Below are 113784 nucleotides of genomic sequence, written 5' to 3'. Positions count from 1 at the left end.
TCGAACTCACCCTCAAATGGAACTACCACTTCCGTCTCTCTGGAGTCGTTTGCAAAGTTCAGAAAGCATTTCTTGTTCCTTGCAATTTTTTTAACCACATCATTCACACCTAAGTCCTCGGTTGCAACAGTAACGATATTCGCCCACTCCAGAAGCTTTTCAAGTATGTTTGAATCGTATGCAGAGGCTTTAATCAGCTCAAGCTTATTTTCCTTTTCCAGCGATTTCAGCTCATCGCTAAAATCTAAACTTAGAACCTTAACATTCGCCCCAGCAGAGATGAACTTTTTCGCTCTTGAAGTACCAACCCCACCACCACCAATTATCAGGACATTCTTGTCTGACATTTCAATGTAAAGGGGAATCCTCATCACGCATAAGACAAATCGAGAATTTAAAAAGGTAATGGTGAAAAAACATGATAATTAGAAGAACAGTCGCCTTCCGATTCTAATTAGGTCGAAAAGAGTTGTTCTGAAGTCTATTAACCTTGATAGCTGTTTCTGGAAGATCCTGGCTGTGGCATATGCATCACTTAATGCGTTGTGTCTTCCCTTTATGCTGATGCTGTATGTTTTCATTATGGCATCCAGATCTAACCTGTAGCTCACAGCCATACCCTTCTTTCTCAGAATCCCTGCTTCAAGCTCTGCCACATCAACATACCTCTCGAATGACATCTTTATACGCAATTTCCTGAAAGCTCTCTTCAGGAAGTCTATGTCGAAGAGGGTTGCATAGCCCACAAGAATCCTGCCCTCCAGCCTGTCCAGAATCTCACCCGTAACATCCTCAAATCTGGGAGCATTATGCAAATCTCCCGGACATATACCGTGGAAGGTTATAGACTTGTAGTTGAACTTATCCGATTTCACGAGAGAATAAAAGCAGTCCTTAGCCTGAATCTTCAAACCCTTCATTGGAATCATCGCTATTGCTATGATCTCATCCTTTTTTGGGTTAAGTCCAGTTGTCTCCAGATCCAGCACAGCATATTCAGCCTCTTCCAGCTCACTGCTCAGAACTTCTCCCTCAGCCATGATTGTAACTCCCTCAGCACCTCAGAAGATTTCCTCCTGACAACATCGTCTATCTTCTCTCTCCTTCTTCCAAACCTGATTAAAAGCTCTATCTTCCTCAGGGCTAGATAGAATTCCATCAGATCGTTTACAAGGTTTTCAGGAAGATACTTGATGCCAAAGAGCAGTAATCTCTCACGTGTCTGCCTAGATGTTGTGTCCATGTTGAGTATCGCAAAAGCCCTTGTGAGATCTATTATGGCCGAAATAAGATCATCTTCCTTTTTAGCCTTCTCAATTAGTTCCATTGCCACTTCTTCCGTGAGGAAAGGAGTTAATCCCTCCTTGAACCGCACATAAGCTCCGCCATCACCGTAGATGTATCTCGAGTCGAGGTGGTCGAAATCGAATTTGTCAAGAGCCCTGAATTCAGCCTTCATTCCCACCTCATTCAGCCCGTTGAGCAGGATTTCAAGCTTCTCATCCATTCTTCTGCCTAGATATCCAACCATTACCTCCGGAAACAGAATTTCCCTCCTACCATAGTCTCCTATTGCAACCAAGGTCAGACCAAAAGCCTGGATGTCCGCCACCTTTCTCACCATAAGATCAGCTATGCTAGAAATCGTGATCGAGAAGGAGGGATAATCGAATCCAGAGCTCGCCATATCCTCAAAAGCCCTTACAACATCCTCAAATGTGCTCTTCAGCTCCGAAAGGGATTCAGCTTTAATTATCCTCTTCGAGAGAGGTATGAGAGACGAATACGACTCCATCCTTGACAGTATGTCTTTGGAAGAGATCACACCAACAACCCTCCCATCCTCCACAACAGCAAGATGGTTTATCGCTTTGGATACGAACTTCAAATACGCATCCATAACAGGAGATTCAGAATCTATCGCCTCAACGGGAGACGACATCACATCTCCAACCTTCGATTCAAGGTTTATGCCCTCATCCAGCACCCTCACCAGATCGGAATGTGTTACTATCCCGACAGGCTTCTCATCTCTCACCACAACAACGCTGCTCACATCGTTAGCCCTCATGAGCTTTACTGCATGCCTCAGGCTGTCCTCTGCTCTGCAAACAACCGGCTTCTTTCTTATTATGTTCACTACAGCTACAGCATAGACTTCATCAACACCTTTCTCATCGTATAGCTTGAGCAGCGAATGGAACTTTCTGGAAAAGAACTTTCTAAAGAAATCTCCAAACCTGCTGTTCCTTTTGAATAGAAAATTAACCTTCTCAAGCTCAATCTCGAAGCAGATCGTCTCTTCAATCGCCCTCGCTGCAAAAGCAGGGTTTGAATAATCTATCCCTATCATCTCATCCTCATTCACAATTTCGATTAAATCATCCCCATCAAAGATTCCAACCTTCCCTTCCCTCACGAAGTACAGCTTTTTAAGCTTCTTGCCCTTCTTGAAGATGATCTTGCCTGGTTTGTAGAGCGTAACCTCCAGTCCTCTGGCCAGTATATCCAGCTCATTTTCTTTCAGATACGAGAATGGTTTCATTCTGGCCAGATATTCCACAGGAGGGAGCAAAGAATCACCTCATACATAGTTCCTTTCAACATAGACCTGAAATCTCCTGACTATTTTCATCGCATTCTCAACCATCTTCCTCTCTATTTCCGGCAGGCTGGACAGCAAGACCTCATTCCTGCCCTCATTCTGAACCTTTATTTTCTGAGCAAGAAGGATGTTGTATGCCATGATCAGCTCATGGGCCAGATCCCTTGGAATTATCCCATTATCTGCCAGAGATCTTATTCTAAGCTCGGTGTTTACTTCGTATATTCCATTAACAACCGCCAGAGCCCTAACGGGATACTCCACCGGAGCTATGCCTCTTGCCTTGATATCGAACTCTTTTGCTGCCTGACCGAACAACGTTATGGCCGGTTTGTACATTAAAGAATTAGCCACAAGAAACCTGTTCTTCCTTAGATTTTCAAACATCAATCTTTTCAGGCTCACAAGAAGCTCCTCATCACCGATCAAAGCCCTTGCATCAGCCAGAATGGATATGAAAACCGCGTTCTCCTCAGGGTTTTTGCAGCATTTCAGAATTACTTTCTGCATATCCTCGAAGCTGTAGCTGTAGTTCCTCGATGTATAGCCGTGAGGGCATGGAGGAAAGCCAACCTCGTCCATGCAGTCTTCAAGATCCTCTATGAACTCCCTGTAAACCATCTCATCGATTAGCTCATCAACTCCCTCCCCATCAAGCCTGTAGATCGAGATCGTATCCCTATCAGTGAGAAGATACTGCTCTCTCCGTCCCCAGCTTCCAGTTACAGCATAAACGATGTTCTCAGGCACGCCGAGCAAATCTGCCAGAACCCTTACTGCCGTATCCGTAACATAACTTATCGTCGTGAAAATGAATTTCGGGCTTGTATCGGGCTTATCAAACAACTCCATCGAGAAGTCCTTTATTCCAGCCTTAAAGCTCTCAAGAATTTCTCTTACCTCCTCCTTGCTCTTCGCCCTCCTCAGCTTTATAGTATAGTATATGTAAAACGGGCTGAAGCTGTAGGCAATATCACCTATGGTTATAACACCCGATGGTAAACCATTATCCAGAACGACCGTGTGCTTTATCCCATGCTCGAGCATTCTTGATAGTGCCTCATGAACATCATCATCTGCATCAACAGCCACCAGTCCTTTTTTCATCCTTATGAAAGAACCCACACTTTCACCAAAATTAAAGTTCTCAGCTATCAGCCTCCTCAGATCTGAGTCCGTAACAATTCCCAGAGGCTTGTTATTTTTTAGAACAACAACAGAGGAAACATTTTCTTTATACATTATCTTCGCACAGTCCCTGAGCTTAGTCTCTGGAGTCACATGAACGAGCTTTTTTCTGATGAAGTCCCTGACTTTCCTCTGAGCCATGATTTAACATTATCTTTAATTTAAAAAAATTGTGGGGGATTATTCTGGAGTCTTCAGCTCCTCCACGAACTGTATTGTCTCCGGCGGGTTTGCCTTCTCGGCATTCGTTGCCAGCGAGACTATCACCGAAACGATCAGGTTCGCGAAGAACGCGATTATTCCCCACGCGAGCGTTCCTATCTTGCCTCCGAAAATGGTTATTGGCTCAAGCCCGAACAGGCCAACTCCAAGCACATACGGCAGGGCTATGCCCATTCCGGCAACCATTCCAGCCACTATGCCGTACCTGTTCAGGCCCTTCCAGAATATTCCCAGTATAATTACCGGTGTGAATGAGGCTGTTGCAAACACGAACGCCCATCCAACCAGCAAGGCGACATACTTCGAGAATGTTGGGTCCTGCAGTGCTCTGGCTCCTGCCAGCCCGGAGATTACTGCAAGAACGACAAGCATCACCCTTCCAACCCATATCTCCCTCCGCTCACTGACATTCGGATTTATAAATCGTTTGTAGATGTCTCTTGTTGCTCCAACGGTCATGACCATCAGCAGACCGTTTGCAGTGCTTAAAGCTGCCGCAAGCCCTCCGATAGCAACTATCGTTGCAAAGAACCACGGCAAGCCAAACATGTCGGGCATTCCAACGACAACTATGTCCTTGTGGAAAGATAGCTCAACCGGCTGAAGTATCCCATCCTTATTGAGATCGGTTATGTGTATCAATCCTGTCGGAAGCCACTTCTGGACCCATCCGAGCTGCTTGACCTGATCGATAGGCATTCCCCATGCTGAGGAGAAAGCATATCTCGCGAGTATGGCATAAACTGGAGCAGTCAGGTACAGCAGGGCTATGAATGTGAGACCCCATCCAACACCATATCTCGCCGTTCTGACATTCCTGACGAGGTAGAACTGAGAGAGAACATGCGGTAAGCCAACCGTTCCGAGCATCAGGCAAATTGCCGAGAAAATCCAGTTTATCTGTCCAGTTCCACCACCAAACGCCTTTGTGAATGGCTCGGTAAACGCATTTAATCCGTGAGCTATTTCATTCGCCTCAAGCTGATTCAGAAGATCACCATATCCGAAGTGAGGCCATGGCTTGAATATACCCGCTATGTAGGCTGCGGTCAGGAATGCTATCCAGTAAGCCGTTATGAGGATCCAGTACTGCGTGACCTGAACCCAGACAACGCTCCTCCATCCACCGGTTCCGGCGAAGAGTATGACTATTGCAGACCCAAGGAAAGCTCCGACAACCGCCGGCATTCCGAGGAACCTGCCGATAATAACACCAGTCGCAACGAGCTGGGCAACGAGGTATGTAAACGAGACTATGAAGAGCATAACGACGGCTATAACCCTCGCTATCGACCAGTTCGATGCCCTGGTTTCGACAAATTCCGGAACGGTATAGGTGTTTGACTTCCTTATGAATGGAGCGATCATGAATGCGGCGATGCAGTATCCAAGTGTCCAGCCGATTATGTATGGCATGCTGTCGTAACCCAAGACAGCTATCGCCCCAGCCATGCTGACGAAGGATGCGCCACTCATCCAGTTGGACGCTATGGATGAGCCTATTGGTAAAGACCCTATGGATCTTCCTGCAACATAGAAGTCCTTTGTAGCTTGAGTTCTCATCAGCAATGCAACGATGACATATATGAACAGAGAGCCGAAAACTGCGATGGCTGAAGCTGTGAATGTGTTGCCTGTAAGGGCAACTCCAGCCACAATTGCGAAGTAAATCATCAGGAAGGCTATAATCGCATTCTTACCTCCAAATTCCATGTCATCACCTTCCTAGGAGTTCCCTGTCGGTACGATCCATCACATACGCATACAGGAAGATCAGTGCGATACCAATGACTATAGCCAGAAAAGCCGCGTTGAACCAGTGCATCGGTATCCCGTTGAAGTAAATCCTCCGCATAAACTCCACCGGGATGTGCAGCAGAATCGCCGGAAATGTCCACGCTAGCATCCATATTATGGTTATCTTCTTCAACCTCTTCCAGTACCTCTCACTCAGATCTGAAACTTCCTCCATCATACCACCAAACTTAATTTTTTATCATTATATTTATTGTCAAAAATTTTTACATCAACCTAACCAAAATACACCTCACCGCTTGCAGCCTTTCTTACAAAGTCAACAGCCTCTGGATTGGCGAGGGTTGTTATGTCTCCGGGATCCTTGCCGAGCATTACTGCTCTGCAGACTCTCCGCATGATCTTGCCGCTTCTTGTTTTGGGGAGGTCCGGGACGAAGTAGATCTCATCGGGCCTTGCTATCTTGCCTATCTCCTTGGCGACATGCTGCTTGAGGTCGTCAATGAGTTGTTCGCTTGGCTCGATGCCTGACTTCAGGACAACGAAAGCCACTATGGCTTCTCCCTTAACCTCATGGGGTTTGCCGACAACCGCAGCCTCGCTGACTGCAGGATGGCTAACAAGGGCTGACTCCACTTCAGAGTTGCCTATCCTGTGGCCGGAAACATTCAGGACATCATCGAGCCTGCCCTGTATCCAGAAGTAACCCTCGCTATCGACTCTTGCAGCATCTCCCGTGAAGTAGATGTTTGGATAGGCGCTCCAGTAGGTGTTGATGTAACGCTCCTCAGCCCTCCATAAACCGCGAAGCATAGCCGGCCATGGCTTCTTTATCACGAGGTACCCACCAGCATTCCTGCCGTGGAGGGAGTTTCCTTCAGGATCGAAGACATCTGCATCTATTCCCGGGAAGGGCTTGGTTGCCGATCCTGGCTTGAGAGGAGTTATTGGTAATGGGGAGATCATCTGCATGCCGGTTTCGGTCTGCCACCATGTGTCCATTATCTGACACTGCTCGTTGCCAATGTACTTGTAGTACCAGACCCAGGCTTCGGGGTTTATTGGCTCTCCAACAGTGCCGAGCAGTCTGAGGGTTGAGAGGTCGTGGTTTTGTGGATACTTCTCGCCCAAACGCATGAACATCCTGATGGCTGTTGGGGCTGTGTAGAACACTGTGACACCATACCGCTCTATTATTTCCCACCATCTTGCCGGGGTTGGGTGAGTGGGGGCGCCTTCGTACATAACGGAGGTTGCTCCCAGAATCAGGGGGGCATAAACGATGTAGCTGTGCCCGGTGATCCAGCCTATGTCTGCTGAGCACCACCAGATATCATCTTCTTTGATATCGAAGATGAAGTGTAGGGTTGATGCGGTTCCAACGGCATAGCCTCCATGTGCGTGGATAACACCTTTGGGCTTTCCTGTCGTGCCAGAGGTGTAGAGGATGAAGAGGGTGTCGTTTGCGTCCATAATCTCTGTTTCGCACTTTCTCGAGCCAAGTACATCCTGCCACCAGTGGTCTCTTCCTTCTTTCATTGGCGGGTTGATGTTGGTTCTGTCGTAGACGATGACATTCTCGATTGTTGTTTGATCGAGGATTTGGTCTGCTCTGCTCTTCAGCTCGATTACCTTGCCACCTCTGTAGAAGCCGTCTGCTGTGATCAGGAGCTTGGCCTCTGCATCCTGTATTCTGTCGAGGAGTGCCTTCTCGCTGAAACCCGAGAAGACTACAGAGTGGATCGCTCCGATTTTAGCGCATGCCAGCATTGCTATTGGCAGCTCGGGGATCATGGGGAGCCAGATCGTCACTCTGTCTCCCTTGCGAATACCCAGATCTTTGAGGGCGTTTGCGAACCTGTTGACCTCTCTGTAGAGGTCGTGGTAGGTTAGCTTTCTTATGTCCCCGGGCTCGCCCTCCCAGATGTATGCCAGCTTGTTTTTTCTGAGCTTCGCCTGCTTGTCAAGGGCATCGTGCACGATGTTGTACTTGGCGTTGATGAACCACTTTGCGTATGGAGGGTTCCACTCCAGGACTTGGGTGTAGGGCTCATACCATTCGATGCTGACCTCTCTGGCCATCTCGCTCCAGAACCACTCAATGTTCTGTGCTTTCCTGAGGAGTTCGTCGTAGGTGGGGATGTCGTGTTCGTCCATGAACCTCTTTACATTAGAGTTTTCTACAAGTTCTTCAGGAGGGTAGAAGGTTCTACCCTCCTGAAGCAGGCTGGCTATTGTTTCCTGGGTTTCTTTCATGATTTATCACCATTAATCGCAACAAACCTGTTGTATTTAAGTTTTGTTATTATTCATTATTAATAATGTTTAAAAGGTTAAACCTTATAATCCGGAAATACAACTTTAAGAGCGAAATAATATTATGAAGAAGTGGCACAAACCTTCAAAACCAACTTATTACTCGACAATAATTAGGTAACAATATTTTTTTATTCAATTTTAATCATTAAAAAACAAAAACTTAATATAACACTTTCGGTGTTACGAATTTGTGGTCGAAAGACTGAGCATATCAATAGACGACTCAACAAAGAAAAAACTTGAGACTCTGAAGAGGAAGCGGGAAAAGAATACCAGTGAACTGATAAGAGACCTGATAGACTTTGGATATGAGCTTGCCAAGTCAGAGGTGGATATGGAGACGATAAAGGTATGGATAGACTATCTTGCTAAGAGGCAGCATATGATTCTGGATATTGAGCACTGGAGGGTTATTTTTTCTGAGATTGAGAAGATTGAGGATCATAATTTCTGGGGGCATATGGAGGAGATCGGGTTAAGTCATTCTTTCCAGTACAAGATGAAAGGGTTAGACAGCATAGAGAAGATACTGAGGTATGTGGAGAAGGCTAACTGGTATGAGATAAAGGAAGAAGGAGATGGAGTATATACGCTGATTCTTAACGATCCTAAAATTAAAAGGTTTGTGAAGGTGTTTCTGGAGAAGGTTTTCGAGGGGCAGGGGATTAAGGCGAGGATTAATGAGGGGTTTGGGAAGTTGATAATCTGCTCCGGCTAAACTCCTTTTCGCTCAAAGCTCGCCATCGTGAACAGCTCAAGACATGATTTAACCGCTTTAATCATTGTCACATCTTCCTCGCTTGCGTTATTCGCGAGAAATATGAACTTCAGTATGAGCCTACTCATAAGCTGTTCCATGTCCCTCAGTGCAACAGGAGACAATTTCTCCCTGAATTGCTCGAGATTGCTGCTGTACAGCGCTACAAGCTCATCTATAACCTCAACTATGTCTTCATCTGTAAATTCTTCAGCTCTCATCACTCCTCCTCCGAGTCTTCAAATTCTTCCAGTTCAGCAGGTGCAGCCCTTTTCAATAGTTCCATGCTGGTTATCCATATCGCCGTTCTCATTAAAGTTTACTTGATATCATATCAAATAAATATGTTTTGGTTCAGCATGCAGTGCAGACACTTGTTAGGCTGAAGTGATGCAGTCGCACATCCCTTGCAGAATTTTGAGACGAGATCAACTTCCGGATTCAGTGCCACTGCATTCACAAGCGAGATTATACTAACAGGCTCTGGAGCTAACAGGCACGGCATATCTGCAAACTTCATCAACGCGGCGAACTTGGTTGTTATTGCACAGAACGGGAATGCATAAAGTTCTGGAGAGTTCAGGACCTTTGAGCTGTTGAGAGCATCCCACTCGATAAAGCTCATCCTCTTATCCCTGCTCAGCCTCTCTCCTCTGTGTATGAAGTCCAAGAAGTCGTTTATGTGAAGTTCATTCACCACATTTCTTTCGAACTGTTTTCGCTGAATGTAGTTGTAGAATCTCTCGGTAAATAACCTCACGATCATGTCTGCTGTAAAGCCCTCGTCCTCAAGCAGTTTGTAGAGGTACAAAGCCGAGATTGCCGTTGCTGTCGATGTAACATCGAACACGGACTTTATCACTCCATTCTCGTAAGCTTTAATCAGATTCGATTGCAGGAGGTTCAGATGTACTCTCAGCAACTCCATGTTGATCTCATCACGGCATATGTAGTAGTACTGCCATCCGATGTGGTGTCCGATATCTCCAACATGTGTGGGCAGCATAACAATATTTGCCAGATGGACACTGTCAATGGCCTGTTCAACAACTGGCCTGAAGTTCTGCATGTACTTCGTGAAATAATCCGATGGTCTGAAGGATCTGAAGCCAAACTGCTCCATAATCTCAGCCTGAGTTTTCACAGGTTCCAGAAGCATGCTTTTCATCAGGTCTTTTTCCCTTTCCAGCGCGAGTTTGAAGTCCTTCTTTTCCTTAAAGCTCCTTAAAAATTCGTTTCCGAAAATGTACGATGTCAGGCCCCATGAGTTAGCAGACAGGATTGCCTTCTTGTGATTCTTGTCTATGCTGGTCCTCTCAGCTATTTTCGCCATGATGCAGTATGTAGAGCCTGGAATCGCTGCAAAGTCTTTTGCCGATGTTACCCCATAGAACCCGTTGACAATCCTCATGGCCTCGAGCGAGAGTATATCATCGCATTCATCCACCATCTTCGCGAACTCGATTACGGATTCTCTGAAAGAGGGATCAAGCTCGTACAGTATCTGGAGTGTTGATGGCGTCTGCATCCACTCGAGAAATGCCGATTCAAACGGGGTTATCGAGTCCGTAAGGCTAACAAGAGCTTCGTAGTGAACCAGAACAGACTTTCTGTAGAGCTGAAACGCTTCATCGCTCTGTCCCTCACTAACCTTCATTCTTTCAACGGATTTAACAAAATCCCTCGCATGCTCAAGCTTAAAATCTGAGAATCTGTATCTGTCTATGGCGTTTACAATCTCCTTCTGGGCAGATATAGCTTCATCTATAACTTTTTCAATCATGTTCTCACCATCAGCTTGTGCAGTTCGCTGCTCAAACCCTCTTTAACCTCCTCAACTATATAAGCACTTCCAAATGCTATTTCAGCCCTTTCTATCGGCCCGTAGAACAGAAAATCGCTGAAAAGGTGAGATACCGCATTAACGCTTGAAACTATCGTGGTCGTATCTATCTCCTCCTTGAGAAAGTCCGAGAGATAGTACGAGACATTCGCCGGGCCACATCCGGCAGGATAGTTGTATGTTGTCTTTATCAGCAGCAGGGTTTCGATTACCTCTCCCAGGCTCTTTATATCCGTCGGCACTACATCAACCAGCAGATTCTTGATTCCAATATCTTCAGCCCTCTTCAGCAGCCCCTTCTCCGTCAGAAGGATCAGCCTTCTGAAGGGGGTTGTGTATGCTGGATCGTAGCAGAAGATGATGGCACTCTCAACACTAGCCTCCTTCAGGGCTTTAATCTCATCTGCAGTGTTCATCGTGTTTATGGAGTTGTATATGATTCTGTCAACCAGTCCAACCTCGCTCGCGTACTTCAGTCCTGCGATTCTCGCCTCAAGATATCCATCCAGAATAAACGGCTTATCTGTCCTGTCAGCAACGAAATCCATATATTTGACAATGGCCTCCTTGCCCTCTGATACGACATCCAGCAATCCAGTAATGTTGAACTTATCCTCCATCTCCTCCTGAAGGTTTATAAGCTGTTCAGCCTTGTTTTCATCAAAAATACCCTTTACCGGATCCTCAACTATCCTATGCCTTGAATAGAAGATACTCCCAATCAGCACTATCCTATCGAACCCAATAACACCCATGCTCACCGCTAAATTTTAAAACATATAATAATTTCGAAAAAATTGATCTTAAATCAATTAGATTTTACATGGTGTAAAATTCAGAAGATTAAATTTAAAAATGAAGTTAGCTTTCAAACGATTATGTTCTGTTCATAACCACATTTGGGACACTTACTGTCATCAAGATCGATTTTCTCGATATAGAACCCTTGTCGCTGTATTACAGGATAACCACATCTCGGACAGTATGTGCTTTCGTATTTGTGTCCCCAGACATTTCCCAGATACACATACTCCAGGCCCGCATCCTTAGCAATCCTGTAAGCCCTCTCAAGAGTCTGGATTGATGTTGCAGGCTTATCAAGAATCTGAAAGTCCGGATGGAACCTCGAAAAGTGTACAGGAATTCCCGCATCAAGCTCGTAAACCCATTCAGAGAATCTTTTCAGCTCATCCTCGTTATCGTTCTCTCCGGGAATTATCAGATATGTCAGCTCAACGAATATCTTCTTCTCGACCAGGTAGGCGACACACTCAAGAACCCTCTCAAATCTCGCCTTGCAGAGTTTTTTGTAGAAGTTTTCGTTGAAGGCCTTGACATCAACATTTACCGCATCGAGTATTCCCTCAAACTGATCTATGCTCTCCCTGCTCATGTATCCGTTGCTGACATACACAACAAACAGCCCCTCTCGCTTGACAAGTTCACTCGAGTCCAGAGCGAACTCATGCCATATCGCTGGCTCGTTGTATGTCCATGCGATGCCATCCGCCTTTCTTGTCAGAGCCATTTCCAGAACATCTTCCGGGCTGAGTTCTCTCAGGTACGGGTAGGTTAGATCGGAGAAGGCGATTTCATAGTTCTGGCAGTGTGGACATCTGAAGTTGCAGCTAACTGAACCAAATGATAAAACTTTGCTCGCCGGCTTGAAGTTGTGAAGGGGTTTTTTCTCGATAGGGTCAAGGGCTATCGCAGATGTTTGGCCGTAATTGTAAACCCTCAGGATGCCATCTTCGTTCTTTCTAACCCTGCACCTGCCCCACTCACCATCCTTAATCCTGCACCTGTGCATACATGTGAGACAAGTTACCCACTTCTCTTCCTTTTTGTAAAGCTTAGACTCTACAATCATGTTTCACACCAGCATACTACATGAATTCGGAAAGCTCTTTCGCGTACTCTTCTGGAATCAAGTAGCTTATGCTCTCATCGTGGAACATCTTCGGGAAGTAAACATCACACCAGTAGTACTTATCGAAAGGTGTTCTGGCGACGATGTTTATGTTCGTTCTGAAATGTTCTCCGAGTCTGTCAGCAAGAAACATCGATATATTGAAGGAGTTCAGCCCCTTCGACTTGTAGAATTTCAGTATCCTGATGATCCCATCGCAGATTCCAGAAATCTGCTCCCCAGACATTTCAAAGAATTCCCTTTCCTCAGGAATTCCTATGAAGTGGTAGAACCCTTTCGGTGAGAATGCGGAGATCCATCCAGTTTTCTTGGTCTCTCCGGCAAACCTCTCTCCAAGCTCTTTCTCTTTCTGCAGTAAAGCAAGCCAGTAATCAGTATTATTCTCCTCATAAAACTCCAAAGCACTCCAGTCCATCCTTGCGAAGTAGTCTGTAGAGGTTTCAGATACGAGCGTCTGGATATGTGGGTGCATTATGCTGCTCCCAGCGGGTTTCAGGTAGTTCATACCGATGCTGATGTAGTACTTCCCATCCCCAAGCTTTGAGAGTACCTCTTTAATCAGATAAAAAGCATCCTCAAAATGCTCCTTTTTGAATTCTGATATGTCGAGATAATGGGCTTCAGTCAGCCTGATAACGAACGAGTATCTGGAATACGGCACTATATTCGAGAAGAGAACAGCCTCATTCCTTTTCAGCAATTCACCATTGAGGAGTTCAGGGTCTCTTGCGACCATGGATTCAATTCTCTCAGGACAGAAGGGACACCAGCTTTTCGTGCTCTCTACCTCTTCCTCAAAACCATGCGTAACGACAAATGGTGGAGTTTTCTTTATCACCCTCGATGTCTGTAGCGTCAATGGATCGTACCTTATCTCCACAACCGTTTCCTCCACCTTATCATTCAGCAGTACTTTGGCAACCTCCACTTCTTTTCGAAACTCCATATTTCTTATCAATTTAGCTAAAATTTAAAGCTTTGGTTTTTCAGAATTTTACTCGTTTAGCTATCGCACTGCCTTGGTAATAAATAAAAAAATTGTTTGTTCCACATACCTAACATCAATTCCCAATCTAATTGATATAATTGATATGCATCTGGCCCGTAGATCAAGGGAGGTCATGGCTGGAGTCTTTACTCCTACTCACCAGGAGCCTAACGACATGGTGTAACCCCATTCTGCAGAGGGCTTAATCGCAAGCCTAGCTTTCTCCCCACGACCGGGGCTCATGTATTAATGACTATGAACATAGATAAACCTTTACCTCCAAGCCTTCATACGAAGAAGTTTTCAATGTCTTCAAGTTTCTTCCCGCTCTCCACATAATGCTCCACTATCTTGCAGATTGCCTCATGAAGGTGTTTGTGGGCGGTGCTCTTTGCGATTCCCATTGCATCTGCAATATCCTTGATTGTAGCCTTCCTTTTTGGAGAAAAATAGCCCATTTCACACGCTGTCTTTACAACCCTCATCTGGCTTCTTGTCAAAAGAGGTTTGCTGTCCATAATCTTTTTGACCTCTTCAACCCTCCAGTTCCCTATCTTCTTTAAGCGATCATAAGCCTGCTTCAGCATTGTAAGGTTGGGTGCAAAGACTGTGTATATCTTACCTCCATTTTCCACCTTTATCGGTGGTTTTATGAAGCAATAAGCTTCTTCAAAGGCTTTTATTCCACTCACATCCCTGATGACTGCGAGAAAATCTAGTGTGGTGGATGTTTTTTCAAGTATCTGGAGAAAACGGGTACTTTTATGGTTCTCGATAATATCGAAATATTTTTTAGGGTCTCCATCGAGTCTGGTTATCCTTGCAAGAAAAAGAGCATCCTCGTCGTTGAGAATGATGTATTCAAGCAAATCAATGCTCATTCTGCCGTCCTGCGTCGCGACGGCCAGCGAGCATGTGTGCTGACTCACCCTAACTTTTGCAACGTACATATGGATATGTCCACTTTAAACTATTAATAGTTGATCTTGGACATGTCTACTTTTTTAGCTGAAACATGTCTGCCAAAGTGTATTTCTTGAAAGCATCGAATTAAAATACGGTGATTGGATATGAAAGAGGTTTTTGAGAAAATGGTTGAAGAAGCCATGGCGGCCCAGTGGGCCGATGTTAAAACCGTTAAGGAGAAGAGAGGAGGAGAGTTTGTAATAGATGACGTGAAAGCCTACGTAGAGGCTGCAAACAAAATGAAAGCAGTTGGGAACCAGAGCAAGGCTGTTTTCAGACTGCATGTAGATTCAGTAAATGCCCACTTTGAAATTTTGAAGAGCCTGACCAAGACCGTCAGACCTGAGGACGATCCGTTTGTTGAGCATTACCAGACTCCAGCAATTCTGGAGATTCTGTATGACGAGGACGAGAGCTTCAGGAAGAGTATGGAAGCATTTATTGAGGCTATTGGAAAGAGTGAAGCCCTAATAGGGCTAGAATGCGTCAGGAGATACGGCGGATTTTACGGACCAACATGTGTTGTTGATTTCGCTTTGGTACCGGGAAGCACAAGCAATGTGGTGAACAGAATTCTGAAAACCCTTGACATCCCCGAACACCACAAACAAGCAATTCTTGCAGCAAAGTCATGGGGTATGAACACTTCCTACGGAATTGGAGAGGTCTTTGCAAATGAAATTGAGAAGGGCGCAACGCTGAACGAGGCTGTGAAGAAGGAAGTTGAGATGCTGCAGTTCATCTATGACCAGCCCACAGAAGGACAAGCAAAGCTGATGGACGAGCTGGGCCACACGTCTTTCGATGTGAGAGAATACATGAGCAGGTACAGAAAGAGGATGGAAGGGGCAGTCAAGGAGGCAATTGACGATGGCGTACATTATGGCAACATCGTAACTGTTCCCGCATACTGTGTTGGAGACATAGCCCACCACATAGCCCAGTCAACCTTCAACATGTGCAAAGATGATGTAATAATGGCAGTAATTGAAGCTGTCACAGAGGTTATGGACTCAACGCTGAGAAATGCCATTGATGGTTTCAAGAACGAGTATCAACCGCTGTCGCTGGCGACAGGAGCATCAGCAGTGGCAACAGAATACATCCTGGAACTTGACGGCTTTACAGCACCAATGATTGTGGATCTGCTGACAAAGAGATTCCACAACTATGTCCAGCTCTATCCGACGAGAGGCGGTGCAGCAGAACTCCACAACCACGATTTCATGGACATGATTTACAGAGGGTGGAAGTACTTGGATAAGGCCAGAAGAAACAAGAACGGCTCTGCTGATAAGCTTGTGCCCAAAGTGGGTGGCTTTGATGTGGACCTCTCACCGATACACGAGAATGAAGTACTCATGAACCCGCAGCGCTATGCTTATCCGGGCTGTGCAATATCTGTCAGATTCTCAGCCCTGATGAGGCTGGCAGACTATCCGTGCCTGCTTACCAGCGAGCCTGTTACAGCAACAATGGTCACAAACGTGATTGCTCTGCACAAGGAGACTCCAGGTGCTCCGGCCAGAGTCTGCAAGGACTGCGCCACAGCGGCCCTCATCGATGTGAGACACGACTACTGCCAGTGGAAAGAGGCAGTTTAACTCCCAATTTTTCTTTTTTAAACGGGGTGAACGATTATGAAGTGCTACATTTGCAAGGAGCAGGGAAAAAACACTGATGCCATCTACATCGTTTGCGGCATGGGGGATTCCAAGAATCGTGTGCGTCATCTGTCATGAGCCCATGGAGGGGTAGAGATGACAGACTTAGTACGAAGGAGCTTGGCAGAGCTGGTCGGGACATTTATTTTAGTCTTCTTTGGTCCTGGGGCAGCAGCAATAACGCTGATGATTGCAAGTGGAGCGGCAAAGCCCAATGACTTCAACATAGGTATTGGAGTTCTCGGAGGGTTGGGAGACTGGCTTGCAATTGGTTTGGCCTTCGCATTTGCAATAACAGCGGCAATTTATGCCGTTGGGAAGATTTCAGGATGCCACATCAACCCTGCAGTAACAATTGCCCTGTGGGCAACCAAGAGGTTTCCAACCAACGAGGTTCTGCCCTATATTCTGGCACAGCTTGTGGGAGCAGCTTTAGGCAGCCTAGCTTTCGCTGCAGTTGCAGGAATGGATGCAGTTACAATTGGTGGGCTTGGAGCAACAGCACCGTTTCCAGGAATAAGCTATGGACAGGCGATGCTTGCAGAAATCATCGGAACTTTTCTGTTGATGTTTGTCATTATGGGTATAGCCGTAGATTCAAGGGCTCCGCAGCAGTTTGCAGGTCTGATAATCGGTCTGACTGTCGCAGGAATTATCATAACAATCGGCAACATCTCTGGTTCATCACTGAACCCTGCCAGAACCTTTGGCCCCTATCTTGGCGATTTTCTGCTTGGTGGCATAAATCTCTGGAGCTTCTTCCCGATTTACGTCATTGGCCCCATTGTTGGAGCAGTTCTTGCAGCTTTTCTATACGATTACCTTGCCAAGGAATAGGGCTTCAAGTCTCAAGAGCAAACCATCACATTTTTTTATTAGAAAGAGCACTGAAGATGCCTGATAGATGTTTATTGAGCTGACTAAGAGCATCGCTCTATACAAGGTTGGGCTGGTAGACTACTATGTGGTTAAGGGTGAAGAAGTTGTAATTTTTGAATCTGATTTAAGCTGTTCTGCGGAAAGACTCCTTGAAGAGCTTGATGTGGAACCTGACTATGTGATAGTATCTCACGGACACTTCGACCATGTTGGTGGAGTGGCAATCTTAGAAGTTTATCTAGATGTGAAAATCGCCGCTCATCCAGCAGTGGCTGAACTGGCAGGGAAAGAGAAGGTGATCAATTCCTGTGGGGCGGATGATGCAGAGCTTTGCAGAAACTACTACAAAAAGGAGGGCGTGGATGAGCTCAATGTCAGCGTAGATTTGGAGGTGACTGAAAGGGGTCAGGTTGGCGAGCTGGAGATAATGGAAACTCCGAGCCACTCAAAAGACTGCATATCAGTCTATCCGAGAAGGGAAAATGCTGTTTTTTGTGAATGATTCACTGGGGTTTGCTTTTTCATAAGGCGAAATACTTCCGATGTTCTCCTACAACTTCAAGGATTATGTTAAGAGCATAAAAACGAGTTCAGGGGCTAAAACCATACATTCTTATCTCTCCTACAATGTCTATTTCACCGGAAAAGCTTGTGATGATTCCATCTCAGAAAATCTCTCCGAGACTATCCAGCTCTACAACAGGCTCAAGAGGGATGACATCAGTGATGAAGAGCTTGTAATCCTGGTTTTCAGAGACGAAATAAAGTATTATCCGGAGATAACAATGAAAGCCACCGCAAAGGTTCTAAGGAAGAGAGTAATGGGGAGCGCCATAGAATTCTGAATTAGTTAGTACTAAAAAAGGTCTCTCAAAACTTCACAAAATCGCTTGCGATCAAGCATGAAAGAAAAGTATTTCAATTCATTTAAGAACCATACTCCATGCAAAATGTAGAGGTTCTGGTTGAAGCTCTTCCATACATCAAGGACTTTCACGATTCAAGAATGGTAATCAAGCTTGGCGGGCATGCAATGGTTAATGAGGCTGTTATGGAGAAAACGATCAGAGATATTCTGCTTCTTTACTTTGTTGGGATAAAGCCAATAGTCATCCATGGTGGCGGGCCAGAAATCTCGGAGAAGATGGAGAAATTCGGTCTGAAACCGAAGTTCATAGATGGGCTTAGAGTTACAGACAGGGAAACACTTGAGATCGTTGAAATGGTGCTCGATGGCAAGATTAACTCCAAGATAGTTTCCACCTTTATAAAGCATGGTGGAAAGGCTGTGGGTATCTCAGCCAAAGATGGTTTGCTCGTTGTAGCGAGAAAGAAGACTGTAAAGAAGAAGGTCGGTGATGAGGAGATAGAACTCGATCTTGGATTCGTTGGAGAGTCAGAGGTTATCAACCCGGATATCCTGGAGGTTCTCGTAAACAACAAGTTCATACCCGTCATATCACCCATAGCGGCAGATAAAGAGGGAAATGTCTTCAACCTGAACGCTGATGTCGTTGCCGGACATATAGCCGGAGCAGTGAAGGCTAAAAAGCTCATAATGCTCACAGATGTTCCTGGACTGCTCAGGGATCCAAATGACAGAAACTCTCTGATATCTACCATCAGGGTTTCCGAGTTGGAGGAGATGCTGAAAGAAAACAAGATAAAGGGTGGGATGATTCCGAAAGTCGAGTCCGTGATATATGCTGTGAAGAATGGCGTTGAGAAGGCACACATAATAGACGGATCTAGAGAGCACTCAATTCTAATCGAACTCTTCACGAAAAAAGGCATAGGAACGATGGTGATCAGGTGAGGCTCGGTGCACAGCCCGATGTCAACCACTCTCTGAAGAAAGCCTTCGAGTTCACAAGCAGGCAAGGATTCAGCCACATAGAGATCCTGATGGATCATCCGTGGTACCATCACGAAAAGCTAAACTACGCCGAAATTCTCGAACTCAAGGGTAGCTATGATCTGGATGTCCTAATTCATGCCTCTGCTACAGCAACGAATTTCATATCCATCAGCAGTCAGATGAGGGCTGCGAGCTATAGAGAGCTTGAGAAAACAATCAGCTTCGCATACAAAACCGAATCGGAACTCATAACCTTCCATATCGGATGGAATCCAGGGCTCATAACTGCAGGTGGATTCGTTTACAAGAAGGAATGGTATTCAGAGCATAACTACCGGGTTCTGACAGGAGAGATGCTGAAATTTTTGAGAAAAATAGACTCAAGCATTCTCGCGTTAGAGAATACGATAGAGATCGATTATGCGATGAGATCGGCGATAGAAGTTTTGCTTGAAAAGACTGATCTGAGCCTGACATTTGATATCGGCCACTGGAATGTCAAGTCAAGCCATCAGATATTCATCGAGAATTTTGATAGAGTGAGAAACATACACCTGCATGACAACAACGGGGATTACGATTCCCATTTACCCCTTGGAAAGGGAAATGTCAGGTTGGATGCAATCCCTCTCGAAAGATATGACGGCTACATGACACTGGAACTCAGAGATGAAAAGGCAATACTAAAGTCAAAAGAATATCTTGAAAAGCTGGGCTATTTATTGAACACAAACAGATTCAGTAGATCCAGCCCTTCAACAAACCCATAGAAGCCTTTTCTGCATTTCTTCTCTGTGAAGTTCCTGACATCATCTCTTCTCCACCCATATATCAGGAACGGCACCTCTTCAGCAGTATGAGTTTTCAGCCTAACTGGAGTTGGATGGTCTGGCAGGAGCATTATCCTCGTCTCCTCATGATCGATGTGGTCCAGTATGTAGCCCACAATTTTTTCATCGTACAGAGTTATGGCTTCAACCTTCTTTTCTACGTCCCCTTCATGACCTATTTCATCTATGCCCTCAGTGTGCAGAACAACGAAATCTTCTCTCTTGAGAGATCTTATCGCCGACTTTGCCAAGCCCTTATAATTCGTGTCGATGTAGCCGGTTGCTCCCTCCACTTCAACAGCTTCCATGCCAAGTCCCTTGCCAATGCCTATGAGCAAATCCACCTCGGAGATCATGACACCAGTTTTGCCAATTCTATCTTTCAGCTTCGGAAAACTCGGCATCTCTCCTCCGCCCCAGAGCCACACCATGTTTGGCCCAACATCCAGATCGCTCAGAACAGCTTTAGACCATTCCATGATGTCTGCAAGAATCTTAGCCAGCTTCCCGCCTTTTGGCATGTATGGATCTATCCTCTTTCCCTGAATGTCGTGAGGTGGTGTGGTTTTAACCTCCTCTTTAATCCCATTGACCGTCATGAGGTTTCTGTAGCTCCTTCCCGCATGGAATTCTATGAAGTCCAGCTCCCTGTTTTTGTTGAGGTGCTTTATTATCCTGAGAGCTTCGTGATCATCAACCCTCCTCCCGCTGTAGTCGATCATCGTATCATCTTTCACATAAACCAGATTGCATCTGAACACCATGTCACCGAATATATCTCTGGCTAAAGCCTCGATCGGCCCTCTGCCAGTATAGTATTTCCTGACATCAACCCCAAGAATTGTTAGATTTGCAATATCACTTCCAGGCTCAAATCCATCCGGGATCGTTTTCGTTATGCCGCATGCACCTTCCTTGGCGAGATAGTTAATATTGGGTGTGTCGGCAACCTCAAGAGGTGTCTTTTTTCCGAGTTCTTTAACTTCCCAGTCAGCCATTCCGTCTGGAATCAAAAGCAGGTATTTCATCATTCTCGAGATTGCAGCGTGCTAAATAAAGTTTGTTGAAGTGGGAGTTGTGTGGTTGGGGGCTAATGCTTAAGAATGTTAAGAGTTCAAGAATGTTTAAAAAAACACCCACAATCAGCTCCCTGACTATCTTCGCCCCTAACAAGGAGGTCATATCACTGTAGTCACATGATGGACAGATCTCCACCAGATCGGCCCCAACCACCTTTAGCTTGCTAAGCTTCGTCAAAACCTCAAAAAATTCTTTTGGTGGTCTCCTGAAGCTCTTCACATCTGCTCATAATTTATCTCACCAACCTTGATTGCGTTGTCCAGACTATCCTTTACCACCTCTATCGACTCCAGTGCTGCAGCATATACCAGCGGATTGCCCCCGCAGGTTCCACCCACCCCTCCAATGTGTGGGAAGTCTCTTTGTGTAGTACCTTGCGATTTTAACGGCATCTTCTACAGCTTCAGAGTTGGCGAACATTGCCATGTCCAGACCCGTTTTTCCTCAATTCAAAAAGTTCCCTCGATTTTGGACCGGGAATTTCTGTGACGACATTTGGTTTCATTCTACAACCCCCTCAAACTCCTATACTTTTCAACCATCCTATCAAAATCCTCTTTTCTAACAACCAGCTCTCTATCATAGTGTTTTACTGGTCTGAAAAATGTTGAAGGCAGATTCTCATCAACAACGCCTTCACGCAGGTTGAACTCTCTTGTCAGGTTCCATATACTCTCTCCAGCTTTTTTCAGATCCTCAACCGAGACGCTATTGCCTGTGACAATCTCGTAAAGCCTCGCTATATCCTGCCAGTACATACCAATAACAGGCAAACAAAGAAATCTGCAGAATACAAACGAGTCAACAACGCAATAGAAATCTTCCAGATCCTTAACGAGTTCGGCTTGCTTATCGACAGAAAATCTATCCACCGCCCCGGTTAAATTCGGCCTGTACGCACAGCTCCTCATGTGGCACGCTCCCCTATGAGAGGTTACATAGGCCAGAGCCATACTATATAGCCCTCGCGGGTCATAGCCGGGAGGCTCCAGGCCCTTAACATGTACAGCCTCAACGCTCACACCCATCCTTTCAGATGCTATCTTTGACCCTTCAGCAAGGATATCCCCTATATCCTGTCTGAAGGCTATCTTTTTTAATAACTCCAGAATAGCATTGCTATCTCCAAAATCAACCCTTTCATCAACCTCTCCTCTCTCACTGCAGGCCATGTAGAACGCCACGACATTTCCAGCACTTATCGTGTCCATGCCGTATCTGTCGCAGAGATCGTTGGCTCTAAAAATTGATTCAGCATCGCTGTTATAACATAAAGGTCCAAAAGCGTAGAGGGTCTCATACTCCGGACCTTCCACCTCCACATCACCAGCTTTCCTTATTTTCCCGCAGGATACAGCACATCCATAGCATGCCGTGCTTTTTTCGGTATATCTATCAAAAGCCTCGGCGTTTATTTTTTCCAGTTCTTCAAAGCTCCCTCTTTCCCAGTATTTAGTGGGCAGTACTCCGGCTTCATTCGTTAGATTCGCAATTCCTAGTGTACCATACCTCTTCATACCCTCTAGCTTGCTGACAACATTCTCGAGCATCCACTTCCTGAACTCCCTCAGCCTGTCTGAATCTGCCACTTCAACCTCTCCGCTCCCTTTGACAACTATTGCTTTCAGCATCTTTGAACCCATTACAGCTCCAGCCCCACCTCTGCCAAACTGTCTCCCTTTCCTGTGGTTTATACATGCGAATCTGACAAGATTTTCACCAGCCTGTCCTATGCTGAGGATCTCTCCTCCTTCCTCCTTTTCAAGAATTTCCTCGGTTTCGTAGCTGTCTTTCCCCCACAGATGGCTTGCATCCTTAATCTCAATGTTCCGATCCTCAACAGAGATATAAACGGGCTTTCTAGCTTTTCCAGTGATATAGAGAAAGTCAATCCCGGCCTTTTTCATCTCGTAGGCCAGATACCCACCACACTGTGATTCACCATAACCGAACGTCAGAGGGGATTTGAAGACTGCCGTTACTCTTGATGCTCCTGAAAGCCTTATCCCGTTCACTGGGCCGATTCCAAAAATTATTGCGTTATCAGGATGGAACGGATCTACTTTCGGTAGTATACCGAAAAGGAGTTTGGTTGCGATTCCCTTTCCGCCGATGTACGGTTTTAAATCAGATGGAATCTTAGATACTGTTATGGTCCCCTTGGACAGGTTTATTCTGGCAATGTTCATTTACAACACCTGTTCATATTATATCTAAAAAATATTTAAATTCTTCGTTCTTAGTTTAATTGAATTTATACCCAGGATAGTTATTGTCTAACTACTTGTCAGGTTTTTCAAAAGTTGTTCGCATCCCACATTTCTGAATAATATCCAAAAATTTTCAAGGTAAATTCGCTAATTAAATCATAAATCATGAAAAAATTAAAATATTAGTTTAATATTATTTCATATGTATTCGAGGAGGTGAATTAGTATGGAGCGTGTGCTTAGGAACTCGTCATACCTGAACGCAATGTCAACCACTAGCACCAGAACGAGGGTTAGAGATGTAAACCCGCAGAGCGGTATGTGTCCGCTCTGCATAAGGGACTGTCCGTCCCTCTGCGAGATAGGCCTCTCAGCATTCAGAGGTAGAGAAGTACTGTACCCGGATCCAGCATATTTTGGGGATAGCACTGCATCGTCTCTGAAAGACTATGGCCTCGACTGGTCACACTTTAACATACTATCAAGGCTTGTAGGTGTTGAGGGTGTTGATCCGGACCCAGATAAAATGCTGTTTCCGAATGCTAGTGTTGAGACGAGCATTGGAGGTGTTAGAGTAAAGGTTCCAATAGCGATGGGAGCATATGGCTCCACAGACATTGCGAGAAAGTACTGGGATGGTTTAGCAGTTGGAGCTGCTCTGGCAGGAGCAATATTAATAGTTGGAGAGAATGTTTGTGGTGTTGATCCAGCATCAGAATTCTCAAACGGTAGGGTTGTTAGATCTCCAGAGATGGAAAGAAGGGTAAAGCTATTCAAAGAATTCTGGGATGGCAAATATGGTGACATAGCAGTCCAGACAAACATTGAGGATCAGAGAATCGGTGTTGATGAATATGTTATCTCGAAACTTGAAGTGAACATTGTTGAAAGAAAATGGGGTCAGGGTGCGAAAGCTATTGGCGGCGAGATAAGAATAAACTCACTGGAGAGGGCCTTAGAACTCAAAAGGAGGGGTTATCTGATAATACCCGATCCAGAAGACCCTGATGTTCAGCAGGCCTTCAAGAAGGGATTGTTTAAGACCTTTGAGAGGCACAGCAGGGTTGGCTCTCCAATAAAAACAAGTGTTATTGAGGATGTCGAAAAGTTGAGGGAAATGGGTGCAAAAGTTGTCACAATAAAAACCGGAGCTTACCGTCCCGCAGATGTCGCATGGACAATGAAGGTTGCTTCAGAAGCTAAAGTGGACTACATAACTTTCGACGGGGCAGGAGGGGGGACCGGGATGTCTCCAGTTCCAATGATGAACGAGATGGGAGTTCCAACAATCTATCTCGAGAGCCTTATTCTGAAAGCTGCAAGGATACTCAGAGAGCATGGCAAATATGTCCCGGATATAAGCATGGCGGGTGCGTTTATCAACGAGACACAGATTTTCAAGGCTATAGCAATGAGCAATTTCGGTGATGGGCCGTTAGTCAGGACAATAACCACAGGAAGATCCCCACTCACAGCAGTCATGAAAGCATCTTACTTCTGTGAACTGGCTGAAAAAGGAGAGCTTCCCAAGGAGTTCGTAAGAAGGTTTGGAGACAAACCCGAAAAGTTCTTCATTCTGACAGATGAATTAAGAGCGGAATATGGAGATGCGGTTGGCAGGGAGATCCCCTGGACAGCTGTAGCCCTATATACATATTTAGAAAGAATTAAAGATGGGCTAAAGCAACTGCTCGCTGGAGCGAGAAAATTCAAGATTGATCTGATAAGCAGAGATGATCTTTCTGCCTTAACGCCTCTAGCCTCGCAGGTGACCGGAATCCCAATGGTGCATGAGGTGGATTCAGACATATTCGAGAGCATTCTGAGTTAGTACTCTCTAGCGATTCATATAACCTTTTATTTTTGTTCCTTTACAGCCCTCTGAGAAACTCTGGCCTGAGAATTCTTGGATTCTTCATCGAGTAATCGATTAGCTTGAGGATTTCTTCCTTGTCCTCTGGCAGATCCCCCCTTATCGGCAGATAGTTGGATGCATGATTACTCCTGAATACCGTTTTACAGTTTATATCCTCTATAAGCCACCTGAGTTCCTGAAGAGTTTCGAGCTTCCCCAGAGGGTGGAACAGTCCCATTTTTGCTTTTTTGTACAGGGGTGTCCCGGGAACAAGCATCAGCGTTAATGCTGCTGTGTAGTGAGGCTTCATTCTGTTTATCACTTTCGCAGTTTCCTTTGCGTGCCGATACGAGCCTTCCTTACCCCCTAACCCGATTAAAACGGTAACAGATAGAGTTATACCATTTCTTACAGCCTTCAGCCCAGCTTCGACCATCTCATCCGCATTAACACCCTTCCTTATTTCCCTTAAAAGTTCATCATCTCCCGTTTCAACACCCAGGTACAGAAGTTTAAGGCCGTTTTCATAAAGCAGTCTCAACTCTTCATCGCTCTTCTCAAGCAAATCCTTGGGGCCCGCATAAGCGCTAACTCTTTCAAGCTCCGGATAAACCGTATAGGCGAAATTAAGGATTTCCAAAAGGTCTTCGGTTGGCATGGCTAAAGCGTTTCCATCAGCCAGAAATATCCTCCTGACACTGCCATAGTAGTCCTTGGACATGAGAATATCCTCTTTTACCTCTTCGATATCCCTTATCCTGAATCTTTTGCCCTTATACATTCCGCAGAATGTGCATGCATTATGCGAGCAGCCTATGGTTGCCTGAATTATGAGGCTATGAGCCTCACTCGGTGGTCTGAATACTGGTTCTTCATATCTCATTAGAGATGCTATGCTGACGGGGGATAAAAAATTGACTGTAATTATGGAAGTCAGTTCTAATTCTCGAAGTCGATCAAATTTTTAAAATGCACTGAGTTGGAAATACTGCGCGTTGAGTTCTTTTACCAAAAATATTATTTAAATTCTTCTAAGCCTTAACTGAAAAACAGCTTTAAAAGATAAAATCCAGATGTTGTTATGAACCTTTTGAGGCCTTTTGGTGAACTCGATGTTCTGGGTTTATATAGTGGAGTTGCAAAACATCTGAAAGATTTTCTGAAAGGAAAGGAGATAGCCAGCAAAACGTGGGTAAAAGCTAAGATTCCGTTCTTCTTAAACAGGGCTGGAAAGCTCGGACCACTCTGGATAAACGATTTTGATTACATTGACCAGGACTTTTTAAGGATCAGGGCTAAACACCATCTGAATGATGTCAGGAGTAGGCTTGATGAGCGTCAGATTCTGCTCTGGAAGTACTTCGCTCCGAGGAAATATTCGGAGTTTTTCTACGCAACAAATGGAGAAGGCGAAGGAAGGGAAATCGAGAGGGTTTTTATAGACATAGACAGAACGAATCTTGAAGCAGAGAAATCGCTGGAAGTTACAAGACTGTTGCTGGAGATAGTAGAAGAGCATAAAGAGCAGGATGATGAAATGAATGATCTTATAAAATCCCTCGCTGTTTACTGGACCGGTTCAAGCTTCCACCTCTACATGTTCCTTACCAAACCCCAGCCACCTGAGTTCTATGAGGAGAAAATACAGTATCACAGAGAAACCCTATTTAAATCCTGGACTGATGCGTGGGTTAGGGCGGTTAAAGAAAAAGTCGGTTTTAAGGTGACAGGCGGGCATGAGAAGAAAAAAGACAGCATAGTCATCGACCCATCCCAAACTCCAAGTGGTAAGCTTGCAAGGGTACCGCTTGGGTGTCTGCATATGAAAGACTTCGAGCCAGACGGCGTCAGCATTCCAATGAATGAGAACATGATTTACGATGACGGTATTGTGGAGTGGCTCAAAGGCTTAGCTCCAGAGTATGTTGTAAAGCATGCTGAAAGATTCTCAAGGTATCTGTGGAGTTATAGATGAGAGATTGCAGAGAAAATCCCTGCCATATTTTAAATCCGCATACCTTCAATCTCGAGTCCCTCAAGTAGAATTTTGCACTGGAATAGAAGACTTGCCCCCTCTTCCCTTTCTCAATGTATTCCTTTCCAAGTTCTGAGTCTGAAGTTATTATGCCGAGAACGAGCTTTCCATTTTTCTTTAAAGCTCTTCTTGCCTCTTTAATGATCTTTTCCGGCTCTTCCGCAAAGCACAGTGTGGGGATGATATATACATAATCGAAAACATCATTTTTGAATGACAAATATCTTCCGTCCGCTTTGCTCAGACTCATAGAGAAACATTTCGGAGAAAAATTTCTGGTTTTAAGGAAACCTACAGAGAGATCATGAAGGATGCGATGGACATTTAGAACGCTTTAGATTATCTTTCAAAATGAGTTCGAGTAGCCAGAGTCCCCTATCCAATTCCATTTGCCTTTAATCTGTATGTGATGGGTGAGGAAGATGTTGTACTAGTGGAAGACAGGAAAAAGGTAATAAAGGATTTGCACAAAAAAATTATGAGGGTTATTTATGATCAGACATGATAAGAAACTCTACAACAGATTTCATGTGTTCAAAGATAGAGAAGATGCTGGAAAGAAGCTTGCATCATTTATCCCTGATTTTGATGTTGTAATAGCAATTCCAGCAGGAGGAGTGCCTATAGCAGTTGAAGTGGCAAGAGTAAAGAAAATGCCTTTGAGGGTTCTTCCAGTTTCCAAAATTCTCTTGCCATATACTACAGAGGCGGGTTTTGGGGCAATTAGCATGTTTGGTGATGTGGAAATAAATGAGCGTTTGGCTTCAGGACTTGATGAAGAAACAATAAGACTGCAAATTGAGAAAACAAAGGAGAAAATAGAGAGAAGGCTGAAAATAATTCCGGAAAAGTTTTTAAAGTATGAAAGTGCTAACAGCGCAGCTATAGTTGATGATGGGCTTGCTTCGGGATTTACGATGATTACTGCAATAAAAGCAGCAAAAAGGTTCTACAGGGAAATATATGTGGTAGTTCCGACAGCTTCAACTTCTGCGGTTGATTTGGTTGAAAAAAAGTGCGATGGCGTTTTCGTTTTGAATCTCAGAGATATCTATCCTTACGCCGTTGCAGATGCCTATGAAGAATGGCATGATGTTAGCGAAGAGGAAATGCTTGAATGTCTTAGAAATTTTGATCCGCAGGATTAGCTTTCAATCCTATCTTAGTCTGATTTTAACCATCAGGATAGGCTGGTCTTTGTGATTCATCTGTTTTGGTCGGCTTGTAGATGGAAAAAGCAAATAATTGCTGTAACATGCAAGCATTACGGAATTCAAAAATAGCAACATTCGATAAAATATGAAGATTTAAAATATCGAATTTCTCGAGTTGATACTCCGCACGGCTAAAGCCGGGAGAATTCTTGCTTCTAAGGCTCTCATCCCCATCCAGCCTGCATTCGGGTTTTTACCCTTCAGCCAGTCGTCTGCCCTAGAAGCAAGGGGGTGTGCCAGCACCCCGTTCCCCATCCTCCTGTCGGACGACGGGTATTCAATTTAGTTCGAATGCAAGGTAATTAAACTTAATTCTCCACCAACCACCCTCCCACCCTAGTGTATCTCACGGTTAAATCCTTGAGCTTTCTTAGCGACTTTCTGTAAATCTCGATAGACAATCAGAAAAAGGAAGAAGCTAGAAAACTAAATAACCAAATCCAGCGCGTCAGAAGCTTGGAAATATCTGTGAAACTAAAAACATCTTTGAAGTTATCTCGTGATCTGAACGGGTTAAAAACCCACCTAAGTTCAGGAAGAAGAACCCGCAAGAGCATGGCTACAATGGAGCGTATTCAACTATGAAGTTATAAACTCAAAAAACTCCAGTTCCACGATCAGACCAAAGCAAATGATACACCAATCACAATGAAAACAACCCCTGCCACCCTTGAAACCTTTTTCCTGTCCAGCCTTTCAGAAATCAATTCTCCAAGATATATTGCCAAGATAGACAGAACAGCTAAAGCGAGCATAACGCTAAAGAAAACAAACAGAAGATCATACCTCGTAGCAAACAATGCAGAGGCTATCTGGGTTTTATCTCCCCACTCAGTGGCAAAAATCAGAATGAAAGCAGATAATGCCGGGTTCTCAAACCCCAGCTTTCCACCACCATCCTCTCCAGACTTCAACACAAAAATCCCTGCCAGAATGAATACGGCGCTCGAAAAAATCTTGAGATAATCCTCTGGAACGATTTCGGATATCCACGAGCCCAGCAGAATTGCTGAACCGTCAACGATAAGAAATCCAGTCATAGCCCCAAAAAACAACTGCAAACGCTTTTTTGTTTTGGTTGATAAAAGTAAGAGGGATAGCTGGGTCTTATCACCCAGTTCTGCCAGAGCGATTGTGATAAAGGGTATAATTATGTCAATCAGCATGCTGAAAAGTGCCTTTGAAAACTTTTAAAAATCTTGCTCACGATAAGAATTAAAGCTCATGATCCTTACTGACCAATACCGGAAAACCTTTTTAACATTCAGCAACCATTTTTTAAGGGAGAGGTAGTGAACGGCTGACCGTGAGGAGGAAAGTCCCCCCACCGTAAAAAGGCGGACTCCCGCAAGGGAGTATGCCGAGAGGCATGGCAACGGCACAGAAACGATACCCGCATGGGGAAATGCGATGAAGCAAATGCAGAGGTCACCCATGCGGGATGAAACGGCCGTCCCCGCTGGTGCAAGCGTATGCGCTTAGATTAATGCCGTTTTGAACAGAAGGGGGCTTACTACTACCTCTCCCCTCAACTCAGATCGTCGAGCAAATCTCTGACCGCCTTCCTAACAGCCTCCTCAGAACTATACTTCGGCATCCAGCCGAGTTTCTTGAGCTTCTCATTCGAGAGCAGCATTATAGGAACATCTCCCTTCCATCCTCTTCTTCCGCCAGTAAACACAAATCTCGGACTCAAGCCCATCTCCTCGCTGACTATCTCCGCTATTTTCTTTACCATTATCTGATCATCGCTCCCTATGTTGAATATGTTAACAGCTTCATCGCTCTTCAACCCCCAGAACATTGCAGAGATGCAGTCGTCTATGTATATGTACGACTTGTTCTGCTCACCATTACCCAGAATTTCAAGCTCATTCCTGTTCTTTTTAAGCTTCATGATGAAGTCATATATCACACCATGATTGCTTCTCCTACCAATGACATTCGCAAATCTGTATATCCAGCTTTTCATCCCGAAGGTATGACAGTAAGAAGTTATCAAAGCCTCACATGCGAGTTTCGATGCTCCATATATGGAAATGGGAACGGTTGGGTAATCCTCAGGAGTGGGAATAACTTCAGCCTCCCCATAGACGGTGGATGTGGATGTGAAGATTATCCTGTCGTTTCCAACTTTCCTCATCATCTCGAGGAGATTGAATGTTGCGAGAATGTTGTTGTCATATATCTCTGCAGGAGATTCGCTCCCAATTCTTACATCAGGGTTGGCAGCGATGTGCCACACCTCGTCAACCTTTATTTCAGGAACCTCTCTTGACAGATCAGCATGAATGAATTCTGCTGAATCGTTCAGATATTCTTTCTTTCCAGAAGAGAGATTATCAATTACAACCACATCGTAACCCATATCTACTAGCCTGTCAACAACATGGCTTCCTATGAAGCCGGCACCACCTGTAACCAAAGCTTTCATACTCTTCCATAACTATTGAGGTTATATACCCTTTTCTATCCCTTTTCTATATCCATCCAAACAGAGTTTAGTTTTGGTTAATTATTGAAATTCTGTTTGAATATTTCACATTTGCGACGCAGATTCCCTAAGTTTGAGAATTAAAGAAAAAACACCATAACACTAAAATATTTGGATGATAAAATCCAGATTAGAAAGGATTGTATGAAGAGGTGGTTCAATGCTTCCAAACCAGATGGTGAAAACACTAATCGGAAAGATGATTAAGGTGGAGATGAAGGGCGAAGAGAGTGATCTCGTGGGGATTCTCGAAAGCGTGGATGACTACATGAACCTGCATCTGAGCAATGCCGTTGAATACAAGAACGATGAGAAGGTAAGAAATCTCGGACACATAGTGCTCAGGGGCAACAATGTCATTCTGATTCAGCCCTACGAGTAAAGGAGAAATTGGGGATGGACACAAGGGATGAGATAATACAGATTCTGGAAAAAAAAGGTTCTATCCTGCAGAAAGATTTGTGGAAGGAATTAAAAATAGACAGCAGTAAATGTTCAAGAATATTAAGAAAACTTGAAAAAGAGGATATTATCCGAAGAGTCGAAGTAGTTGTAGATGGCGTTAAAACTTTTAAAATAATCCCAGCTGGAGCTGAAATAGAAGAGGAAAAGGAGGAAGAGTTAAGCCTCCAGGAAATAATGGAGAGAATGGAAGACCTCACAGGTCTTCCACCATGCTACGGTTGTAAAATTACAGACTGTGAGGCTGAAAAGTGCATCAAAATTGAGGTATGGTTCTTGAGAAGAATGAGAGATTAAGAAGAGATCAGGATTCCCTGAAGTATCCGAGAACCTTTTCTGCAATCAGCTTGATTGTTGGTATGTACTCCCTATCCCTTACAAGCGGTGTTAAAACGAAGTGCTCGGCTCCAGCTTTTCTGAACTCATCCAGTTTTTCTATAACATCCTCAGGAGTTCCAAAAATGAACCTGTGCTTTACCTCATCGAAGTCTATTTTACTCGCTATCTCCAGAGCCTTTTTAACAGTATCTTCATCGAATGTAAAGCTCAACAGATCTGGAACATCTATTTCCTCCTTCAGGAACTGCTTTCTCGCAGGCGACATTATCGAGAGTAGCTTTGCTGGAAGCTCTATTCTTCTTACCGCACTCTCGTAATCGTTATCTACAACAACATAACCAAAAACTCCAGCCTCTATCCTCCTACCAAACTTTTCTGCAAGATTCCTTATTCTCCTGAGATGTTCTCCATACCTTTTAGCGCCCATTCCAGCAGTAGGTATCCATCCATCTGCGTATTTGGCTGTGATTTCCATCGTTCTCGGAGAGTTTCCAGCAATCCATATTGGAACCTTCCTCCTCGGCATTATGAACGCATTATCAACTTCAAAGAACCTGCCCTTGAAGGTTAATTTTTCATTCTCCATAAGTCCCCTAACTATCCTCACGCCTTCTTCAAGCTTTGATGCCAGATAGCTGTTATCCATACCGTAGGGCACAAGATTCATTCCCTCTCCTGCCCCCAGTCCGAGTACTGCTCTTCCTGAGGAAAAATCATGCAGCGTTACTGCAAACTGAGCCAGTACAGCTGGATGTCTCCTTATAACATCGCTGACACATGTTCCAAGCTTAACTTTGGTAGTTAATTTTGCCAGCACTCCAAGGAGGGTAAAAGCCTCGTAGGAACTCCAGTTTTTTATGCCAATTCCAACGAGGTGATCTGGAGTGAATACAGAATCGAAGCCATTCCTATCCGCAAACACAGCAGACTTGATTATAAGCTCGTGGGGATCGTGAGGTAGCTGTATTCCTATTTTGAGCATGTTCTGAATTAAATTTTTAATTATTTAAGTATTGCTCGATGAAATCTTGTGGAATGTGAGCGCAAAAACAATCAGCCACCAAAATTAGAGAGAAAAGTTATCTGTACCTATCAACTGTATCGAGAATCTCCTTTATCTGCTCAGGAGTTAGGGTGAACCTCTCTTTTGCAAAGATCGTCCTAACCTCATCCGGTATTCTCGGCATTATGTCAGCTATCTTAACCGCAAGGTCTTTCCTGCTTATGAATGAAAGACCTTCAAGTTCGTTTACGAGCTCTTTCGCCTTATCCACAGGAAGTTTGGAGAAACTTCGGAGGTTCTTTAATGCCCTCCTTGTTTCAAACAACAGTTCTGCCTTCTCCTGCCTTTTTTTCGCTATATTCTCCATTATCTCTCTAGCTTCAGAGATCGTTATATACTCAAATTCAATAACTTCTTTAAAGGTCATAAAAATCTCCTTACGCTTTGAGGTGTTCGGGACGGACTATCAGTGTTTTGTACATTCCGCCATCCCTTACTCTCACGAGGTAGCATTTGCCCCTGATTCCGATGACCTCTCCAGTTCTTCCCTGAAACCTCGGATGCGGCATTCCTTTATGCACCGCAGGCTCAATATCGATGTTTACTCTCTGCCCGATCTCGAACTCCTGCAGTACCTTTCTGATCCTGATTCCCTTCTCCCTCACTCTTTTTCTCAACTTCCTTCCTGATTTGAATCGAAAACCATGAGATTTCCAGCCCATAATGATCCTCCCGTATATCCTGTTATAATTTCAAATTTCACGAAGACTTCAGAAATCACTTTTTAAGGATATTTAAGATTTCCGATGATCCGAGCAATTTTTATTATTCCGAAAGTTTATTTTGACTTTCAAGATCATAAACATCCAGAACATCGAGCTTTTCAACCCTAGCCTCAATGCCAAGAATTTCAGATAGGCTTGGCCTCGTTCTTCCGTTATCCCCGCTCACGAGTTCCTTTATGTACAGTCCGGCATCGGATTCTATCTCTATCACTGCCACATCGTCTTTGACATGCAGGAGTTTCAAATCGTGAACCCTTCTGTTTCTAACAAGATCAGCCCTTCTATGAGACACTCTCTCCGGAGTTCTTTGGTGGATCGTTCTGTTTTTAAGATTGTTTAATGCCGCAACAAGCTCATGTTCCTCAATTTTTCTCCCGAACCTTACCTTAGCCCTGTATCTCTTCCTGAAAGCACCCATCTTGAGATGCCTGATCATCTCCTCATCGGTAAATTTCAGATCACTAACACTAACGATTCTGCTTGAGTTGATCATCCTTTCAGCCTGTTCCAGATCGATGCTCCTCACTTTAGGCTCAACAACCTCAAGAACAAATGGTCTCCCATTTCCAAGCATCCTCGCATCCACATCCTCTCTACCAGAACCATGGAGTATTCCATTTTTCGCCTTAGCTAGGCTGACAACCGGATTTGCTATAATCTCCTCCACGGACAGGTAATACTTCTTCCCCGTAAAATTGCATTCCTCGCATCCCTTTCCCCTGCATCTCCCGCATATCCATCTCGTCTGCGATATGTTCCTGACCCTCTTTCTGTACCTGCCGTAGATGTACAGGGGTCTGATCTGGTAGCTCAGTTCATCCCTTTCTGGGTTGAAGATTATTGTAACATCCGGCTTCTCGAAATCAACCCTCTTGCCATACCTCTCAGAAAAAATCCTTCCGAGCTCCCTTTTAATCTCATTTTTCAGAACATTTTTTTCATCCATTCCAAGTTCGATGAAGTACTCTTCAATCGCCTTAAGGCTCCCCTCAACCCTGCACCCGATGAGGAATGTGCTGTACTCGTAGTCAATAAGATCCGAGTGAATTCTCTCCGCAAGCTCATCAAGCTTCCACAGGATTCCTGAACAGTACAGGCAGTTCTCAGGCTCAACTACCCTGCCAAACCCAGTTAGCCTCCTGCATTTCTCGCAAACTTCTATTTCCGTCATGAGTTTAATTAAAAAGTTCAGATGAGATCTCCAACATCGAATATTGCCGACAGATCTATCTCAAACCCCACAACAGGGTTTGTGATCTGGAATTTTTCAAGAACCTCCGGGTTGATCTCCCCAAAGCAGCCTATGCTTTTGCCATCAACAACTATGCTCGCTGACCTTCCTTCGATGAATGCTCTGTCATCAGACTCCTCTGCCTCCCATCCCAGATCGAGTTCGTGCATCACTGCCTGAACAACACTCCTTATCTCCGAAAAATTGGCTTTAGAGTGCGTTATAGCCCCAGCAAGACTGAGCCTGTTTTTCCTGGCGACAACCACATCTCCAGCTTCAAATATTCTCTGAGGCATAATGTGATGTTTGTTCAGGGAGAGAACCTCGATCAGCGATGGCAGAATACTGCTCCTGATTATCCTGTGCTCCTCTGTAAGAGGATGCTCAACAGGAACATAGACCTCCCACGGCTTCGCAGTCCTTCCCATGTAGTCGTACTGCACCCTCTCGCTCCTCAGCGTGAAGGTTATCACCTCGGTAAAGCCAAGCCCGATCATTATCTCCCTAACCATGTCCCTGACATCATTCCATTTGTGGGTGTTTCCTATCGTTGAGGTCTTCGGATACTCAGGAATTATTCTGTCGTATCCGTACCCAATCGCGATGTCCTCGATTATGTCCCATGTGTGCATGATATCTGCTCTATAACACGGAACCTCAACATGGAATCCTTTCTCGCCCAGCCTAACACCGAATCTCATTTTCTCAAGGGCTGCAACAACCTCCTCATCGTTGATCTCGAATCCAAGAAGGCTTACAACCTCATCCCTCTCAACAAATATCTCCCGCGTACCCATATCGGGAGTTATCTCTGTTCTGTCTGGATACACCACCTCTACTGTCTCGATCTCTCCTCCTCTATCATAGAACATCGCTGAGATTATCTTTAGGGCTTTATCGACATTCTCATCAAATCCAGTAACATCAATGAACAGGTCCATCGTTTTCTCGGTGACTCTCGTCTTCTCAGCGTTTATTATTGGTGGAAAGCTTATCGCTGAGCCAGTGGCGTCAACGATCATTGGATAGGAATCCTTTCCTTCAAGAATGAACCTGAACTGAATACCCTTGGGGTGTTTTTCAAGAATCTCCTTCACGGTCATGGTTTCATCAAAGTCCAGCGGCACAAACGAGAAGTCAGATTTAACAGCCCTGTATGTCAGCGGGAACTCGATCTTGCTTAAATCGTGAACGCCAATAGCCATTTTCCTCCTGTTCCTGCCAATCGTCCAGTGAAGGTCTTCCTGAATCTGCATTACCGATCTAACTACTTCATCGCTCATCTTGAGGTTTCTCACGATGCAGCCAACTATTCTCGGCCTTATTGCAAGCACGCTCTCCTCAACAAATATCTTCCAGTCTCCTTTTTTGGGCTGGTATCTCTTTATTCCGGTCTCTATTCCGAAAAATCCTCTTAAAGCCCTTGCCACACCTTCCACACTATACAGATCCGGCCTGTTTGGGAAGAACTCTACATCTAAATGATCTTCCTCAACCCTCTCGATATCACATCCAAGCATTGGGAGCTTCTCAAGGATCCTTTCCCTGTCCACTCCAACAAGCTTCTCCAGCTCATCCCAGTACAGCGTTACCACTGGCATCTTACCACCTCAGCCTGCTTACTGGTATCTCCCTCAACCAGCCCAGATCCGGCTGATAGAGCTTTCTGAGATCCTTCATACCAAGCCTGAGCATGGCAAGTCTTCCCATTCCAAGCCCCCATGCAAGAACCTTTCCCTTTATTCCGAGTGGTTCTGTAACCTCCTTCCTGAAGACCCCAGCCCCTCCAAGCTCGACCCATCCCAGGCCATCCACATACACCTCCGGCTCAACGCTCGGCTCCGTGTAAGGGAAATATCCTGGTCTGAATCTGACATCCTCGAATCCCATTTTGAGGAAGAATTCCCTCAGCAATCCAAGCAAATGCCTGAATCCAACATCTTTGTCGAGTAAGACACCCTCAAGCTGATCGAACTCCGGTAGATGGGTTGCATCTATGCTCTCCCTCCTGTAAACTCTGTCTATGCAGAAAGCCTTAACCGGAGGTTCGGGATTCATGGCCAGATAGTGGATAGTTATCGCAGTTGTGTGCGTCCTCAACACGAGCTTTCTTGCAGTGTCCAGGCTCCAGTCACCACCCCACCCGGTAGAGCCTGTTTTCCAGCCATCGATGTGTGTTCTCTTAACTTTCTCAACGAAATCGTCATCGAGATCTTCATAGGCATCGAGGTAGAATGTGTCCTGCATATCTCTCGCAGGATGATCCTGTGGCTGGAACAGGGCATCGAAATTCCAGAAAGATGACTGCACAAAGCTGCCTTTTATCTCGGTAAATCCCATCTCGAGGAATATCTTCCTGCATTCAGCAACTATTTTCTCGTAGGGGTGATACTTCGCGGTAAAAATCGTCTTTGAGGGTATTCTCACATCATATTTGAGGAATTCCTTACCCTTCCAGCTTCCGGAAATTAGAATGTCTGGGGTTAGATCTTTTATAACATCCTTAATCTCTGCTGACGGTTTTTTGAGTATTCTGACGAAGATTTCCTTCTTCTCATCAACAGAAACGAGCTTTCTCCTTATGAGTTCATCAACCCCTTCAGGAGTCTCTCCATCATCTATCTTTTTCAAAAGTTCTTTTTCCCTGAAATCTGCATCCTTTAACAGCACGATCTTCTTTCCCTCGATTTTCGCTATTCCCTTCTTTCTGAGCCATCCTATGGCGATTCCAAAATCCTTCATCTCCTTCTTGGCCTGATCTATTGAGTCCACACCCTGCTTTATAAGGCTGTACAGCCTCTCCTCAGGCAAACCCTCTGAAAGATATTTCTCCCCCTCATCAGTGAGCCTATAGCTGATATCCTTAACAACCTTAACCTCAGCCAAACCCTTCTCCTGAAGGAGATATGAAGCTTTTAAAACAGCATCCTTATTCAATCCGGAAATTTTAGCGGCCTGCTCGAGATCATAATCCTTACCCTCTTCAAGCGATTTTATCAGGGTTATTTCCATCGGAGAAAGCATCATGGGGTTTAGGAGAGCAGAGAGATATAAAATTTTTAGGGTTTTCCTGGGTGGGATACTTCTTCATCTCTTTATCTGATTGTTGCTTATCAGTTTGTATCGTTCCTGTGATGGCGAAGCTCAAAGTGATAGCGATCCTTGGCAACCCAGTCCCTATCGAGATGATGGATCTTCCATGGAGGATTATGTGTTTATGGTTTCATGGCTACCCGTTGTAAGCTTGATTATAATCCTGCTGTTCCTCGGTGGTGGGAACATTTAAAGAGAGTAAGGGCATGAGGGTTACTATCTATCTTCTCTAGCCTTTATCCAGCTTACTTCTGGCATACTCGTAGAACCCCAGAAGAGTCAGCTGGTGAAATCCTCTGGCTATAATCGAGTCGTACTTCACAAAGAAGCTGTAGTCCACATCCTCCCTAAGCCTTCTATCCAGTTCTTCAATTCCTCCATTATTCCTGACAACATCAAGGGCTATTTCCATCCACCTTACCTTCATCTCCCTGATCCTCTCAAGCTGTCCCTCGTTTTTCGCAAAGCTGTAATGGGAGTATGCGATATACTCATAATCCAGAGAGATCTGCTTGTCAAGCGACTCTATCGCGAGATCAAACATGAAGGGTGGTGGTGCCGTGGGCAGCAACCTTCCTTCGCTGTGAAATCCTGCGGAATCCCCCGGGAAGAGAATCTTTCTTTCCCGCAGATAGAAGGAGATGTGATGTGGAGAGTGTCCGGGAGTGTGAATGACCTTGATCACATCACTGCCCAAATCAAATTCCTGTCCATCCTCCGCAGGGATAATGGCACCCTCATCCACAGGCTCCGGCTTTCCATAGACCCTCGCAACCTCACCCAGAGCCTGTTCGGATGCTTTCCACAGCTTTTCCGGGTTGGTCAGATGCTTCACAGCTTTCGGATGACATACCACCTTAGCATCGAAATTTTTCAGCAGGTGTCCAACCCCACCGCCATGATCGAGATGGATATGTGTTATGAAAATGTAGTCCAGACCTCCCATATACTCCTCAATCATTTCAGCCAGACTGGCTGATATCGATGCAGGGCCCGTTTCAACGAGGGATGGTTTCTCACATTTTACCAGATAGTTGGATATTATGTTCTCGTTGAGAATCTCTGCATCGAAGCATAGCACATCTCTAAGCTCGCCGCATATCATAGTGCTAAATGGACATGATTAAAGAAATATTTTTTGATTATAATCGTGCTAAAATCGTGTTAAAAGTCAATTCCCGCAATCCTCAAAGCTCTCTCGAGCTCCATTCTCAACCTTTTAGCATCATAGCCGTGATCCACACAACTCCAATGCTCTTCCACAGAGCCAAGATACCTGTCCAAACCGAGTCTGAAGATGTTCCTGAAAGAGTTAGCTCTCCCGCTCTCAATCAGAGGGAAAACATCCTGCTTTCCCCTAGATATAACCGTCTGGACAGCAAACTCCTCCACACTTCCAGCCTTAAACTCAAAGCCCCTTAAATTCTTCCACAGGTACTTTATTTTCTCCTTCAACTCCCTGATGTCCTCCTTCCTAAACTCCAGCTTCCCCCCAAAGGATAGCCATTGAAAGGGCGTATGAGGCTTCGGCACGAGCGGGTTTACGGAGATCTCCACTCGCCTTACAGAATTCCTTACCTCCTTTGCGAGGTTTACGATCTCATCCAGATCCTCTTTTCTCTCCCCCGGCAGACCGACCATGAAGTACAGCTTTATTTTCTCGATCCCGTATTCTCCCGCAAGTCCAGATGTTCTGATTATGTCCTCATACCCTATTCCCTTGTTCAGAGCCTCTCTCAGTCTCTCACTACCAGCCTCAGGAGCTATTGTCAGAGTTCTCAGCCCAGATGCTTTCAGAACTCCTATTATCTCCTCATCTATCTTATCAGCCCTGATCGATGAAGGAGAGACCGAGAACCCCATGTCTGCAAGCCCAAAGACTATCTCCCTGAACTCGGGATGATCTGAAGGAGAAGGAGCTATCAGTGCAACTTTGTCCACAAACTTTCTGTTTTTCTCAGCAACCTCAAGCAAAAGCTCCGCATCCCTCCACCTGCACGGGAAGTATATTCTTCTGACTATGCAGAACCTGCAGTTCCTCACACACCCTCTCCCGATTTCAAGAAGCAAAGCCCTCCCATATGCTGAATTCCCGATTATCTGCATCTCCAGATGCTCATCCAGCTTACTCCTAACACTTTTAACGCGCTTTCCCGGAGAGTAGATCCCCTCGCAATCTTTCAGGTCATTAAATTGAAGCCTGTCGAAAAAACTGGATGATTCCAACTCCCCAACATACAGAAAATCAAAGATTTTCTCGTATGGCCTTGGATTTTCCATTATACACGGCCCTCCGGCTATCTTCAAACCACTAAACCCGCTTTTCTTTAGGATCTCATATGCCTTGAACACATCCTCCTCGTACTGGATTGAGAACAGGGCAATATCGAAACTGGAAAGGGGAGTTGAGGTTTCAACGCTCTTCAACCCATCAAAAACATCGGAATAGAACCTCTCACAAACGAACCCATCCATTAAATTTATTCTGTGGTAGATGTACTGCAAGCCCAGATTCGAGATACCCCCAACATAGCGGTTGGGATAGACTAAAGCCACCCTTTTAAGCCCCTTCCTCCACCTCTTGTAGAGCGGGTTGAATTCATCCATACCTCAGATACGAGGTCTGTCCCCCCTATTAAATCTTTTTGAGTGCTATGAGTGCTACAACTATTAAAAACTCGAGAACCACGATCCTATAAACCCTTATAGCCCTCAGTATGTCCTCTACTTCAGGATCTCTACCTTCAAAAGAGTACACTCCTTTCTTTTCCAGTTTAACCCCAAGAACCGCACTCATCATTGCAATAGCCTTGTCATTTATCTTGTATCTTGCCTTCCTGTAGTAATTCCAGACTTTTTTCGGATTGAACGGAATGAAGAAGATAACTGCAAGCCTCGCCGGAATGAAGTTCAGCATGTCATCAAGCTTGGCAACGAACTTTCCAAAGTGGTGGTACCTTTCATCTTTATATCCAATCATCGCATCCATCGTGTTGATGGCCCTATACACCATTGCCCCGGGCAGGCCAAAAAGGAGGTAGTAAAACAGAGGAGAGATTACAGCATCAACCATATTCTCCGCGAGGCTTTCAATGGATGCCGAGCATAGCTCATGCCTTTCAAGGTTTTCAACATTTCTGCTGACTATCTTAGCAGTCATCTCTCTCTGAAGAGATATATCCTCCACTGCCGTGTTTCGCACATGCTCCTCAAGACTTCTTATAGAGAACGTTGTTTTCAGCAAATATGCTGACAGAATCAATCCCAAAGGGTCGAGCAAATCGGGTATTCTGGATAGCAGGAAAGCAAAAGCAATAACAAAAACCGAGAAAGCCATTCCCGCAAAAAAATCTATTTTTCCCCTTCTTTCCCAAATTCTGTCAAAGAATCCTATTATTTTCCCGAACCAGACCGTTGGGTGGATTATTTCGGGAGGCTCCCCAACTGCAAGATCTATTGCCAGTGCAAGCAGGAGAGCCAGAAGCATTTCAGCCATAGCTTTCAAAAGCCATCCAATCAAAAAAAATTTATCTTTAATCAATTAACCCCAAGCAATGAAGGATCTCATCTCCTTTTTTACGAGGATTCCCGTAAATGGAGATATCTATAAAGCAAGGCAGGAAATTGCCCTACTACCATTAATCGGTCTGATAACAGCATTCATACCCGCTGCAATTCTTTACGCGAATATTCCATTCAAAAGCTTTCTATCCCTGCTCTCTCTGTATTTAATCATCGGCATAATACATATCGATGGTTTAGCCGATTTCTTCGACGGTCTGGCAACCAAGGGAGGTGCTCAGAGAAAGATTAGGGCTATGAAAGGAGTTGAGGTTGGTACTGCTGGAGTGCTTTCCATTGTTTTGATTATTGCCGTGCAGCTCCAAGCTCTTGAAGCGATTCCGTTCATGGGAGTGTTTGCAGCAGAGGTGAACTCGAAGATGTCGATGCTGCTGATGCTCTCAAACAGGGATTTTATGGATGGTATGGGGAAATTTTTCGCAGAGGGTCTGAGCAGAAGTAGACTAGTCCTTTCTTCTATCATATACATGGCAGTGATCGTATTCCTTTCCATGATTGACAGAGTGTATTTGCTATCAACCTTAGCCATGATCACACCGTACATTGTGGCAGGAGAGAGCAGAAAGAACTTTGGAGGAATCAACGGCGATTGCGTCGGAGCCTGCGCTGAGATCACAAGGGCTTTAAGCCTGTTCATCATCGCAGCTTCAGCATGGTTCTTAAAGTGATTCTTGCTGGAGGAAAATCGAGCAGGATGGGAAGAGAGAAGGCTGTGCTCAAAGTAGGTGGCAAAAGGCTGATTGAAAGGGTGCTTGATGCCGTGCTTGATACCTCCTCAGACTGCCTTGTAGCTTTAAGCAGGAACACTCCCGAAACGGAGAGATTCTGCAAGCAGAATGAGATACCCCACATCAGAACTCCCGGAAAGGGTTATGTCGAGGATGTCGTGTGGATTCTGAAGGAGTATGGAGCTTTCATCAGCATTTCATGTGATATTCCATTCATCAGGAAGGATGACATAAAAGCAATAGAGAGAGCCTTCTCGGAAGACATCAGCCTCACCGGATGCATAAGCTTGAAAAAGATTCCAAAGGGTTCTTCATGCAAAATATATAGAGATAGGGTGCTGATAGGGATAAACACAGTATCTGAAGGAGAAGAGAAGTTTTTTGAATTTGAGAATGTACTGCTGGCCCTTAACATCAACTATCCGTTTGATCTTTATCTGGCGAATTTGTTTGCGAAATATCTGGATAGCTGACGAAATCTCTGAGAGTTTCTCTCAGGCCAACAACATCCCCTATGATGATTATGGCTGGTGCTTTCACACCCTTTTTTCTGGCTATCTCGGCTATATTCTTTAATTTTCCCTCCACAACTCTCTGATTCTCCATGGTCGCGTTCTCGATGATCGCCACAGGAGTCTCCGGGTCCTTTCCATGCTCTATCAGTTTCCGGACATTCCTCTCCAGATTTGATACTCCCATCAGAATCACTATTGTCGCGTTGATTTTCGCGAGAGCATCCCATGTGATCCTTTCCTTGCCTTCCCTGCTCTCCCTTTCCCTTCCCGTCATTATGACCACTGCCGGAGAGAACCTCCTGTGGTTCAGCGGTATTCCCGCCAGTGGTGGAGCTGCTATTGCAGAGGATATGCCGGGAACTACTTTGACCCTGATACCTCTCTCAGCGAGAAACTCTGCCTCCTCTCCACCTCTGCCAAAAACGAATGGGTCTCCACCTTTAATTCTCGCAACTTTCTTACCCTCACTCGCATACCTGTAAAGGAGCTCATTTATTTCATCCTGTGTCTTCTTATGCCTTCCAGCCCTCTTGCCAACATCTATGACCTCTTTGCACTCTCTCCTAACGAGTTCCTTTATCTCATCTCCGATGAGGTCGTCGATGAGGGCCACATCTGCTTCCCTTATAAGCCTCAAAGCCTTAAGGGTTAAAAGCTCCGGATCTCCGGGGCCTGCACCTATCAGATATACCTCTCCTTTAGCCGTAACCATCCTTAACAGCCTCGGCAAACTTCCGTGCCTTTTTGATGACTTCCTTCAAACCATCAAAGCTGAACTCCTCTGACATCTTCAAAACCTCTTTTCCATCAGGCTCGAGTATTTCGCATGTTACCTTCATGGATGAGCCATCAGTTTCGGCGAGAATTCCTGCTGGAACTGTACATCCAATACCCAGAACTTTTAAGACTTCTCTTTCGGCAATAGCAGATAGCATGGTATTCTCGTGGTTCATGAAGGATACCAAGCTTTCCTCCCCCTCTCTAGTTGCAACCGCGATTATCCCCTGATTTGCTGAAGGGATGAAGCTCTCGGAATCCAGCCTCTGATAATCTATGTCCAGACTGAGCCTTATCAGTCCAGCTTCAGCCACGATTATGCCATCATATCCATCCCCAAGCTTTCTCAGCCTCGTATCCAGATTCCCCCGGATATTCTTAATTACGAGATCCTCCCTGAACCTCCTGAGCTGTGCGGCTCTTCTCAAGCTTGATGTTCCTATGACGGCTCCATACTCCATCTCCTCAAGCCTGCTGCCATCCTTGGATATGAACGCATCGTACGGGCTCTCCCTCTCAAGGTAGGCTGAGATAACAGTTCCTTCCACTCTCTCCACCGGCACATCCTTCAGGCTGTGAACTGCAATATCGATCTCACTGTTTGCGAGGGCCTCATCTATCGCCCTTACAAAAGCCCCGGAGCCCTTGAACGCATATAGTGGCTTATCTTTCATTATGTCCCCTTTGGTCTTGATGATCCTGATCTCTACCTCATACTGATCCCTGAGCCTTTCTACAACTTTGTTTGTCTGAGCCAGAGCGAGCTTGCTCCCCCTTGTCCCCACTACAACTTTCTCAGACATTCGATTACTGCCTCCGCAATTTTCTCAGCATCGCTCTCACTGTGGGAATACGAAAGGAAGCAGGTCTCGTACTGCGATGGCGGGAAGAATACACCCTCTTTGAGGAGTTCCCAGAAGAAGGCTTTGAACTTCTCCGCATCAAGCTTCAGTGCATCCTGATAGTTCCTGGGCTTCTGTCCGAAGTATATGCAGAACATCGAGGCTATGTGGCCCACATCAACTTTTGCAGCATCCCTGACCCTCTCGGCAATATCCTCCGTGAGCTTTTTCAGATAGTTATAGACCTCATTCTCCATCAGGAACCTAACCGTAGCATACCCGGCTGTCAGGGTGAGCGGGTTGCCGCTGAATGTTCCAGCCTGATATACCGGCCCAACAGGGGATATGCTCTCCATTATCTCCTTTCTTCCGCCGAATATCCCGCATGGCAGCCCTCCACCAGCGATTTTTCCGAGGGTTGTTATATCGGGCTTTATACCGTAAAGCTCCTGAGCGCCTCCGATGGATACCCTGAATCCGGTTATTATCTCGTCAAAAATCAGGAGAACATCATTTTCAGCCGTTATCTTTCTAACTTCCTTCAGGTAGTCCTCTTCCGGCAGTATGAGGCTTGAATTTCCCATTATCGGTTCGAGTATTAAGCAGGCAACATCCTCATTTTTCTCAAGCAGATCCGCAAGAGCCTCAGCATCGTTGTACGGAACCTGCAGCGTATTGGCAACGAACTCCTCAGGAACTCCGGCAGAATTTGGCACACCGTGGGTTGTTGCACCACTGCCTGCTTTAACCAGAACCGCATCGTGTGCTCCATGGAAACTTCCCTCAACCTTCACGATCTTCTTCTTCCCTGTAAATCCTCTTGCAAGCCTTATCGCGCTCATCGTAGCCTCACTACCAGAGTTGACGAATCTGAGCATCTCTATCGATGGATACAGCTTCTTTATCAGCTTCCCGTACTCAATCTCAAGCTCTACCGGTGTTCCGTAAAGCCAGCCCTTCTCAAGCTGCCGCTCTATAGCCTCTCTAACGACGGGATGTGCGTGGCCAAGAATTAGCGGCCCATACGCCATGCAGCAGTCGATGTACTCGTTTCCATCAACATCCACTATCCTAGAGCCCTTAGCGTATTTCGTATAGAAAGGCTGGGGTTTAACAGCCCTGACAGGGCTGCTCACTCCTCCTGGCAGTATATCGATAGCGTGTGAATAAAGGTTTTTGGACTTTTCCAGATTGAAATCCAAAATGATCACCTCCTAAATCAGATCAGCAATTTCCTTTGCATGATAGGTTATTATAAGATCGGCACCAGCTCTTTTTATTGCAGTGAGAATCTCATAGGCTATCGCCTTTCCATCGAGCCATCCCAGCTTCTCGGCAGACTTCACCATCGCATACTCACCGCTAACATTGTAAGCTGCAAGTGGGATGTTGAAGGTATCCTTTGCCCTCCTGATTATGTCCAGATAAGCCAGAGCCGGCTTGACCATAACGATGTCCGCTCCCTCCATGATGTCAAGTTCTATCTCCCTCATAGCCTCATCGGAGTTGTGTATGTCCATCTGGTAGCTCTTCCTGTCACCAAAAGCAAAACCAGAATCAGCAGCCTCTCTGAAAGGAGAGTAGAAACTTGAGGCATACTTTGCAGAGTAGCTCATTATCGGTATGTCCTGAAATCCATTCCCATCAAGCTTTTCCCTTATAGCCTTAACCATCCCATCCATCATTCCAGATGGAGCCACAATATCTGCTCCTGCTTCGGCATGGCTCAGCGCTGTTTCCGCTATGAGCTCGAGCGTTGGATCGTTCAGAATTTCCATTCCCTCAACAACACCGCAGTGTCCGTGGCTTGTGTACTCACATAAGCAGACATCCGTGATCAGAATCGCGTCATCAAATTCCTTGCTAACCGCTCTAAGAGCTTTCTGAATAACTCCATCCCTATCATATGCAGAACTGCCCTTTTCATCTTTATAAGAGGGCAAACCGAACAATATGAAGGCTTTTAATCCAATTTCCATGCACCTCTCAACCTCATCCACAACACCGTCTATTGGATACCTGAAGTAGGACGGCATCGATGGGATCTCATATGGCTCCTTCAGGTTTTCATCAACGAAAATTGGAACTATCAGATTATCCTTACTCAGCCTAACCTCTTTCAGAATCTGCCTCAGCTTTTTCTTTCTCAGTCTTCGCATCCTCGTTACAGGAAACAAAGTCTTCACCTCCAAAAAGGTATTCAACATATTCGATTATCTCGGGTTTTCCGTTTCTTGCAGCCTCTCTGAGCCTCATCGTTGGCAGCCTGAGATACTTCTTAACCAGAGAGTTCACAAATCCCTCCAGTATTGGCAGAACTGTCTCATCGACCCCGTATTTTGCGGAGAGCTTGTTGTAGAGTTCGATAATCTCATCCCTCTTTATCCTTTCAGCAGAAGAGTACATCAGGCTTATAGCATGATTTGCCTTCTTCTCCTTGATTGCGTTTTTGAGATTGATGAATTCCTCATGGATTATCTTCTCAGCCATTGGTATCTTTTCCTTCCTTTTCTCAAGATTTCTTTCGCTTATAATCCTCAAATCATCTATTGTGTAAAGCTCAACACCAGGAATTTGTTTCACATCCTCCTCCACATCCCTCGGAAGGGCGATATCCACTATCAGAATTCCTCTGTCCCTGTTCCGCATCACCCTTTCAACCGTATCCTTCCTGAGTATGTAATGGGGGGCAGAGGTTGCGGAGATTATAACATCGCAATCTGTCATGCAGGACTCGAGCATGTCGAACCTTACAGCCACTCCACCAATCTTTTTTGCAAGCTCTTCAGCCTTCTCATAAGTCCTGTTGGCTATCAAAACCGTGCATGCGTTTTTATTAGCTATTGAGTTCGCAACAAGCGTTCCCATCTCTCCAGCTCCAATTAACAGTATCTTCCTGCCATCCAAACTGCCGAGGACATCTTCAGCCAGCTCGACTGCAGCAGAACCTATGCTGACAGAGCCTTTGTTGATCCCGGTGAGGTTTCTGACCTTTCTGCCAGTATTTATCGCCTTTTTGAAAACCAAGTCAAGATAACCTCCTATCCCACCAAGATCCTTGCAGATGTGATAGTACTCCCTGACCTGCCCGAGAATCTGATCCTCTCCTACCATCATCGACTCCAAACCAGAGCAAACCCGCATTAGATGCATGATGGCAGAATCATCCTTCTTGTATTCAACATAACTTTCATCGATTTCGAACTTTGATGAGAACTCCCTCAAAACATCCATCGTGTTGTTGCCAACAAGGTAAAGCTCAACCCTGTTGCATGTCATGAGGAAGGCACATTCGCTGATCTCCTTCCTTGAAAGCATGTCCACAATTACCTTCCTCAAATCCTTCTGCCATATTTTCTCAAGAACATCTATGGGAGCTTTTTTGTGAGAAATGACCATGCATGTGATTTCCATACCACCACCCGGGTTAAAGCTTTTAGAAGTGGACTCTATTTATAACTTTATCTCCCGCCTTACCGTTTCCGATTGGCTATCAGAACGGCTATGGCAATTGAAAGCACAGAGGTTGGTAAGGAAAAATCAGGAATTTCAAACCTGTCCTCCCAGTCATCATAAAATTGATTTCTCAGGAAGTTGCATGCTGATTTGTTGTCGATGAGGATTGCTATCTCCCTGTTAAGCTTTAAGCCGTATTCGTTGAAGTTTGCGGATGTTATTACGCATCTGCCATCGGCATACAGCATCTTTCCGTGCAGGGAATCGAAGCCCTTCAGCTTTATCATCTTGGCCTCGAGGTCGCAGTTCCTGAAATGGTTAAGAAACTCTATCAGCTTCAGATTCCTCTCTGCAGAATGTTTTGAATCAAGGAGAATTCTTATTTTAGCTCCATTTTCGCAGGAAGATTTAAGCAGATCCAGCAGATAATCATCGCCAAACCATGTCAGATCCATGTACGGCACCTCTATCAGAAGCTCTTCTCTGGATTCAGCGATCATATCAAAGATTGGGTTGCTGTCAGGAAGGATGTAGAGCGTCACATTTCCCCTAAAGCTGTAGCTGCCAGCCTCAACGACAAAAGATCTGCTGCCCCTGAAATCGGAGAATGATTGCAGGGATGTGGCATATTTTATATCGTTATCCACAAGCTCTTTCAGCCTCTTTGCTATTTTCTCACTTTTAAACTCAATCAGAAAACCTCTGTTTGTTGTCTTCCAGTTTTCGGTTGTTACTATCACCCTTTTATCATCAACTACCGCAAATTTGTAGTGAAAGTTTTTGTAACTCTGGCTTTTCAGGAAGTAAACCTGATCGGCTTTCCTAACAACCTCCATCTCATCGAGGGGTATCCCACCAACTGGGTTGGCATCGAGCAGAAGCGTGAGGTTGATGTTCTCATCAACCATATCGTGAAAATCATCGTGCAGAATGTATGATGCAAGAACAACACTGTAGTTGGCTTTAATCTTGAATTTATTCGGGAAAATGACTATTCTGGCAGAAACCGTATCGCTTACTGGCTCGAAGGATGTCCAGTTGAGGTATCTGAAATCCCATCCATCTGAGCGATAATAAACCACATCCCTATCGCAGTATGGAATCATTCCGTTTCTGCCATATGAGAAAGTATCGGCAAGTGTGTTATTGCAGTAGAGGTATATCTCCTCACCAGTGTTTGATAACCTGAACTTTCCGCCTGCTTCAATCGTCGCATTATATCCAAATTTTTTGTAAAATTCCTCCAAGCTTTTTGTAACTATAACCTCTCCCTGTTCTGGCAGAAGAACTTTTCCTTCCCCATCAGTAAGATAGCCATCCCTGCACTCACTCAGGCTGAGCCTGACGAACTCATAGCTACCACAATTCGGGCATACCTCAACAATAGAGTTCGCTTGAGCAGGAAGAATTAAAAGAATCAGGATTAGCAGAATTAGCAGGGATATCTCAGAACTTACCCTCATTGTTGAGTTCTTTTCTCAACTCCCCAAGGGTTGCCACTCTTTCGGCCACAACATTGTGCTGGTGTATGCTCTCCTCATTTTCCTGCCTGAAAATAACCAAGATGTCATCAGGAGCGTTCACAAACTTTTCAACGGTTTTTTTAGCCATTATCCTGACGCTATCCTCGACAAACCTCGGATTTTTGTGTACATTCTCGACTACTGCAAGCTCATCCTCCCTCTTCAGAATCTCGTAAATTTCATAGCTCATCGAACTCCTCGCAACCTCGATCAGCTCATCTATAGATGGCGAAAAACCATCTTTAACCTCCATCTTTATTCTCGCCCTTCCACGCTGGTTGTGGGATGGGAATGGAATTATCTGCATTATTTTTGAGATTTCATCATCGCTAAAACTATTTTTCAACACCTCGGCATACTTCGCCTTTACAAGCTCCTGAGCGCATGGACAGGATGTTATTCCGGTGACCTCAACCCCAACAAGAATCCTCTGATTCCCATCCTTCCACTTAACAGCATCACAGAAGATCTTAACAACCTCCTGAGTTTTCTGATGGGTTACCGGAGTTCTCTTTCTTAAGATAAGCTCTGAGACCATCTTCACCTCAGCCTTGGTTGCGTACTCATGCTTCTCAAGCAGGGCATCGGCCATCTTTATCGTAAGCTCTTCCACTGTCTTGACGGGGGTGGCTGTGAGGTTCTCAATAACCTCGTCCACAGCCTCGAAATTTCTGCTCAGGTTTACACCTTTCCTCGTGGAAGGCAGATCAACAAAAACATCGAAGTTGGAGATGAGAATTATCGGCCTTTTACCATCTCGCTCAACCTGAACGAGCTTCTTAACTCCTGTTGCACCAACTCTGCTGAGTCCTATCGGCACATCGGGTTCGAGTAGCTGAACATCAGGGAGCATCCTTCTAATTTTCTTGTATCAGGTATAAAAGGATAGCTATTTTTAATCGAGATTGCAAAACGAATTCTTCAGAAAAAAATATGTAGGATTGAGTGAAATTACAAACATGCTGCTTGCATATATCCTGATCAACACCGAGATTGGAGATGAAGAGAAGGTATATGATGCTTTAATGAACATGAACGGAGTTATGGAAGTACACATCGTGTATGGAGTGTACGACATAGTGGTCAAGGCTCAGGCTGAAGACACCGATACCCTCAGAAAGATAGTCGAAAACATAAGAAAGAAAGCTGGCCTGAGAAGCACACTCACGCTAATAGTAACCAAGTAATGAACGAAAGAATGGTGCAGGTGAATCTGAGCCTCGGAATCTCAGTTTCCTATCCTTCGTTTGATGCTATCTCCCGAAGGTTTAGGATACTACTATCCCGAAGCGTGCCCTTCACCTGCAATACTTATTTATAATTAATAATACTTAAAGTTTTTGGTGTTGTGATATGGAGAATTTTATAAAAGACCTGAATGAACTGGTCGAAAAAATTTCAGATGATCTTGAGGAAGAACAGAAAAGTGAGATTCTCAGGCTCAGAGATAATCTCGTAGAGCTAAAGGAGAGAAAGATCGTAAATACTGCTCATTCAGTCATGGAGCTAATTGTAGCAAGACATCTACTCGATAAGGGTTACAGCGTGGATGTTGAGTACAACCTGAACTCAATAAGCTGCGATGTTTACGGAGAGAAGGGACTTGGAAACATCATCGTGGAGATCGAAACCGGATTCGTTCCTCCATTCCATGCCCTCGACCCTCAAAGGTATCTCAGGGCAAGAATCTCAAGCAAAATAGCAAGATACAGCCACTACTGCTCAAAATTCGTGATAGGTGTCCCCCAGCACTATTTAATGCCAGTAGATGAGATATTCCTTCTACCCCCGAGAAAAAGAAAGTTAAGCGAATTGAAGAGGGTTAAGAGTCTCTGCGATATATACTACAGCAACCCTCCGGTAACAATCAATGAAGTGAAGAACGCAAGGCTTCACTCCATCTACATTCTGGATGTTGATAATGCATCTCTAACAGAACTCGATCCCGAAACATACTACGAGATTCTGAGGAAGCACAGGGATATCCTGATACCGCAGTAAAAGTTATATTTTCTACACCTTAAGCCAAATTAAGGTGATTCAATGTCAAATAAAGTTTACTTTATTGGGTTTGGCCCCGGAGATCCGGAGTTGCTGACAGTTAAGGCGTTCAATCTGCTTAAGAAAGCAGATTTAATAATCTATCCTGGATCCATCATCGAAGAGGAGTCCCTTTCTCAGTTTAAGGGTGAAAAGATCAGCAGCTATGGCTTAACTCTGGAAGAGATCGTTGACATTATTGAAAAAGCCTTAAACGAAGGTAAACTTGTTGTTAGAGTTCAGAGTGGGGACCCTTCAATATATGGCGCGATTGCCGAACAGATCAATGAGCTGAAGTCGAGGGGGATTGATGTTGAAGTAATTCCTGGAGTCAGCAGTGTTTTTGCATCATCAGCATCTCTTGGAATTGAGCTGACAGCTGGTTGCAATGGGGTTGCAATTCTGAGGCCAAAAGGGAGGACTCTCGAAGAGGATTACCTCGAAGAGGTTGCAAAGCTTCCGCTAACAATTGTCATTCTTTTAGGTGTTGCCAAGATAGACTACATTGTCGAAAAAGTTGGAAAAATCAGGGGTTTTGATGAGCCATGTGCTGTAGTGTATCATGCCTCGAGAGAGGATGAGATCAAGATAATATCCAGCCTCAGAAACATCGCTGAAGATGTGAGAAAGCTTGGAATAAGAAGGACTGCAACCATAATTATTGGCAAAGCTGTTAAAGGTTCAGCAGAGAGGTCATATCTGTACGGTTGCTTTGCTGAAGGAGTGAAAGGATGAAGATAGCTCTCCTCTGCTTTGAGAGAGATGCTGAAAAGCTCAAAGAGATAAAACGATTTCTTGAGAAGAAATACGATGTCGATACGGTGATCTACAAAAAGCATGTCTGGGAAGATCTTACTGACTATGACTGCGTAGTCGCTTACATGCCCTCGGGCATAGTTGTGAGGGGCATATGCCCGTACCTGAAGTCCAAGTGGACTGATCCTGCAGTTGTGGTTCTCGACAAGCCGCTGATGCATGCCATCCCGGTACTCGGTGGTCACCATGGTGGCAACGAGATCGCGAAGTACCTCGAGACATTTGGTATGAAAGCGATAATAACGACCGCGATGGAGTTCTCTCACGGATTAAGCGTTGGAGTTGGGTTCAGAAAGAGTGTTAAAGCTGATGAGATAATTCTGGCAATTCGAAATACTCTGAAAGAGATTAATGCTGAAATGGAGGATGTAAGAGTTTTATCCACGATCGAGGACAAAAAGGGCAGTGTGATACTCGAGGTTGCAGATGAACTCAAGAAACCGATAATTTTCGTTAAAAGAGATGAGCTGAACTCAATGGATGTTCAAGAGACTAAAGCAAAGATTATTGGTGTGAAGAATGTTGCCGAAGCTTGTGCAATATACTCCTCGAGCTCCGGAGAGCTTTTGCTGCCCAAGAGGGTTTACGGGGGTGTGACCGTTGCAATCGCGAGGTAAGCTCTATGTTGTTGGCATAGGCCCCGGAAGTACAGATTTGCTGACAATAAAAGCTCTGAATGCCTTGAAAGATTCGGAATACATCCTCGGGCATAAGACCTACATCAAAAGAATCTACGACCTCGTCAAGGATAAGAAGGTTATCGAGAGCGGAATGGGCAGAGAGGTTGAAAGGGTCAGAATGGCTGTAAAGCTGGCAGAAGAGAGCAGGGTGAGCCTGATCAGCGGTGGTGATCCATCCATCTACGGTATACTCCCGCTGGTTATCGAGTATGTATCCAGAAACAATATCGATGTTGATGTGGAGGCTATCCCGGGAGTTACAGCATCCTGTGCAGCATCATCTCTGCTTGGATCCGCCATAAGCGGAGATCATGCCGTGATCAGCCTGAGCGATTTGCTGATCCCGTGGAAGAAGATTGAAAAAAGGTTGCTACATGCACTGAAAGGAGATTTCGTTGTTGTAATATACAATCCATCAAGCAGAAGGCGAAAATCTAACCTGATAAGGGCGATGGAGATAATCAGAGAGCATCGGGGAGATGCTATGATAGGGATTGTAAAGAACGCTTACAGAGAGGGTGAGATGGTGTTGTTTAAGAGGGTTTCCGAGATAATCCAATGTCCGGAGGTTGTTGATATGAGCACAATTCTGATAGTGCCAAATTCTGAAACGATAATCGACGATGGGAGAATGATTTCTCCGAGAGGCTACGGAAACAAATACAATTTCTGAGGGATGAAAATGTACTTCGGTGCAGAAACCAGAGAAGCTATAAAAATAGCAAGGAAAAGTGCTGAGATTGCAAGAAAGCTTATTCCCGGAGATGATCTGAAATCCGAGATTCTGAGGAGGTGTGTTATAGCTACAGGAGACCCATCTGTTAAGGATATAATTCGCTTCAAAGGAGCGCCTGAGAAAGGTGTTGAGGCTATATGGGAAGGATGTGAGATAATCGTTGATGTGAACATGATAAAAGCAGGTTTGCGGGCAAAATCCATTTCTGCCATGGAGTTTGCAGACAGCAAATCCACAGACACGAGGGTCGTTTCAGGATTCAAAAAATTGCATAGCAGAATTGATGGATGCCTTCTGGGCATAGGAAACTCGCCCTCTGCTGCGATGCACATCTGCGAGATCGCCGAAAAAGTCAGACCGGCCTTCATAGTCGCCACACCAGTTGGCTTCGTCAATGCGGCAGAGTCCAAAGAGATGATAAGAGAGCTAGATATACCCTCGATAACTACCGTTGGAACAAGAGGTGGAAGCACGATTTGCGCTGCGATAATAAACTGCCTGATAGACTTCGCGAGGGATAGGTTATGAGAGATCCAATAGAGCTTTACAGATACCCTGAGGAGTGGTACTCAGAGGGTTGCGAGGAGAAGATCCTGAGCGGGCTCTACATACTCAGTAGAGATGGTTTCATAAGGAGGGGCATCACTACTGCGACCACAGCATGCTGTGCAATGAACGCAGCAATAAAATCGCTGTTCGATAACTCAGATTGCTCAGTTGAAGTGCTAACTCCAGCAGGGATAAAGCTCAGACTGAAAGCGAAAGCAAAAGATGGTGTTGGTGTAGCTGAGAAGTTCTCCGGAGATCATGAGTTCGATGTCACCAATGGTATAGAGATTGTCGCAAGAGTTACGGAAAAGAGGGGAATACGGTTTGGGAAAGGTATTGGTGAGAAAAATGGTAAAAAGGCTGTTAGCAGGAGCGCAATGGCTCAGATTAAAGAAAACTTCAGCTACTATACTAAAAAGTACGGATTCTCGGGTGGTGTTCTTATAGAGATACCTGATGGAGAAAAAATCGCGAAGAAGACCAAGAATGCTGAGCTTGGCATAGAGGGTGGGATATCTATACTGGGATCAACGGGCTTCGTTGAGCCGTGGTGCGATGAGCTTGTGGAGACAAAAATCGAAATCGCGAAAAGGTACAGAAGGATCTCCATAACTACCGGAAGGAGAGCCTGGCATTATGCCCTCAAAAAATTCCCTGAGTTCCAGCCATTTGTCTTTGGGGTTCATCTCGATAGAATACTTGGCGAGCATAAAGGCGAGAAGATAATAGTCGGTTTTCCCGGGCTGCTCTCGATATGGGCGGGAGGATATGAAAGGATTGTTAGTAAGGCGAGAAGATATTCTGCGAAGGTTGAGATCCTGGAGGCTTAAGATGCTGACAGTTGTTGGTTCCGGAATATGCAGAGACCATCTCACAGACAGGGCTAAAAAGATTATTGAGAGAGCAGAAGTCGTTTACGGAAGTAAAAAAGCACTGGATAATGTAAGGGAGTTCATTAAAGGAAAGTTTAAAGTCATGAAAGGGTTCAGTGAGGCAGAGTACTCCGAGATCGTTGAGGAGAGCAAAAGGAAGAATGTGGTTGTTGTGTCAACAGGAGATCCAATGGTTGCAGGATTGGGAACCAAGTTCCATGCCGAAGTGGAACCCGGAATCTCGAGCGTTCAGGTAGCCCTTGCCAAGCTGGGAGTTGATCTGTGCGATGTTGTTGTGATGAACGCTCATAGTAAGGAGGTTAACCTGAGAGAAATAATGCATTTTTTGAAGTTCAGAAGTGTTCTCATACTTGCAAACAGAAGGTTCGATATCAAAAAGCTTGGAGAGTTAAAGGTGGTTTTACTCGAGAATATGTGCATGAACGAGAGGGTTAGAGAGGGTTTGGCATCTGAGATGGAGTTGAGTTCTGATTATACGATAATTTTTATCAGGAGGTGATTTTGTGAGGAGAGGTCTGGTTATCGTTGGCCATGGAAGCCAGCTACCTCATTACAGAGAGGTGATGGAGAAGCACAGGGATAGAATAGAAAAATCAGGTGTGTTTGATGAAGTGAGGATAGCCTTTGCAGCAAGAAACAGGAAGCCATCTCCAGATGAGGCGATTAGAAGCATGCAGAGTGAAGTTGTCTATGTTGTACCACTGTTCATATCTTATGGTCTGCATGTGACCGAAGATCTGCCGGAGATCCTCAACTTTCCCAAAGGGATAGGTGTTAAAGAGGGAGAGTTTGAGGGAAAGAAGGTTATCATCTGCGAGCCGATAGGTGAAGACATATTCGTCACCTATGCAATCCTGAATTCCGTTTTCGGGATAAAAGCTTAAATCTCTTAATTTTTTATCGATTCTCCCCTTAGTTTCATCGGTGCCATGCCGATTACCGCAATAAAGATCGAACCGAAAATTGAAAGGGCAAAGGTTCTTATCGCCTCCTCAGATCCCATGCTGAAGTTCTCGTAATTCGACAGGATGTAAACGCTTCCACCCCACAAAGCAAGTCCGGCCGAGACTATCAGGAATGAAATCGTCAGATACTTGACATAGCTCTTTCTTTCAATCACAGCATCCAGCATCTTTCCAAGAGAAATTGAGATCCCTCCCGCTGTGAAGTACCATATCACCCCATAAATAAACGAGGTTGCCAGTGCTATAAGCCCGGGAGATACAGGCTGCAATGTCAGCTTCCAGAAGGTGTAGAACCCTTCGATGACTCCTATAGTGAAAAGTATCGCGGAAATTATGTATGTAACAAATGATATTCTGCCCTCTAGCAGGGCCGTTTTCAGGTTTGAAAAGAATGTTTCTATGCCGATATCCAGCTCATAAGCTCTGAGTATCATGTAAACTCCTATCAAAAATATCATCCCGCCTATCGCATATTGTGGATAGTCCGCGATCACGAAAATCGAGTAAATGATCAGGGTCACACCAATGGGTGTGAAAAAGTTCTTGACAACCTTAGGATCGCTCAGAACTTTCCTCAGCATGTAAACGGTGCCTTCTATCGTTTTGCTCTGTTTTACGATAATCCTTTTTACGGAATCTATCTTGAATCTCGAACTTATTAGCGGTAAAACGAACTCATCCTCTGAGCCATCCGTAACAACAATAACACTTTCCGGCTTAATTTTTGAGGCTATATAGTCCAGATGTTCTGCTATCTTACTATCAGAGACCACACCAACACTTATGTCTCCGGTTATCGTAACTACCTCAACATCCTCTCCAGCATTCCTCAATTCATCGTAGATCTTTATCGCACCGAAAATCGTATTTATATCAGAATCTTCCGGATCATTTTCGGCAAGCTTTATGGCAGCGTTCAGGTTATCCTCTCTACCGATAATAACGCCCTCAATACCGGCCTTCCTTCCGAGGTCGTTATCTCTGTCAATCGCTAGAATAACTTTTTTAGACATTCAAATTAAGTTTTTAAGACGAATATATAAAGCTTTTTTTCAGAAAATTTAAAACCGTGTTTTTCCATTAACATAGAGGCAGACCTACCATTGATTCTGGGATTTTTAGAGGGTTGTGCATTACTGCTTTGAAGGAAATCCCTGAGATTCCTTAATTTCCACCAAAGTTTTTTCCCTCAACCTTAACTTTTATCTCGCTGAAATTGTATGTTTTCGAAGTTACATTATCGCATTATGAATCCAAACAGAAACCTTTATATTCGTTATGCATGGTTGTATATATCGGTGATACCATGAATGATAAAGCTCTATCCCAAAAGGCATGGCTGCTTATTGCCGTGATACTGGTTGCGGGAATTGTAGGAGTTGCCTGGTATTCCCAGACCACAAAGCAGGCGGAAGAGAGGGTGCTTACGATATCCACAACAACAAGCCTGTACGATACTGGATTGCTTGAAGATGCTATAGCACCCGCATTTAAAGATGCTACCGGAATAGAGCTACACTTCATACCAAAAGGAACAGGTGCTGCGATACAGGATGCGATGAACGGTGCGGCAGATGCCATTATAGTTCATGCGAGGAGCAAGGAGATAGAGTTCATGGAAAATGGTTATGGGGTCAACAGGAAGATCATAGCATACAACTTCTTCGTCATTGTTGGACCTGAAAACGATCCAGCAGGAATAAAAGGTCTGAGTCCGGTGGAGGCTCTGAAAAAGATCGTGGAAGAAGGCAGAAAGGGAAACGCCATCTGGGTGTCGAGAGATGATGGTTCCGGAACCAACACAAAGGAGATAGCGTTATGGGAAAAGGCCGGGTACAACTACAGCGAGATCAAGAAGGAATCGTGGTTCAGAAACACTGGCACGGGAATGGGAAAAACGCTCAACTACTGCAACAATGTCAGAGCTTACACACTATCGGACATGGGAACATACCTGAAGTATCGCATGGATGGTCTGATAGATCTGGCTGTGCTTGTGGATAAGGGAGAGGAGTTGATCAACATATACGCCATAATAGTCGTGAATCCGGAGAAATTTAACAAAGACTTCGATGGAGCGATGGAGCTTGTTAAGTGGCTTACATCCAGAGAGGGTCAGAAAACGATTGGAGAGTACGGTGTCGAGAGATACGGCAGACAGCTGTTCTATCCGGCTGTAGAGGTACTGGAAAAGAAGTCCGGGAACATATACCACTGGATCGTGAAGTACGGCTTCATCGAAAATAATGTGTGGAGTGAGTGTCCTGCGAAATACAGATATAAGGCAGACATTAAATTCTTCGAAGCAAAGATGTCATAGGAGTTTATATGGCCTGGGAGTACATACTCGACGGTATAAAACAGGCAGTCCATCTGATAGTAACGGCAGATCCGGACATAATCGAGATCACGCTCAGATCGATCAGAGTCTCGGGTATCGCCACACTGATGGCCGCACTGTGGAGCTTTCCAATCGGCATAATGCTTGGGATGCATAGCTTCACGGGAAAGAACATCTTAAAAGGTTTTTTTAACAGTTTACTGGGAATCCCAACCGTTGTGCTTGGTCTGATTCTCTATCTAATGCTCGTACCCTTCGGTCCTCTCGGTTTCCTCAAATTAATTTACACGGAGATGGGAATAAGCTTCGGTCAGTCGCTTCTGATAACGCCCATCATGATCAGCTTCATAGCCAGCTCGATAGAGGCTGTAGAAGGTGAGATAAGAGAGCTTGCGAGAACTCTTGGTGCTGGAGAGATTGAGGCTTCAATTGCTGTCATGAGCGAATCGATCTCAGGGGTACTGCTTGCTGTAATCGCATCCTTCAACAGGGCCATAGCTGAGCTGGGAATCGCGATCATGATAGGCGGCAACATATTCGTAAAAGGTAGCGCTTTAAATACGAGGGTGCTGACCACAGCGATGCAGATGTACACAGCAAGAGGAGAGATAGACATGGCAATAGCACTTGGAATAATCCTTCTTTCGATAGTATTTGCCGTCAGCACGATATCGAATTTAATCCAGAGCAGGCTGGCTTGACCATGATAGCAGAGTTGAGAGATGTATCAAAGAGGTATGGAAAGATCCTTGCCCTAAATAAGATTAACCTCAAGATAAGAGAAGGAGAGATTCTCGCGATAATAGGGAACAGTGGTGCCGGGAAGACAACGCTTTTGAGGATACTAGCAATGCTTGAAAGGCCAAGTGAGGGGAAGTACTACTACAGAGGCGAGGAGGCGAACGATCGGGTTAGAGGTAAGATAACGATGGTCTTTCAGAAGCCCGTTATGTTCAACACGAGCGTTTACAACAATGTCGCATATGGCCTTAAGCTAAGGGGCTACAGCAAAAAAGAGGTTGATGAGAGAGTTGCAAAAGCTCTCAACATGATGGGGCTCGATGGCTATGCAAGACACAACGCAAAAAGACTCTCTGGAGGGGAACAGCAAAGGGTAGCGATAGCCAGAGCTATCGTAATCGAGCCGGAGATGCTGGTCTTGGATGAACCAACAGCGAACCTCGATCCATCGAATGTCGTAATAATTGAGAAGATCATAAAGGATATCGCTTGCAAGGGGGTTACGGTTGTTCTTGCAACGCACAATCTCTTTCAGGCGAAACGACTGGCAGACAGAACGGCATTCATCTTCAACGGCAAGCTTGTGGAGATTGGAGAGACCAAAAAGATATTCGAAAGCCCAGAAAACGAGCTAACGAAGAAGTTCATTTCCGGAGAGCTTTACTTCTGATTTTTATTTTTAATCCTGAACCAGCTATTCCTGCAGCAAATCCCTCAGAGCGTTTGCAGATGTATAAACCGCTCCAGCTCCACCAATGTAGTAAGCTACCCTTAACGCTTCTGCAACCTCTTCCTTTGTGGCTCCATTCTCCATCGCCCTCACCGCAAGCACTTTCACACCCTCAACCGCTCCCTCCACAGCATCAACCACCATCGCCATGAGGTACTTGTACTTCAACGGGATCGATCCCTCTGAAAAGGCTGCTTCTTCCACAACTTTGAAGGATGTGTATCCCTCCTCATCCAGATTTTTTATAACATCCAGTGGATCCATTTTCTCACCTGATCCAAGAGGAACTTTAATCTCCTTAAACCTTCTGATCGATTGGTGTTCTGATTGATCCTGTATTCGAGAAACAAAAATCTCTTTGTTTTTGGCTCGGTGTTTTTTACCAGAAACTTATGATAGGTTGCAAGATTTTAATAATGTGAATAGTTAAAGCAAATGGGGGTTTGCATGTCTGAAGTTGATGTAGATCTTGTAAACAGAAGACTTGTCGAGATTAAACAACTGCTTGGTGAGCTCAGAAATATTGTTGAATTAGGTTTGGAGAAGTTTCTATCTAACTCATATCTTAGGGATGCGGCAAAGTATAAGTTGATTGTAGCCATCGAGGCTGCCATTTCAGTCTGTAACCACATTGTTGTGAGAGTTGTTAAGGAGATTCCGAGCAGCTACTCGGATTGTTTTATAATCCTCGGCAAGCATGGAATAATCTCACAATATTTAGCTGAGAAACTTGCTTATATGGCCAAATTCAGGAATATGTTCGTACATATTTACTGGAAAGTAGACGATAGAAAGGTTTATGAAATAATGAGAAAAGATATTTCAGATCTAGAGGAGTTCATCGAGGAGGTGAAAAAGTACGTTAGTAAATAAAGAGGAAATAAAGAAGAAAATAAAGAAAATTCTGGCAGAAAAAGATGAGGTTATCTTTGCATACCTTCACGGCAGCTTTAACGAGATTTACTTTAGAGATGTTGATATTGCAGTTTATGTTGATGAAAATAAGGTGGAGGATTTTTTAGATTATGAACTAAAGCTCTCTGCAGAAATTGAGAAGGCAGTAAGATTACCAGTTGATGTTAGAGTTCTGAATTCCGCACCGCTGAGTTTTAAGTATAAAACTATCAAGGGCGAACTCTTAACCAGCAAGAACGAAGAAATTAGATTCCGATTCATAGAGAGAATTCTAATGGAATACTTAGACTTTAAACCAATAGAAGAGAAGATAATAGAAGAAATACTGGCAGCATGAAGTAAATTAAGTGGGACACATCCCGTTCTATTCCAACTTTCAGAAAGTTTGAAACCAAAATAGCCGTCATAGCGAATACAATCCTGGGCACCTCCCCGAACTGAAACCTCATAACCAAGCAATTTAACGAGAGAGCCCAATAACCAAGGACTACAAAAACCAGAGCAATAACCGAAAACTGTAAAAAGGTAACAGCACCTACACCAGAAAGGTGATCCTATGGAGAAAGCTAATTCTGCTAAGGAGGCTGCAAGGCTCATCGAGGATGGGATGGTAATCGGAATCGGTTCAGGCAGTACGGTTGAGATCTTCCTGAATGAACTCGGAAAGAGAATTAAAGAGGAGGAACTGGAAATATGGGGAGTTCCAAGCTCCTATCAATCCCACATGCTTGCTGTCGAGAACGGGATAACGGTTACAGACCTGATCCAGTTTGAAGAACTCGATCTGTGCGTGGATGGAGCCGACCAGGTAGACGAGAACCTCAACTGCATCAAAGGCAAAGGAGGAGCGCTTCTGAGAGAGAAAATTGTTGCTCAGGCAGCGGAGGAGGTAATTATCATCGTCGATTCGAGAAAGATCGTGGATGTTCTCGATGAGAGGGTTCCGGTGGAGGTGTTTCCTTTCGCGTACGGCAATGCCGTAAAGGAGATCAAAAAGCTCGGTGGAGAGGCTGTGCTGAGAGAGTCCGATAGAAAGCTCGGAGCCTGCATAACCGACAACGGAAACTTCATACTCGATGTTGACTTCGGTAGAATAGAGGATCCAGAGGGGCTTGAATGCAGAATCAACTGCATAGCTGGAGTGTTTGAGAATGGAATATTTCCGAGAAGGCTGATAGACAGAGTTATTGTAGGAACCAAGGATGGTGTCAGGGTTTTAAGGAATTAGTGAGGTTTACAGAAATTTAATATATTTTGATTAGCTTATTTAAGAACGGTGGGAAAGATGAAAGAGGAGAAGATAATAAAGCAGGTTTCAGTTTTTGTCGAGAACAAACCGGGAAGGTTATCATCGGTTACAGAAAAACTGTTTAACGCTGGAATAAATATTAGAGCTTTTACGATTGCAGAAGCTGGCGATTTTGGTATAATCAGGATGGTTGTTGATGACACCGATAAAGCCTATGACACACTGAAAAAAGCTGGATTTACCGTATCACTTACAGATGTACTCGGTGTTGAGGTCAAGGATGAGCCGGGAGGGCTGTACAACATAGCAAAAGCCCTTGGAGATGCAGGGATTAACATAGAGTATGTCTATGCCTTCACATCTGGGGGGGACAGAGCATTGATAATCCTGAGGGTCGATGATATCAACAGGGCAATTGAGATCCTCGAGAAGGAGGGGGCTTTGTTCAAGGAAAGCGTTGATTAGTATCGTTGATCGAGTATGTTCGTCAGAGTTGGAGACATCGTAAGAGAGATAGAGCTTCTTCCAACAAAAACTGCTGAGATAATCAAAAACAGCCTGCCGATCAGAGGGATCGTGAACAGATGGGGAGATGAGATATACTTCCACACGGACATCGAGGTCAGCGAGGAAGACAACTCAAAGGAAGTTGTAGAGCTGGGAGATGTTGCATACTGGATTCCCGGAAAGGCTATTTGCATCTTCTTCGGAAAAACACCGATAAGCGATGATAAGATCAGACCTGCTAGCGCAGTCAATGTTTTCGGGAAGGTGAAGGGCAGCCTCGAGGAGCTCAAAAGCATCATGGATGGAGAAGAGATAGAACTGTTCGTGGAATAGCAAAAGGTTTACAAACTTTTAAATTCACTTTATCTAACAACCATTAATGATAGCCTCCGCACCAGGAAAGTTATTCCTTTTTGGAGAGCATGCTGTAGTTTACAAGAAGAAGGCCATTGTTACGGCAATAAACCTCAGATGTTTTGCTAAAGTCAGTAAAAGGGATGAGTTCAGAATATCCTCTCCGCTCGGGGTTACCGGGCTGGACTTCAACATTCATCCATACATAAGCCATGCGATTCTGAGGTTCAGGGAGGTCAGGGATATAAGGGGTGCAGATATAGAGATAAAGAGCCAGATCCCTCCAGCTTCCGGACTTGGAAGCTCTTCTGCCGTGACTGTAGCTGTGTTAAAGGCTCTTGATGCCGAATTCGAGGCTGCATTAACCAACGAGGAGATATACGAAATGGCAAGAATGGTTGAACTCGATGTTCAGGGAATTGGAAGCGGAACTGATCCGTTTCTATCAACCTACGGCGGTTCATGGATAATCCCGGACAGAAGTCCGCTCAACCTCGGGAAAATACACTTCCTCATAATTGATAGCGGTATCAAGTCTTACACGAAGGAGATGGTCAACGGTGTGGCTTCGCTGAGAGAAAGATACCCAGAGGTGATAGATGCCGTAATGGATGCCATCGGGAAGGTATCTGAATCCGCAATTCCGGCACTCGAGAACAGGGATTATGACAAGATATTCGACCTCTTCAGGATAAATCAGTGCCTGCTGAAGGCCATTGGAGTTAGCAGAAGGGAAATTGATGAGATGATTGCAAAGCTTGAAGAACTGGGCATCTCAGCGAAAATCACTGGGGCAGGAGGCGGAGGTTGCATAATTGGCCTGGGAGAGAAGGATGCCCTAACCAAAGCCACCGAAATATTCGGGAATGCGTTCTTCGTCAAGCCCGAGAAAGAGGGTGTCAGGATTGAGGGATGATGAGATAATTATACTCAAGATCGGTGGATCGATCATAACGGATAAATCAAAGGGGAGCTTCGAGAAAGCAAAATTCGATGTGATAGAGAGGATTTCCAGGGAAATCAGCCAGTTTTTGATGGAGAACAGGAAAAAGATTATACTGGTCCATGGAGCAGGTTCTTTCGGGCATCCGCATGTCGAGAAATACAACCTGAAAGAGAAGAAAGAGTTGAGAGGAGTTTTAACAACTCATTTTGCCTGCAAGAGACTGAACTCGATTGTATGCGATAAACTTTTAGAGAATGGAGTTCATGCTCTGGGAATCCATCCCTTAACGAGCTTTTTCTTGGATGAAAAGCTGAACATCAACATCGATCTCTTTCTGGATATGCTGACAGAGGACATAATTCCTGTTACTCATGGCGACATGATCTACAACAGAAAGCGAAAGTTCTTCGAGGTTCTTTCAGGAGATTCAATAATCTCCGCCTTGATGGGAGAGCTTTCTGACAGAAAGCTGAGAGTTGGATTAGCAACTGATGTCGATGGAGTGATTTATGATGGCAGGGTTGTTAAGGAAATCAACGCAGATAACTTTGAAGAGGTTTTATCCGCAATAGACAAATCTGCAATGGATGCAGAGAGAAAATCGGATGTTACCGGTGGAATGAAGGGAAAGATCGGAGCCCTGTTCAGATCCATTCATGGTTCTGAGGTGAGGATATTCAATGGAGCGATTGAGGGAAACATTATTAAGTTTCTGAAAGGTGAGGCATTAGGCACACTTATCAGGGGGAAATGATGAGAAATGATGGGTGAGAATTATGGGTGAGAATCAAACCTCAAGTCGAAAGCTCGACCATATAAGGATATGCGTCGAGGAGGATGTTGAATCCGAATATACCGGGCTGGAAGATGTCATGCTCCTCCACAACTCACTTCCTGAACTTGATTTAGCAGACATCATAACGGAAGTTAGGTTTTTGGGTAGCAAACTCTCAGCACCACTCCTAATAGCCTCCATGACCGGTGGTCATCCGGATACAAAGGATATAAACAGAAATCTTGCGATGGCCGTTGAGGAGACGGGAATAGGCATGGGAGTTGGGAGTCAGAGAGCGGCTATAGAGGATAAAAGCCTCGAGGATACCTTCAGCATTGTCAGAGAGCATGCTGGAAACGCCTTCATATATGCCAACATAGGTATCCCTCAGATAATAAAGCATGGGGTTGAGTACGCTGAAAAGGCCGTTGAGATGATCGATGCCGATGCTCTGGCAATACACCTGAACTACATGCAGGAGGTTGTCCAGCCGGAAGGAGATGTTTACGCAAGAAACGGCTATTCTGCGATAGAAAATGTCGTGAAGGAAATTAAGGTTCCGGTTATTGTGAAGGAGACTGGCGGGGGGATATCTAACAGGGTTGCCAGAAAACTCAGGAATTGTGGAGTTGAGGCTGTGGATGTCGGAGGAGCTGGAGGGACAAGTTGGACTGCCGTGGAATTCTACAGAACCAAAGATGATATTGGAAAGAGGATAGCCATAGACTTCTGGGACTGGGGAATACCGACGAGCTTTTCGATAATTGAATGTGCAGAGATTCTGCCGGTTATAGCTACCGGCGGGCTGAGAAGTGGCTTAGATGTTGCAAAGTGCATAGCTTTGGGAGCGGAAATCGGAAGTTCGGCACTTCCCTTCCTTCATGCAGCCATGCGGTCTTCAGATGAGGTTGTTAAAGAAATAAACTACTTTATAAAGGGTTTGAAGGTTGCGATGTTTCTCACTGGCAGCAGAAGGGTTAAAGATTTACGGGATTGCAGAATCGTTGTTAGCGGAAAGCTCAAAGAGTACATCGAGGTTACAGGTATTGATGTGGTAAAATTCTGCGAAAGTAGGAATAAAGGAGGGTTTTTATGAGCTTCAACTGGCTTAAAGATGAAATTTCAAAAAGATCAGAAATAATAGAATCGGCCATAAAGGAATTGCTCCCGGTTAAGGATCCTGAAGGATTGTATGTTGCAACAAGGCACTTATTCAAGGCTGGAGGAAAGAGATTAAGGCCTGTCCTCTCTCTGGTAGTTTCTGAGGCTCTGAACAGAGACTACAGGAAAATTCTGCCATCTGCAGTTGCAATAGAGACCATTCACAACTTCACGCTGATACACGACGACATCATGGATCAGGATGAGATGAGGAGAGGTGTTAAAACCGTCCATAACATGTGGGGAGAGCCTGTAGCGATTCTAGCAGGAGATACTCTCTTCTCAGAGGCTTTTTATCTGATGACCTTCTGTGATGTAGATAAGGAGAACCTGATAAGGGGGGTCAGAACGCTTGCGGATGTGTGCGTTAAGATCTGCGAGGGGCAGTATCTGGACATGAGCTTTGAGGAGAGAGAGAAAGTTTCTGAAGAGGAGTACATCGAGATGGTAACCAAGAAAACTTCCGTACTGATTGCAGCTTCATGCGCTCTTCCGGCCATACTTTTTGGCGAGGACGAGGAAGTCATACAGTCGCTCTGGGATTTTGGAATATATAGCGGAATTGGCTTTCAGATCCACGATGATGTGTTAGATCTCGTTGGCCGGGACAAAACCGGCAAAGACTGGGCGAGCGATATTCTTGAAGGGAAGAAGACAATCATAACGATAAAGGCCTTCGAACAGGGAAGGCTGCCAGAGATATTCGGAAAAGGAAAGGCATCGACTGAGGAAATTGAGGATGCTGTTAAGATTCTCGAAGAGATAGGAGCGATCTCCTATGCATCGAATCTGGCGGAAAAATACATAGAAATGGCGAAGGAAAAGCTAAATGTACTTCCCAATTCAAATGCAAAAAGAGTACTCGAAGGCATTGCTGATTATTTCGTGAAAAGAGAGTACTGAAGTTAGGTACTGAGGTGCTTCTCATGAACATAAGAGAGGTTGTTTTGAAGTATGTAGTGATCAATGCGTCAAAGTACGGCAGGGCTGACTTCAAGGCTGTTATGGGGAAGGTGATGTCAGAGGTTCCAGAACTCAGAAGTAAGGCTAAAGAAGTTGTTGATATCGTTCAGGAAGTAATAAAGGAGTTTGATTCCCTTCCCGAAGAGAAAAAGCTGGAGCTTTTCGAGCAATATAAGGAGGAAAAGAAGGAAAGGAAAAAAGAGATTGCCCTGCCACCGCTGCAATCTGCTGAGAAAGGGAGAGTTGTCATGAGGTTCGCACCGAACCCAAACGGCCCTCCAACTCTCGGTTCTGCGAGGGGTATGATAGTTAACGGAGAGTACGCAAGGATGTATGATGGCAGACTCATTCTGAGATTCGATGACACAGATCCAAGAACCAAAAGACCAATGGTAGAGGCTTATGAATGGTATCTGGAGGATTTTGAGTGGCTTGGATATGAGCCAGATGAGACTCTGTACGCCTCGAAGAGGATCCCGATATACTACGATTACATAAAAAAACTAATTGAAATGGAGAAAGCCTACGCATGCTTCTGCAGCAGAGAGGAGTTCAAGAAACACAGAGACAGCGGAACTGAATGCCCTCACAGAGGTCTGCCAGCAGAGGATACAATGGATGTGTGGGAGAAGATGCTTGCAGGGGAATACAGAGAGGGTGAGGTTGTCATCAGGATAAAGACCGATATGCAGCACAAGGATCCGGCGATAAGAGACTGGGTAGCTTTTAGGATAATCTATGAGGAGCATCCATTAACAGGAGATGAGTACTTCGTGTATCCTACCCTCGATTTCGAGTCTGCTATAGAAGATCATCTAAACGGTATAACACACATAATAAGGGGAAAAGATCTGATAGACAGCGAGAGAAGGCAGAAGTACATTTACAGATACTTCGGCTGGGAGTATCCGATGACAAAACACTGGGGAAGGGTGAAGATTCACGAGTTCGGGAAGCTCTCGACGAGTTCGATTAAAAAGGCCATTGAAGAAGGAAAATTCACGGGATGGGATGATCCAAAGCTTCCCACCTTGAGAGCGTTGAAAAGGAGGGGTTTCTCTCCAGAGGCCATAAAGAAATTCTTCATATCCCTCGGAGTGTCAGAAAACGATGTATCTGTAAGTATGAAGAACCTTTACGCAGAAAATAGGAAGATTATCGACGAGACTGCGAACAGGTACTTCTTCGTTGAAAATCCTGTTTTGATTGAGATCAAGGGCTTGGAGTTCGATGGGGAGGTTGATGTCCCACTCAGCCCGAAGGGTGGTGTGAGAAAGCTGAAGGGAGAGAGTAGGGTTTACATCTCATCCAGCGACTTCAACAGATTCGGAGATGGGGAGATATTCAGGCTGAAGGACTTCTGCAATGTTAGGGTGGTTAGCAAGGAGGAGCTAATTTTCGAGTTTGCGGACTTCGAGTTGAAGAATGTCAAGAAGGGTAAGAACATAATTCAATGGGTTCCTGAAAGTCAGGCCGTTGACTGCGAGGTGCTCGGCCTAGAAAGAAACTACACGGGCAAAGCAGAAATTAACGCTGTAAATGATGTTGGGAAAGTTGTTCAGTTCGAAAGGTTTGCCTTCTGCAGAATAGAGTCCTTTGACGGGAAGCTCTTAGCAGTCTTTACACATCCATGACCTTTTTTAATCCTTTCCTTCTTTAATCGTTTCCTTTCTCAATCCCTTCGCGATAACAGCCTCAGAATCCTTCCTGAAGAGGTGATACCACTCCTCTCCAGCTAAACCTTCTTCGAGTTTTTTCCTTACACTCCAGTAGTTTTTAGGGTCTATGGCAAATCTTATTGTCACCTTGCCGGCATTCAGAACTTTAAGCCTCCTGTTCACCTCACTCGCGGAGAATCTGCATGTATCGATGACCTCGTAGTCCCTCATGAATTCTGTTTCTGATTTCCTGTCTGAAGTTAACAGAACCCTCCTGCCGTCGTTCAACCAGAGCTTGGCCTCAAAGCTGTACTTTCCAAGCAGGTTTTCCAGCAGACCGGCTTTAACTATTGTATAATCGACCTCGTGGATCATACTTTCAACTTCATCACATTCATCTACAGCCAGCCTATCGTCCTGATCGGTAACCCTCTCCATTGACGGCAGCGTTACAGCAGAAACATCACATTCAGCCAGCTCACCCCTGTAGAACGCCAGTCTGTTCAACCTGAAATCAAGGGATGTGTACTCCTTCTCGCCGTCAAGCTTTATCCTCTCAGGAGGCATCTGCGGGGGGAGTTCGAAGGCGATCTTATCGGTTATGTGCTCATACCTCTTCAATACCATCTCGGGCATAGGCTCTAAACCATCAAAAGTCCTGACATCCATGGATGGTGGTCTTGCCGGGTCTGAGAAGATCACTTCAGCTTCAAAACTCTTTACTATGCTTATAACCTCATCACTCAGAGCATCTCCCGCAACTACCAGCCCATCAACACCCATGGCAATCAGATTTAGCTTTGCCAGTATGGCCCTCTTTCTGTCGAGTTCCACACCCATTGCCCTTCCCTTTTTCGCGAAGAATATTAACTGAGCTCCCACACCGCAGCTTATATCAGCTATCGCTCTGGATTTGAGCCTTTCAGCCCTGTATTCTGAGACTACCGGTGGAGTGGAGTATCTCAGCCCGGATTCATCAAAGAACAGCTTTTCTGAAAGGTTGCCAAACTTTTCCCTGCTTTTTATTCTCGACTTCGCTATCTCGAATACATCCTCCTTACTGAGAATCGTTCTTCGGATCTTTCTGATTATCCTTTCCTTTGGAAGTCCCTCAGATATTTTCTTCTGAGCGAATCTAACTTCCCTATCTATTTTTTCAAAATCTGTGGGTTTGATCTCTACAATCATTCTTTTTAGCCCGATTTAGCTCAGCTCTTTTTCTTTTTGATGACAACTATATCTCCGAGAGTTGGGGTTAGAGATTTCCTGTTCAGGTTTACCTTCACTTCCACAACCTTCTCCCTGAGCTTTATGTTAAAAAGCCGCTCAAGCTTTTCAATCACTTCGGTTTCAGGTGTTATTTCGGCATTTTCTATCTTTCTTATAAGAGATTCCTTCTCCTGAATTTTTTTGGCCAGAACTTCCTGACTCCAGCCTCTCTTCTCCCTCTCCCTCTTTATTATCAGGTTATAGTTCTCAAGAAGTTCTTCTTCAAATTCGATTTTTTTCCTAGGACTTTTCTTCCTCAAAAACACCTTTTTAACATCCTTCTGAGAGATCCTCTCCACGGGCTTCTCGCTTCCGAGGCTCTTGCACCTCTTGCAAACATTTACCTCGCTTCCTTCGATGATTACCTTAAATGGCTTGCCCCTCAGCTCTGCACCACAGACCTCGCATTCCATCCTTCCACCTTTCTCAACTTTATCTTTTAGAGTATTTTAATTTTGAGTTGTTTGATTTTAAGTTGTGTCAGACATGCTAAAGCAAGGAAAAAGCATTAAAAAAATTTCAAATACTCTACATAACAAAGTATGAAGGATGTTCATTGGTATCGATGTCGGTGGAACGAATACAGATATCGCGATAATAAAGGATAATGAGATCAAAACGATCAAGATCCCCAATGAGGAGGGTTTTGAGGGTGCCTTCAGGAGAATACCCGCAGAGGATATTGAAAAAAGCAGGATAGCTGTGAGCACATCTCTACCGCTCAACCTTCTGCTCAGCAGATCTGAGCAGTATCCCACCCTCTCCATTGTTGTTCCCGGGCCGGGGTTGAACTATGAGAAGTTCGGAAAGGTTGTCAGGGGCTTTGTAAACCACAGAGGAGATGTTGTTGAGGATATAGACGAAAGGGAGATAGAGGAGATCCTGAAGAGCTCTGAGTACGACAACATTGCGATATCCTCCAAGTTCAGTGTAAGGAATGCGAGCATAGAGAACAAGATCTTCGAGATAGCCAGAAAATACTGTGATGAGAGATCCATAGCCCTGTCCCATTACGGAGGAGGAATGATATTCCCTTACAGAATAAACACGGCGATAATAAACGCCAAAATCATAAAAACCGTTTATGAGCTAACAGATACAATAAAATCCCTTGTTGGGGACTTCTTTTACTACAAGGGTGATGGTGGGATAATTCCCTATCAGATAGCCCTCAGAAACCCATCCGAACTTTACAATTCCAGCCCGGCGGCGGTGGCAGTTGGGGCTTATTTCCTGACCAAAGAAAGGAAAGCTCTGGTTATCGATATTGGCGGCACAACAACGGACTTCGTTTTGATAGAAGATGGACTTCCAAAAATAGTGGAGAACATCGAATTTTTTGGAAGGAAAACTCTGATAAGGTGTGTTGACTCATTTTCAATCCCGTTTGGTGGTGACTCTGCGGTTGAAAACGGAAAGCTGAAGCCGGGGAGGATTGGAAAACCCATCGCGTTTGGTGGAGAGAATTTCACGCTGACCGATGCCCTCAACCTCGAAGATTCAGAGATTGGCGATTACAGAAAATCAATCGAATACGCTGAAAGCCACGGAATCGACAGCAGAGCTATTGACAGCTTTGTTGAGATGATTGCGAAGAGCATAGAGTCAATGGAAGCTGAGAGAATAATACTGACCGGATATCTCAGCAGATATCTTGCAAAGAGAATTTCCAGAGCTTCAAAGGTTAGCGTCATAGTCCCAGACCACAGCGAGTCAGTTAACGCTGTCGGTGTTGCTGTGTCTCGCATAAGCCTGACGATGTATGTTAGATACGATACCGAAAGTGGAAAGGCTATCTACAACGGGGTTGTTGAAAGCTGTCCTTTCAAACTCGGCTCCCTGCCGTCTGATGAAGAGATGATGGCCTACGCTGAGCAAAAGCTGATAGATGTTATAAAGGAGCAGGGCTACGATGTGGATGAAAAGGTCAATGTGATCTACTTCAACTCCTACAGCGTGGTCAGAGGGGGAATCAAGAGGGGGAAGATTGCAGACATAGTCGTTCAGATTCAGCCCGGCATAAGCAAGGAGCTTTTGTGGTGATATTATGGTTACCGGTATAGTTTATCACAAGAAGTATTTGGAGCATGAACAGAGTCCAACCCACCCGGAGAGGAAGGAGAGGTTGGCGTATACAATGGATCAGCTAATCGAAGAAGGAATATTCGATAACCCAAGAATAAAGTTGATTGAACCGTTTGAAGCGAGTATTGATGATGTTCTGACAGTACATACAAAGGAGTATGTCGAGTTTCTGAGAAAAAGAAAGTAAGAAGGGAGGTTTCATAGATTGGGATACCAACATCCCTGTTGGAGTTTTCGAGATCGCCCTCCTTTCTGCAGGTGGAGCGATAAGGGCTGGAAAAGCCGTTCTGGAAGGAGAGGTTGACAACTGCTTTGCGATGATCCGCCCTCCCGGGCATCATGCCAAACCGTACATAGGAGCAGGCTTCTGCTACCTCAACAACATGGCAATAATGGTGAAATGGCTTCAGAAGCATGGCATCAGGAAGATCATGATCCTTGACTGGGATGCACACCACGGAGATGGGACTCAGGAGATCTTCTACTATGATGACAAGGTTCTCTTCATCTCAACCCATCAGATGCCGCTCTATCCCGGAACGGGATTCCCATACGAGTGCGGTGCGGGAGATGGGGAGGGCTATACGATCAACATCCCGCTGCCCCCTGGAACATCGGATGATGGATACATGATGGTCATTGAAGAGATAATAAAGCCTGTTGCCGAGGAGTTCGAGCCAGAATTCATAGCTGTTTCTGCCGGTCAGGACAACCACTTCACAGATCCCATAACAGGACTGGCTCTAACTGCAAGAGGCTATGCTGAGATAATGAGGGAAGCTGTCAGGCTCTCGGAGAAATACTGCGATGGCAGAATTGTTGCCGTGCTGGAAGGAGGCTACAGTGTTGAGTCGGCACTTCCATACACAAATCTCGGGATTATCTCGGCGATGGCCGGGCTTGATATATCATGCATAAGGGAGCCGCTCAACTACCTGCAGGAGTTAAAGTTCAGGAGAAAGGAGAGTGCACTTAAAAAGCTGGAGGACAACATCAACGATGTGAAGAAAGTGCATTCGAAATACTGGAAGTGCTTTTAGCTGTGAAGCAGGTGAACCATATGAAACAGATGTCAGCCGTTGACATCAAAGCCATTATTAGCGAGCTTAAGGTAATTGAGGATGGTAGAATCGACAAGATATACCACAATCCTCCAGACGAGATAAGGATAAGGATCAGAAAGCCCGGAAGCAAGTTTGAGCTTATCATAGAGGCAGGAAAGAGAATACACCTGACAAAATTCCCAAGACAGGCTCCAAGAATTCCTTCGAGTTTTGCAATGCTCCTCAGAAAGCACCTCGAGGGAGGGAGGATAAGGAGAATTTATCAGCACGACTTCGACAGGATCGTGTTTGTTGAAGTTGAGCGAGAGGAGAAGAAGGTACTGATTGCAGAGATCTTCAAAAAGGGCAATGTCATTCTCGCCGATGAGAACTGGAAGATAATCATGCCTTTAAAGCCATTTTTCAAATCTGGAGAGACTTACAGGCTACCCAAACCCCAAAAAAGCCCGTTTGAGCTCAAGAAAGAGGATCTCGATGTGTTGGGTGACAAAGAGATCGTAAAGGCTCTCGCAACAAGCCTGAGCGTTGGCGGGATTTACGCTGAGGAGATCTGCCTGAGGGCTGGAATCAACAAGAAAAAGCTGGCTTCTGAGCTGAATGATGAAGAGAAGGATAGAATCGTTAGGGCTGTGGAGGAGATATTCTTGCCAATAGCAAACGAGAGTTTTAAACCACACATTCTCATAAAAGAAGGAGAGTATGCTGACTTTCTTCCGATAGAACTCAGAATTTTCGACGACTATGAGAAGAAGTACTTCGATAGCTTTAACGATGCAGTTGATGAGTTCTACTCGAGAAAAATAGTCGAAGAAGCTGAGAAAAGGGAGGAAGAGAACAAAGAGCTTCAGAGACTCAGAAAGAGACTTGAAGACCAGCTATCAGCTAAAGAGAGGTTCGAGAGAGAGATGGACGAGCTGAGAAAAAAGGGTGATTTCATCTACGAGCAATACACGAAAATCGAGAAGATCCTGGATGTTTTCAGGAAAGCAAGAGAGAAGAAGTCATGGGATGAGATTAAAGAGATAGTGAAAAAAGACAAAAAGCTGAGAGAGCTTGTTAAAGACATAAACTCAGCAGAGAACAGGGTTAGCGTGAGACTCGATGGATATACAATCGACCTCTACCTCGACAAAACCCTCCCTCAGATTGCAGACATCTACTACAGCAAGGCGAAGAAGATAAGACAGAAGTACGAGGGAGTGCTTAAGGCAATCGATAACACAAAAGCAGCCATGGAAAAGATAAAGAACGAAAAGAGATTCGTAACGAGCATAAGGGTCTCGAGAAAGAGGGAGTGGTACGAGAGATTCAGGTGGTTTATAACGAGTGAGGGTTTTCTGGTTATAGGGGGCAGAAACGCGAAGATGAACGAAGAGATAGTCTCCAGATACATGGAAAAGAACGATCTGTTCTTCCACACCCAGGTTCCCGGAGCTCCGGCAACAATACTCAAGAATGGTCAGAGTGCCGGGGAGAAGAGCCTGGAGGAGGCTGCAATTTTCTCCGCCACATACTCATCCCTCTGGAGGGAGGGTAAGTACAGCGGAGAGGTTTATTATGTCAGGCCTGAGCAGGTTAAGAGGAGTGCAAAAGCGGGAGAGTACCTCGCCAGAGGGAGCTTCTACATCGAGGGAAAGAGGAACTACATTTCAGCAGAGGTGTCGTGTGCCATAGGGGTTGACTTGAAGAATTTGAGGGTTATCGGAGGTCCAAAGAGTGCAGTAGAGAAATATGCTGACTACTTCGTGGAGATCGATATCGGAGATAAAACTCCAAACGAAATATCCATAGAGATAGCCTCGAAGCTCGTGGAAATGGCAAAGGAGGATGAGAAATACATTGTCAGAAGCATATCCACACCAGACGAGATAATGAAGTTCCTGCCTCCAGGGAAGTCTAGGATTAAGTGAACTACCGCAAGCTAAAGCTTGCGGCTTCCTCCTGCTGGAACCGGAGCTTCTCAGCCTCCTGCCTTTGAGCGGCAGTGTGCGACTCCACCCCGGCGGGGAGTGGCTGGTTCACGCAGCCCCATACCCCACACTCATCCCGCCTTAGCTTCCACATCCTGAAGTTCGGAAGCTTCATCGAACGGAAAGCCGAGTAGGGCACATGCAGGTATAACACACAGCCCCTGATCAGGATGTTAACGGAAGCGTTTCTGTCAGCGTGGCCTTTGTGGCCGTTAGGGCAGGTGAACAGCTTCTTGTGTCTGATCCCGAGAACCCCGCATAGGGGACACCTACGCGAGGTGTCCTCGGGAGGCACGAACTTTACTGGCACGCCAAGCCATTCGAGCTTGTACTTGAGGAACAGCTGCAACTTGCGGAATGGCCACGAATGCAAACGACGGTTCATCCTCTTTCCTTTGTTTCCGTTTCTGATGCTGTTTAAATCCTCCATGAAGACGATAAGACCCTGATATTTCGATAGATAGTCTGCAACCCTCCTGGAAACGAGGTGCAGTAAATACTCGATCTGCCTGTGCTCTTTCCCTGTGAAACCTAACTTCCTCTTGCTCTTAGCTCCGTGCTCCTGCAGCCTCTTCCTTATCGCGAACCAGTAGTGCCTGATGAACTTGATGACAGCGTAATCAACGATGAAAGAATCTACAACCTCTCTCGTCGTTAAGTCGTAAACAGTAATGGCCACGTTGTCCTCGTTGACGTCGATGCCAGCAGCATACCTGATCGACGAAACTGGAACGTTTCTGGTTATCGTGATGTGCAGATAGTATTCTCCTTTCCGTTTAACGAGTTCTGCGATGGTTACATCGTATTCAGGAGTGTAGTCGATCCCCTGCTTTCTCAACTTGATGGCTTTCTTCTTTTCCTCTATGGCCTTCCTCACGATCTCCTCCTGCTCTTTTGAGAACTGAAGGTACCCCTTAACGTACTCCTTGCGAGGGATCAGTGTGACCCTGAACCATATCCTGCCATCATTTATCCAGAGGTTGTAACCCTCACCGAAGTTCATTCTCAAAGGCAGGGGTTTGTTTTCGTATATTCTGAGTTCTTCAGCCTCTCCCTTCTCCTCGAGCTCTTTGAATGATTTGAAGGTCTCCTTTGCCTTCGCTATTATCCTCTGCTTCGTGTTGTCAACTAAGAATGATTGGATATCTTTATCGCTTACCTTCTCGCCGTCTAAAAGCTTGATCAGGACTTCGTTGAAAACCCTCCTGGATTCGAGCAAAGCCTCGTCTACCTTTGCAGGATCGCCTTCCTCGATGATTGCTTTTCCGATTGCTGTCTTTATAGCTGCCAAAATTTCTATCATTTCTATTTTGTTCGTTTCCAAAAAATTTATATTTTAGCGCCATTCACCCCCCAAGCTGAAAGCTTGGGGCACTCTGGCGCTGGTTTTGTGTAGATTATTTTCCTTATGAAGGATAATTAATCTGCAGCCTTGTGGCAGTGACATATAAACAAGCTGGGCGGAGAAGAGAAATGCTAGTAAAGTATCCTCTCCAGATCCTCGCCTCCATAGAATATTTCCTGTATTCCATCGTAAACATCCTCCATTCCTGTACTGTCCATGGCGGAAACTGGAATGAGTGTTCTGAAGAGCCCAAGATCCCTGAGCATGTAGAACAGCTCACCGCTGATGTTCTTGATGTTGCTAACCTCTCTGCCAAGATCATCGAAAAGTGTTTCCGGATCGTCACTCCACTCAACTATCCTCTCAACCTCATAATCCTCGAGAATATCAGACTTTGCAAGCACCTGAATCTGCGGTAGCTTTAGCTTAAAAACCGATGAGGATGCCATGAACAGAAGGGAAAGAAAGCCCGAAGGTGTTTTGGCGACCACAGGGTCGAAGAGGTAAACCATCACACTTCTATCTCTACCGAGGAAGTCTATAAGCAGGTTGCTGCTCTGCCTTAAGGTAAAGAGCTCCATCTGCCCTGGAGTGTCTATCAAGACATACGGTACATCGAAGTAATCAATCTCGTCCTTTATGTCGCCTATTTTTGTGCTGATCAGATCAGCCGAGATTATCTGTGCTCCATTTGGCCCAACACCATAGTTGAGCATCACATCTTCAAGCGTGAAGTAATCCCTTATGTCAACCTCTGGAGAGTAAGGTAGATTCTCCGCTCCCGGATCGAGGTTCACGATGATGTTCTCAAGGTTCTTGAAGTCCAGCCAGTCTGCAAAAGCCTTCGTAAGATAGGTTTTTCCGGAGCCGGCGGTTCCTATGAAGTATATCAGAACCTGGATCATTGAAGTGAGAATATCAGATGGCTTAATTAACTTTCTTGTTCTTTTCCTGCCACTCAAGATAGTTGCAGTATGGACATCCGAGATCCCAGTAGCCCTTCTTTGTCCGGATTTTGATCCTCTTTATCTCATGCTTCTCGCAGAGCTTGGATGTTATGTATATCGTGCCCTTCTGGGGTAACGGTAGCGTGAAGTTGCAGTCTGGGTATCCGCTGCATCCAATAAATCTCCTTGAGTCTCCCTTCTTTTTCCTTATAACGAGATCCCTCGAACATTTCGGGCATTTTCCAACGATTTTGTCCTTCCGGATTCCATCTCTCAATGTTTTCGAGAGGGATTCTCTGTCAAGATTCGACAGGATTTCATCAAGGAATCGTATTGATTCCTCAACAACATACTCATCGCTCAGCTTTCCTTCAGCTATCGCATACATGTCTTCCTCAAGCTTTGAGGTCATATCTGGCTGAGTTATAGTTTCTGCCTCTTTTTTCAGGGCGTTTATAACGGCCATACCTATTTCCGATGGTCTGAGGGGATTTCCGTAAACATACTTTCTCGAATAAAGCTTGTTTATTATTTCATGTCTTGTTGATTTTGTTCCGAGTCCGAGCTTCTCCATCTCCTTTATCAGACTTCCAGAAGAGTACCTGTTTGGAGGTTTGGTCTCTTTCTCTTCCAGCTTCTTGCTGACTATGTCCAGCACCTCTCCTTCCTGAAGGTCTGGAACCGGAACCTCTTCAGCTTTCGAGTATATGTATATCTTCCTCCATCCCTCTTCAATTAGCTTCCTGCCATTGAACCTGAATATCTCACCACTGGAATCTATCTTTCCTCTCCTTACAACCCATATGGCATCCGGAGACAGCGTTGCGAGAAATCTTCTGACAACCAGCTCATAAATCACCCATTCATCCTTGCTCAACTCATCTTTTTTTGCTACCGCAGTTGGATGAATGGGTGGGTGGTCCTTGCTCTCCTTCTTTCCCCTCGTTGCCCTGAGCTTTTCCTGCGAGAGAACGAACTCCGCCTCCTTTTTAAACTCGCCCTGAGTCAGCTTCTCAACAATAGCCCTCAGATTTATAGTCTTTGGATAAACAGTATTGTCAGTCCTTGGATATGATATGTATCCTGACATGTACAGAGACTCAGCTACCATCATCGCCTTGTTCACGCTCATGAACTTTGAAGCCTCTCTCAAAAATTCAGTGGTGTTGAAGGGTGTTGGAGGTTTCTCAGCCCTTTCTTTCTTCTCGAAACTTACCACAACACCTTTGTCTCCAACTTTCGCAAAAGCCTTCTCTGCCTGCTCCTTATCTTCGAACCTCTTTTCATGCTTGCACTGGAATACCTCTTCACCCTTCCTGAAGCTGGCAAAAATCTCCCAGTACTTTTTCGGCTTGAAGTTCTTTATTTCCTCCTCCCTCTCAACTATAAGCCTCAGAGTTGGAGACTGAACCCTCCCAACACTCAGAAAGTCCTTTCCCAGCCTTCCCGATGACAGTGAGATCAGCCTTGTAAGCACAGCCCCCCATATCAGGTCTATCTTCTGTCTGATCTCAGCAGACTTTGCGAGGTTAAAGTCAACCTCCGTGGGGCTGGAGAATGCCTTTTTTATGTCCGATGGTGTTATTGCTGAGTATCTCACTCTGTCAAACCTGACATTCGGATTCTCATTTCTGATTATCTCCAGAGCTTCAACACCAATGAGTTCTCCTTCTCTATCGTAGTCGGTTGCTATCGTAACTCTGTCTATCTCCTTAGCGATGCTTTTCAGCACTTCAACGAGGTTCTTCTCAGTCACCTTCTTGATAATATCAGCCCTCAGCAGAGACTTGAGCGGAACCTTGCTCCAGTTGTTGTACTCCTCCGGAAAATCGAGCTGCACAATGTGACCCTTCAATCCGATAACATATGTGTTATCAGCCTGATAAACATTTATTCCCTTCTTCCTTACCTTTTTAACATTCTTAAAAAGAATTGAAGAAATTCTTCTCGCTGTATTGTCCTTTTCTGTTATTATGAGCCATTTTCCAGCCATTCTATCCTACTAATTTTTTTCATCGATGATTTTCTTAATTATCTGGAAGCACTCTGCAGGATCCGCCCTGCCTTTGGTAGCTTTCATAACCTGACCAACCAAAAAGTTGATGGCATTTTTCTTTCCGCTGAGATAGTCCTCAACAGCCTTCGGATTTTCCTCCACAGCTTTCCTGCAGAGATTTAAAATCTCCTCCTCTTCATCAATCGCAAACAGGTTCTTCTCCTGAATTATGCCATCAACATCTCCACCATGATCGAGCTTCGTCCTTATGATTTCCACAGCAGATTTGTCGGTTATCTTTTCATTCTCAAGATACTCTATAACCCTGACCATATCCCCAGGAGGAAATCTCTCATACGCATATCTGAAGTCCTTATCCCTGTAGTTCAACTCCCCTCTCAGGACATCCACGATCCATCTCGCTGCCTTTTTTGAATCGACCTTTGATGCTACCTCCTCAAAGTAATCCGCCATCTTGGGATCGAGAACGAGTATCTTGGCCTTAGATAAAGATATACCGTATTGAGAGATGAACCTATCCCTCTTCTCTTCCGGCATCTCAGGTATCTGTCCTTTAACCTCTTCAACTATCTCCGCTGTATATATCGGCACGAGATCCGGCTCCGGGAAGTATCTATAGTCCTGCTCCTCCTCCTTAGTTCTGAGCGATACGGTTATGTTGTTCGCCTCATCGAAATGCCTTGTCTCTCTCTCGACTTTCCTTCCTCTCCTCAGCAGGTTCTTCTGCCTCGTTATCTCATAGGTTAAAGCCCTCTCAACACCTTTGAATGACGATATGTTCTTGATCTCAACTCTCCCTCCACCCTTCAGCGATATGTTAGCATCTACCCTCATCGCACCTTCAAGCGAGCCATCGAACACATCCAGATACTCGAGGATTATCCTCAGCTTGTTTAAGAATTCCCTCGCCTCCTTGGGGGAGTGCATGACCGGCTCGGTAACTATCTCCAGGAGGGGCATTCCGGATCTGTTGTAATCTATCAGAGAATACTTTGCAGTTGTTATCGATCCTTTATAGCTCAGCTTGCCCGGGTCTTCCTCCATGTGTATCCTTTTGAGGGTTATCTTTTTCTCTCCGGAATCTGTCTCTATTGTAACATATCCTCCCAGTGCTAAGGGATTATCATACTGACTGATCTGAAATCCTTTCGGAAGGTCTGGATAAAAGTAGTTCTTCCTGTCAAAAACTGTAAACGGCTGAACCTCAGCATTCAAAGCCAGGGCTGTTTTCACGGCAAATTTAACAGCCTCCTTATTTATGACCGGCATTGCCCCCGGTAATCCGAGGCATACAGGACAGACATGAGTGTTCGGCTCATCCTCGTGATATGATGTTGAGCATGAACAGAAGAGCTTCGTGTTGAGCTTGTTTAGCTGAACATGAACCTCCAGACCGATTACCACTTCTTGCTCCAATGTTTGCATAGAAGTGCGTTGGAAGGGGGTAAATAAAAGTTTTCTGTTGTGAGGTTAAAGGGTTATACAGCGAGCCAAACTTTCTCAGCCTCGTAACCTGCAGATCACATGACCATGGAGGTTTCAGACATTGGGGTTAATGCATCCTAACACTACAACCTGCAAGAACCTATCACTTGAGCAAACATCTTATAAATAAACCAAAATTCCCTTTGAATAAATCATATCATCCACAGCCGATCCAAACGAGGGTGATTGTATGGAGCTTAGATGTCCCAATTGTGGAACAAGACTTCCGTGGTGGTGGAGGATAGCTGAAATCAGTTACAGAAGGTCAGGAGGGTACTACAACAAATGTCCATCCTGCAGAAGGTGGATCAAGGTAAAAGCTGAGCATAAAAGATTGGAGAAGCGGTTGAGAGAAATCATCCTCTTCTTGGCACTACCTCTGTTTATTATAGCCGATGATGCTGCAAAAGGCGGAAACCTCATTAAAAAGTTTGATCTAGATTTCCTGATGGAAATCAATCCTGAGCTGGTTTATTTAGCCGCATTCATGATTGTTTTTTCAGTGATATGGTCCGACCTGAAAAGAGCAAAATATGTTGTTCAGTTATCCAAGCCCAGCATTGAGAAGAAGAGGCTGTCTTTAAAGTTTGCACTGGCACTTCTGACACCAATGCTTGTGTTGGTAAATCTGGGCATACTCTATATTTACATCATCTACGGCGAGTGGCGACTTCTGGCAATGGTAGCCGCAGTCGACATACTTTCCATCATCCTGATCAAAAAGGAAATGGAACAGTTAAAAAAGCTTGAAATGGATTTATAATGGACAATTCCTTTCTCATAAATTACCCGAGTTATTGAAATATGATGCATCTTGTCTTTGAAAAATCTGGTTATTCTCTTTTGAAGTTACTCTGAATAAAGGGAGTTCGGAAGTACTCTGCCCGGTACTGCATAGGTATTTAGTAAAAGGATCCAGCTCTTAGAACAGATCTGAACTGAAACGGCAGGGCAAATATAGAGATCCTACAAATCTATAATACAACCAGCAGTCGACTTCAACGATTCTGTGATCTTGGTGGAAGTTAAAAAATGATAAAAAACTACTTATACTTAATACCCCCATGCTTAGGAGTTCCAACAACCTTTACACTCTTGGGTGATACCTCCAGCTTATTGTCTTTATCATAAAATTCTGCCTGATCCACATAAACTGTCCTCTGACTTGCAGGACTTCCAGTGACCTTTGCTTTAAGATCTCCCTTATTTGTGACCAACTTGCTAGAATTTAGATAGATATCGTTTTCAGCCTTGAAAGTTATATCTTTACTGTATGCACCAGAGGAATCTACATGAATAGCATTAGCTATCAGATCTCCACCATATGTCTGAATCAGGACATTTCCTTTCGAGCGGATTTCTCCACCGGTAATATTGAGGTCTCCACTCGAGTATATCTCAACCTTCTTGTTGTATGCCTTGGTGTTGTCGATCTTGATGTCAGATGCGGTTAGCTGGGTTCCAGCATTTATCGTAACAACACCCTGCGATACTATATTGGCATTGTTGAGTGAAATGTCCTCCAGAAACACAATATTCACTTTCATGTCATATGCCTTGCTGTTGTCGATACTCATACCATCTCCAGACAGCGAATTTCCGCCGAGATCTATCTTAGCCTGAGACTTCAGAGTGGCATTGTTTGCGAAGACATAATTGGTGGCATCTATCGATATTTTCATATTGTACTCTGAGGAAGTATCTATTGTCGAATCTGAGATGTATATATTGGTGGCTTTCAAAAAAACTTCCCCGTGGGCTGTTATATCTGTACCATTCGCCAGTATCTTTCCTGCCTGTATAACCACATCCCTATTGTAGTTAGTAGAAGAGACGGATACACCGGTTATATCTACACTATCACTTCCGATTATCTCAACACCTTTGCTTGCTGTAAGATCTACAGATACAACGACATCTCTCCCTTTGAAGTAAATACTGCTTGCAGTTATATCCCCGACACTCGGAGGTATCACAAGTCCATTGCTACCAGCATCATAAACACCATCCTGTATTTCAGAAGCCAGTATCTGGACATCTACTCCCGGATCATACATAAGGTTGCCATTGACATCTTCATAAGCAAATCCTGGATCGAAGAGTGTTTCAGAAACCTCCACCTGCTTGGTTACTGAGTCCTGCCTTCCAAGGCTGTCTGTGACTGTCAGCGTCACGCTGTAGGTGTTGGCTGAAGAGTAGGTGTGGGTTATTGTTGGTGATGTCGTGTCTATTACATTACCATCTCCGAAGTCCCAGTGGTAGTTGGTTATGCTTCCTCCTGGCTCTGATGGGGTTGAGGATGAGGCGTTGAAGGTTATTTCTTCGTTTACCTGGGGGGTTGATGGGGTGAAGGTGAAATCGGCTGTTGGGGATGGCAGGCATTGAGTGTCAGCATCTTCTATTGTATAGCCAACATTAGGTGTATATTTAGCGATGTACAGCAAACCATTACCGATTATGTGGTAGTTCGTCAGGGCACCGGTTCTTCCACCAAAGATTATCTTGCCCACACCATTAATGACATTGATCTGCGGGTTCGTATCTGAGGATGAAGCTACTTCAGAGCCATCGAGGTATATTCTCGTATTTGCTTTTCCATCATACCAGAAGTAAATCTCTGCCAGATGCCACTCCAAGTTGGCTATCTGAGATCCATCTATCGAGTAGTATGCTATCGGGGCTCCGTTATCGGTTGTGCTTTTTGTAAACGCTATTCTATCGTTGTACTCATCATATGTGAAGTGGTATCCACCATCTACAATGTCCTCTCTCGTGCCTGTGTAGTCTGTGTCATATGCTCCCATCCACAGAGCATCCGCCCCCCTCCCTCCACCGGATTTGAAGTAGAATTTGGCGTAAAAGCCAGTTGGATTTGTTGGAACGGAATTGTAGACCATATATCCAGTCTGAAATATTAGTGGTCGGGTCAGCACGACATACCTGTTAGCAGAATCATAGTAGGCATCACCATACAGATTACCCGGATCGCTTTCGAAGTTCTCGTACAGGAACATCGTCTTCTCCGGGTTGCTCATGGAGGTTGCTGAGCTGTTTCCGTAGTACATGTAGATGGTCTTGGATGTGCTTGCAGGGATGTTGACTTTAACCCATATGGTGGCTGTCTGATTGGAGGGATCCCAGCTCTCTATCCAGTAGTTGAGGAAGGTCGATCCATCGGATTCTGTGAATCTGATGTCTGATCCATCTGAGTTTGCCTTGGTGAAGTCGAAGTTGGAGGAGTTGAGTTCTATTTTGATCTGGTAGTCTGTCAGGGAGAAGCTGTTCTGGTTGGTTATTGTGATGGCCTTTCTGTAGTCCCAGCCGGGAAGTTCACAAACACTTGCCTCCAAAACCTCCACCTGCTTGGTTACTGAGTCCTGCCTTCCAAGGCTGTCTGTGACTGTCAGCGTTACGCTGTAGGTGTTGGCTGAAGAGTAGGTGTGGGTTATTGTTGGTGATGTCGTGTCTATTACATTACCATCTCCGAAGTCCCAGTGGTAGTTGGTTATGCTTCCTCCTGGCTCTGATGGGGTTGAGGATGAGGCGTTGAAGGTTATTTCTTCGTTTACCTGGGGGGTTGATGGGGTGAAGGTGAAATCGGCTGTTGGGGATGGCACAGTACAGTCAGTTTCGGTGGCAGATATAACCACAGATGGTTCATTTTCAACATACTTTCTCATGAAAATGTAATCTATGTACCCGTATCTGCTTGTGCTGTCAGAATCAGCAGCAATTCCGAGATAGAACGTGCTGAATGTGCTGCCAGAGTATTCAAGGGATGGTTTGGCAGAGTTCTCCGCACTCCACGAGTCCCAGTAGTTTATGTAGGATTGTGTGAAGATTATCCTGAACTTCTGCCAGTCTGAAGATTCTATCTCCGGACCCCAATCCACATGTGTACCTTTCACATTCAGATCTTTCTGGTAATACGGGCGTGATGTGCTCTGGCTGTCATAGGTACAGGTTATGGATGTTGATTCCCACATGTAGGAGTTGCTGTATTCCGCGAATACCACAGCAAGATCCACATCTTTGGAAGTCGTACTCAATCTCCATCTACCCTCAACAACAAAACTTCCGCTGAAGCTGTCTCTTGTGTTCAGGTACGCTCCATCATTCCAGCTGCCCCACAACCTGATTGCTCCATTTTCCACCTGATAGGTGTCTGTGTTCGTTGCCCACTTGGTCGTGTTGAGAGATGTACCTTCAAAATCATCGAAGAACACAAACGTTGAGTCTCCGTTGCTCATGGAGGTTGCTGAGCTGTTTCCGTAGTACATGTAGATGGTCTTGGATGTGCTTGCAGGGATGTTGACTTTAACCCATATGGTGGCTGTCTGATTGGAGGGATCCCAGCTCTCTATCCAGTAGTTGAGGAAGGTCGATCCATCGGATTCTGTGAATCTGATGTCTGATCCATCTGAGTTTGCCTTGGTGAAGTCGAAGTTGGAGGAGTTGAGTTCTATTTTGATCTGGTAGTCTGTCAGGGAGAAGCTGTTCTGGTTGGTTATTGTGATGGCCTTTCTGTAGTCCCAGCCGGGGAGTTCACAGATCGACTCGATAACCTCTATAGCTACCGTAGTTGAATTCACACCACCTCTTTCATCGTAAACCGTCAGCGTCACATCATAGGTTCCGGGTGAGGAGTAAGAGTGAGTCGTCACAACACCCGTAGCAGTATCTCCATCTCCGAAATCCCATATGTAGTCTGTGATTTTATCTCCGTCTGGATCGTAGCTCGAAGAGGCGTTGAAGGTTATAATATCTCCAACCAGTGGGGTCGCCGGAGTGTAAGTGAATGCTGCCACTGGTGGATTGTTCGCAGGCTCACTAACGCTAATAGTCTTGCTTGAGACATTGTTGTTCTCATTATCTTCCACAATAGCTCCATCAGCATCCACAACTCCTTTGATTACATGCTGCCCTGTGCTTGTTGGGGTGTAGCTGAAACTTATATGCTCTACTGACTGGGAGGTTAAACCATTGATGATCTCATTGTAGATCTCAATGGAGTCATAGTAAAATCTGACTGTAAAACTTTCATTTATGTCTTCACTTCCAACATTCATAACATCAGCATAAATCGTGATTTCCTCGTTAACCTCCGGGTTTGCATTACTAACCTTCAAACTGATCGTAAGGTCTTTTTCCGGAAGAGCTTCAGCGGGCATGGAGAAGAGAACCTGATTTGCCTCCTCAGAGATAATCATCACTCCAACATTTTCATAACCGGATGTTTTGAATACTATTTTCTCTCCAAGATTCCACTTTCCATCGTCATTTACATCGTAAAAATAACAACCATTTCCTGCCAGACAATCGTTTATCGTTCTCTCAATTTTTATACTGCCAGCTTCAAAAATGATGATGTCATCACCGGATAGTTCCTCACCACCGGTGTGATATATTACCAGCTCATCCCCTATTTTCTCAGCCTGGAAGTCCGCATGTTTTGAGGGAGGAGTCTGGAGGAAGGAATATATGCTAACTGCGATAACCGAGAAAGCCCCAACAGTTATGGCTATCATTAAAATTATGCTGATAAGTTCCGAAACTGCTCTATCATCTCCAGAAAATTTCATCCAAGATTTCATCCAATATACGATAAGAAAAATAGCTCTTAATATTTTTTTGGTTTCTTCTAAAGTGTAGGTTCAGCAGGATTTTTGAGATAGTTTCCTACCGTTACTTTTGCTCTCGAGATCTGAGCGTTTGGTCTCCATTTTTAGGAGTTTTTACTCTTCTTCTCTTTGAATTATTGTGTTTTTTCATCCAAGTATTTCCTTTCGATCTCCATTTTCAGGAGTCATCCTCTTCTTCACCGTATTTAAATGTTAGTCAATAGACCTGAAGCTACCATCACTCTCCATCAAAGTCGGTCCAGCTCTTTCAAAGAAGAAGTTAGTGTATTCAGTGAAATTTCTTATGAGAGAAGTCTTACCAACCTTCCTTTTTCCATAAAGGAGGGTTCGTCCCTTCTTTTATATTTCGTGCACCTCAGTTCTGGGAATCACGGTGCCCATAATTCTGATTTTAGGATATGAGTTTTGATGTTTAACCTATAAGGATTCGATTTGGAGACAGTTTTTTGAGGTTTAAGTGGATTAATGATACCCAGAGTTCCGAATGTGAAAAAATCACAGACCTGATAAAAAACGCACTTAGATTTCTATTAACAGGTGAACTTACAGGGGGCTGGTGCGAAGGCGAGTTTTGGCATGGGATTTTTCAAAATTAGGTAAAAGATTTTTTAACCGAGAACAATAGCTAAGCAAAGGTTCAGGTGATCGTATGACCGATGGAAAAACGATAACCGAGAAAATTTTCTCTGAGAAGAGTGGCAGCGATGTCAGGGCTGGAGATATTGTCATCGCAGAGATAGACCAGATAGCACTCCAGGATGGGACCGCTCCTCTCGCAATCAGGCAGGTAAAGGAGATGTCCAAAGAAATTAGAGGATCCGAGATAACTCATTTCTTTGTTGATCACGCTTCACCATCTCCGAGAAAAGAACTCAGCAACGACCAGAAGTTCATCAGGAACTTTGCCGAAGAACATTCAATGGACTTCAACCCACCGGGAGAGGGGATAATACACCAGATAATGGTTGAGAGATATGTAAAGCCCGGAGACCTTGCAGTAGGAGCGGATTCACACACATGTACCTATGGTGGGATCGGAGCGTTCTCAACCGGGATGGGTTCAACGGATGTTGCCGTTGCGATCCTTCTCAGAAAGAACTGGTTCAGGGTGCCGGAGGTTTTCAGATTCAACATCAGCGGGAAATTCGAGAAGGGCGTGTTCGCAAAAGACCTTATATTAAAAATAATCGGAGACTTGGGAGTGGATGGAGCCACATACAAGGCGATGGAGTTTGATGGTGACATACACAACATAGAGGTGGAGGGCAGGCTGACGATATCCAACATGGCAGTGGAATGCGGAGCAAAGGCCGGGATATTCCCCTCGGATGAGCTTACGAAACAGTATCTGGCTGAGCTGGGCAGAGCAGACGATTTCAAAGAGATTAAAGCTGATGCCAATGCAGAGTACGAAAAGGAATTCTACTATGAGCTTTCCGATTTAGAGCCGATGATCTCCAAGCCACACAATGTTGACAATACTGCAGAGGTAAGCGAGGTTGAGGGCACAGAGATCGATCAGGTCTTCATAGGAACCTGCACCAATGGCAGAATCTCGGATTTGAGGGTGGTTGCCAAAATACTCAAGGGCAGAAAGGTGAGCAAAAAGATCAGGCTGATCGTTGGGCCAGCAAGCAGGAGGATCTACCTGAAGGCGATGGAGGAGGGTTTACTAAAAACAATAGTTGAGGCTGGAGGAGTTGTGCTGCCTCCTGGATGCGGACCGTGTGTGGGCATACATCAGGGAATACTGGCTGATGGAGAGGTCTGCCTCTCAACCCAGAACAGAAACTTCAAGGGCAGGATGGGAAATCCAGAGGGATTCATATACCTGAGTTCTCCAGCCACAGCAGCAGCTTCTGCAATAAAGGGAAGGATCGTCGATCCACGGGAGTTCCTGTAATGCCCCCAATGCCCATAATGCTTGAGCCAGTTTTTGAAATACTGATAGAAATTTTTGTTGTTTTTATAGCAGCCTTACTTTTTGTCAATGCGATAGAGTACTTGGGAAGCCTGTTCGAGCTTGGGGGTTCTTTTGTTGGCGCAATTCTATCCCCTCTCTTCACATCCCTGCCGGAGATGATAGTTTTCCTCGTAGCCATTTTCTTTTCCGGCGTGGAAAGTGGAGAAGCCATAGGTGTCGGTACAGTCTTCGGCCAGCCGTTCATGGCCTCAAGCCTGTCCTATGGACTGGTAGGAATATCCGTTTTGCTGGGCTACCATCTCAAGAGAAGAGATGATCTCGTGCTTGAAGTTGATAGAGAACTCGTTATACCCTACGCAGTCGTCTCCATTGCTTTTCCTTTAACACTGGTTCCGGCGTTTCTGGGATTCCACAAACTATTTGGCATCCTGTTCTTCCTGATCTATGTCAGTTACATCTTTACCATGTACAAAAATGGGATGGGAGAGACCCTCGAATCTGCCGAAGAGCCTTACGCATGCAGAGTTATCCCAAATCAGAAGGCTGGAGGGATTATCCAGCTAATATCCTCTGTGATACTGCTGTACTATGGTTCACACGGGCTTGTAAGCTCTGTTGATGAGGTTTCAAGAATGCTGAACATCAGCCCTCTCGGGCTGGCTCTGATAATAATCCCAGCAGCAACGGCCATACCCGAGACTGCCAGTGCCCTGATATGGAGTTTCAGAGGGAGGGATTCGCTCAGCATAGCCTCGCTAATAGGAGAGAAAATCCTGTACTCAACATTCTATCCCGCAATGGGTCTGCTGCTCACATCCTGGACTCTGGATGTTCACGCGTACATGAGCGTTATCGGCACCACTGCGATCTCGCTAATCCTGCTATACTTCGTTGCAAAACAGAGGGTTCCATGGTGGGGGTTGATTGTCGGCTTTGTATTCTTCATAGTGTACTCAGTTCTGATCTTCATATACCATATCTGATCATATCTGATCGCACCAGAAATCAGCTACATCTCATCCATCTCGTAATCTTCCCATTTTCTCAGCCCGAGAACTATCTCGAACTCCTGCGGAGTTATAATCGGCCTATCATATCTTCTGATGTCATCATAGGATATTCTCGGGCATGCTGTGTTGACATAAACGCCAAAGTTGAAGTTTGCCAGCTTTTCAGGGCTGATGTCATCAAAAAAGAGGATTTTAGATGCTACATTCGCATTATCAGCCATTTTCTTGAGCTTTCTGGCTAAAGCAATTCGTTTCTGACCTATCTTCGATGTCACAATGATGCCCACACCTTCATCGATTCTCTCCATGGCTTTGGAAATCGCCAGATATCTTGCTTTCAGAAAATCGTTTATTTCCCTCTCACCTATAACTCTGAGTTCCCCGCTGAGGGGGTTGATTGCATAGACCCTCCTGCCAGTATAAACTCCAGCACCGAACGCATGGAACAGCCCATCACCAATATAAACTATAGCACCCTCAGCCCTCAAGGCTCCATAGCTGCATCCAAGCACCTGTCCCCTGAACTTAACGCGCTTTGCAGGATTTATGCTAACTTCAAATCCCCTTTCCTCAAGAAACCTCTTCAGTTCTTCGAACTTCCATGCATACTGTGCCGTGCCAGCAAGAACGATCTTTTTCTCCCCCGTTTCTTTCAGTATGTCATATATCCTATCAAAATCGTATTCATAGTAATAGGGAGCATAGATGACCATGTCAAGCTCGTAAATTGGCGTGTGGGCAAAATGCACGAGAACATCAACCTCATCAAGCAGAGATAAATCAAGGTCGCATGCTCCAAATGAGTGGCTTCCAGAAATTATAACCTCATATCCTCTGCTTTCGAATATATCTGCTATCTCCTTAGCCCTGAACTTAAGGCCATCGGGTAGCTGTAATCCCACCCTTAAAGCATTCCTTCTCTTTAATTCCTCAAAAATCCCATCAAAATCTATTCTTTCAGTAATGCCAGGAGTCATAAACGAAAAAATAAAAAATCAGAGGTTTCTAAGCTTATCAAGCATTATCTTCCTCTCAGCCCTGTAAACCGTTTCCCTGACAGCCTTAACGGCATCCTGATTTGCTGATACGCTGTCTATCCCGAGCAGCACGAGTTTCTCCACCACATGCGGGTAGCTTCCAGCCTGACCGCATATTGATGTCTTAACCCCGTGCTCCCTGCAGACCTTTATGACCATCTCGATCAGCTTCATCACTGCTGGATGTGTTTCGTCAAAAAGGTATGCTACATTCTCGTTGTTTCTGTCCACGGCTATTGTGTACTGGGTCAGATCGTTTGTTCCAAAAGACACGAAATCTATTCCCTCCTTAACCAGATCCTCGATTATCAGTGCTGCTGCTGGAGTTTCGACCATTATTCCAAACTCTATCTTGTTCAGAGGTATGCCCTCCTCAATTATGAGCTGCTTTGCCTTCCTGACTTCCTCAACATTCGTTATCAGGGGAAGCATTATTCCTATGTTCGTGAATCCCTCATCGATGAGCTTCTTGATAGCCCTCATCTCAGCCCTGAAGTGTTCGGTCTCTAAAAGATCCCTTCTAATACCTCTGAATCCAAGCATCGGATTTGCCTCAATCGGCTCATCCTCTCCACCCTCCATGGCTCTGAACTCATCTGTTGGGGCATCAAGCGTTCTGATCCACACCGGCTTTGGATAGAATGCTTCAACAACTCTCTTCATTCCCTTGTAAAGCTCCTCGATGTACTCGTCCACCTTGCCCTCCTTGATGTACTGCATTGGGTGTTTACCCAAACCGAGAACCATGTGCTCGATTCTGAAGAGTCCAACACCATCAGCACCGGTTGCTGCAGCCCTCTCAGCAGCATCTGGGATTGAAACATTCACCTTTACCTCGGTTGCCGTCAGAATTGGGGTTTCAACGGCCATAACCTTCTCTTCTTTCTTTTCCTCTTTCTTCACCGCTCCGGCATAAACCAGTCCCTTCTCACCATCAACAGTTACAATCATGCCATCTTTCAGAACCTTAGTTGCATTCTTCGTACCAACAACTGCCGGAACTCCAAGCTCCCTTGAGACTATCGCCGCATGGCAGGTCATACCACCCTCATCCGTTACTATGGCAGATGCTCTCTTCATCGCCGGAACCATGTCAGGGGTGGTCATGCTTGTAACGAGCACATCACCCTCCTGAATCTTCGAGATCTCCCTTTCATCTCCGATTATCTTCACAACACCGGTAGCTATCCCCGGAGATGCTCCAAGTCCCGAAACCAGAACTTCTCCCTCTACTTCGCTCACCACTCTACCAGCCTGAATCGTGGTTACGGGCCTTGACTGGACTATATAGATCTTGCCCTTCTCAATCGCCCACTCAACATCCTGTGGATTCTCGTAATGATCCTCGATGATCTCTCCAAGTTCAACAAGCCTTATTATCTCCTCATCACTCAAAACCCTCTCCTTGGCCTTCTTCTCGTCAAGCTCGATCTTCACAGTTTTTCCGTCTTTTTTGGTTATCATGATATTCTTCTCTCCAACCTTAATGTCCACGATCTTTCTCTTCTCCCTGTCGAAGATATAAGTGTCCGGAGTAACCATACCACTGACTATCGCCTCTCCTAGGCCGAATACAGCCTCAATTATCGTTTCAAGCTTTCCTGTAACAGGATGAGATGTGAACATAACCCCACTTTTTTCACTGTTCACCATCTTCTGAACGACTACAGCTATGCTGACATCCTCATGCCTGAAGCCTTTCTGAACCCTGTAGTAGATCGCCCTTGGTGTGTAAAGACTGCTCCAGCATTTTCGGACATACTCTACGAGACTATCACCATCAACATTAAGGAATGTGTCCTGCTGTCCCGCAAAACTCGCACCAGGCAGATCCTCAGCGGTAGCAGAGCTTCTGACTGCAACATAGACTTTTTCGCCCTCCTCCTCGCAGAGTTTTCTGTAAGCGTTCATTATCTCCTCAGCAACCTCCTCAGGTATCGGAGTTGATTCAACAAGCTTCCTGATGTCCTGAGAGGTTTTCGTTAGAGCATCAGTATCCTCAACATCGATCCCTTCCAGCATCTTCTCGATCTTTTCTTTTATACCGGTGACTTCGATAAAGTGTCTGTATGTTTTGCTATCAACAACAAATCCGTTCGGGACGGGAATTTCGTTCCTGAACAGCTCTCCCAGATTTGCACCTTTACCGCCCACGAGGGGGACATCATCTTTATCTATCTCATCAAACCAGAGAACGCCCATCGTCTCACCTTTGGAGGTAGGTTACCCGAAGATAATAAAAGACCTTTTATCAATTCCATGAACTCATCTATAATACTCTCACCCCACAGAAGCTGATGGTTTGGCTGATAGCTCTAAACCAGAAATTCAGCGAGTCAACTTTTCAAGATGCTCACAACACCCTCAAATGTATATTCCTCCGGCATCACAGCGTCAACACCGTACCTCTCAAGCTCACTCTTGGTTGGAGGGCCTATGGCAACAACCCTCATTTTCTTGAGAGCGTTCTTAACATCATCAACCAGATCAAGCTTCTCAGCAAGAGAGAAAAAGCTCCTGACCATCATTCTTGAAGAGAAGACTATAGCCTCAGCCTCTCCTTCAGCAACCCTCCTCAAAAATTCCCTCTGCTTGTCTCCATGCTCAAACTCTATTCTGTAAACCACAATCTCATCAACATCACAGAACTCTTTCAGCTTAAGCAGTACTGGATCGCCCATATTGCTTCTGACAATGGCAACCCTCTTACCTCTCAGCTTCTGATGGAACTCCTCGTAGAGCGTTTTAGAGTCGAACTTCGATGGTGTCTCCACATTCTCCACACCCATACCTTCAAAAACACTCGCCGTTTTCCTGCCTATGGCGATTATCCTGCCCTTTAAAAGCTCTGGATACCTCTCAACCACAATTCTGGCAGAGGTCTGGCTGGTGACAATAACATAATCGTAACTCTCTGAGATATCAACCTCAACCTCTTCAATTTTCAAAAACGGTGCTGAGATTATCTCAAAGCCATTCTCCTCGAGAATCTTTCTCGTTTCATCGATGTATTTCTCTGGCCTCATTATTGCAACTTTCATTTTCAGACTATCAGTCCCAAGTTTTTTATTACTTGTGTTGAATCTGGAATCATGAGCCTCGATCTGATCAAAGAGGGATTCTCGCTGTTCGTCAAAAACCTCCAGATAAATATTCCTGTGTACCTCCTGATCTTCCTGGGCTACTTGATCATAGCCTATTCACTTATATCAGTAATTCCTGGAGATGTTTTCGAAGAGATAGGCATGAAATACCAGAAAGGCGAGCTAAACGAAAAGGAAGTCCTTCAAAAAATGGGAGATGCTTTCTACGCTGACTTCACAAAAAACATCTCCACAATCCTGCTGTTCAGCTTTCTGGTGTTCATACTCCACGAGTTCGATATTGCCGGACTGACAGCATCATCCCTTAAAATAGCTAGAGAGGGTTATGCCAGCATAAGATACTTCTTTGAGAGCGCCTATCTGAACACGATGAAAGTAATAAAGATCGATCTGCTCGGAATTCTGATTCTTATAGCTCTGTCCTCACCATCCTTCATCCTCTATTACCTAAACTTTCCCATTCTTGGCGAGGCGTACATGTCGATTTCAATGACAATAATTTTCTTGCTTCTGACATTCTCGAAGTTCGCCATAGTTGATAGAGATGCTGGAGTGTTTGATGCAGTAGCCAGAGGTTCAGCCTTCCTCCTGAGAAATTCATTTACAGTAATTCTGGCATTTTTCGCGTGGTTCGTTATTTCCTTCCCGATTATCACCCTCTCAGCAGTCTTTCCACCCCTATTCCTCGCACTCCCTCTTGTGATCACACTGTTTCACACAATGATGGGAGTTCTCTACTCCCGCTCCGAAGGCTCTGCTCTGCCCTATTCTAATGAATAATCTTAAATAATTCTTTTTTATCCTTAATGATAATTTCGAAAGATATTTATCTCAAAATTTCCAATTTTGGGTTAATTAAAGCTCATTCTGGAGGTGGGAAAGTGAGAAAGATTAGAGTTCTTGTCGCAAAACCCGGACTTGACGGACATGACAGGGGGGCTAAGGTTGTTGCGAGAGCTTTGATGGATGCGGGTTTTGAAGTGATCTATTCTGGAATCAGAAGGACTCCATCCGAAATTGCTGAAACTGCCCTTCAGGAGGATGTCGATGTTATTGGACTCAGCATTTTAAGCGGGGCTCATCTCGAGCTTTCACCCATGATCATTGAGGAGTTGAGGAAGAGGGGTTTAGAGCCAAACAAAGATGTTGTGCTGCTAATTGGTGGAATTATACCAAAAGAAGATGTTGACAAGCTAAAAGAGCTTGGATTTTCCGGGATATTTGGACCAGGAACACCTCTCGAGGAAATCATCTCCTTCATCAGAGAGAGTGTTTCAAAAATAAAAAAGGTTAGCTGAGGTGAGTATATGAAGATAGACCATATCGGTATCGCTGTAAAAAATCTGGATGAGGCCGTTGAACTGTACAAAAAGCTCGGTTTTGAGGTAAAGGGAATTGAGGAGGTTGAGGAACAGAAGGTTAAGGTTGCCATGCTCCCTGTTGGAGAAAGCAAGATCGAACTGCTTGAAGCTACATCTCCAGAAAGCGCCATTGCCAAGTTCATTGAGAAGAGGGGTGAGGGAATACACCACATCGCCATAAATGTTGAAGACATTGAGAGAGCCCTCGAAAAGGTCAAGGCAGAGGGATTGACGCTCATCGACGAGAAGCCAAGGATTGGTGCCGGTGGAAAGAAGGTTGCATTCGTACATCCGAAAAGCACTAAAGGTGTGCTGCTGGAGTTCGTTGAGGGTTGAGGAGGGATTCAATGAAAAAGATGAAAGATCTCGTTAACGAGGTGTATAAGAGAAAGGAAACGATAAAAAAGATGGGTGGGGAGGAAAGGATAAAGAAGCAGCACGAGCTGGGAAAGCTGACAGCGAGGGAGAGAATAGAGATACTGCTCGACAAGGGAAGTTTTAACGAGATAAATCCCTTTGTGGAGAAGAGAAACACAGATTTTGGCCTCGATAAGGTTTACCTTCCAGGAGATGGTGTTGTAACTGGTTATGGAACGATAGATGGCAGGCCTGTTGCAGTGTTCGCCCAGGATTTTACCGTCATGGGAGGAAGCCTTGGAGAGATGCACGGATACAAGATCGCCTACATCATGGATTTCGCAATGAAGATGGGAATTCCGATAATAGGACTCAATGACTCAGGAGGGGCGAGGATTCAGGAGGGTGTTGATGCCCTGAAGGGATACGGAGACATATTCTACAGAAACACCCTCGCAAGCGGTGTAATACCGCAGATATCTGTTATCATGGGTCCATGTGCTGGAGGAGCGGTTTACAGCCCTGCAATAGGGGACTTCATAATAATGACCAAGAACAAGTCGTGTTACATGTTCATAACCGGGCCAGGGGTTATCAAGACCGTTACTGGTGAAGAGATAACTCCACAGGAGCTTGGTGGATGGGAAGCTCATGCAGTAAAAAGCGGGAACTGTCATATTGTTGCTGAGGATGATGTTCATGCACTACAGCTCGTAAGAAAGCTGATTAGTTATCTCCCTCTTAACAACCTCGACGATCCCCCTGTAATTCAAACAGGAGATGATCCTGCGAGAACAACTCCAAGAATATACGATATAATCCCTGAGGACCCGCAGAAGCCCTACGATGTAAGAGATGTGATCAGAGAGGTCGTGGATAATGGGGAGTTCTTTGAGATCCATGCAAACTACGCACCAAACGCTACTGTTGGATTCGCAAGGATGGATGGCAGGAGTGTTGGGATAGTAGCCAACAATCCAAAGTTCTTCGCCGGAACGCTCGATGTCAACTCGAGCGATAAGATAGCGAGGTTTGTGAGGTTCTGTGATGCCTTCAACATCCCGATAATAACCTTCATGGATGTTCCGGGCTATCTGCCGGGAGTTGATCAGGAATATGGCGGGATAATCAGACATGGTGCCAAGATTCTGTACGCTTACAGCGAGGCTACCGTTCCGCTCGTAACGATAATCCTGAGGAAAGCTTACGGAGGAGCTTATATAGCGATGGGAAGCAAGCATCTTGGAGCTGACATAGTGTACGCCTATCCAACAGCAGAGATAGCAGTAATGGGTCCAGAAGGTGCTGCAGAGATCGTTTTCAGGAAGGAGATAAAGTCTTCTGACAACCCAGAGGAGACCAAGCTACAGAAGATTGCTGAATACAGAGAGAGGTTCGCCAACCCGTACAGGGCTGCATCGAGGGGTTACATAGACGATGTTATCGATCCAAAATTCACGAGGAGCAAGATAATCTCCGCCTTGAGAATCATAGATACAAAGAGGGAGAAGCTGCCTCCAAAGAAGCATGGAAACATACCGCTCTGAGGTGATAGAATGGAGGCTGATGAGTTTGTTGCGGCAATTGCTGCCATCCACAGGTATCTGATGGAGTCGAGGGAGAGACCACCGGAAGTAAAGAGGGGTTTCAGCTACTGGAAGATGCTCTCGAGGTTGTGAGGTGGTGCGATGAAGTATAGCGTTTTTGTTAAGGGCAAGAAGTACGATGTGGAGGTTGAGGAGATCGAACCGAATGTCTTCTCCGTCAGCGTTTCTGGAAAGACTGCAACGATAAAGGTTGAAGAGGTTTCATTTGCAAAGCCTGTTGAGGAGAAAGTGGAGAAAGTGGAGAGAGTTGAGAGAGTTGAGAAAGCTGAAAAGGTTGAGGCTGGTGAGGGAACCCCGGTTAAGGTATCGATGGCTGGCGTGATAACCAAAGTTCTGAAGAATGAGGGAGAAGAGATTGAAGAGGGAGAAGACATACTGATTCTCGAAGCCATGAAGATGGAAAATGCCATATCTGCTCCGAAGAGCGGTAAGATAACCAAGATCACAGTTAAAGAAGGAGACAGAGTGTCTGCCGGAGATGTTGTAGCATACATTTCTTAAATTTTTTTGAAATTATTTAAAATAATTAATATTAACATTCGGAGGTGAATTATGAACAAGAAGGAGTGGGAGGAAAAATATCTCGATCCCTTCCTGAAGAAGGCTGGAGAGAGGAAAAAGGAGTTTAAAACCGCTTCTGGTTTTGAGGTTGATAGAGTTTACACACCTGAAGATGTAACAATCGATTATGAAGAGGAGCTGAGCTTTCCCGGTGCATATCCGTTCACAAGAGGAGTTTACCCAACGATGTACAGAGGAAGGCTGTGGACAATGAGGCAGTATGCTGGTTTTGGCACTGCCGAAGAGACGAACAAGAGGTACAAGTATCTGCTTGAACAGGGTCAGACCGGTTTGAGTGTTGCTTTTGATCTGCCAACCCAGATCGGATATGATTCAGACCACCCAATGGCTGCCGGAGAGGTTGGCAAGGTTGGAGTTGCCATTGACACGATAGAGGACATGCAGATACTCTTCGATGGGATTCCTCTTGATAGGGTTTCAACATCGATGACGATCAACTCAACCTGCGCTCAGGTACTGAGCATGTACATAGCAATAGCAGAATCACAGGGAGTGTCGAGAGCTCAGCTCAGAGGAACTGTGCAGAATGACATGCTGAAGGAATACATCGCGAGAGGGACATACATCTTCCCGCCAGAGGCTTCGATAAAGCTCGCAACGGACATAATCATGTTCTGTGCGAAAGAGGTTCCTAAGTGGAACTCGATATCCATCTCAGGCTATCACATGGAGGAGGCTGGAGCAACTCCAGTTCAGGAGGTCGCATTCACGCTGGCTGATGGAATCACCTATGTCGAGAAGGTTATCGAGAGGGGGATGAAGGTTGATGAGTTCGCTCCAAGACTGAGCTTCTTCTTTGCTGCTGGAAACAATTTGCTTGAGGAGGTTGCGAAGTTCAGGGCGGCAAGGAGGTTGTGGGCCAAGATAATGAAAGACAGGTTTGGAGCCAAAGACAAGAGGTCGATGATGCTCAGGTTCCACACCCAAACCGCTGGCTGCACATTGACAGCTCAACAGCCCGAGAACAATATTATCAGGGTTACGATTCAGGCTCTTGCTGCGGTGCTCGGAGGGACCCAGAGCCTGCATACCAACAGCTTCGATGAGGCTCTGAGCCTGCCAACGGAGAAAGCTGTAAGAATAGCTCTAAGGACTCAGCAAATCATTGCTGAAGAGAGCGGAGTTGCTGATGTTGTCGATCCACTCGGGGGTAGTTACTATCTCGAATGGCTTACCGACAAAATAGAGGAGGAAGCGATGAAGTACATCGAGAAGATAGATGAGATGGGCGGAATGATCAAAGCAATAGAGCAGGGATTCCCACAGAGGGAAATTCAGAAGAGCGCTTATGAAAAGCAGAAGAAGATAGACTCCGGAGAGATTACGGTTGTTGGTGTGAATAAGTACCAGATCGAAGAGGAGATCCAGCTTGAGATTCTCAGAATAGATGAAAACATGGTAAGAAAGCAGATTGAAAGGTTAAAGAGGTTCAGAGATAGCAGAGATAAGTCAAAGGTTGAATCGGCACTGGATAAGCTGAGAAGGTCTGCAGAGAGTGGCGACAATCTTATGCCGCCAATACTCGAGTGTGTCAAGGCCAAGGCAACGCTTGGTGAGATCACGGATGTTCTGAGAGAGGTTTTTGGTGAATTCAGGGCCCCGCAGGTCTTTTAACCTTTTATATTATTTCAACTCCGTTACATTTTTTCCAGTGCATCTATTCCCAGTAGCTCGAGGCCGTTCTTCAAAACTATCCTTGTGGCATCGACTATTGCGAGCCTGTGCATCCTTACCTCGCTGCTTTCCTTCAGAACTGGATGAGTCGTGTAGAAGTCGTTGAACCTGATCGCCACATCCATGAGATAGTCCGCGAAGACATTTGGTCGCAGCTCCCTAAGTATTCTCTCAATGACCGTTGTGAACTTCGAGAGTGTCAGGATCAGCTTCCTCTCTTCCATTGTGCAAATCTCTCCAGAAATTTCAAGATCGGGCATACCCTTCTCCACAGCCTTTCGCATTATGCTGCACGCCCTTGCATGGGAGTACTGGATGTAGCTTGCCGTCTGCCTCTCGAAATCGAGGGCTTTCTTCCAGTCGAAGGTCATGGGCTTCTCTGGAGACACCCTGACGAAGTCGAACCTTAGAGCACCCACAGCTACACTCCTCGCTATCTCCTTTTTCTCCTCCTCGCTGAAGTTTCTGTCCTTGAGGAGACTGTAGGCTTCGTTGTAAACCCTTCTTATTAGATCATCAGCTGAGATGAACTTGCCTTTCCTCGTGCTCATCGACCCTTCAGGCAGAGAGACGAATTCAAAGAACACTATTTCAGGAGGTTTGAGCCCAAGAAGCTGAAGTATATCGCTCAGCTGCTTCCCGATAAGCTTGTGATCTGAACCGAGAATGTTTATGAACCTCTCAAAGTTCTCATTCTTCCAGGCATGATATGCCAGATCTCTTGTGATATACAGCGTTGTCCCGTTCTCTCTCCTGACAACAACATTCTTCTCATATCCCTTTGATTGAAGATCTATGAACCAGGCTCCATCCTTCAACAGCAACCCAAGCTCCTCAATCTTCTTGAGAACCTTATCAACATAACCGTTCCTTATGAACTCCGATTCCCATACAACCTCATCATGCTCAATGTTCAGGTTTGAGAGCGTTTCCATTATCCCCGTCAATGCAGTTTCAACTACCCTTCTGAACTCCTCCACCGCATACTCCTTGCCAAGCTCATAATCGAGCATTATCCTATCCGCCTCAGCCTGAATCTTCTCTTTCTCCTCAGGATTATCTTCCATGAGCCTGTTTATCTCTATGTATGCTTTAGCCACGGCATGATCCGGTTTCTCATCGCTCAGACCAAATCTCCTAACGCCGAGAACAGCCAGAGCCACCTGCCTGCCCATGTCGTTCATGTAGTACTGGGTGGTGACATTAAAGCCAGCTTTTCTGAAAATTCTTGCGAGGGTGTCTCCTATTATCGAGTTCCTTATGTGTCCTATGTGCAAGGGCCCATCGGGATTTGCTGAGGTATGCTCTATCAGAACTTCTCCCTGCTCCGTCATGGAGCCATAATCCTCATCCTCATCGAGTATCGTGTTAACAGCATCCTCCAAAAACTCATAACTGGCGTTGAAGTTTATGTATCCGTTTACGGCCTCAACACTTCCGATATACTCGGAGATCTCATCTACAAGCTCTTCCACAATCTCTTCAGCAATCTCGTTTGGTTTTCTTTCTCTCTCCTTAGCAAGCTTAAAGGCTACTGTGCATGAGAGGTCAGCATGCTCGCTCTCCCTAACAAAGTTGCTTACAGAATAGCCCAAAACGCTTTCTAACGCTTTTTCAACATCCTTTCTGAAGATTCTGAACATAATCTCACCTAACTATCCAAGCCCATCTAATTGTTCTCGGGCTTAAATCTCAAGATAGCACCTATGCCACCAAAAGCGTTCATCAGCATTGCTCCCTCTTCAGATTCCGTTGATATGAACTCAACCCTTGCACCCATGGATTCCGCAAGCTCAGTTAACTCAAGCACAACGTCCTCCCTTTCAACCTCCTCCATCGTAACTCCATCTTCCTCACATTTCGGAATCTTTTCCATTCCCTGCCTCAGTGTAACGATCTCTTCTTTCCCACATACAGGACATTTGTATTTAACCCTGTCATACCTCAAATCCTCGCTCAGCAATAGTATATCAACCGCTCCGATCTCAAGATACTTTCTTACTTCCTCCTCGCCATATGCAACAAGCCCATCCTTTGCGATCTCATGCAGAAATCTGCTTATCAGCTTCTTCTCCCTGATCAGATCCAGCTCCTGTAGCTTGTCCTGCGCTTTCTCCACAAGCTCGTAAAGCCCGCTCTCATCCGTATAACTTACATCGAACAACCCAATTATCCTCTTCTGAAGTTCGTGATGCAGATATTCTCCCTCATAGAACTCCTCTTTTGTCGGGCTTGGCCCTCCTATCAAAACCCCAACCAGATTTTCGAGATGCGGGAGCAAAGCTTCAGTTGCTTTGTCACCAACTTTCTTGTAGAACTCGTGGATCGCTATCTCCCTCAGCCTCTCGAACCTCACGCTGCTCTGACCACCCTGTCTGTGCTTGCCCGGAACCATCGATGAGGCATAGTTCAAAACCTCGATCCTCTTCCCCCTTAGCAGTCCAATCGCCGCCTCCCTCCTGTCTATCACTATCAAGCCATAGACCTTCTTTTCTTTCAGCATATCCTTCAGAGGTTCGAGATAGAAGCTCGAATCGCAGTGGTACTTGTAAAGCGGTACCGGCTCTGGAGGTTCAATTATCTCTGTTATCTGCTTCTGTTTCCCCCCTCCGAGATCGATATTTCCGCTCAGTATGACCATTCCATGCTCTGGTGGTTTTTTGTAGTACTTCAACCTCTGAAGTATCGCCTCCAGACCAGCCATAACACTCGTTCTCGTTTGCTTGGACTTTATATTAGCCGCCTGACTGAGTTCACTCCTCAGCTGGTTTGCAACATCGGCAATGTTCTTATCAGGAGGAATGTACAGGGTTATAAGCTCGGTTCCCCTACCCTTCATCTTTTCCAGCTCTTCAAGCTTCCTCTTAAACTCATATGTCAGCTTGGAAGTCATGAAATCACCTCTCCTTGAATTTCTCTTTCCTTAAGGTTCTGCCATGTCCTTATCGCCCTCAGGAGGTCTATCTTCCTGAACTCGGGCCAGTAAATGTCACAGAAATAGGCAACTCCCTTTGCCGACTGCCACGGAAGGAAGTTCGATAACCTCTGCTCTCCTCCAGTCCTTATGAGCAGATCAACTTTGGGATTCCCGCAGTTGGTGTACAGATGCTGCTCAATCAGGTTCTCATCTATATCATCCAGATCTATTTTACCGTCTTTAACATTCCTGAGGATATTCTTTATCGCATCCAGAATTTCCTGTCTTCCGCCATAGGCTATGGCCAGATTCAGAAAGAAATTTTTATACTTTTTAGTCCTTCTTTCAACCTCTTCAACCACCTCAATGAGGCTTTCAGGCAGAAGATCTCTTCTGCCTATTATCCTAACCCTAACCTTATTTTTATGGATTCTTGGATCCTCAACCAGCCTCCTCAACTCTCTCTTCATCAGCTCGAAGATGTTCTTCTTCTCCTCATTATCCCTTCTGAAATTTTCAGTTGAAAAAGCATAGGCTGTAAGGTTTTTGATCCTGAGTTCCCAGCACCAGTTCAGAACCTCTTCAGCTTTCTTGGATCCGAAATAATGACCCATTTTAACGGGCATACCCCTACTTCTCGCATATCTTCTATTACCATCCATAATGATGGCTATGTGAGACGGCATCTGCCGTTTTAATACTTCAGAAGTGAGCTTTTTCTCATATATTCTGTATATTATCCCCAGATTAATCCTCATTCTTCTCAGCCTTTATCATGTACTCTTCAAGAATCCTTCTTACGAGATCGTAATACTCCTTCTTGAGGTAATACCTGTTTTTATTTCCAAGTTCCATCTTCACTATTCCCAATCTCGCACTTATCAAACCAACCATCGCAGAGACTCCCCTCATCTTTATATCAACACCAGATGCTTTCAGCTCTTCGTAGATTTCATCCGTCGTGTACTTCTTTCCGCTAAGCAGAATCCTGAGCAGGGCTGACCTAACTTTCTTTTTGTCTCTATCAAGGTACTTCCTGAGCCTAACCTCTATTTCTTTCGTCACCTTGGGATTAACATCGGCAGACTCCTTCACTTCTTCACCTTTCACTCCTTCATCTTTCACGCTCATAGCGGCTCTACCTCAACGATGATTCTTTTCGATGTAGGATATCTTTCGATTATGCTGACCTCAAGTCCAATTTCTTTGAATTTGTTAAGATACCTTCTCGCTGTCTCAGTTCGGATCTCAACCTCAATATCCGAGATCCTAACATACTCTTCAGACACCATAGTTAAAAAATCAATGGCTTTTTGAATTTTTTCTCCATCTCCTTTAAGCAAACCACACATTATCGTTCCATCCTCTAAGACATCATACATCTCCGGATGGTTTAAAGCCATCCTGAGGAGTCTCCTCCTGAACTGAACTGCATCTTTGAATGTCGCGGTGCAGTAATGGAATTTCCTTACTACCCGCAGATAGCTATCAGCGATTTCATCACTCCCGATCGATCCATAGAACTCATCAACCTTATATCCCCTCTCGATCAGCTTTTCATAGTTCGTATGAGAGAATTCGAGTTCGTTCAGATTCACGAAGCAGTCGAGGGAGTTCGCTATCTCCGCAATGTCCGGCTTGAAGTACAGGGCTGGAATCTCAAATCCCGCATCTATCCCCAGTTCCTTGGCATACCTTATACTGTCGATGAATTTCTCGGCATTTTCAAGCCCGACCGGATGGAATCTTATCTCATCCGTGTAGTCAGCAATTTTCTCAATCGTTCTCCATCCAGCCGGGATGCTCGTATAAATGTGTATGTGCATATCAAACTCCTTCAAAAATTTAAGGACTTCCAGTAGCCTCTTTTGCTTGGCTAATGGCTCTCCCCCAGTTATTCCTGCCCCCTCTGCGGACATCAGCTCAATTTCTTTTTCAATGTCCTCGAGGGATTTTACCTCTCTTTCGTTGGCAAACATCACATCTTTGCCTTTCCTCTCCTCAGAGATCGGGCAGTAGTAGCATGAGTGTACACACTCTCCTGTGAGGAATAGCACGAGCTTCCCACCATCCCTGCATATTTCACATCCTTCGGGAAGGTATGTGTAGTAGCTTCCCTCTTCGATCTCTATTATCTCTCTCATCTCAACCCCTTTCCCTAAGCACTTTCCTTACTGCGGGATTTTTACTGGCTATCTGCTCGAGATATGACTCGAAACTTTCATGATCTGGAACCAATTGGTTTAAAAATACTCCTGTCCTACCGGTCTCCCTCCTCCTCTCAAGCACCCTTTTTCGCTCCCTGATTATGTCCAAACTTACTCCCACAATTTTGGAAAGTTCAATCTCATCTATATCCGTTATCGGCATCTCTAAATGGCCGTACTCCTTGGGAACTATCAGCATCAGCCTTTTATCAACCCCTGCAACCCTCTCATTTTTTTCAAGCTGTTTGTAGTTGAGAAATCCACCGAACCTGTAAAACTCGATCTCCCTATCCTTAAAGCCAACAAGCGGAAAGCTTATTTTGGTGTTGTCTGTCAGAGCTATGTCACCCTTTATCGCATAGTTCGGAGTGGCCTGAACGATCTTCCTCTCCAGAATCCCAAAGTCCTCAACGAGTAGCTCGATCAGATACGATGGCAGCCTTAAATTGACAAAGATGTCGATGTCGCTGCTCACATTTACATCTCCTCTTGCCACGCTACCGTAAACCCCGGAAGGGATCGCCCTCTCCTCGAATTTTTCCATTATTTCTATAGCCCTGTCCCTCTTCTCCTCAAGGAGATTCCATCTCTCTTCGGAGTAAACAACCTTCCTGCTTTCCCCAAATATGGCCGTTTTCTTTCTCATTTCCTTATCCTTCGCATTACATTCATCCTTCCATTCATCCTACAGTCTCATCGATCCAGCTCAGGAACTCTCTCAGTCCATCCTCTATGCTAATCGCACATATACATGGCACTTCATAGCTGTGTATCCTCTTTATTTCATCCCTTATCTCCTTAAACTTTTCCGCTTTAGTTTTGAGGATCATCACAACCTCCGGAGATTTCTCAATCTTCCCCTCCCAGATGTACATCGACTTTATGTTGAACATGTTCACGCAGGCAACCAGCCTTTTCTCCAGCAGGACTGTTGCTATCTTTTCAGCCTCCTCTTCATCCTTAGCCGTAACATATATGAACAAATACATACAACAACCCTCCAATGGTTTTTTAAATTGAAAGAGGAGAGAGGTAAAATAAATGGTTTCCCACACATTGCTGCTGGGTGTCGGAATATTTATCGTTTACTGGGTAGTTGTTGCGATCCTTAACTCCAAGAAAATTCTTGAAAAGCATGGAATCACAGCTTATGGTCCAATTCTGATGATAAAAACAGAGAAAGGACTTGAACTGATAGATAAGATCGGAAAAAAGAAAAGATTCTGGAGGTTGTTTGCAAACGCAGGAATTCCAGCAGTATTTGCCGGAATGATTTTCATGTTCGTTCTGATAATACTGATGGACATAGTCCTGTTCACAAACCCACCTCCTCCGTCAGAGATTACAAATCCGAAAAATATTCTGCTCATTCCCGGTGTAAACGACTGGATCCCGTTTGAGTGGGGGGTTATAGGACTGCTCGTAACACTTGTCGTCCATGAGTTCAGCCACGCAATACTATGCCGGGTAGAGGGTGTTAAGGTAAAAGCCATGGGCATAATACTCGCTTTAGTCCCAATAGGTGGTTTTGCAGAGCCTGATGAAGGACAGTTGATGAGTCAGAGCGTAAAAAGAATTCAGAGAATAAGAATATTCTCGGCTGGGGTTATAAGCAACTTCATAGTGGCTATTTTTGCATTCTCCCTCTTCTTCTACCTGATCAACTTTTTAAGTCCAACTGTCAGCGTCATTGGGGTGTACGAAGACTCTCCACTTTATGGCTTAGTGGAAAAAGATTCCATAATAACGAAGATCAATGGTGTGGAGGTAAAAACCCCTGAAGATATGGATAAAGTTCTGAAAAGCGAGATACTAACAATCGAGATCGAAAAAAATGGGGTTGTAAAGGAGATAAAAGTTGAGAACCTTGCTGGACCCAGGATAGTTTACCTGCTCGATGGCTATCCGGCAAAAAATGCCGGGCTGAAAGAGGGCATGATAATTTATTCCATCAACGGAGAAAGAACCTATTCCATCAACTCCTTCTTCAACGCCATGAAGAAAACAAAGCCCGAACAAGTTGTTGAGGTTGTTCTATACAGTGATGGAAAGTTCATAACCAAAGAGGTAAAGCTTACAAAGCATCCTAACTATGACAGCGGGTTTTTGGGCGTTTCAGTAGAGGAACAGATTTCAGGAATGAGGATCGCATACTCCAGCCTGCTTCTCGACTGGCTGAAGTCCATTCCAGATATGCTGTCCTCACCAAAAGGATTGTTCATACTAGTCTCGATGCCATTAAATTTCAGAGGTTTCGGGGAGGAGACTTCCTTTTACTTCCTCCCGCAGGGATTCTGGGAGGACAAGGGAGAAACAATATTCTACCTGCTCAACACACTGTACTGGATCGGGTGGATCAACTTCTATGTTGGGCTGTTCAACTGCCTGCCAGCAATACCGCTGGACGGTGGTAGAGTATTCCACGAGACGATGACCATGCTGTTAAGCAGAAAATATGGAGACAGGGCAGAAAAGATATCGATGAATACTGGAAAGGTTCTGGCGATACTGGTTTTCGCATCGATAATTCTGTCAATCGTGATCCCTAACCTTCAGCTGATCAGGATCTAACAAGTTTAAAAATCGATTACTAAAAGTTCAGGCTAAAAAATCTAAAAAGCTAAATAAGCCGATACTCTTGGGGTGTTCAGCTTGCTTTTATTCTTTTCGATGTAGCTCCTTATCTGATTTCTTGTCATGTAGTTTATCATATACCTGAGCTTTTCCCTCTCCTCAGAATGGTCGAAGTAATCTAGTGCTTTCTCGCTTTCCATGGAATATTTCTTGATAAACTCCATTGTTCGGCATATAGCCTCATCAAAGCCGTATTTCTCCTCGTAAATCATTGGCAGCGTTCTTGACTCAAATTCAGAGCTTTTATCATCGTATATCTCAAGGTACTCTATGAGGTCATCAACAAGCTGATAGGCCATTCCAAGGTTCCTTCCATATTTGAAGAGCTCTTCTGCAGCCTTTTCATCATCCGATACTATTCTGCACGCATTTTTAGCACTGTATGCAAATAGAGAAGCTGTTTTGCTCTCTATGCACTTGAAGTAATCCTTCTCACTGAACTCTTCCCTAGTGCTGTAAACATCGAGTAACTCACCTTCGGACATCATCCTCCCGACACTCGCGAATTCCTTGACTATTTCCTCTCCATAGATAGATGTCAGCTCAACGGATTTCGATATTAACCAGTCTCCTACGAGTATCGCTACTGGCAAGTCATATTCTATGTGGAGCGTTCGGACATTTCTCCTCATAACGCCCCTGTCAATTATGTCATCGTGGGCTAGTGATGCTGTATGTATTAACTCAACAGAGATTGCTGCATTGAGTACATCGTTGTAATCTCCACCACACATCTTCCCAGAGAGTAAAACAATTATCGGGCGGGTTCTTTTACCTCCCGCTGAGATGATATATTTTAAAGCCTTCTTTATTTTAGGAATTGAATTTGAGTTTTCGACAAGCTCATTTAAAGCTCTGTTGATTATCTTGAATTCCTCCCACCCATCAATCATCATAACACACCCGATTAAATAATTTAAACTAACTATTATTTCCTGAAGATTTCAAAGCGTTTAGCTTTTATAAGTTTTGCTGATAGTGTTGCACTAATTGACCTTGGTTGATCCAAGGAAAAAATTAAAGAAATGCGAGGAATAAAATGATCAGGGAGGTATCAACTTGTCACTCGAAAAGATGTTTCTGCATGAGAAGACTGTGGAGATCATGCTGAAGATTCTTGAAGCTGAAGAAAAGGGAGAAGAGGCTTACCCGCTTGGGATATCCAAGGAAGTTGGTTCACCTTACAGCTACATATCGAAGGTTCTGAGCGAATTTGAGGAGAACGCCCTCATAGAGAGCGAATTCAAAGGGAGAGTCAGAGTGGTAAAGTTCACCAGAGATGGGAGGAAGATAGCTGAACTGTTCAAGCGGTTAAGAGCTGAGCTGAACAAGGACTTCGTTGCAAGGAAGAAACTCAGTGTTCTTGAGGAGGTTTTAAATCAGGCTAATGGTGATGATCCGTTCAGGATTCTGGCTCCTGTAAGAACCGAGCTTGAAATATTAAAGAGGCAGACAAGCGATAAGGAGGCACTTGAAAAGATAAGGGATTTTGAAATGAAAATTAAAGAGATCATAAATTGAGTTGATGGTTATGCTGCCGGATTTGAAGGAAAAAGTTGATGGTCTGAGGGATTCAGCAATCGAGATCCTATCCAAAATAATTGAGATCAAAGCAATAAGCCCAGATTCTGGAGGAGAGGGAGAATTAAAGAAGGCTGAAAAGATCGAAAGCCATCTGGATGGTTTCGATGTTGAGAGACTCGATGTAAAAGACGACAGAGCCTATGGCGGTGTCAGACCCAACATTCTCGCCAGGATCAGAGGGGAGCAGAAAAGAACAATCTGGATCGTTAGCCATATGGATGTTGTTCCCGAAGGAGATGAAAGGCTCTGGAACACACCACCGTTCAGGGCCGTTGTCGAGGATGGGAAGATATATGGAAGGGGGAGCGAGGATAACGGACAGTCCCTCGTAGCATCTTTAATTGCCGGGAAAGCTATTCTGGAGCTTGGTTTGACCCCATACTACACGCTCGGTCTCGCTTTTGTGGCAGATGAGGAGACAGGGAGTAAGTATGGCATTCAAGAGCTGATAAAAAGAGGAGTTTTTGAGAAGGATGATCTAATCGTCGTTCCAGATGGTGGAACTCCGAAGGGAGATATGATTGAGATCGCTGAAAAGAGCGTAGTGTGGTTTAAGTTCTCGGTTTTCGGCAAACAGACTCATGCAAGCATGCCGGAAAAAGGTTTAAACGCGAACAGAATGGCTATGGAGTTTCTTTTAGGCATTGACAGGGCTTTGAGAGATAAATATAGCAAAACGAACCCGATTTTCCAGCCTCCCGTGTCAACATTCGAGCCCACAAAGAGGGAAGCCAATGTGGACAATGTGAACACTATTCCCGGACTGGATGTAAGCTACATGGACTGCAGAATTTTGCCAGAATACAATGTTGATGAAGTGATAGAATTCGTAAACAGGATGAAAGAAGGTTTCGAGAAAGAAAAGGGATGCAGAATCGAGGTTGAGGTTGTGCAGAGGGAGTTCTCTCCACCAACTGACGAGAACTCAGAGGTCGTGAGAGTGTTGAGCAGGGCAATAGAATCTGTAAGAGGGATAAGACCAGGAGTGTATGGAATGGGAGGCAACACCTGCGGAGCTTTCTTCAGAAAGGCAGGATTTCAGACTGCCGTGTGGAGCACGGTTGATAATACAGCCCATCAGCCAAACGAGTACTGCAGAATAGATAATCTCGTGGAAGATGCCAAGGTATTCGCGTACCTGCCATTCGTCAGGCTGTAAATTGAGAATAATTCAAGAATAATTCCTCATAAAATAATTTTTTAGATCCAGCGGGTCTGAGAAGTAAAGTATTTTGGATCTCCTGCAAGCTTCAGCCATTCTCTCGCAAACCCTCCTGAAGTTCTCATCATTTCCGAGCATGAGTATTGATAGATTCACGGGCAGATTTCTGAGCTTTTTAGCCTCCCTCACAGCACACATCGAAGGTGAGATGTGTGGGTTGTAGCTCGATGTTGGCTCACCATCCGTGATCAGGAAAATGACGCCGCTCGAGTTACTCCTCTCCACTATCTCCCTGGCTTTTCTCAGAGCCAGTCCGATGTCCGTTCTGCCATGAGGGTATAAGCTTAGAATCTCTCCTCTGTTAACCTCCCTAACATCGTGGTTGAAGGAAACAACCCTCAACTCCTTCTCCGCCCTTCTCTCAATAACCTTTCTCAGACCAATTGCAGATTCGATTGCTCCAACGAACTTCTTACCACGCATGGAGTCGCTGACATCTATAAGCATTACATAGACTATCTTCTCTCTGTGTTTTGGCGCCCTAGCAACAATATCCTTAAACCTGAAACCCTTATTCCTCACAAAGGTCTCATGGATGTCGATGTTGTCGAAGAGATGAATGAAGGGATCGTACTCCACAATGGAGTTTCCGGAGAATATTGAGATCCCTTCCCTGGGCAGCTCCGCATCTCCAACCATTTTCGGTTTGATTTCTGAGAGCACGAGCTCCAGAATTTTTTCAGCAATCAGCTTTTCCGCTCTGGCGTTATAGATGACTCTTTTGAAGTACCTTCTCCTCTCGTAACCATCTATGTAGCCCTCTTTTACCAGATCCTCTATTATCTCCTCCTTGAGGTGGTCTAGCAATTCCGTTGGGCTCAACTCACTTTCATCAATCCTTCCCTCATTTATGTCTCTTTTGATCTGTTCCCATGCTTTTTCTCTCGCCTTCCTGTATTCATCCATCCTGTCCATCTTTTCGATCCAGTTAGTATTCAGAAAACCGAATGTGTTTATTTCATTGAACTCATCGATGCTGTCTGACAGATTTTCCTTCATGTGCTCCCTGATGTAATCCCTGACATCCACCTCTCCTTTTTTTCTAGAATAAGGGTTGAACAGAGAGTACACAAGCTCCTTAGCAAGGGTTTCAGATATTCTGCCCTCTTCCTTTTTGCATAGCCTGCATTCAGGTTTAGTCTGATTCTGAGTGTTCATACCAGCCCCACAAAAGCATTCTCATCAACCGATTTATTGTTTTCCATGCGGGCATTTAAAAAATTAGGATTATCTACGCATTTCACCAGTGTATTCGTATTTTCCACACGCTACCTTGGAAAGAATGCCTGTACATCTCCTCAGAGACTCCAGAATTATTTCCGTGGTGGAAACAAGCTCCGCATCGTCCTTTGCTATCCTCCTAACCACATCCATCAGATTCGGATAAACTTTCAGGTACTCTCCATCAACCTCACTCACATCCAGTGTTCCTATCTCAGAGAGTTCTTTCACAAAATCGTTGAAGTTCTCCTTCGGGATCTTTGAATACACCTCGATGGCGGTTTTGTTAAGGGCCTCCTCAACTAAAGCCTCTATGATGTTGTCTTTCTCATTCCCGCTATCGTAATCAAGCTCGATCCTGCTCCTGAGGCCGAGTTTTATGTTGGCATAATTAACACCATAATCCTCGAGCATTGTGACATCCCTGCCATTCCTGATCGCAGAGGAAACGAGATGATCGAAGATCTTTATCGTCGCTCTGCAAGAAGGCTCAACTTCAATTCTCGAAAACTTGCCCTCCTTCTTCCTCGCTATCCTCACGATCCTCGCAACACACCTCAAATGCCACTCCGGTATCCTTGCTCTCCCTTTCAACCGCATATTCCTGAGCCCGATCTCTATCTCCTCCTCAATGGTCTCAGGCTCTCCAATGAATATCTCCTCCATTCTATCAAGCAGAGGCTCTTTTATGTCTGCAGTTCCACGGTAGTTGGCAGGATTTGTGGAGGCTATGAAGAGCGTATCGATCCTCATCGGGATTATATCCCCCTCTGGTGTTGTAACCTGCCTTTCCTCGAGGAGTTCGTGGAGCAGGGTTTGCATCGCTGATGGGATCGCACCAAGCTCATCCACATAGGCAATACCCCTGTTAGCCTTTAGAATTCTCCCGGGAGAGAATACCTCGGGAGAGTCTATGTCGTAGCCTTCCCTAAGCTTCTGAATACTTATCCCGCCAATTAGCTGTCTCGTTGTCATCATTGGATCGCCAAGAATTCTGACCCACTTTCTGCCAACCCAGGTTAGCTCAACCTCGTTATCCTCCAGAACCTTTTTCTTGCATGAGAAGCAGACTGGTCTTGCCGGATCGTCGTGGATCTTGCACCCCTTGATCGCAAGAATCCTTTCAGGGAGAAGCTTCGATATGGATTTCGAGAAAGTTGTTTTGCCGAACCCCTTCATTCCTTTAAAGAGTATGTTTGATCCGCTTAGCAGAGCGTTTTTTACCATCTCTTTCTCCATATCCTTACCGACAATCTCCGGAAACGGATCTATTCCATTTTTTTCAAGCTCAAGCAGCTTCTCAGCAATGTATTCAGCAACAGATTTCGAGTGATACTCTCTAAGGTCTGAGTCCCAGATGTCAACCTCTTCCCCATTGAGCAGATACTTCGGCGAGGATGATTCCTTAACAACAACTTCCTCAAACAGCACATCGTCCATTAAAGCCAATTTGCTTCTGCGTTCTTAAGACTGTTTTGGTTCTGACCTTTTTGTACTCTCTGATTGCTTTTTTGCTGAGCATATTTATTTTCGATTGTCATAGAAAACAAAGTTAAAATACAATCAGTAGGAGATCAAATTATGCGATGCACCCTTGAGCTTTTCGCCACACTCAGAGAGAAGTATAGAGTAAAGAAACTGGATGTCGAGTTCGAGGGAGACTTACACGATTTCTTCGTTTCTGCGAGCAGAATTCTCGGTGAAGAGTTTCTGAATGATGTTTACAGCAACTTCGAAGAGAGAATATTCAGAGATGACAGGCTGATAACGGTAAATGGACGAAATCTGAAGGATATAAAGGGAATTCCTCAGCTAAAGGATGGAGACCTCATAGCCGTGTTCCCTCCGGTTGCTGGAGGTTAGCCAAGCTTTTTTGCGAAGATTATGCTGCAATTTTTGGTAGTATATACTTCAAGAATCTCAAAATCCTCTGTAACCGGTAATCCAGATATTCCAGTACTCTTCTCCGTTTTCTTCTCCACAACAATCATGTAATCTGCATCTTTAGCCCATTCCATGTCCATTTTACACAAACCCGAAAGCAGCACGAGGTTTACCCTGAAATCGAAAACTGGGTTGTTTCCAACAACTATTCCAACATTTCTTATGCCAAGCCCACCAAGCTCAGTTTTCAGCTTCTTGGCCATTTCCCTGCTAGCTATGACATAAACCCTCCTGAAGATCTTTGACAGCAAAGCTGCGAAGTCATCGCAAACCACCACCTCCTTATTCTCAACTCTCCCGGCAAACTCCAGCACAGCCTTGGCAATCTCGTCTTGCATAGACTACCATCAACACAGGATTATTTAGATTGTACCCTAAAAGCAAATTCTGAACAAACCTTTTTAACCTCCCTTACCAATGCTATGGCATGAGCTTGATTGTCCACCCAATCGACTACAGATACGGCACACCTGAGATGAAACGAATCTGGAGTGAAGATAGTAAGATTAAAAGAATGGTCAGAGTTGAGTTCTGCCTTTTAAAAGCCCTTTCTGAGTTCGGATACTTCAGCATGAACTCCAAGGATGTTAAGAAGAGGATGCTCATGGTAACTCCCGATGAGGTTAGGAGGATAGAAGACGAGATCAAGCATGATATAATGGCCCTTGTTAAAGCCATAACATCTAAGCTCGATGAAGATACGGCGAGATGGGTTCACTTCGGTGCGACTTCAAATGACATAATCGACACAGCAACAGCCACGCAACTGAGGGATGCGCTGAAGGTTCTCGAGTGCAAGATCAGGAGGCTTTTGAAACTCCTCATCCATAAGGCTGAGGAGTACAAGGGTGTTGTCTGCCTTGGAAGGACACATGGCCAGCCAGCCCTGCCAACCACATACGGCTTCAGGTTTGCCTTATGGGCATCAGAGGTTGCGAGGCACTATCAGAGACTTAAAGAAATTAGGGAGAGGCTTATCGTGGGACAGATGAGTGGAGCTGTTGGAACCCAGGCAAGTTTTGGCGAAAAAGGTATGGAGATTGAGAAGAGAGTTATGGAGCTTTTAAACCTCAAACCGGCAGTAATATCTTCCCAGATAATTCCGAGAGACATCTACTGCGAGTATCTGGAGTTTCTTGCCAACCTCTCAACAACCCTCGAAAAGATCGCAACGAACTTCAGGATACTGCAGAGGGCCGAGGTTGGAGAGGTTATGGAGAGATTCGGAAAGAAGCAGGTTGGAAGCTCCACGATGCCACACAAGAGAAACCCCATCGACAGCGAGAACATATGCGGGCTTGCAAGGGTCGTGAGGGGTTTCGTAGAACCGCAGCATCAGAGCTCAATACTCTGGGAGGAAAGGGACCTCACAAACTCTTCTGCAGAGAGAATTACTCTGGTAGAATCCTCGGTTCTCGTAGATCACATCCTCACGAAGATGATAAAGGTTGTCGAAAGCTTAAGCCTTGACATGGAAGCCATAAAGAGAAATCTCGAACAGCAGAAGCAGTTAAACCTTAGCGAGGCT

General features: G+C 45.0%; 116 protein-coding genes and 1 other RNA gene (2 of these 117 only partly in view). 57 read left to right on the top strand and 60 right to left on the bottom strand.

From position 1 onward, the window contains the following. The 7 genes in view from ASULF_RS03015 to acs are tightly spaced (at most 56 nt apart) and all read right to left on the bottom strand, a layout consistent with a single transcriptional unit that may run on beyond the window. Window positions 1-371, bottom strand: the 5' portion of a protein-coding gene (locus tag ASULF_RS03015) for a precorrin-2 dehydrogenase/sirohydrochlorin ferrochelatase family protein (RefSeq protein ID WP_015590229.1). 328 nt of this gene lie to the left of the window's left edge; only the first 371 of its 699 coding nucleotides appear in the window; the start codon lies at window positions 369-371; the stop codon falls past the left edge of the window. Between the two features lie 54 nt (window positions 372-425). Further along, the gene (locus ASULF_RS03010) at window positions 426-1040 is read right to left on the bottom strand and encodes a 3'-5' exonuclease (protein ID WP_015590228.1); all 615 of its coding nucleotides are present in this window, start codon (window positions 1038-1040) and stop codon (window positions 426-428) included. Then, on the bottom strand, window positions 1019-2575 hold the full coding sequence (locus ASULF_RS03005; RefSeq protein WP_015590227.1) for a CBS domain-containing protein: 1557 nt from the start codon (window positions 2573-2575) through the stop codon (window positions 1019-1021). Before ASULF_RS03005 ends, ASULF_RS03010 begins: the two co-directional genes overlap by 22 nt. 9 nt (window positions 2576-2584) lie before the next feature. Beyond that, window positions 2585-3934 (bottom strand): CBS domain-containing protein, encoded by a 1350-nt coding sequence (locus ASULF_RS03000; RefSeq protein ID WP_015590226.1) that lies wholly within the window; start codon window positions 3932-3934, stop codon window positions 2585-2587. Window positions 3935-3973: 39 nt separating this feature from the next. Beyond that, entirely contained in the window at window positions 3974-5728 is a 1755-nt protein-coding gene (locus ASULF_RS02995) for a VC_2705 family sodium/solute symporter (protein WP_015590225.1), read from the bottom strand. A gap of 4 nt (window positions 5729-5732) precedes the next feature. Beyond that, window positions 5733-5990, bottom strand: a complete 258-nt coding sequence (locus ASULF_RS02990) for a DUF4212 domain-containing protein (RefSeq protein WP_048098096.1) — start codon at window positions 5988-5990, stop codon at window positions 5733-5735. 56 nt (window positions 5991-6046) lie between these two features. Next, window positions 6047-8026: an acetate--CoA ligase gene (acs, locus tag ASULF_RS02985; protein ID WP_015590223.1), complete on the bottom strand. Its 1980-nt coding sequence runs from the start codon at window positions 8024-8026 to the stop codon at window positions 6047-6049. Between the two features lie 253 nt (window positions 8027-8279). Here acs and ASULF_RS02980 point away from each other — a divergent pair, with 253 nt between their 5' ends. Further along, window positions 8280-8807: a ribbon-helix-helix protein, CopG family gene (locus ASULF_RS02980; RefSeq protein ID WP_015590222.1), complete on the top strand. Its 528-nt coding sequence runs from the start codon at window positions 8280-8282 to the stop codon at window positions 8805-8807. Here ASULF_RS02980 and ASULF_RS02975 read toward each other — a convergent pair. The 6 genes from ASULF_RS02975 to ASULF_RS02950 all read right to left on the bottom strand — a co-directional run bounded on the left by ASULF_RS02975 (window position 8804) and on the right by ASULF_RS02950 (window position 14557). After that, on the bottom strand, window positions 8804-9067 hold the full coding sequence (locus ASULF_RS02975) for a hypothetical protein (RefSeq protein ID WP_015590221.1): 264 nt from the start codon (window positions 9065-9067) through the stop codon (window positions 8804-8806). The genes ASULF_RS02980 and ASULF_RS02975 overlap by 4 nt on opposite strands. 113 nt (window positions 9068-9180) lie before the next feature. Beyond that, window positions 9181-10629: a DUF2193 domain-containing protein gene (locus ASULF_RS02970; RefSeq protein WP_015590220.1), complete on the bottom strand. Its 1449-nt coding sequence runs from the start codon at window positions 10627-10629 to the stop codon at window positions 9181-9183. Then, complete coding sequence (locus ASULF_RS02965) at window positions 10626-11444, bottom strand: tetrahydromethanopterin S-methyltransferase subunit H family protein (protein ID WP_015590219.1); 819 nt, start codon at window positions 11442-11444, stop codon at window positions 10626-10628. The genes ASULF_RS02970 and ASULF_RS02965 overlap by 4 nt, the downstream gene beginning before the upstream one ends. Window positions 11445-11557: 113 nt before the next feature. Beyond that, entirely contained in the window at window positions 11558-12559 is a 1002-nt protein-coding gene (gene amrS / locus ASULF_RS02960; protein WP_015590218.1) for an AmmeMemoRadiSam system radical SAM enzyme, read from the bottom strand. Window positions 12560-12575: 16 nt separating this feature from the next. Continuing rightward, entirely contained in the window at window positions 12576-13565 is a 990-nt protein-coding gene (locus tag ASULF_RS02955) for an HIT family protein (protein ID WP_015590217.1), read from the bottom strand. 329 nt (window positions 13566-13894) lie between these two features. Beyond that, window positions 13895-14557 (bottom strand): helix-turn-helix domain-containing protein, encoded by a 663-nt coding sequence (locus ASULF_RS02950; RefSeq protein WP_015590216.1) that lies wholly within the window; start codon window positions 14555-14557, stop codon window positions 13895-13897. Between the two features lie 120 nt (window positions 14558-14677). Between ASULF_RS02950 and ASULF_RS02945 the strand changes: the two genes are divergently transcribed. The 7 genes from ASULF_RS02945 (at window position 14678) to ASULF_RS02920 (ending at window position 19744) form a co-directional block, all read left to right on the top strand. Then, entirely contained in the window at window positions 14678-16177 is a 1500-nt protein-coding gene (locus ASULF_RS02945) for a DUF2193 domain-containing protein (protein ID WP_015590215.1), read from the top strand. A 36-nt stretch (window positions 16178-16213) separates the two neighbouring features. Further along, on the top strand, window positions 16214-16315 hold the full coding sequence (locus tag ASULF_RS11475) for a DUF2180 family protein (protein WP_015590214.1): 102 nt from the start codon (window positions 16214-16216) through the stop codon (window positions 16313-16315). An 18-nt stretch (window positions 16316-16333) separates the two neighbouring features. After that, on the top strand, window positions 16334-17074 hold the full coding sequence (locus ASULF_RS02940; RefSeq protein WP_015590213.1) for an MIP/aquaporin family protein: 741 nt from the start codon (window positions 16334-16336) through the stop codon (window positions 17072-17074). A gap of 67 nt (window positions 17075-17141) precedes the next feature. Then, a complete protein-coding gene (locus tag ASULF_RS02935) occupies window positions 17142-17618 on the top strand; it encodes an MBL fold metallo-hydrolase (RefSeq protein ID WP_015590212.1) in 477 nt (158 codons plus the stop codon). A 40-nt stretch (window positions 17619-17658) separates the two neighbouring features. Then, window positions 17659-17961, top strand: coding sequence for a hypothetical protein (locus ASULF_RS02930; RefSeq protein WP_015590211.1), 303 nt, complete (start codon window positions 17659-17661; stop codon window positions 17959-17961). Between the two features lie 98 nt (window positions 17962-18059). Beyond that, window positions 18060-18932, top strand: a complete 873-nt coding sequence (argB, locus tag ASULF_RS02925; RefSeq protein WP_015590210.1) for an acetylglutamate kinase — start codon at window positions 18060-18062, stop codon at window positions 18930-18932. Next, window positions 18929-19744 (top strand): sugar phosphate isomerase/epimerase family protein, encoded by an 816-nt coding sequence (locus ASULF_RS02920; protein ID WP_015590209.1) that lies wholly within the window; start codon window positions 18929-18931, stop codon window positions 19742-19744. The genes argB and ASULF_RS02920 overlap by 4 nt, the downstream gene beginning before the upstream one ends. Here the strand turns inward: ASULF_RS02920 and ASULF_RS02915 are convergent. The 4 genes from ASULF_RS02915 to ASULF_RS02905 all read right to left on the bottom strand — a co-directional run bounded on the left by ASULF_RS02915 (window position 19690) and on the right by ASULF_RS02905 (window position 23073). Continuing rightward, window positions 19690-20832 (bottom strand): cofactor-independent phosphoglycerate mutase, encoded by a 1143-nt coding sequence (locus ASULF_RS02915; protein ID WP_015590208.1) that lies wholly within the window; start codon window positions 20830-20832, stop codon window positions 19690-19692. The two genes, ASULF_RS02920 and ASULF_RS02915, sit on opposite strands and share 55 nt — an antisense overlap. Next, window positions 20795-21103, bottom strand: coding sequence for an arginase family protein (locus ASULF_RS02910; protein WP_015590207.1), 309 nt, complete (start codon window positions 21101-21103; stop codon window positions 20795-20797). The genes ASULF_RS02915 and ASULF_RS02910 overlap by 38 nt, the downstream gene beginning before the upstream one ends. Further along, window positions 21100-21276, bottom strand: coding sequence for a hypothetical protein (locus tag ASULF_RS11870; RefSeq protein WP_015590206.1), 177 nt, complete (start codon window positions 21274-21276; stop codon window positions 21100-21102). The genes ASULF_RS02910 and ASULF_RS11870 overlap by 4 nt, the downstream gene beginning before the upstream one ends. Window positions 21277-21390: 114 nt before the next feature. After that, the gene (locus tag ASULF_RS02905; protein ID WP_015590204.1) at window positions 21391-23073 is read right to left on the bottom strand and encodes an aldehyde ferredoxin oxidoreductase family protein; all 1683 of its coding nucleotides are present in this window, start codon (window positions 23071-23073) and stop codon (window positions 21391-21393) included. A gap of 247 nt (window positions 23074-23320) precedes the next feature. On the opposite strand from ASULF_RS02905, the gene ASULF_RS02900 reads away from it, so the two are divergent. Then, a complete protein-coding gene (locus ASULF_RS02900) occupies window positions 23321-24925 on the top strand; it encodes a glutamate synthase-related protein (RefSeq protein ID WP_015590203.1) in 1605 nt (534 codons plus the stop codon). 40 nt (window positions 24926-24965) lie between these two features. Here the strand turns inward: ASULF_RS02900 and ASULF_RS02895 are convergent, their stop codons facing one another. Beyond that, the gene (locus ASULF_RS02895; protein ID WP_015590202.1) at window positions 24966-25832 is read right to left on the bottom strand and encodes a B12-binding domain-containing radical SAM protein; all 867 of its coding nucleotides are present in this window, start codon (window positions 25830-25832) and stop codon (window positions 24966-24968) included. A gap of 198 nt (window positions 25833-26030) precedes the next feature. On the opposite strand from ASULF_RS02895, the gene ASULF_RS02890 reads away from it, so the two are divergent. Beyond that, a complete protein-coding gene (locus ASULF_RS02890) occupies window positions 26031-26924 on the top strand; it encodes a hypothetical protein (RefSeq protein ID WP_015590201.1) in 894 nt (297 codons plus the stop codon). Here ASULF_RS02890 and ASULF_RS02885 read toward each other — a convergent pair. Further along, window positions 26851-27234 (bottom strand): class I SAM-dependent methyltransferase, encoded by a 384-nt coding sequence (locus tag ASULF_RS02885; RefSeq protein WP_015590200.1) that lies wholly within the window; start codon window positions 27232-27234, stop codon window positions 26851-26853. The two genes, ASULF_RS02890 and ASULF_RS02885, sit on opposite strands and share 74 nt — an antisense overlap. Before the next feature lie 241 nt (window positions 27235-27475). On the opposite strand from ASULF_RS02885, the gene ASULF_RS02880 reads away from it, so the two are divergent. Continuing rightward, complete coding sequence (locus ASULF_RS02880) at window positions 27476-28132, top strand: phosphoribosyltransferase (protein WP_015590199.1); 657 nt, start codon at window positions 27476-27478, stop codon at window positions 28130-28132. Window positions 28133-28815: 683 nt separating this feature from the next. Here the strand turns inward: ASULF_RS02880 and ASULF_RS02875 are convergent. Beyond that, a complete protein-coding gene (locus ASULF_RS02875) occupies window positions 28816-29364 on the bottom strand; it encodes a TMEM165/GDT1 family protein (RefSeq protein ID WP_015590198.1) in 549 nt (182 codons plus the stop codon). Between the two features lie 118 nt (window positions 29365-29482). On the opposite strand from ASULF_RS02875, the gene rnpB reads away from it, so the two are divergent. Continuing rightward, window positions 29483-29723, top strand: an RNA gene (gene rnpB, locus ASULF_RS11460) — RNase P RNA component. 3 nt (window positions 29724-29726) lie between these two features. Here rnpB and ASULF_RS02870 read toward each other — a convergent pair. After that, window positions 29727-30632: an NAD-dependent epimerase/dehydratase family protein gene (locus ASULF_RS02870; protein ID WP_015590197.1), complete on the bottom strand. Its 906-nt coding sequence runs from the start codon at window positions 30630-30632 to the stop codon at window positions 29727-29729. A 220-nt stretch (window positions 30633-30852) separates the two neighbouring features. On the opposite strand from ASULF_RS02870, the gene ASULF_RS02865 reads away from it, so the two are divergent. Beyond that, the gene (locus ASULF_RS02865) at window positions 30853-31074 is read left to right on the top strand and encodes an LSM domain-containing protein (RefSeq protein ID WP_015590196.1); all 222 of its coding nucleotides are present in this window, start codon (window positions 30853-30855) and stop codon (window positions 31072-31074) included. A gap of 14 nt (window positions 31075-31088) precedes the next feature. After that, entirely contained in the window at window positions 31089-31451 is a 363-nt protein-coding gene (locus ASULF_RS02860; RefSeq protein WP_015590195.1) for a helix-turn-helix transcriptional regulator, read from the top strand. A 7-nt stretch (window positions 31452-31458) separates the two neighbouring features. Here ASULF_RS02860 and ASULF_RS02855 read toward each other — a convergent pair whose 3' ends face one another. From ASULF_RS02855 to cbiB, 9 genes are all read right to left on the bottom strand, one after another. Continuing rightward, on the bottom strand, window positions 31459-32475 hold the full coding sequence (locus tag ASULF_RS02855) for an LLM class flavin-dependent oxidoreductase (protein WP_015590194.1): 1017 nt from the start codon (window positions 32473-32475) through the stop codon (window positions 31459-31461). 97 nt (window positions 32476-32572) lie between these two features. Next, window positions 32573-32923 (bottom strand): RNA polymerase Rpb4 family protein, encoded by a 351-nt coding sequence (locus tag ASULF_RS02850; protein WP_015590193.1) that lies wholly within the window; start codon window positions 32921-32923, stop codon window positions 32573-32575. Window positions 32924-32933: 10 nt separating this feature from the next. Beyond that, window positions 32934-33218, bottom strand: a complete 285-nt coding sequence (locus tag ASULF_RS02845) for a 50S ribosomal protein L21e (RefSeq protein ID WP_015590192.1) — start codon at window positions 33216-33218, stop codon at window positions 32934-32936. 103 nt (window positions 33219-33321) lie between these two features. Continuing rightward, complete coding sequence (locus ASULF_RS02840) at window positions 33322-34452, bottom strand: tRNA pseudouridine(54/55) synthase Pus10 (RefSeq protein WP_015590191.1); 1131 nt, start codon at window positions 34450-34452, stop codon at window positions 33322-33324. 17 nt (window positions 34453-34469) lie between these two features. After that, window positions 34470-36113 carry a phenylalanine--tRNA ligase subunit beta gene (pheT, locus tag ASULF_RS02835; protein WP_015590190.1) on the bottom strand — a complete coding sequence of 548 codons (1644 nt, stop codon included), beginning with the start codon at window positions 36111-36113 and terminating at the stop codon, window positions 34470-34472. A gap of 1 nt (window position 36114) precedes the next feature. Continuing rightward, the gene (gene pheS, locus ASULF_RS02830) at window positions 36115-37536 is read right to left on the bottom strand and encodes a phenylalanine--tRNA ligase subunit alpha (RefSeq protein ID WP_048098286.1); all 1422 of its coding nucleotides are present in this window, start codon (window positions 37534-37536) and stop codon (window positions 36115-36117) included. A 298-nt stretch (window positions 37537-37834) separates the two neighbouring features. Then, on the bottom strand, window positions 37835-38710 hold the full coding sequence (locus tag ASULF_RS11275) for an MBL fold metallo-hydrolase (protein ID WP_015590188.1): 876 nt from the start codon (window positions 38708-38710) through the stop codon (window positions 37835-37837). A gap of 59 nt (window positions 38711-38769) precedes the next feature. Continuing rightward, on the bottom strand, window positions 38770-40212 hold the full coding sequence (locus tag ASULF_RS02820; protein ID WP_015590187.1) for a radical SAM protein: 1443 nt from the start codon (window positions 40210-40212) through the stop codon (window positions 38770-38772). A gap of 28 nt (window positions 40213-40240) precedes the next feature. Then, the gene (gene cbiB, locus ASULF_RS02815; RefSeq protein WP_015590186.1) at window positions 40241-41101 is read right to left on the bottom strand and encodes an adenosylcobinamide-phosphate synthase CbiB; all 861 of its coding nucleotides are present in this window, start codon (window positions 41099-41101) and stop codon (window positions 40241-40243) included. 58 nt (window positions 41102-41159) lie between these two features. Between cbiB and cobS the strand changes: the two genes are divergently transcribed. Together cobS and ASULF_RS02805 are read left to right on the top strand one after the other, a co-directional pair. Beyond that, window positions 41160-41855 (top strand): adenosylcobinamide-GDP ribazoletransferase, encoded by a 696-nt coding sequence (cobS, locus tag ASULF_RS02810; protein ID WP_015590185.1) that lies wholly within the window; start codon window positions 41160-41162, stop codon window positions 41853-41855. Then, complete coding sequence (locus tag ASULF_RS02805; RefSeq protein ID WP_015590184.1) at window positions 41840-42388, top strand: GTP--adenosylcobinamide-phosphate guanylyltransferase; 549 nt, start codon at window positions 41840-41842, stop codon at window positions 42386-42388. Before cobS ends, ASULF_RS02805 begins: the two co-directional genes overlap by 16 nt. Here ASULF_RS02805 and cobA read toward each other — a convergent pair. Genes cobA through mptA form a run of 7 tightly spaced genes read right to left on the bottom strand, consistent with a single transcriptional unit; the run spans window position 42330 to window position 49881 of the window. Next, window positions 42330-43142: a uroporphyrinogen-III C-methyltransferase gene (cobA, locus tag ASULF_RS02800; protein ID WP_015590183.1), complete on the bottom strand. Its 813-nt coding sequence runs from the start codon at window positions 43140-43142 to the stop codon at window positions 42330-42332. The genes ASULF_RS02805 and cobA overlap by 59 nt on opposite strands. After that, window positions 43129-44010, bottom strand: a complete 882-nt coding sequence (hemC, locus tag ASULF_RS02795; RefSeq protein ID WP_015590182.1) for a hydroxymethylbilane synthase — start codon at window positions 44008-44010, stop codon at window positions 43129-43131. Before hemC ends, cobA begins: the two co-directional genes overlap by 14 nt. Next, window positions 43992-45251 (bottom strand): glutamate-1-semialdehyde 2,1-aminomutase, encoded by a 1260-nt coding sequence (hemL, locus tag ASULF_RS02790; protein ID WP_015590181.1) that lies wholly within the window; start codon window positions 45249-45251, stop codon window positions 43992-43994. The genes hemC and hemL overlap by 19 nt, the downstream gene beginning before the upstream one ends. Before the next feature lie 12 nt (window positions 45252-45263). Then, window positions 45264-46208 carry a porphobilinogen synthase gene (gene hemB / locus ASULF_RS02785; RefSeq protein ID WP_015590180.1) on the bottom strand — a complete coding sequence of 315 codons (945 nt, stop codon included), beginning with the start codon at window positions 46206-46208 and terminating at the stop codon, window positions 45264-45266. Next, window positions 46159-47463, bottom strand: coding sequence for a glutamyl-tRNA reductase (hemA, locus tag ASULF_RS02780; protein WP_015590179.1), 1305 nt, complete (start codon window positions 47461-47463; stop codon window positions 46159-46161). The genes hemB and hemA overlap by 50 nt, the downstream gene beginning before the upstream one ends. A gap of 59 nt (window positions 47464-47522) precedes the next feature. Then, entirely contained in the window at window positions 47523-48968 is a 1446-nt protein-coding gene (locus tag ASULF_RS02775) for a phospholipase D-like domain-containing protein (protein WP_015590178.1), read from the bottom strand. Beyond that, a complete protein-coding gene (gene mptA / locus ASULF_RS02770) occupies window positions 48952-49881 on the bottom strand; it encodes a GTP cyclohydrolase MptA (protein ID WP_015590177.1) in 930 nt (309 codons plus the stop codon). The genes ASULF_RS02775 and mptA overlap by 17 nt, the downstream gene beginning before the upstream one ends. A gap of 106 nt (window positions 49882-49987) precedes the next feature. On the opposite strand from mptA, the gene ASULF_RS02765 reads away from it, so the two are divergent. The 9 genes from ASULF_RS02765 to cbiX all read left to right on the top strand — a co-directional run bounded on the left by ASULF_RS02765 (window position 49988) and on the right by cbiX (window position 55626). Continuing rightward, the gene (locus tag ASULF_RS02765) at window positions 49988-50215 is read left to right on the top strand and encodes an Lrp/AsnC ligand binding domain-containing protein (protein WP_015590176.1); all 228 of its coding nucleotides are present in this window, start codon (window positions 49988-49990) and stop codon (window positions 50213-50215) included. 166 nt (window positions 50216-50381) lie between these two features. Continuing rightward, a complete protein-coding gene (locus ASULF_RS02760; RefSeq protein ID WP_015590175.1) occupies window positions 50382-51029 on the top strand; it encodes a hypothetical protein in 648 nt (215 codons plus the stop codon). Between the two features lie 42 nt (window positions 51030-51071). Continuing rightward, window positions 51072-51803 (top strand): cobalt-precorrin-4/precorrin-4 C(11)-methyltransferase, encoded by a 732-nt coding sequence (locus tag ASULF_RS02755; RefSeq protein ID WP_015590174.1) that lies wholly within the window; start codon window positions 51072-51074, stop codon window positions 51801-51803. Then, entirely contained in the window at window positions 51800-52501 is a 702-nt protein-coding gene (locus tag ASULF_RS02750; RefSeq protein WP_015590173.1) for a cobalamin biosynthesis protein, read from the top strand. Before ASULF_RS02755 ends, ASULF_RS02750 begins: the two co-directional genes overlap by 4 nt. Beyond that, on the top strand, window positions 52485-53237 hold the full coding sequence (gene cobJ, locus ASULF_RS12115; RefSeq protein ID WP_015590172.1) for a precorrin-3B C(17)-methyltransferase: 753 nt from the start codon (window positions 52485-52487) through the stop codon (window positions 53235-53237). Before ASULF_RS02750 ends, cobJ begins: the two co-directional genes overlap by 17 nt. 9 nt (window positions 53238-53246) lie before the next feature. Further along, window positions 53247-53828, top strand: a complete 582-nt coding sequence (locus ASULF_RS12110; protein ID WP_201763922.1) for a precorrin-8X methylmutase — start codon at window positions 53247-53249, stop codon at window positions 53826-53828. Next, a complete protein-coding gene (locus tag ASULF_RS02735) occupies window positions 53825-54679 on the top strand; it encodes a cobalt-precorrin-5B (C(1))-methyltransferase (protein ID WP_015590170.1) in 855 nt (284 codons plus the stop codon). The genes ASULF_RS12110 and ASULF_RS02735 overlap by 4 nt, the downstream gene beginning before the upstream one ends. Then, window positions 54618-55241, top strand: coding sequence for an SAM-dependent methyltransferase (locus ASULF_RS11270; protein ID WP_081622991.1), 624 nt, complete (start codon window positions 54618-54620; stop codon window positions 55239-55241). Before ASULF_RS02735 ends, ASULF_RS11270 begins: the two co-directional genes overlap by 62 nt. A 4-nt stretch (window positions 55242-55245) precedes the next feature. Further along, window positions 55246-55626: a sirohydrochlorin cobaltochelatase gene (cbiX, locus tag ASULF_RS02725; RefSeq protein ID WP_015590168.1), complete on the top strand. Its 381-nt coding sequence runs from the start codon at window positions 55246-55248 to the stop codon at window positions 55624-55626. Window positions 55627-55631: 5 nt separating this feature from the next. Here cbiX and ASULF_RS02720 read toward each other — a convergent pair whose 3' ends face one another. After that, window positions 55632-56720 carry a DUF373 family protein gene (locus ASULF_RS02720; RefSeq protein WP_015590167.1) on the bottom strand — a complete coding sequence of 363 codons (1089 nt, stop codon included), beginning with the start codon at window positions 56718-56720 and terminating at the stop codon, window positions 55632-55634. 293 nt (window positions 56721-57013) lie between these two features. On the opposite strand from ASULF_RS02720, the gene ASULF_RS02715 reads away from it, so the two are divergent. The 3 genes from ASULF_RS02715 to ASULF_RS02705 are packed head-to-tail and all read left to right on the top strand — an operon-like array spanning window position 57014 to window position 59459. Next, window positions 57014-58027, top strand: a complete 1014-nt coding sequence (locus tag ASULF_RS02715) for a substrate-binding domain-containing protein (RefSeq protein ID WP_015590166.1) — start codon at window positions 57014-57016, stop codon at window positions 58025-58027. Between the two features lie 8 nt (window positions 58028-58035). Next, entirely contained in the window at window positions 58036-58749 is a 714-nt protein-coding gene (locus ASULF_RS02710; protein WP_015590165.1) for an ABC transporter permease, read from the top strand. A gap of 2 nt (window positions 58750-58751) precedes the next feature. Then, complete coding sequence (locus ASULF_RS02705; protein ID WP_015590164.1) at window positions 58752-59459, top strand: ABC transporter ATP-binding protein; 708 nt, start codon at window positions 58752-58754, stop codon at window positions 59457-59459. A 24-nt stretch (window positions 59460-59483) separates the two neighbouring features. Here the strand turns inward: ASULF_RS02705 and ASULF_RS02700 are convergent, their stop codons facing one another. Then, entirely contained in the window at window positions 59484-59783 is a 300-nt protein-coding gene (locus ASULF_RS02700) for a carboxymuconolactone decarboxylase family protein (protein WP_015590163.1), read from the bottom strand. A 183-nt stretch (window positions 59784-59966) separates the two neighbouring features. On the opposite strand from ASULF_RS02700, the gene hepT reads away from it, so the two are divergent. From hepT to ASULF_RS02650, 10 genes are all read left to right on the top strand, one after another. Then, a complete protein-coding gene (hepT, locus tag ASULF_RS02695; protein WP_015590162.1) occupies window positions 59967-60392 on the top strand; it encodes a type VII toxin-antitoxin system HepT family RNase toxin in 426 nt (141 codons plus the stop codon). Between the two features lie 7 nt (window positions 60393-60399). Further along, window positions 60400-60771, top strand: coding sequence for a nucleotidyltransferase domain-containing protein (locus ASULF_RS02690; protein ID WP_048098095.1), 372 nt, complete (start codon window positions 60400-60402; stop codon window positions 60769-60771). 219 nt (window positions 60772-60990) lie between these two features. Further along, window positions 60991-61662, top strand: a complete 672-nt coding sequence (gene rpiA / locus ASULF_RS02685; RefSeq protein WP_015590160.1) for a ribose-5-phosphate isomerase RpiA — start codon at window positions 60991-60993, stop codon at window positions 61660-61662. A gap of 57 nt (window positions 61663-61719) precedes the next feature. Further along, entirely contained in the window at window positions 61720-62148 is a 429-nt protein-coding gene (locus tag ASULF_RS02680; RefSeq protein ID WP_015590159.1) for an ACT domain-containing protein, read from the top strand. A gap of 15 nt (window positions 62149-62163) precedes the next feature. Continuing rightward, on the top strand, window positions 62164-62523 hold the full coding sequence (locus tag ASULF_RS02675; protein WP_015590158.1) for a cyclophilin-like fold protein: 360 nt from the start codon (window positions 62164-62166) through the stop codon (window positions 62521-62523). A gap of 46 nt (window positions 62524-62569) precedes the next feature. Further along, complete coding sequence (gene mvk, locus ASULF_RS02670) at window positions 62570-63460, top strand: mevalonate kinase (RefSeq protein WP_015590157.1); 891 nt, start codon at window positions 62570-62572, stop codon at window positions 63458-63460. Beyond that, window positions 63450-64244 (top strand): isopentenyl phosphate kinase, encoded by a 795-nt coding sequence (locus tag ASULF_RS02665; RefSeq protein WP_015590156.1) that lies wholly within the window; start codon window positions 63450-63452, stop codon window positions 64242-64244. Before mvk ends, ASULF_RS02665 begins: the two co-directional genes overlap by 11 nt. Window positions 64245-64266: 22 nt before the next feature. Next, on the top strand, window positions 64267-65361 hold the full coding sequence (gene fni / locus ASULF_RS02660) for a type 2 isopentenyl-diphosphate Delta-isomerase (RefSeq protein WP_015590155.1): 1095 nt from the start codon (window positions 64267-64269) through the stop codon (window positions 65359-65361). After that, entirely contained in the window at window positions 65358-66329 is a 972-nt protein-coding gene (locus ASULF_RS02655; protein ID WP_015590154.1) for a polyprenyl synthetase family protein, read from the top strand. The genes fni and ASULF_RS02655 overlap by 4 nt, the downstream gene beginning before the upstream one ends. Before the next feature lie 23 nt (window positions 66330-66352). Further along, entirely contained in the window at window positions 66353-68023 is a 1671-nt protein-coding gene (locus tag ASULF_RS02650) for a glutamate--tRNA ligase (protein ID WP_015590153.1), read from the top strand. A 6-nt stretch (window positions 68024-68029) separates the two neighbouring features. On the opposite strand, the gene ASULF_RS02645 is transcribed toward ASULF_RS02650, so the two are convergent. Together ASULF_RS02645 and ASULF_RS02640 are read right to left on the bottom strand one after the other, a co-directional pair. Then, window positions 68030-69235 (bottom strand): DNA methyltransferase family protein, encoded by a 1206-nt coding sequence (locus ASULF_RS02645; RefSeq protein ID WP_015590152.1) that lies wholly within the window; start codon window positions 69233-69235, stop codon window positions 68030-68032. A gap of 20 nt (window positions 69236-69255) precedes the next feature. Further along, on the bottom strand, window positions 69256-69729 hold the full coding sequence (locus ASULF_RS02640; protein WP_015590151.1) for a multiprotein bridging factor aMBF1: 474 nt from the start codon (window positions 69727-69729) through the stop codon (window positions 69256-69258). Window positions 69730-69865: 136 nt separating this feature from the next. Between ASULF_RS02640 and ASULF_RS02635 the strand changes: the two genes are divergently transcribed. From ASULF_RS02635 to rqcH, 4 genes are read left to right on the top strand one after another with little or no spacing between them, the layout of a single operon-like run. Continuing rightward, window positions 69866-71359, top strand: a complete 1494-nt coding sequence (locus ASULF_RS02635; RefSeq protein WP_015590150.1) for a hydantoinase/oxoprolinase family protein — start codon at window positions 69866-69868, stop codon at window positions 71357-71359. Window positions 71360-71363: 4 nt separating this feature from the next. Continuing rightward, entirely contained in the window at window positions 71364-71588 is a 225-nt protein-coding gene (locus tag ASULF_RS12165; RefSeq protein ID WP_236609708.1) for a histone deacetylase, read from the top strand. A 13-nt stretch (window positions 71589-71601) separates the two neighbouring features. Further along, window positions 71602-72441: a histone deacetylase family protein gene (locus ASULF_RS02630; RefSeq protein ID WP_330217187.1), complete on the top strand. Its 840-nt coding sequence runs from the start codon at window positions 71602-71604 to the stop codon at window positions 72439-72441. A 20-nt stretch (window positions 72442-72461) separates the two neighbouring features. Further along, window positions 72462-74375, top strand: a complete 1914-nt coding sequence (rqcH, locus tag ASULF_RS02625; RefSeq protein WP_015590149.1) for a ribosome rescue protein RqcH — start codon at window positions 72462-72464, stop codon at window positions 74373-74375. Window position 74376: 1 nt separating this feature from the next. On the opposite strand, the gene ASULF_RS11265 is transcribed toward rqcH, so the two are convergent. The 4 genes from ASULF_RS11265 to gatB all read right to left on the bottom strand — a co-directional run bounded on the left by ASULF_RS11265 (window position 74377) and on the right by gatB (window position 80169). Further along, window positions 74377-75738, bottom strand: coding sequence for an RNA-guided endonuclease InsQ/TnpB family protein (locus tag ASULF_RS11265; RefSeq protein WP_015590148.1), 1362 nt, complete (start codon window positions 75736-75738; stop codon window positions 74377-74379). Window positions 75739-75911: 173 nt separating this feature from the next. After that, window positions 75912-76685, bottom strand: a complete 774-nt coding sequence (locus ASULF_RS02615) for an ATP/GTP-binding protein (protein WP_015590147.1) — start codon at window positions 76683-76685, stop codon at window positions 75912-75914. Window positions 76686-76707: 22 nt separating this feature from the next. Continuing rightward, on the bottom strand, window positions 76708-78720 hold the full coding sequence (locus ASULF_RS02610) for a DNA topoisomerase I (protein ID WP_015590146.1): 2013 nt from the start codon (window positions 78718-78720) through the stop codon (window positions 76708-76710). A 9-nt stretch (window positions 78721-78729) separates the two neighbouring features. Next, window positions 78730-80169 (bottom strand): Asp-tRNA(Asn)/Glu-tRNA(Gln) amidotransferase subunit GatB, encoded by a 1440-nt coding sequence (gene gatB, locus ASULF_RS02605; RefSeq protein ID WP_015590145.1) that lies wholly within the window; start codon window positions 80167-80169, stop codon window positions 78730-78732. 250 nt (window positions 80170-80419) lie between these two features. On the opposite strand from gatB, the gene ASULF_RS02600 reads away from it, so the two are divergent. After that, a complete protein-coding gene (locus ASULF_RS02600) occupies window positions 80420-80992 on the top strand; it encodes a TFIIB-type zinc ribbon-containing protein (RefSeq protein WP_015590144.1) in 573 nt (190 codons plus the stop codon). A 280-nt stretch (window positions 80993-81272) separates the two neighbouring features. On the opposite strand, the gene ASULF_RS12100 is transcribed toward ASULF_RS02600, so the two are convergent. Next, on the bottom strand, window positions 81273-85823 hold the full coding sequence (locus tag ASULF_RS12100; RefSeq protein WP_015590143.1) for a DUF2341 domain-containing protein: 4551 nt from the start codon (window positions 85821-85823) through the stop codon (window positions 81273-81275). Between the two features lie 697 nt (window positions 85824-86520). Here ASULF_RS12100 and ASULF_RS02590 point away from each other — a divergent pair. Both ASULF_RS02590 and ASULF_RS02585 read left to right on the top strand, forming a co-directional pair. After that, entirely contained in the window at window positions 86521-87774 is a 1254-nt protein-coding gene (locus ASULF_RS02590) for a 3-isopropylmalate dehydratase large subunit (RefSeq protein ID WP_015590142.1), read from the top strand. Continuing rightward, window positions 87774-88778: a sodium:calcium antiporter gene (locus ASULF_RS02585; protein WP_015590141.1), complete on the top strand. Its 1005-nt coding sequence runs from the start codon at window positions 87774-87776 to the stop codon at window positions 88776-88778. The genes ASULF_RS02590 and ASULF_RS02585 overlap by 1 nt, the downstream gene beginning before the upstream one ends. Before the next feature lie 26 nt (window positions 88779-88804). Here ASULF_RS02585 and dph2 read toward each other — a convergent pair whose 3' ends face one another. The 3 genes from dph2 to ASULF_RS02570 form a co-directional block, all read right to left on the bottom strand. Beyond that, window positions 88805-89782 carry a diphthamide biosynthesis enzyme Dph2 gene (gene dph2, locus ASULF_RS02580; RefSeq protein WP_015590140.1) on the bottom strand — a complete coding sequence of 326 codons (978 nt, stop codon included), beginning with the start codon at window positions 89780-89782 and terminating at the stop codon, window positions 88805-88807. An 18-nt stretch (window positions 89783-89800) separates the two neighbouring features. Next, complete coding sequence (ppsA, locus tag ASULF_RS02575) at window positions 89801-92044, bottom strand: pyruvate, water dikinase (RefSeq protein WP_015590139.1); 2244 nt, start codon at window positions 92042-92044, stop codon at window positions 89801-89803. A gap of 134 nt (window positions 92045-92178) precedes the next feature. Beyond that, window positions 92179-92883 (bottom strand): uroporphyrinogen-III synthase, encoded by a 705-nt coding sequence (locus ASULF_RS02570; RefSeq protein ID WP_048098093.1) that lies wholly within the window; start codon window positions 92881-92883, stop codon window positions 92179-92181. A gap of 51 nt (window positions 92884-92934) precedes the next feature. Here ASULF_RS02570 and ASULF_RS02565 point away from each other — a divergent pair, with 51 nt between their 5' ends. Genes ASULF_RS02565 through ASULF_RS02540 form a run of 7 tightly spaced genes read left to right on the top strand, consistent with a single transcriptional unit; the run spans window position 92935 to window position 98467 of the window. Continuing rightward, window positions 92935-93726, top strand: a complete 792-nt coding sequence (locus tag ASULF_RS02565) for a hypothetical protein (RefSeq protein ID WP_015590137.1) — start codon at window positions 92935-92937, stop codon at window positions 93724-93726. Between the two features lie 26 nt (window positions 93727-93752). Further along, the gene (locus ASULF_RS02560; protein WP_015590136.1) at window positions 93753-94244 is read left to right on the top strand and encodes a cobalamin B12-binding domain-containing protein; all 492 of its coding nucleotides are present in this window, start codon (window positions 93753-93755) and stop codon (window positions 94242-94244) included. A 9-nt stretch (window positions 94245-94253) separates the two neighbouring features. Next, entirely contained in the window at window positions 94254-94643 is a 390-nt protein-coding gene (mce, locus tag ASULF_RS02555; RefSeq protein WP_015590135.1) for a methylmalonyl-CoA epimerase, read from the top strand. Window positions 94644-94654: 11 nt separating this feature from the next. Beyond that, on the top strand, window positions 94655-96211 hold the full coding sequence (locus ASULF_RS02550; RefSeq protein ID WP_015590134.1) for an acyl-CoA carboxylase subunit beta: 1557 nt from the start codon (window positions 94655-94657) through the stop codon (window positions 96209-96211). A gap of 9 nt (window positions 96212-96220) precedes the next feature. Continuing rightward, window positions 96221-96343 (top strand): hypothetical protein, encoded by a 123-nt coding sequence (locus ASULF_RS12270; protein ID WP_015590133.1) that lies wholly within the window; start codon window positions 96221-96223, stop codon window positions 96341-96343. Window positions 96344-96352: 9 nt separating this feature from the next. Next, window positions 96353-96772 (top strand): biotin/lipoyl-containing protein, encoded by a 420-nt coding sequence (locus ASULF_RS02545; protein WP_015590132.1) that lies wholly within the window; start codon window positions 96353-96355, stop codon window positions 96770-96772. A gap of 51 nt (window positions 96773-96823) precedes the next feature. Then, entirely contained in the window at window positions 96824-98467 is a 1644-nt protein-coding gene (locus ASULF_RS02540; protein ID WP_015590131.1) for an acyl-CoA mutase large subunit family protein, read from the top strand. Between the two features lie 23 nt (window positions 98468-98490). On the opposite strand, the gene argS is transcribed toward ASULF_RS02540, so the two are convergent. From argS to cutA, 7 genes are read right to left on the bottom strand one after another with little or no spacing between them, the layout of a single operon-like run. Further along, window positions 98491-100170 (bottom strand): arginine--tRNA ligase, encoded by a 1680-nt coding sequence (gene argS, locus ASULF_RS02535; protein WP_015590130.1) that lies wholly within the window; start codon window positions 100168-100170, stop codon window positions 98491-98493. 26 nt (window positions 100171-100196) lie between these two features. Beyond that, a complete protein-coding gene (prf1, locus tag ASULF_RS02530) occupies window positions 100197-101420 on the bottom strand; it encodes a peptide chain release factor aRF-1 (RefSeq protein ID WP_015590129.1) in 1224 nt (407 codons plus the stop codon). Further along, the gene (gene uppS / locus ASULF_RS02525; protein ID WP_015590128.1) at window positions 101417-102202 is read right to left on the bottom strand and encodes a polyprenyl diphosphate synthase; all 786 of its coding nucleotides are present in this window, start codon (window positions 102200-102202) and stop codon (window positions 101417-101419) included. The genes prf1 and uppS overlap by 4 nt, the downstream gene beginning before the upstream one ends. Then, complete coding sequence (locus tag ASULF_RS02520) at window positions 102192-102575, bottom strand: DUF2551 domain-containing protein (RefSeq protein WP_015590127.1); 384 nt, start codon at window positions 102573-102575, stop codon at window positions 102192-102194. The genes uppS and ASULF_RS02520 overlap by 11 nt, the downstream gene beginning before the upstream one ends. Continuing rightward, window positions 102572-103588 (bottom strand): radical SAM protein, encoded by a 1017-nt coding sequence (locus ASULF_RS02515; RefSeq protein WP_015590126.1) that lies wholly within the window; start codon window positions 103586-103588, stop codon window positions 102572-102574. The genes ASULF_RS02520 and ASULF_RS02515 overlap by 4 nt, the downstream gene beginning before the upstream one ends. A 1-nt stretch (window position 103589) precedes the next feature. Then, on the bottom strand, window positions 103590-104297 hold the full coding sequence (locus ASULF_RS02510) for a nucleotidyltransferase domain-containing protein (RefSeq protein ID WP_015590125.1): 708 nt from the start codon (window positions 104295-104297) through the stop codon (window positions 103590-103592). A gap of 34 nt (window positions 104298-104331) precedes the next feature. Next, complete coding sequence (gene cutA, locus ASULF_RS02505; protein WP_015590124.1) at window positions 104332-104640, bottom strand: divalent-cation tolerance protein CutA; 309 nt, start codon at window positions 104638-104640, stop codon at window positions 104332-104334. A 52-nt stretch (window positions 104641-104692) separates the two neighbouring features. On the opposite strand from cutA, the gene ASULF_RS02500 reads away from it, so the two are divergent. Continuing rightward, window positions 104693-106222, top strand: a complete 1530-nt coding sequence (locus ASULF_RS02500; RefSeq protein ID WP_015590123.1) for a site-2 protease family protein — start codon at window positions 104693-104695, stop codon at window positions 106220-106222. A gap of 41 nt (window positions 106223-106263) precedes the next feature. Here ASULF_RS02500 and ASULF_RS02495 read toward each other — a convergent pair whose 3' ends face one another. After that, complete coding sequence (locus ASULF_RS02495; protein WP_236609707.1) at window positions 106264-107181, bottom strand: polyprenyl synthetase family protein; 918 nt, start codon at window positions 107179-107181, stop codon at window positions 106264-106266. 163 nt (window positions 107182-107344) lie between these two features. On the opposite strand from ASULF_RS02495, the gene ASULF_RS02490 reads away from it, so the two are divergent. Beyond that, window positions 107345-107806, top strand: coding sequence for a transcriptional regulator (locus ASULF_RS02490; RefSeq protein ID WP_015590121.1), 462 nt, complete (start codon window positions 107345-107347; stop codon window positions 107804-107806). 10 nt (window positions 107807-107816) lie between these two features. Continuing rightward, a complete protein-coding gene (locus tag ASULF_RS02485) occupies window positions 107817-109028 on the top strand; it encodes a M20 family metallo-hydrolase (RefSeq protein ID WP_015590120.1) in 1212 nt (403 codons plus the stop codon). Window positions 109029-109040: 12 nt separating this feature from the next. On the opposite strand, the gene ASULF_RS02480 is transcribed toward ASULF_RS02485, so the two are convergent. Both ASULF_RS02480 and ASULF_RS02475 read right to left on the bottom strand, forming a co-directional pair. Further along, on the bottom strand, window positions 109041-110249 hold the full coding sequence (locus ASULF_RS02480; protein ID WP_015590119.1) for a VWA domain-containing protein: 1209 nt from the start codon (window positions 110247-110249) through the stop codon (window positions 109041-109043). A 69-nt stretch (window positions 110250-110318) separates the two neighbouring features. Further along, entirely contained in the window at window positions 110319-111752 is a 1434-nt protein-coding gene (locus ASULF_RS02475) for an AAA family ATPase (protein WP_015590118.1), read from the bottom strand. Window positions 111753-111893: 141 nt separating this feature from the next. On the opposite strand from ASULF_RS02475, the gene ASULF_RS02470 reads away from it, so the two are divergent. After that, entirely contained in the window at window positions 111894-112175 is a 282-nt protein-coding gene (locus ASULF_RS02470; protein ID WP_015590117.1) for a MoaD/ThiS family protein, read from the top strand. Here ASULF_RS02470 and ASULF_RS02465 read toward each other — a convergent pair. Beyond that, window positions 112172-112594 carry a hypothetical protein gene (locus ASULF_RS02465; protein ID WP_015590116.1) on the bottom strand — a complete coding sequence of 141 codons (423 nt, stop codon included), beginning with the start codon at window positions 112592-112594 and terminating at the stop codon, window positions 112172-112174. The two genes, ASULF_RS02470 and ASULF_RS02465, sit on opposite strands and share 4 nt — an antisense overlap. Window positions 112595-112689: 95 nt before the next feature. Between ASULF_RS02465 and purB the strand changes: the two genes are divergently transcribed. After that, on the top strand, window positions 112690-113784 hold the 5' portion of the coding sequence (gene purB / locus ASULF_RS02460) for an adenylosuccinate lyase (protein WP_048098279.1). The gene runs 246 nt beyond the window's last position; the window shows 1095 of its 1341 coding nt (coding positions 1-1095); its start codon is at window positions 112690-112692; its stop codon lies off the right edge, out of view.

The organism is Archaeoglobus sulfaticallidus PM70-1, assembly GCF_000385565.1.
Lineage (GTDB): Archaea > Halobacteriota > Archaeoglobi > Archaeoglobales > Archaeoglobaceae > Archaeoglobus_A > Archaeoglobus_A sulfaticallidus.
Note: the sequence above shows the minus strand (reverse complement) of the source record. Positions and strands in the feature narration are given on the sequence as shown.

Excerpts from the sequence above, each read along its gene's own strand:
- ASULF_RS03010 (WP_015590228.1), bottom strand. The coding sequence starts at position 1,040 with ATGGCTGAGGGAGAAGTTCTGAGCAGTGAGCTGGAAGAGGCTGAATAT.
- ASULF_RS03000 (WP_015590226.1), bottom strand. The coding sequence starts at position 3,934 with ATGGCTCAGAGGAAAGTCAGGGACTTCATCAGAAAAAAGCTCGTTCAT.
- ASULF_RS02995 (WP_015590225.1), bottom strand. The coding sequence starts at position 5,728 with ATGGAATTTGGAGGTAAGAATGCGATTATAGCCTTCCTGATGATTTAC.
- ASULF_RS02990 (WP_048098096.1), bottom strand. The coding sequence starts at position 5,990 with ATGATGGAGGAAGTTTCAGATCTGAGTGAGAGGTACTGGAAGAGGTTG.
- acs (WP_015590223.1), bottom strand. The coding sequence starts at position 8,026 with ATGAAAGAAACCCAGGAAACAATAGCCAGCCTGCTTCAGGAGGGTAGA.
- ASULF_RS02975 (WP_015590221.1), bottom strand. The coding sequence starts at position 9,067 with ATGAGAGCTGAAGAATTTACAGATGAAGACATAGTTGAGGTTATAGAT.
- ASULF_RS02970 (WP_015590220.1), bottom strand. The coding sequence starts at position 10,629 with ATGATTGAAAAAGTTATAGATGAAGCTATATCTGCCCAGAAGGAGATT.
- ASULF_RS02965 (WP_015590219.1), bottom strand. The coding sequence starts at position 11,444 with ATGGGTGTTATTGGGTTCGATAGGATAGTGCTGATTGGGAGTATCTTC.
- amrS (WP_015590218.1), bottom strand. The coding sequence starts at position 12,559 with ATGATTGTAGAGTCTAAGCTTTACAAAAAGGAAGAGAAGTGGGTAACT.
- ASULF_RS02955 (WP_015590217.1), bottom strand. The coding sequence starts at position 13,565 with ATGGAGTTTCGAAAAGAAGTGGAGGTTGCCAAAGTACTGCTGAATGAT.
- ASULF_RS02950 (WP_015590216.1), bottom strand. The coding sequence starts at position 14,557 with ATGTACGTTGCAAAAGTTAGGGTGAGTCAGCACACATGCTCGCTGGCC.
- ASULF_RS02945 (WP_015590215.1), top strand. The coding sequence starts at position 14,678 with ATGAAAGAGGTTTTTGAGAAAATGGTTGAAGAAGCCATGGCGGCCCAG.
- ASULF_RS11475 (WP_015590214.1), top strand. The coding sequence starts at position 16,214 with ATGAAGTGCTACATTTGCAAGGAGCAGGGAAAAAACACTGATGCCATC.
- ASULF_RS02940 (WP_015590213.1), top strand. The coding sequence starts at position 16,334 with ATGACAGACTTAGTACGAAGGAGCTTGGCAGAGCTGGTCGGGACATTT.
- ASULF_RS02935 (WP_015590212.1), top strand. The coding sequence starts at position 17,142 with ATGTTTATTGAGCTGACTAAGAGCATCGCTCTATACAAGGTTGGGCTG.
- ASULF_RS02930 (WP_015590211.1), top strand. The coding sequence starts at position 17,659 with ATGTTCTCCTACAACTTCAAGGATTATGTTAAGAGCATAAAAACGAGT.
- argB (WP_015590210.1), top strand. The coding sequence starts at position 18,060 with ATGCAAAATGTAGAGGTTCTGGTTGAAGCTCTTCCATACATCAAGGAC.
- ASULF_RS02915 (WP_015590208.1), bottom strand. The coding sequence starts at position 20,832 with ATGAAATACCTGCTTTTGATTCCAGACGGAATGGCTGACTGGGAAGTT.
- ASULF_RS11870 (WP_015590206.1), bottom strand. The coding sequence starts at position 21,276 with ATGCCGTTAAAATCGCAAGGTACTACACAAAGAGACTTCCCACACATT.
- ASULF_RS02905 (WP_015590204.1), bottom strand. The coding sequence starts at position 23,073 with ATGAACATTGCCAGAATAAACCTGTCCAAGGGGACCATAACAGTATCT.
- ASULF_RS02900 (WP_015590203.1), top strand. The coding sequence starts at position 23,321 with ATGGAGCGTGTGCTTAGGAACTCGTCATACCTGAACGCAATGTCAACC.
- ASULF_RS02895 (WP_015590202.1), bottom strand. The coding sequence starts at position 25,832 with ATGAGATATGAAGAACCAGTATTCAGACCACCGAGTGAGGCTCATAGC.
- ASULF_RS02890 (WP_015590201.1), top strand. The coding sequence starts at position 26,031 with ATGAACCTTTTGAGGCCTTTTGGTGAACTCGATGTTCTGGGTTTATAT.
- ASULF_RS02885 (WP_015590200.1), bottom strand. The coding sequence starts at position 27,234 with ATGAGTCTGAGCAAAGCGGACGGAAGATATTTGTCATTCAAAAATGAT.
- ASULF_RS02880 (WP_015590199.1), top strand. The coding sequence starts at position 27,476 with ATGATCAGACATGATAAGAAACTCTACAACAGATTTCATGTGTTCAAA.
- ASULF_RS02875 (WP_015590198.1), bottom strand. The coding sequence starts at position 29,364 with ATGCTGATTGACATAATTATACCCTTTATCACAATCGCTCTGGCAGAA.
- ASULF_RS02870 (WP_015590197.1), bottom strand. The coding sequence starts at position 30,632 with ATGAAAGCTTTGGTTACAGGTGGTGCCGGCTTCATAGGAAGCCATGTT.
- ASULF_RS02865 (WP_015590196.1), top strand. The coding sequence starts at position 30,853 with ATGCTTCCAAACCAGATGGTGAAAACACTAATCGGAAAGATGATTAAG.
- ASULF_RS02860 (WP_015590195.1), top strand. The coding sequence starts at position 31,089 with ATGGACACAAGGGATGAGATAATACAGATTCTGGAAAAAAAAGGTTCT.
- ASULF_RS02855 (WP_015590194.1), bottom strand. The coding sequence starts at position 32,475 with ATGCTCAAAATAGGAATACAGCTACCTCACGATCCCCACGAGCTTATA.
- ASULF_RS02850 (WP_015590193.1), bottom strand. The coding sequence starts at position 32,923 with ATGACCTTTAAAGAAGTTATTGAATTTGAGTATATAACGATCTCTGAA.
- ASULF_RS02845 (WP_015590192.1), bottom strand. The coding sequence starts at position 33,218 with ATGGGCTGGAAATCTCATGGTTTTCGATTCAAATCAGGAAGGAAGTTG.
- ASULF_RS02840 (WP_015590191.1), bottom strand. The coding sequence starts at position 34,452 with ATGACGGAAATAGAAGTTTGCGAGAAATGCAGGAGGCTAACTGGGTTT.
- pheT (WP_015590190.1), bottom strand. The coding sequence starts at position 36,113 with ATGCCAGTGGTAACGCTGTACTGGGATGAGCTGGAGAAGCTTGTTGGA.
- pheS (WP_048098286.1), bottom strand. The coding sequence starts at position 37,536 with ATGCTTTCTCCGATGGAAATAACCCTGATAAAATCGCTTGAAGAGGGT.
- ASULF_RS11275 (WP_015590188.1), bottom strand. The coding sequence starts at position 38,710 with ATGATATGCGGCGAGCTTAGAGATGTGCTATGCTTCGATGCAGAGATT.
- ASULF_RS02820 (WP_015590187.1), bottom strand. The coding sequence starts at position 40,212 with ATGGATGAATTCAACCCGCTCTACAAGAGGTGGAGGAAGGGGCTTAAA.
- cbiB (WP_015590186.1), bottom strand. The coding sequence starts at position 41,101 with ATGGCTGAAATGCTTCTGGCTCTCCTGCTTGCACTGGCAATAGATCTT.
- cobS (WP_015590185.1), top strand. The coding sequence starts at position 41,160 with ATGAAGGATCTCATCTCCTTTTTTACGAGGATTCCCGTAAATGGAGAT.
- ASULF_RS02805 (WP_015590184.1), top strand. The coding sequence starts at position 41,840 with ATGGTTCTTAAAGTGATTCTTGCTGGAGGAAAATCGAGCAGGATGGGA.
- cobA (WP_015590183.1), bottom strand. The coding sequence starts at position 43,142 with ATGGTTACGGCTAAAGGAGAGGTATATCTGATAGGTGCAGGCCCCGGA.
- hemC (WP_015590182.1), bottom strand. The coding sequence starts at position 44,010 with ATGTCTGAGAAAGTTGTAGTGGGGACAAGGGGGAGCAAGCTCGCTCTG.
- hemB (WP_015590180.1), bottom strand. The coding sequence starts at position 46,208 with ATGCGAAGACTGAGAAAGAAAAAGCTGAGGCAGATTCTGAAAGAGGTT.
- hemA (WP_015590179.1), bottom strand. The coding sequence starts at position 47,463 with ATGGAAATCACATGCATGGTCATTTCTCACAAAAAAGCTCCCATAGAT.
- ASULF_RS02775 (WP_015590178.1), bottom strand. The coding sequence starts at position 48,968 with ATGAGGGTAAGTTCTGAGATATCCCTGCTAATTCTGCTAATCCTGATT.
- mptA (WP_015590177.1), bottom strand. The coding sequence starts at position 49,881 with ATGCTCCCTGATGTTCAGCTACTCGAACCCGATGTGCCGATAGGACTC.
- ASULF_RS02765 (WP_015590176.1), top strand. The coding sequence starts at position 49,988 with ATGCTGCTTGCATATATCCTGATCAACACCGAGATTGGAGATGAAGAG.
- ASULF_RS02760 (WP_015590175.1), top strand. The coding sequence starts at position 50,382 with ATGGAGAATTTTATAAAAGACCTGAATGAACTGGTCGAAAAAATTTCA.
- ASULF_RS02755 (WP_015590174.1), top strand. The coding sequence starts at position 51,072 with ATGTCAAATAAAGTTTACTTTATTGGGTTTGGCCCCGGAGATCCGGAG.
- ASULF_RS02750 (WP_015590173.1), top strand. The coding sequence starts at position 51,800 with ATGAAGATAGCTCTCCTCTGCTTTGAGAGAGATGCTGAAAAGCTCAAA.
- ASULF_RS12110 (WP_201763922.1), top strand. The coding sequence starts at position 53,247 with ATGTACTTCGGTGCAGAAACCAGAGAAGCTATAAAAATAGCAAGGAAA.
- ASULF_RS02735 (WP_015590170.1), top strand. The coding sequence starts at position 53,825 with ATGAGAGATCCAATAGAGCTTTACAGATACCCTGAGGAGTGGTACTCA.
- ASULF_RS11270 (WP_081622991.1), top strand. The coding sequence starts at position 54,618 with ATGAAAGGATTGTTAGTAAGGCGAGAAGATATTCTGCGAAGGTTGAGA.
- ASULF_RS02720 (WP_015590167.1), bottom strand. The coding sequence starts at position 56,720 with ATGTCTAAAAAAGTTATTCTAGCGATTGACAGAGATAACGACCTCGGA.
- ASULF_RS02715 (WP_015590166.1), top strand. The coding sequence starts at position 57,014 with ATGAATGATAAAGCTCTATCCCAAAAGGCATGGCTGCTTATTGCCGTG.
- ASULF_RS02710 (WP_015590165.1), top strand. The coding sequence starts at position 58,036 with ATGGCCTGGGAGTACATACTCGACGGTATAAAACAGGCAGTCCATCTG.
- ASULF_RS02705 (WP_015590164.1), top strand. The coding sequence starts at position 58,752 with ATGATAGCAGAGTTGAGAGATGTATCAAAGAGGTATGGAAAGATCCTT.
- ASULF_RS02700 (WP_015590163.1), bottom strand. The coding sequence starts at position 59,783 with ATGGATCCACTGGATGTTATAAAAAATCTGGATGAGGAGGGATACACA.
- hepT (WP_015590162.1), top strand. The coding sequence starts at position 59,967 with ATGTCTGAAGTTGATGTAGATCTTGTAAACAGAAGACTTGTCGAGATT.
- rpiA (WP_015590160.1), top strand. The coding sequence starts at position 60,991 with ATGGAGAAAGCTAATTCTGCTAAGGAGGCTGCAAGGCTCATCGAGGAT.
- ASULF_RS02680 (WP_015590159.1), top strand. The coding sequence starts at position 61,720 with ATGAAAGAGGAGAAGATAATAAAGCAGGTTTCAGTTTTTGTCGAGAAC.
- ASULF_RS02675 (WP_015590158.1), top strand. The coding sequence starts at position 62,164 with ATGTTCGTCAGAGTTGGAGACATCGTAAGAGAGATAGAGCTTCTTCCA.
- mvk (WP_015590157.1), top strand. The coding sequence starts at position 62,570 with ATGATAGCCTCCGCACCAGGAAAGTTATTCCTTTTTGGAGAGCATGCT.
- fni (WP_015590155.1), top strand. The coding sequence starts at position 64,267 with ATGGGTGAGAATCAAACCTCAAGTCGAAAGCTCGACCATATAAGGATA.
- ASULF_RS02655 (WP_015590154.1), top strand. The coding sequence starts at position 65,358 with ATGAGCTTCAACTGGCTTAAAGATGAAATTTCAAAAAGATCAGAAATA.
- ASULF_RS02650 (WP_015590153.1), top strand. The coding sequence starts at position 66,353 with ATGAACATAAGAGAGGTTGTTTTGAAGTATGTAGTGATCAATGCGTCA.
- ASULF_RS02645 (WP_015590152.1), bottom strand. The coding sequence starts at position 69,235 with ATGATTGTAGAGATCAAACCCACAGATTTTGAAAAAATAGATAGGGAA.
- ASULF_RS02640 (WP_015590151.1), bottom strand. The coding sequence starts at position 69,729 with ATGGAATGCGAGGTCTGTGGTGCAGAGCTGAGGGGCAAGCCATTTAAG.
- ASULF_RS02635 (WP_015590150.1), top strand. The coding sequence starts at position 69,866 with ATGTTCATTGGTATCGATGTCGGTGGAACGAATACAGATATCGCGATA.
- ASULF_RS12165 (WP_236609708.1), top strand. The coding sequence starts at position 71,364 with ATGGTTACCGGTATAGTTTATCACAAGAAGTATTTGGAGCATGAACAG.
- rqcH (WP_015590149.1), top strand. The coding sequence starts at position 72,462 with ATGAAACAGATGTCAGCCGTTGACATCAAAGCCATTATTAGCGAGCTT.
- ASULF_RS11265 (WP_015590148.1), bottom strand. The coding sequence starts at position 75,738 with ATGATAGAAATTTTGGCAGCTATAAAGACAGCAATCGGAAAAGCAATC.
- ASULF_RS02615 (WP_015590147.1), bottom strand. The coding sequence starts at position 76,685 with ATGATCCAGGTTCTGATATACTTCATAGGAACCGCCGGCTCCGGAAAA.
- ASULF_RS02610 (WP_015590146.1), bottom strand. The coding sequence starts at position 78,720 with ATGGCTGGAAAATGGCTCATAATAACAGAAAAGGACAATACAGCGAGA.
- gatB (WP_015590145.1), bottom strand. The coding sequence starts at position 80,169 with ATGCAAACATTGGAGCAAGAAGTGGTAATCGGTCTGGAGGTTCATGTT.
- ASULF_RS02600 (WP_015590144.1), top strand. The coding sequence starts at position 80,420 with ATGGAGCTTAGATGTCCCAATTGTGGAACAAGACTTCCGTGGTGGTGG.
- ASULF_RS12100 (WP_015590143.1), bottom strand. The coding sequence starts at position 85,823 with ATGAAATCTTGGATGAAATTTTCTGGAGATGATAGAGCAGTTTCGGAA.
- ASULF_RS02590 (WP_015590142.1), top strand. The coding sequence starts at position 86,521 with ATGACCGATGGAAAAACGATAACCGAGAAAATTTTCTCTGAGAAGAGT.
- ASULF_RS02585 (WP_015590141.1), top strand. The coding sequence starts at position 87,774 with ATGCCCCCAATGCCCATAATGCTTGAGCCAGTTTTTGAAATACTGATA.
- dph2 (WP_015590140.1), bottom strand. The coding sequence starts at position 89,782 with ATGACTCCTGGCATTACTGAAAGAATAGATTTTGATGGGATTTTTGAG.
- ppsA (WP_015590139.1), bottom strand. The coding sequence starts at position 92,044 with ATGGGCGTTCTCTGGTTTGATGAGATAGATAAAGATGATGTCCCCCTC.
- ASULF_RS02570 (WP_048098093.1), bottom strand. The coding sequence starts at position 92,883 with ATGAAAGTTGCAATAATGAGGCCAGAGAAATACATCGATGAAACGAGA.
- ASULF_RS02565 (WP_015590137.1), top strand. The coding sequence starts at position 92,935 with ATGAGCCTCGATCTGATCAAAGAGGGATTCTCGCTGTTCGTCAAAAAC.
- ASULF_RS02560 (WP_015590136.1), top strand. The coding sequence starts at position 93,753 with ATGATAATTTCGAAAGATATTTATCTCAAAATTTCCAATTTTGGGTTA.
- mce (WP_015590135.1), top strand. The coding sequence starts at position 94,254 with ATGAAGATAGACCATATCGGTATCGCTGTAAAAAATCTGGATGAGGCC.
- ASULF_RS02550 (WP_015590134.1), top strand. The coding sequence starts at position 94,655 with ATGAAAAAGATGAAAGATCTCGTTAACGAGGTGTATAAGAGAAAGGAA.
- ASULF_RS12270 (WP_015590133.1), top strand. The coding sequence starts at position 96,221 with ATGGAGGCTGATGAGTTTGTTGCGGCAATTGCTGCCATCCACAGGTAT.
- ASULF_RS02545 (WP_015590132.1), top strand. The coding sequence starts at position 96,353 with ATGAAGTATAGCGTTTTTGTTAAGGGCAAGAAGTACGATGTGGAGGTT.
- ASULF_RS02540 (WP_015590131.1), top strand. The coding sequence starts at position 96,824 with ATGAACAAGAAGGAGTGGGAGGAAAAATATCTCGATCCCTTCCTGAAG.
- argS (WP_015590130.1), bottom strand. The coding sequence starts at position 100,170 with ATGTTCAGAATCTTCAGAAAGGATGTTGAAAAAGCGTTAGAAAGCGTT.
- prf1 (WP_015590129.1), bottom strand. The coding sequence starts at position 101,420 with ATGACTTCCAAGCTGACATATGAGTTTAAGAGGAAGCTTGAAGAGCTG.
- uppS (WP_015590128.1), bottom strand. The coding sequence starts at position 102,202 with ATGAGGATTAATCTGGGGATAATATACAGAATATATGAGAAAAAGCTC.
- ASULF_RS02520 (WP_015590127.1), bottom strand. The coding sequence starts at position 102,575 with ATGAGCGTGAAAGATGAAGGAGTGAAAGGTGAAGAAGTGAAGGAGTCT.
- ASULF_RS02515 (WP_015590126.1), bottom strand. The coding sequence starts at position 103,588 with ATGAGAGAGATAATAGAGATCGAAGAGGGAAGCTACTACACATACCTT.
- ASULF_RS02510 (WP_015590125.1), bottom strand. The coding sequence starts at position 104,297 with ATGAGAAAGAAAACGGCCATATTTGGGGAAAGCAGGAAGGTTGTTTAC.
- cutA (WP_015590124.1), bottom strand. The coding sequence starts at position 104,640 with ATGTATTTGTTCATATATGTTACGGCTAAGGATGAAGAGGAGGCTGAA.
- ASULF_RS02500 (WP_015590123.1), top strand. The coding sequence starts at position 104,693 with ATGGTTTCCCACACATTGCTGCTGGGTGTCGGAATATTTATCGTTTAC.
- ASULF_RS02495 (WP_236609707.1), bottom strand. The coding sequence starts at position 107,181 with ATGATGATTGATGGGTGGGAGGAATTCAAGATAATCAACAGAGCTTTA.
- ASULF_RS02485 (WP_015590120.1), top strand. The coding sequence starts at position 107,817 with ATGCTGCCGGATTTGAAGGAAAAAGTTGATGGTCTGAGGGATTCAGCA.
- ASULF_RS02480 (WP_015590119.1), bottom strand. The coding sequence starts at position 110,249 with ATGAACACTCAGAATCAGACTAAACCTGAATGCAGGCTATGCAAAAAG.
- ASULF_RS02475 (WP_015590118.1), bottom strand. The coding sequence starts at position 111,752 with ATGGACGATGTGCTGTTTGAGGAAGTTGTTGTTAAGGAATCATCCTCG.
- ASULF_RS02470 (WP_015590117.1), top strand. The coding sequence starts at position 111,894 with ATGCGATGCACCCTTGAGCTTTTCGCCACACTCAGAGAGAAGTATAGA.
- ASULF_RS02465 (WP_015590116.1), bottom strand. The coding sequence starts at position 112,594 with ATGCAAGACGAGATTGCCAAGGCTGTGCTGGAGTTTGCCGGGAGAGTT.